At 73.0% G+C, this 112813-nt stretch carries 107 protein-coding genes, 1 tRNA gene and 2 riboswitches (2 of these 110 running past the window's edge); of the genes, 65 read left to right on the forward strand and 43 right to left on the reverse strand.

Features of this window, described 5'->3' with window-relative positions:
* From HS045_RS36085 to HS045_RS09720, 3 genes are all read left to right on the forward strand, one after another.
* Positions 1–405, forward strand: partial view of a permease-like cell division protein FtsX gene (locus HS045_RS36085; protein ID WP_196450743.1) — the 3' portion only. Its footprint begins 261 nt before the window's first position; only the last 405 of its 666 coding nucleotides appear in the window; its start codon lies off the left edge, out of view; its stop codon occupies positions 403–405.
* A gap of 278 nt (positions 406–683) precedes the next feature.
* Positions 684–1535: a regulatory iron-sulfur-containing complex subunit RicT gene (locus tag HS045_RS09715; RefSeq protein ID WP_196451139.1), complete on the forward strand. Its 852-nt coding sequence runs from the start codon at positions 684–686 to the stop codon at positions 1533–1535.
* A 193-nt stretch (positions 1536–1728) separates the two neighbouring features.
* A complete protein-coding gene (locus HS045_RS09720; RefSeq protein WP_196450744.1) occupies positions 1729–2493 on the forward strand; it encodes a metallophosphoesterase in 765 nt (254 codons plus the stop codon).
* 73 nt (positions 2494–2566) lie between these two features.
* On the opposite strand, the gene lepB is transcribed toward HS045_RS09720, so the two are convergent.
* Positions 2567–3025 (reverse strand): signal peptidase I, encoded by a 459-nt coding sequence (gene lepB / locus HS045_RS09725; protein ID WP_196450745.1) that lies wholly within the window; start codon positions 3023–3025, stop codon positions 2567–2569.
* 212 nt (positions 3026–3237) lie between these two features.
* On the opposite strand from lepB, the gene HS045_RS09730 reads away from it, so the two are divergent.
* Positions 3238–3314: transfer RNA gene (locus HS045_RS09730), tRNA-Thr, on the forward strand.
* Positions 3315–3469: 155 nt separating this feature from the next.
* On the opposite strand, the gene HS045_RS09735 is transcribed toward HS045_RS09730, so the two are convergent.
* Both HS045_RS09735 and HS045_RS09740 read right to left on the reverse strand, forming a co-directional pair.
* Positions 3470–4186 (reverse strand): hypothetical protein, encoded by a 717-nt coding sequence (locus tag HS045_RS09735; RefSeq protein ID WP_196450746.1) that lies wholly within the window; start codon positions 4184–4186, stop codon positions 3470–3472.
* A 77-nt stretch (positions 4187–4263) separates the two neighbouring features.
* Positions 4264–4977: a hypothetical protein gene (locus tag HS045_RS09740; protein ID WP_196450747.1), complete on the reverse strand. Its 714-nt coding sequence runs from the start codon at positions 4975–4977 to the stop codon at positions 4264–4266.
* A 320-nt stretch (positions 4978–5297) separates the two neighbouring features.
* Between HS045_RS09740 and HS045_RS09745 the strand changes: the two genes are divergently transcribed.
* The gene (locus tag HS045_RS09745; RefSeq protein ID WP_196450748.1) at positions 5298–5969 is read left to right on the forward strand and encodes a hypothetical protein; all 672 of its coding nucleotides are present in this window, start codon (positions 5298–5300) and stop codon (positions 5967–5969) included.
* Between the two features lie 92 nt (positions 5970–6061).
* Here HS045_RS09745 and HS045_RS09750 read toward each other — a convergent pair whose 3' ends face one another.
* From HS045_RS09750 to HS045_RS09760, 3 genes are all read right to left on the reverse strand, one after another.
* Positions 6062–6460 (reverse strand): hypothetical protein, encoded by a 399-nt coding sequence (locus HS045_RS09750; RefSeq protein ID WP_196450749.1) that lies wholly within the window; start codon positions 6458–6460, stop codon positions 6062–6064.
* Positions 6461–6591: 131 nt separating this feature from the next.
* Entirely contained in the window at positions 6592–7959 is a 1368-nt protein-coding gene (locus tag HS045_RS09755) for a hypothetical protein (RefSeq protein ID WP_196450750.1), read from the reverse strand.
* A gap of 163 nt (positions 7960–8122) precedes the next feature.
* A complete protein-coding gene (locus tag HS045_RS09760; protein ID WP_196450751.1) occupies positions 8123–9178 on the reverse strand; it encodes an SMP-30/gluconolactonase/LRE family protein in 1056 nt (351 codons plus the stop codon).
* Between the two features lie 132 nt (positions 9179–9310).
* Here HS045_RS09760 and HS045_RS09765 point away from each other — a divergent pair, with 132 nt between their 5' ends.
* The 10 genes from HS045_RS09765 (at position 9311) to HS045_RS09810 (ending at position 21514) form a co-directional block, all read left to right on the forward strand.
* Positions 9311–9745 carry a MarR family winged helix-turn-helix transcriptional regulator gene (locus HS045_RS09765; RefSeq protein WP_196451140.1) on the forward strand — a complete coding sequence of 145 codons (435 nt, stop codon included), beginning with the start codon at positions 9311–9313 and terminating at the stop codon, positions 9743–9745.
* Between the two features lie 289 nt (positions 9746–10034).
* The gene (locus HS045_RS09770) at positions 10035–11537 is read left to right on the forward strand and encodes a SulP family inorganic anion transporter (RefSeq protein WP_196450752.1); all 1503 of its coding nucleotides are present in this window, start codon (positions 10035–10037) and stop codon (positions 11535–11537) included.
* 170 nt (positions 11538–11707) lie between these two features.
* On the forward strand, positions 11708–13324 hold the full coding sequence (locus HS045_RS35815; protein WP_196450753.1) for a methyl-accepting chemotaxis protein: 1617 nt from the start codon (positions 11708–11710) through the stop codon (positions 13322–13324).
* A gap of 574 nt (positions 13325–13898) precedes the next feature.
* Positions 13899–14963, forward strand: a complete 1065-nt coding sequence (locus HS045_RS09780; RefSeq protein WP_196450754.1) for a hypothetical protein — start codon at positions 13899–13901, stop codon at positions 14961–14963.
* Between the two features lie 143 nt (positions 14964–15106).
* Positions 15107–15319, forward strand: a complete 213-nt coding sequence (locus HS045_RS09785) for a hypothetical protein (protein ID WP_196450755.1) — start codon at positions 15107–15109, stop codon at positions 15317–15319.
* Positions 15312–15752, forward strand: a complete 441-nt coding sequence (locus tag HS045_RS09790) for a type II toxin-antitoxin system VapC family toxin (protein ID WP_196450756.1) — start codon at positions 15312–15314, stop codon at positions 15750–15752. The genes HS045_RS09785 and HS045_RS09790 overlap by 8 nt, the downstream gene beginning before the upstream one ends.
* Before the next feature lie 101 nt (positions 15753–15853).
* Complete coding sequence (locus HS045_RS09795; protein ID WP_196450757.1) at positions 15854–17464, forward strand: ABC-F family ATP-binding cassette domain-containing protein; 1611 nt, start codon at positions 15854–15856, stop codon at positions 17462–17464.
* 126 nt (positions 17465–17590) lie between these two features.
* Entirely contained in the window at positions 17591–18418 is an 828-nt protein-coding gene (locus tag HS045_RS09800) for a hypothetical protein (protein WP_307827440.1), read from the forward strand.
* Positions 18419–18569: 151 nt separating this feature from the next.
* Positions 18570–20081: an RNA polymerase sigma factor gene (locus HS045_RS09805; RefSeq protein ID WP_196450758.1), complete on the forward strand. Its 1512-nt coding sequence runs from the start codon at positions 18570–18572 to the stop codon at positions 20079–20081.
* Positions 20082–20275: 194 nt separating this feature from the next.
* Positions 20276–21514 carry a C40 family peptidase gene (locus tag HS045_RS09810; protein WP_230883512.1) on the forward strand — a complete coding sequence of 413 codons (1239 nt, stop codon included), beginning with the start codon at positions 20276–20278 and terminating at the stop codon, positions 21512–21514.
* Between the two features lie 18 nt (positions 21515–21532).
* Here the strand turns inward: HS045_RS09810 and HS045_RS09815 are convergent, their stop codons facing one another.
* Complete coding sequence (locus tag HS045_RS09815) at positions 21533–22048, reverse strand: inorganic diphosphatase (protein WP_196450759.1); 516 nt, start codon at positions 22046–22048, stop codon at positions 21533–21535.
* A 107-nt stretch (positions 22049–22155) separates the two neighbouring features.
* Here HS045_RS09815 and dacB point away from each other — a divergent pair, with 107 nt between their 5' ends.
* From dacB to HS045_RS09870, 11 genes are all read left to right on the forward strand, one after another.
* Positions 22156–23547, forward strand: coding sequence for a D-alanyl-D-alanine carboxypeptidase/D-alanyl-D-alanine-endopeptidase (gene dacB / locus HS045_RS09820; protein WP_230883513.1), 1392 nt, complete (start codon positions 22156–22158; stop codon positions 23545–23547).
* 62 nt (positions 23548–23609) lie between these two features.
* Positions 23610–24701, forward strand: a complete 1092-nt coding sequence (locus HS045_RS09825) for a zinc-dependent metalloprotease (protein WP_196450760.1) — start codon at positions 23610–23612, stop codon at positions 24699–24701.
* Positions 24702–24957: 256 nt separating this feature from the next.
* Positions 24958–26100: a tRNA lysidine(34) synthetase TilS gene (gene tilS / locus HS045_RS09830; protein ID WP_196450761.1), complete on the forward strand. Its 1143-nt coding sequence runs from the start codon at positions 24958–24960 to the stop codon at positions 26098–26100.
* 11 nt (positions 26101–26111) lie between these two features.
* On the forward strand, positions 26112–26669 hold the full coding sequence (gene hpt / locus HS045_RS09835) for a hypoxanthine phosphoribosyltransferase (protein ID WP_307827441.1): 558 nt from the start codon (positions 26112–26114) through the stop codon (positions 26667–26669).
* Positions 26670–26959: 290 nt separating this feature from the next.
* Positions 26960–28954: an ATP-dependent zinc metalloprotease FtsH gene (gene ftsH, locus HS045_RS09840; RefSeq protein WP_196450762.1), complete on the forward strand. Its 1995-nt coding sequence runs from the start codon at positions 26960–26962 to the stop codon at positions 28952–28954.
* Positions 28951–29541 carry a GTP cyclohydrolase I FolE gene (gene folE, locus HS045_RS09845; RefSeq protein WP_196451145.1) on the forward strand — a complete coding sequence of 197 codons (591 nt, stop codon included), beginning with the start codon at positions 28951–28953 and terminating at the stop codon, positions 29539–29541. Before ftsH ends, folE begins: the two co-directional genes overlap by 4 nt.
* 204 nt (positions 29542–29745) lie before the next feature.
* Entirely contained in the window at positions 29746–30546 is an 801-nt protein-coding gene (gene folP / locus HS045_RS09850) for a dihydropteroate synthase (RefSeq protein WP_196451146.1), read from the forward strand.
* Positions 30543–30986 carry a nuclear transport factor 2 family protein gene (locus HS045_RS09855; RefSeq protein ID WP_196450763.1) on the forward strand — a complete coding sequence of 148 codons (444 nt, stop codon included), beginning with the start codon at positions 30543–30545 and terminating at the stop codon, positions 30984–30986. Before folP ends, HS045_RS09855 begins: the two co-directional genes overlap by 4 nt.
* Positions 30983–31372, forward strand: a complete 390-nt coding sequence (folB, locus tag HS045_RS09860) for a dihydroneopterin aldolase (RefSeq protein ID WP_196450764.1) — start codon at positions 30983–30985, stop codon at positions 31370–31372. Before HS045_RS09855 ends, folB begins: the two co-directional genes overlap by 4 nt.
* The gene (folK, locus tag HS045_RS09865; protein ID WP_196450765.1) at positions 31369–31866 is read left to right on the forward strand and encodes a 2-amino-4-hydroxy-6-hydroxymethyldihydropteridine diphosphokinase; all 498 of its coding nucleotides are present in this window, start codon (positions 31369–31371) and stop codon (positions 31864–31866) included. Before folB ends, folK begins: the two co-directional genes overlap by 4 nt.
* Positions 31863–32318, forward strand: a complete 456-nt coding sequence (locus tag HS045_RS09870) for a DUF3180 domain-containing protein (RefSeq protein WP_196450766.1) — start codon at positions 31863–31865, stop codon at positions 32316–32318. Before folK ends, HS045_RS09870 begins: the two co-directional genes overlap by 4 nt.
* Positions 32319–32340: 22 nt before the next feature.
* Here HS045_RS09870 and HS045_RS09875 read toward each other — a convergent pair whose 3' ends face one another.
* On the reverse strand, positions 32341–33534 hold the full coding sequence (locus HS045_RS09875) for an NADH-quinone oxidoreductase subunit D (RefSeq protein ID WP_230883514.1): 1194 nt from the start codon (positions 33532–33534) through the stop codon (positions 32341–32343).
* 18 nt (positions 33535–33552) lie between these two features.
* Positions 33553–34896, reverse strand: coding sequence for an aminotransferase class V-fold PLP-dependent enzyme (locus HS045_RS09880; RefSeq protein ID WP_196451148.1), 1344 nt, complete (start codon positions 34894–34896; stop codon positions 33553–33555).
* 197 nt (positions 34897–35093) lie between these two features.
* Positions 35094–35209: riboswitch (SAM riboswitch) on the reverse strand.
* Between the two features lie 186 nt (positions 35210–35395).
* Between HS045_RS09880 and HS045_RS09885 the strand changes: the two genes are divergently transcribed.
* Together HS045_RS09885 and HS045_RS09890 are read left to right on the forward strand one after the other, a co-directional pair.
* On the forward strand, positions 35396–36172 hold the full coding sequence (locus HS045_RS09885) for a TerC family protein (RefSeq protein ID WP_196450767.1): 777 nt from the start codon (positions 35396–35398) through the stop codon (positions 36170–36172).
* Positions 36173–36191: 19 nt separating this feature from the next.
* Positions 36192–37391, forward strand: coding sequence for a cytochrome P450 (locus HS045_RS09890; protein ID WP_196450768.1), 1200 nt, complete (start codon positions 36192–36194; stop codon positions 37389–37391).
* Between the two features lie 89 nt (positions 37392–37480).
* Here HS045_RS09890 and HS045_RS09895 read toward each other — a convergent pair whose 3' ends face one another.
* Positions 37481–38446 (reverse strand): SAM-dependent methyltransferase, encoded by a 966-nt coding sequence (locus HS045_RS09895; protein ID WP_196450769.1) that lies wholly within the window; start codon positions 38444–38446, stop codon positions 37481–37483.
* A gap of 467 nt (positions 38447–38913) precedes the next feature.
* Here HS045_RS09895 and HS045_RS09900 point away from each other — a divergent pair, with 467 nt between their 5' ends.
* The 7 genes from HS045_RS09900 to HS045_RS09930 all read left to right on the forward strand — a co-directional run bounded on the left by HS045_RS09900 (position 38914) and on the right by HS045_RS09930 (position 47057).
* Positions 38914–39807, forward strand: a complete 894-nt coding sequence (locus HS045_RS09900; protein WP_374191375.1) for a Rossmann-like and DUF2520 domain-containing protein — start codon at positions 38914–38916, stop codon at positions 39805–39807.
* Positions 39798–40664 (forward strand): pantoate--beta-alanine ligase, encoded by an 867-nt coding sequence (panC, locus tag HS045_RS09905; RefSeq protein ID WP_196450771.1) that lies wholly within the window; start codon positions 39798–39800, stop codon positions 40662–40664. Before HS045_RS09900 ends, panC begins: the two co-directional genes overlap by 10 nt.
* A 76-nt stretch (positions 40665–40740) precedes the next feature.
* Entirely contained in the window at positions 40741–41157 is a 417-nt protein-coding gene (gene panD / locus HS045_RS09910) for an aspartate 1-decarboxylase (RefSeq protein ID WP_196450772.1), read from the forward strand.
* Between the two features lie 191 nt (positions 41158–41348).
* A complete protein-coding gene (locus HS045_RS09915) occupies positions 41349–43862 on the forward strand; it encodes an L-aspartate oxidase (protein ID WP_196450773.1) in 2514 nt (837 codons plus the stop codon).
* Positions 43862–44644 (forward strand): type III pantothenate kinase, encoded by a 783-nt coding sequence (locus tag HS045_RS09920; RefSeq protein ID WP_196450774.1) that lies wholly within the window; start codon positions 43862–43864, stop codon positions 44642–44644. Before HS045_RS09915 ends, HS045_RS09920 begins: the two co-directional genes overlap by 1 nt.
* A gap of 46 nt (positions 44645–44690) precedes the next feature.
* Positions 44691–46196 (forward strand): bifunctional lysylphosphatidylglycerol synthetase/lysine--tRNA ligase LysX, encoded by a 1506-nt coding sequence (lysX, locus tag HS045_RS09925; RefSeq protein WP_196450775.1) that lies wholly within the window; start codon positions 44691–44693, stop codon positions 46194–46196.
* A gap of 660 nt (positions 46197–46856) precedes the next feature.
* Positions 46857–47057 (forward strand): LuxR C-terminal-related transcriptional regulator, encoded by a 201-nt coding sequence (locus HS045_RS09930; protein ID WP_307729044.1) that lies wholly within the window; start codon positions 46857–46859, stop codon positions 47055–47057.
* A 258-nt stretch (positions 47058–47315) separates the two neighbouring features.
* Here the strand turns inward: HS045_RS09930 and HS045_RS09935 are convergent, their stop codons facing one another.
* Positions 47316–48359, reverse strand: a complete 1044-nt coding sequence (locus HS045_RS09935; protein ID WP_196450777.1) for an NlpC/P60 family protein — start codon at positions 48357–48359, stop codon at positions 47316–47318.
* Positions 48360–48367: 8 nt separating this feature from the next.
* Positions 48368–48520, reverse strand: a riboswitch (cyclic di-AMP (ydaO/yuaA leader).
* Positions 48521–49002: 482 nt separating this feature from the next.
* Between HS045_RS09935 and HS045_RS09940 the strand changes: the two genes are divergently transcribed.
* From HS045_RS09940 to HS045_RS09965, 6 genes are all read left to right on the forward strand, one after another.
* Positions 49003–49587 (forward strand): amino-acid N-acetyltransferase, encoded by a 585-nt coding sequence (locus HS045_RS09940; RefSeq protein ID WP_196450778.1) that lies wholly within the window; start codon positions 49003–49005, stop codon positions 49585–49587.
* A gap of 213 nt (positions 49588–49800) precedes the next feature.
* Positions 49801–50967, forward strand: coding sequence for an RDD family protein (locus HS045_RS36090; protein ID WP_196450779.1), 1167 nt, complete (start codon positions 49801–49803; stop codon positions 50965–50967).
* A gap of 136 nt (positions 50968–51103) precedes the next feature.
* Entirely contained in the window at positions 51104–51835 is a 732-nt protein-coding gene (locus HS045_RS35350) for an RDD family protein (RefSeq protein ID WP_255531701.1), read from the forward strand.
* Positions 51836–52360: 525 nt separating this feature from the next.
* Entirely contained in the window at positions 52361–52693 is a 333-nt protein-coding gene (locus HS045_RS09955) for an Lsr2 family protein (RefSeq protein WP_196450781.1), read from the forward strand.
* Between the two features lie 364 nt (positions 52694–53057).
* Entirely contained in the window at positions 53058–55568 is a 2511-nt protein-coding gene (locus HS045_RS09960) for an ATP-dependent Clp protease ATP-binding subunit (RefSeq protein WP_196450782.1), read from the forward strand.
* A 393-nt stretch (positions 55569–55961) separates the two neighbouring features.
* Positions 55962–56930, forward strand: coding sequence for a TIM barrel protein (locus tag HS045_RS09965; protein ID WP_196450783.1), 969 nt, complete (start codon positions 55962–55964; stop codon positions 56928–56930).
* A gap of 74 nt (positions 56931–57004) precedes the next feature.
* Here the strand turns inward: HS045_RS09965 and HS045_RS09970 are convergent, their stop codons facing one another.
* Positions 57005–57910 carry an A/G-specific adenine glycosylase gene (locus HS045_RS09970; protein ID WP_196450784.1) on the reverse strand — a complete coding sequence of 302 codons (906 nt, stop codon included), beginning with the start codon at positions 57908–57910 and terminating at the stop codon, positions 57005–57007.
* Positions 57911–58011: 101 nt separating this feature from the next.
* On the opposite strand from HS045_RS09970, the gene HS045_RS09975 reads away from it, so the two are divergent.
* Complete coding sequence (locus HS045_RS09975) at positions 58012–58686, forward strand: hypothetical protein (protein WP_196450785.1); 675 nt, start codon at positions 58012–58014, stop codon at positions 58684–58686.
* A 49-nt stretch (positions 58687–58735) separates the two neighbouring features.
* Here the strand turns inward: HS045_RS09975 and HS045_RS09980 are convergent, their stop codons facing one another.
* The 6 genes from HS045_RS09980 to HS045_RS10005 all read right to left on the reverse strand — a co-directional run bounded on the left by HS045_RS09980 (position 58736) and on the right by HS045_RS10005 (position 64085).
* Complete coding sequence (locus HS045_RS09980) at positions 58736–59581, reverse strand: lytic polysaccharide monooxygenase (protein WP_230883515.1); 846 nt, start codon at positions 59579–59581, stop codon at positions 58736–58738.
* 306 nt (positions 59582–59887) lie between these two features.
* Positions 59888–60973, reverse strand: coding sequence for a DNA integrity scanning diadenylate cyclase DisA (gene disA / locus HS045_RS09985; RefSeq protein ID WP_196450786.1), 1086 nt, complete (start codon positions 60971–60973; stop codon positions 59888–59890).
* A gap of 99 nt (positions 60974–61072) precedes the next feature.
* Positions 61073–62473 (reverse strand): DNA repair protein RadA, encoded by a 1401-nt coding sequence (gene radA, locus HS045_RS09990; RefSeq protein WP_196450787.1) that lies wholly within the window; start codon positions 62471–62473, stop codon positions 61073–61075.
* A 112-nt stretch (positions 62474–62585) separates the two neighbouring features.
* Positions 62586–62900, reverse strand: coding sequence for a thioredoxin (gene trxA, locus HS045_RS09995; protein ID WP_196450788.1), 315 nt, complete (start codon positions 62898–62900; stop codon positions 62586–62588).
* Complete coding sequence (locus HS045_RS10000) at positions 62897–63277, reverse strand: MerR family transcriptional regulator (RefSeq protein ID WP_196450789.1); 381 nt, start codon at positions 63275–63277, stop codon at positions 62897–62899. Before HS045_RS10000 ends, trxA begins: the two co-directional genes overlap by 4 nt.
* Before the next feature lie 109 nt (positions 63278–63386).
* Complete coding sequence (locus HS045_RS10005) at positions 63387–64085, reverse strand: class I SAM-dependent methyltransferase (RefSeq protein WP_196450790.1); 699 nt, start codon at positions 64083–64085, stop codon at positions 63387–63389.
* A gap of 199 nt (positions 64086–64284) precedes the next feature.
* Here HS045_RS10005 and HS045_RS10010 point away from each other — a divergent pair, with 199 nt between their 5' ends.
* From HS045_RS10010 to HS045_RS10035, 6 genes are all read left to right on the forward strand, one after another.
* A complete protein-coding gene (locus HS045_RS10010; protein ID WP_196450791.1) occupies positions 64285–65097 on the forward strand; it encodes a sugar phosphate isomerase/epimerase in 813 nt (270 codons plus the stop codon).
* Positions 65094–65699: a TetR family transcriptional regulator gene (locus HS045_RS35820; RefSeq protein ID WP_307827442.1), complete on the forward strand. Its 606-nt coding sequence runs from the start codon at positions 65094–65096 to the stop codon at positions 65697–65699. The genes HS045_RS10010 and HS045_RS35820 overlap by 4 nt, the downstream gene beginning before the upstream one ends.
* 186 nt (positions 65700–65885) lie before the next feature.
* Positions 65886–68003: a (Fe-S)-binding protein gene (locus HS045_RS10020; protein WP_196450792.1), complete on the forward strand. Its 2118-nt coding sequence runs from the start codon at positions 65886–65888 to the stop codon at positions 68001–68003.
* A gap of 180 nt (positions 68004–68183) precedes the next feature.
* Complete coding sequence (locus HS045_RS10025) at positions 68184–68978, forward strand: hypothetical protein (RefSeq protein ID WP_196450793.1); 795 nt, start codon at positions 68184–68186, stop codon at positions 68976–68978.
* Positions 68975–70105 carry a glycosyltransferase gene (locus tag HS045_RS10030; protein ID WP_196450794.1) on the forward strand — a complete coding sequence of 377 codons (1131 nt, stop codon included), beginning with the start codon at positions 68975–68977 and terminating at the stop codon, positions 70103–70105. The genes HS045_RS10025 and HS045_RS10030 overlap by 4 nt, the downstream gene beginning before the upstream one ends.
* A gap of 18 nt (positions 70106–70123) precedes the next feature.
* Positions 70124–70405 (forward strand): metal-sensitive transcriptional regulator, encoded by a 282-nt coding sequence (locus tag HS045_RS10035; protein WP_196450795.1) that lies wholly within the window; start codon positions 70124–70126, stop codon positions 70403–70405.
* Positions 70406–70502: 97 nt separating this feature from the next.
* Here HS045_RS10035 and HS045_RS10040 read toward each other — a convergent pair whose 3' ends face one another.
* The 3 genes from HS045_RS10040 to HS045_RS10050 all read right to left on the reverse strand — a co-directional run bounded on the left by HS045_RS10040 (position 70503) and on the right by HS045_RS10050 (position 72840).
* Complete coding sequence (locus tag HS045_RS10040) at positions 70503–70664, reverse strand: hypothetical protein (RefSeq protein WP_189237508.1); 162 nt, start codon at positions 70662–70664, stop codon at positions 70503–70505.
* Positions 70665–70896: 232 nt separating this feature from the next.
* Complete coding sequence (locus HS045_RS35825; RefSeq protein ID WP_307827443.1) at positions 70897–72264, reverse strand: hypothetical protein; 1368 nt, start codon at positions 72262–72264, stop codon at positions 70897–70899.
* 21 nt (positions 72265–72285) lie between these two features.
* Positions 72286–72840 (reverse strand): gamma carbonic anhydrase family protein, encoded by a 555-nt coding sequence (locus tag HS045_RS10050; protein WP_196450796.1) that lies wholly within the window; start codon positions 72838–72840, stop codon positions 72286–72288.
* Positions 72841–72977: 137 nt separating this feature from the next.
* Here HS045_RS10050 and HS045_RS10055 point away from each other — a divergent pair, with 137 nt between their 5' ends.
* Positions 72978–74180, forward strand: a complete 1203-nt coding sequence (locus tag HS045_RS10055; RefSeq protein WP_196450797.1) for a hypothetical protein — start codon at positions 72978–72980, stop codon at positions 74178–74180.
* Between the two features lie 124 nt (positions 74181–74304).
* On the opposite strand, the gene HS045_RS10060 is transcribed toward HS045_RS10055, so the two are convergent.
* The 4 genes from HS045_RS10060 to HS045_RS10075 form a co-directional block, all read right to left on the reverse strand.
* Positions 74305–74523 (reverse strand): hypothetical protein, encoded by a 219-nt coding sequence (locus HS045_RS10060; protein WP_196450798.1) that lies wholly within the window; start codon positions 74521–74523, stop codon positions 74305–74307.
* A 123-nt stretch (positions 74524–74646) separates the two neighbouring features.
* Positions 74647–75399, reverse strand: coding sequence for a GntR family transcriptional regulator (locus HS045_RS10065; RefSeq protein WP_196450799.1), 753 nt, complete (start codon positions 75397–75399; stop codon positions 74647–74649).
* A 173-nt stretch (positions 75400–75572) separates the two neighbouring features.
* On the reverse strand, positions 75573–76031 hold the full coding sequence (locus HS045_RS10070; protein ID WP_196450800.1) for a VanZ family protein: 459 nt from the start codon (positions 76029–76031) through the stop codon (positions 75573–75575).
* A gap of 152 nt (positions 76032–76183) precedes the next feature.
* Entirely contained in the window at positions 76184–76888 is a 705-nt protein-coding gene (locus HS045_RS10075; protein ID WP_196450801.1) for a dienelactone hydrolase family protein, read from the reverse strand.
* 334 nt (positions 76889–77222) lie between these two features.
* On the opposite strand from HS045_RS10075, the gene kynU reads away from it, so the two are divergent.
* Complete coding sequence (gene kynU, locus HS045_RS10080; RefSeq protein ID WP_196450802.1) at positions 77223–78458, forward strand: kynureninase; 1236 nt, start codon at positions 77223–77225, stop codon at positions 78456–78458.
* 383 nt (positions 78459–78841) lie between these two features.
* The gene (locus HS045_RS10085; protein ID WP_374191370.1) at positions 78842–79786 is read left to right on the forward strand and encodes a HemK family protein methyltransferase; all 945 of its coding nucleotides are present in this window, start codon (positions 78842–78844) and stop codon (positions 79784–79786) included.
* A 40-nt stretch (positions 79787–79826) separates the two neighbouring features.
* On the opposite strand, the gene HS045_RS10090 is transcribed toward HS045_RS10085, so the two are convergent.
* The 4 genes from HS045_RS10090 to HS045_RS10105 form a co-directional block, all read right to left on the reverse strand.
* Positions 79827–80201 (reverse strand): MmcQ/YjbR family DNA-binding protein, encoded by a 375-nt coding sequence (locus HS045_RS10090; RefSeq protein ID WP_196450803.1) that lies wholly within the window; start codon positions 80199–80201, stop codon positions 79827–79829.
* Positions 80202–80424: 223 nt separating this feature from the next.
* Positions 80425–81315, reverse strand: a complete 891-nt coding sequence (locus HS045_RS10095) for a 1,4-dihydroxy-2-naphthoyl-CoA synthase (protein ID WP_196450804.1) — start codon at positions 81313–81315, stop codon at positions 80425–80427.
* 47 nt (positions 81316–81362) lie between these two features.
* Complete coding sequence (locus HS045_RS10100) at positions 81363–82427, reverse strand: polysaccharide deacetylase family protein (protein WP_196450805.1); 1065 nt, start codon at positions 82425–82427, stop codon at positions 81363–81365.
* 77 nt (positions 82428–82504) lie between these two features.
* A complete protein-coding gene (locus HS045_RS10105) occupies positions 82505–82873 on the reverse strand; it encodes an isoamylase early set domain-containing protein (RefSeq protein WP_196450806.1) in 369 nt (122 codons plus the stop codon).
* A 528-nt stretch (positions 82874–83401) separates the two neighbouring features.
* Between HS045_RS10105 and HS045_RS10110 the strand changes: the two genes are divergently transcribed.
* A complete protein-coding gene (locus tag HS045_RS10110; RefSeq protein ID WP_230883516.1) occupies positions 83402–84457 on the forward strand; it encodes a phosphotransferase family protein in 1056 nt (351 codons plus the stop codon).
* 50 nt (positions 84458–84507) lie between these two features.
* Here the strand turns inward: HS045_RS10110 and HS045_RS10115 are convergent, their stop codons facing one another.
* Positions 84508–84924: a cupin domain-containing protein gene (locus tag HS045_RS10115; protein WP_196450808.1), complete on the reverse strand. Its 417-nt coding sequence runs from the start codon at positions 84922–84924 to the stop codon at positions 84508–84510.
* A 60-nt stretch (positions 84925–84984) separates the two neighbouring features.
* Between HS045_RS10115 and HS045_RS10120 the strand changes: the two genes are divergently transcribed.
* Positions 84985–85455 (forward strand): MarR family winged helix-turn-helix transcriptional regulator, encoded by a 471-nt coding sequence (locus tag HS045_RS10120; protein WP_196450809.1) that lies wholly within the window; start codon positions 84985–84987, stop codon positions 85453–85455.
* 199 nt (positions 85456–85654) lie between these two features.
* On the forward strand, positions 85655–85912 hold the full coding sequence (locus HS045_RS10125; RefSeq protein WP_196450810.1) for a hypothetical protein: 258 nt from the start codon (positions 85655–85657) through the stop codon (positions 85910–85912).
* Between the two features lie 54 nt (positions 85913–85966).
* Here HS045_RS10125 and HS045_RS10130 read toward each other — a convergent pair whose 3' ends face one another.
* The 4 genes from HS045_RS10130 to HS045_RS35360 are packed head-to-tail and all read right to left on the reverse strand — an operon-like array spanning position 85967 to position 90104.
* A complete protein-coding gene (locus HS045_RS10130; RefSeq protein ID WP_196450811.1) occupies positions 85967–86965 on the reverse strand; it encodes a LacI family DNA-binding transcriptional regulator in 999 nt (332 codons plus the stop codon).
* A gap of 39 nt (positions 86966–87004) precedes the next feature.
* Complete coding sequence (locus tag HS045_RS10135) at positions 87005–87886, reverse strand: carbohydrate ABC transporter permease (protein WP_196450812.1); 882 nt, start codon at positions 87884–87886, stop codon at positions 87005–87007.
* Positions 87886–88785 (reverse strand): carbohydrate ABC transporter permease, encoded by a 900-nt coding sequence (locus tag HS045_RS10140; RefSeq protein WP_196450813.1) that lies wholly within the window; start codon positions 88783–88785, stop codon positions 87886–87888. Before HS045_RS10140 ends, HS045_RS10135 begins: the two co-directional genes overlap by 1 nt.
* Entirely contained in the window at positions 88782–90104 is a 1323-nt protein-coding gene (locus tag HS045_RS35360) for an ABC transporter substrate-binding protein (protein WP_196450814.1), read from the reverse strand. The genes HS045_RS10140 and HS045_RS35360 overlap by 4 nt, the downstream gene beginning before the upstream one ends.
* Before the next feature lie 215 nt (positions 90105–90319).
* Between HS045_RS35360 and HS045_RS10150 the strand changes: the two genes are divergently transcribed.
* Complete coding sequence (locus HS045_RS10150; protein WP_307827445.1) at positions 90320–92404, forward strand: beta-galactosidase; 2085 nt, start codon at positions 90320–90322, stop codon at positions 92402–92404.
* Between the two features lie 263 nt (positions 92405–92667).
* Positions 92668–93384, forward strand: coding sequence for a carbonic anhydrase (locus tag HS045_RS10155; RefSeq protein ID WP_196450815.1), 717 nt, complete (start codon positions 92668–92670; stop codon positions 93382–93384).
* On the opposite strand, the gene HS045_RS10160 is transcribed toward HS045_RS10155, so the two are convergent.
* The 3 genes from HS045_RS10160 to HS045_RS10170 form a co-directional block, all read right to left on the reverse strand.
* On the reverse strand, positions 93368–93835 hold the full coding sequence (locus HS045_RS10160; RefSeq protein WP_196450816.1) for an STAS domain-containing protein: 468 nt from the start codon (positions 93833–93835) through the stop codon (positions 93368–93370). The two genes, HS045_RS10155 and HS045_RS10160, sit on opposite strands and share 17 nt — an antisense overlap.
* Before the next feature lie 262 nt (positions 93836–94097).
* Positions 94098–94799, reverse strand: a complete 702-nt coding sequence (locus HS045_RS10165; RefSeq protein WP_196450817.1) for a response regulator transcription factor — start codon at positions 94797–94799, stop codon at positions 94098–94100.
* Positions 94796–96070 carry a histidine kinase gene (locus HS045_RS10170; protein ID WP_307827446.1) on the reverse strand — a complete coding sequence of 425 codons (1275 nt, stop codon included), beginning with the start codon at positions 96068–96070 and terminating at the stop codon, positions 94796–94798. Before HS045_RS10170 ends, HS045_RS10165 begins: the two co-directional genes overlap by 4 nt.
* Before the next feature lie 308 nt (positions 96071–96378).
* Between HS045_RS10170 and HS045_RS10175 the strand changes: the two genes are divergently transcribed.
* The 4 genes from HS045_RS10175 to HS045_RS10190 all read left to right on the forward strand — a co-directional run bounded on the left by HS045_RS10175 (position 96379) and on the right by HS045_RS10190 (position 102470).
* Positions 96379–97986 carry an alpha/beta hydrolase gene (locus tag HS045_RS10175; protein ID WP_196450818.1) on the forward strand — a complete coding sequence of 536 codons (1608 nt, stop codon included), beginning with the start codon at positions 96379–96381 and terminating at the stop codon, positions 97984–97986.
* A gap of 243 nt (positions 97987–98229) precedes the next feature.
* The gene (locus tag HS045_RS10180; protein WP_196450819.1) at positions 98230–99060 is read left to right on the forward strand and encodes an SDR family oxidoreductase; all 831 of its coding nucleotides are present in this window, start codon (positions 98230–98232) and stop codon (positions 99058–99060) included.
* 202 nt (positions 99061–99262) lie between these two features.
* Positions 99263–101521 (forward strand): WD40 repeat domain-containing protein, encoded by a 2259-nt coding sequence (locus HS045_RS10185; protein ID WP_196450820.1) that lies wholly within the window; start codon positions 99263–99265, stop codon positions 101519–101521.
* Between the two features lie 187 nt (positions 101522–101708).
* On the forward strand, positions 101709–102470 hold the full coding sequence (locus HS045_RS10190) for an antibiotic biosynthesis monooxygenase (protein ID WP_196450821.1): 762 nt from the start codon (positions 101709–101711) through the stop codon (positions 102468–102470).
* Positions 102471–102546: 76 nt separating this feature from the next.
* Here HS045_RS10190 and HS045_RS10195 read toward each other — a convergent pair whose 3' ends face one another.
* Complete coding sequence (locus tag HS045_RS10195; RefSeq protein ID WP_196450822.1) at positions 102547–103065, reverse strand: hypothetical protein; 519 nt, start codon at positions 103063–103065, stop codon at positions 102547–102549.
* A 141-nt stretch (positions 103066–103206) separates the two neighbouring features.
* Here HS045_RS10195 and HS045_RS10200 point away from each other — a divergent pair, with 141 nt between their 5' ends.
* The 4 genes from HS045_RS10200 (at position 103207) to HS045_RS10215 (ending at position 107731) form a co-directional block, all read left to right on the forward strand.
* Positions 103207–103890 (forward strand): TetR/AcrR family transcriptional regulator C-terminal domain-containing protein, encoded by a 684-nt coding sequence (locus tag HS045_RS10200; RefSeq protein WP_196450823.1) that lies wholly within the window; start codon positions 103207–103209, stop codon positions 103888–103890.
* Between the two features lie 179 nt (positions 103891–104069).
* Positions 104070–104672, forward strand: coding sequence for an RNA polymerase sigma factor (locus HS045_RS10205; RefSeq protein WP_307827447.1), 603 nt, complete (start codon positions 104070–104072; stop codon positions 104670–104672).
* On the forward strand, positions 104665–105834 hold the full coding sequence (locus HS045_RS10210; protein ID WP_196450824.1) for a CU044_5270 family protein: 1170 nt from the start codon (positions 104665–104667) through the stop codon (positions 105832–105834). The genes HS045_RS10205 and HS045_RS10210 overlap by 8 nt, the downstream gene beginning before the upstream one ends.
* Positions 105835–106024: 190 nt before the next feature.
* A complete protein-coding gene (locus tag HS045_RS10215; RefSeq protein ID WP_230883517.1) occupies positions 106025–107731 on the forward strand; it encodes a heparinase II/III family protein in 1707 nt (568 codons plus the stop codon).
* Between the two features lie 180 nt (positions 107732–107911).
* Here HS045_RS10215 and katG read toward each other — a convergent pair whose 3' ends face one another.
* Both katG and HS045_RS10225 read right to left on the reverse strand, forming a co-directional pair.
* Positions 107912–110140 carry a catalase/peroxidase HPI gene (gene katG / locus HS045_RS10220; RefSeq protein WP_196450825.1) on the reverse strand — a complete coding sequence of 743 codons (2229 nt, stop codon included), beginning with the start codon at positions 110138–110140 and terminating at the stop codon, positions 107912–107914.
* 34 nt (positions 110141–110174) lie between these two features.
* Positions 110175–110618 carry a Fur family transcriptional regulator gene (locus tag HS045_RS10225; RefSeq protein ID WP_196450826.1) on the reverse strand — a complete coding sequence of 148 codons (444 nt, stop codon included), beginning with the start codon at positions 110616–110618 and terminating at the stop codon, positions 110175–110177.
* A 242-nt stretch (positions 110619–110860) separates the two neighbouring features.
* Here HS045_RS10225 and HS045_RS10230 point away from each other — a divergent pair, with 242 nt between their 5' ends.
* On the forward strand, positions 110861–112222 hold the full coding sequence (locus tag HS045_RS10230) for a YibE/F family protein (protein ID WP_196450827.1): 1362 nt from the start codon (positions 110861–110863) through the stop codon (positions 112220–112222).
* Here HS045_RS10230 and rpmF read toward each other — a convergent pair.
* The 3 genes in view from rpmF to rpmB are tightly spaced (at most 1 nt apart) and all read right to left on the reverse strand, a layout consistent with a single transcriptional unit that may run on beyond the window.
* Positions 112209–112376, reverse strand: coding sequence for a 50S ribosomal protein L32 (rpmF, locus tag HS045_RS10235; protein ID WP_196450828.1), 168 nt, complete (start codon positions 112374–112376; stop codon positions 112209–112211). The two genes, HS045_RS10230 and rpmF, sit on opposite strands and share 14 nt — an antisense overlap.
* A 1-nt stretch (position 112377) precedes the next feature.
* Positions 112378–112677, reverse strand: a complete 300-nt coding sequence (gene rpsN, locus HS045_RS10240; protein ID WP_196450829.1) for a 30S ribosomal protein S14 — start codon at positions 112675–112677, stop codon at positions 112378–112380.
* A protein-coding gene (gene rpmB / locus HS045_RS10245) for a 50S ribosomal protein L28 (protein ID WP_196450830.1) crosses the window boundary here: on the reverse strand, positions 112677–112813 show its 3' portion. 100 nt of this gene lie beyond the right edge of the window; the window shows 137 of its 237 coding nt (coding positions 101–237); the start codon falls outside the window, past its right edge — the gene reads right to left on this strand; the stop codon is at positions 112677–112679. Before rpmB ends, rpsN begins: the two co-directional genes overlap by 1 nt.

The raw sequence follows: 112813 nt of genomic DNA on the forward strand, positions 1-112813 counted from the left end.
ATCGCCATGTCCATGGTCGGGGCCGCTCCTGAGTCGGCCGACACGGTGCACATCTCGGTCTTCCTCTGCAAGAGACTCGATCCCTTCCCGGAGTGCGCGGGAGAGGAGGCGACGGAGGCGCGCAGGGTGGAGATCCGGCGAACGCTCGACGCGCTCCCAGAGGTGGAGAGCATCGTCTTCGAGGACATGCGCACGGCCTACGCGAACTTCACGGCGCACAACCGGGAGAACACGGTGCTGCTCAGGGCGATCCAGGTCGAGGACATGCCCGAGTCCTTCCGGATACGGGTCGTGGATCCCGCCGACCGCCGGATGCGGGAGAAGGTGAAGGCAGCCGTGCAAGGGCTCCCCGGCGTCTCCAACGTCGTCGATTCGTTCTGCCTGTTCCACAGGGAAGAGTGCTGACCCGGGGTGGTCGTCCACAGGGTGTGGACGACCACCCCGTCAGCGGGTGCCCGCGGAGTGCCGGGCGTCACCGAAGGCGGACGGCGGCTCCCGGCCGGTGCGTGGAGGCCTTCGCGGGCCCGTGCCGCCGGTGATGCCCGGCTGCGGCTCCAGCCCACCGACCGGAAGGCGGTTCGCCGTGGACCGTCCCGGATTGCGTGTTATCCCACCGGGACGGCGGTGGCGCGTAGGGTGGGCGGTAGCCGTACTCCGAGCGTGGATCCGGGAGTCGCATGAGCATGATCATGGCCGTGAGCTTCACCCGTTACGGCCGGCTGTACTATCTCGATCCCGGCGGGCACAGCCCCAAGGTCGGCGACAAGGTGCTCGTGCCCACCGAGGCCGGGCCCGAGGTGGCCGAGTGCGTGTGGGCGCCGCAGTGGACCAGCGAGGAGGTCGGCGGCCTGCCGGTCTGCGAGGGGATCGCGACCGAGGAGCACCTCGCCCGCGACGAGGCCAACAAGCGCCGCCGCGCCGAGGCCCGGAGCGTCTCCAAGCGCCTGATCAGACGGCACGAGCTGCCGATGAAGGTCGTCGGCGTCGACTACCTCGACGCGACCGGCGTCTACACGGTCTACTTCTCCGCCCCGAACCGCGTCGACTTCCGCGCGCTCGTGCGCGACCTGGCCCGTAACCTGCGCGCCCGGGTGGAGCTGCGCCAGATCGGACCCCGTGACGAGGCCCGGCTCCAGGGCGGCATCGGACCCTGCGGCCGCGACCTGTGCTGCGCGACTTTCCTCAAGGACTTCGAGCCGGTATCCGTCCGGATGGCCAAGGACCAGGACCTGCCGGTCAACCCGCTGCGCATCGCGGGGGCCTGCGGGCGGCTGATGTGCTGCCTGAAGTACGAGCACCCGCTCTACGTCGAGGCGCACAAGACGATGCCCCGGCTCGGTCTGAAGGTCGACACGCCGGAGGGCTCGGGGACCGTGGTGGGGCGCAACGTCCCCTCGGACGCGGTCGTGGTCCGCCTGGACGACGGCGGGCGCCGCTGCGCCTGCCCGTCCGCCTCGGTCTGCTCGCCGCGCAAGCAGCACGACGCGACGTACGGCGGAGCGGTCGCGGTCGCGGAGGCCGGTCCGGAGGGCTGACCGGGGCGGCTCGCCGTACGGGTACGAGGGTTGACCTGGGCGGCGACCCGCCACGGGTCCGCGGGGCTGATCGGGGCGGATCGCCGTACGGGTCCGGGGAGCCGACCGGGGTGGTGCGCCGACCGGGGTGGTGCGCCGTACGGGCGGGGAAATCCGGTTGCCCGCGGAAACGGCGGCTCGCCATGCTTCGGTCATGAGATTCGCGGTCATCGGGGACATCCACGCCGACTTCACCCTGGCCGACGCGATGATCCGGCGGCACGCGGGTCCCGTCGATGCGATCTTCAGCGTCGGGGACGCCGAGCCGAACCGCGACGAGGCCGAGAGCCTGGGCGTGGCCGGTCCGGCCAAGTACCGCAAGGTCGGGGACTTCCCGCGGTTCGCCGCGGGCCTGCAGGAGATGAGCGCCCCGGTGTACTTCATCGGCGGCAACCACGAGCCCTGGCCGGCGCTCGACGAGCACGGTCCCGGCGAGTGGGCGCCCGGCTTCCACTTCCTGGGGCGCTCCGGTGTGGCGGAGATCGGCGGGCTCCGGGTCGCGTTCCTGTCCGGGATCTACTCGCGGCACTTCAGCGAGCCGGCGCAGCCGCCCGCGGTCGACCCGGAGCGGCTGAAGGAGTACGGCTACTTCACCCGGCCGCACGTCGACCACCTCCTCCGCCAGGCTCGCGACCGGCGGATCGACCTGCTGATCACCCACGACTGGCCCGCAGGTCTGGCCTACCGCCACCACGGCAAGGCGGCCGTGGGCTGCGACCGCATCCGCGCGCTGACCGACGCCCTCAATCCGCAGGTGCACGTCTGCGGCCACATGCACGTGCCGTACCGGGAGCGGATCGGCGCGACGGACGTGGTCTGCCTGTCCCAGGTGCGGCACGGCACCGCCCCGGCGGACACGGTGGCGGTCCTCGAACTCACGGCGGACGGGGTGCTGCGGGAGGCCGCCCCCGCGGGGTGAGCGGTGCCGGGAAGCGCGCGGTCGGTACGGCGGCGGCTCCGGGCTTCCCGCGACCGGCCGCCCGCCTGCGGCTCTAACCGTCGAGCTCGACGACTCCGATGACGTCGGACACCGCGATGGTGCCGCCTCCGGGAGCGTCGCGGTGCCACCTCGAATCGAGGGAGACCGCGCGGTTGTCGCCCTCGATCCACAACCGTCCGGCGGGGACCGTCACCGGGCCGAAAGGGTTCTGGCGGACATCCGGGGACAGGTAGCGCTCTTCGAGAGGGGTGCCGTTCAGCAGCTGCCGCCCGTCCGCGTCGCAGCACTGGACGAAGCTCCCCGGGACACCGATGACGCGCTGGAGGATCGAGCCGTCGATCCCCCACTGGGCCGCGTTGAAGACGACGATGTCACCGACCTTCGGTGCGTAGCCGCCGCGGACCGTCCTGACGGTCACCAGGCTGTTCTTCTTGATCGTGGGCTCCATCGACTCGCCGACCGCGCGGATGACCTCCTTGCCGGAGGCCTTGGAGATCAGGCGGTCTGCCATGAAGCCGCAACCTGACAGCGCTGTGACCAGGGGAACGACGAGCAGGAGGGGGAGCCGGAGGCGGATCATCGTGACATTATCGGAGCAATCGTTTCCAGGGGACAGGGCGGCCCCCGCCGGGAGCGGTCGTGCCCTGATCGGGTGATCCGGGGGCGCGGGGACCCTCCGGGACCGTGTAGACTTCCGTAAGCCATGCGGCACACGCGTGGCACGCCGCCTTAGCTCAGTCGGCCAGAGCACTTCACTCGTAATGAAGGGGTCTGGGGTTCGATTCCCCAAGGCGGCTCCAGGCCAGAGGCCCCCACCGGTTCCCGGTGGGGGCCTCTCGTCGTTGCCCTGCTGACAGGCGGATCGCGTCGGCTTATCGGCGGTCTGCGCATCGAAGATCTGTGCGCGGCCCCGAACCGATCGCGCGGGACCGCTCCGCGCCGCTCCGGCGGATTTCTAGCGCTCCCTGTCCGGATCGTTGAACGTAGCGATCGGCCGACCGGTTCTGGCATCGAGCATCGTCACGCACTCCGGCCTGACGAACCCCCAACCGTAGTCTCCGTCCAGGACCACGAGTGCTCCGCCGTCGAGTGTCCGGAAGCGGTAGTTGACCTCCCCGGAACGGCGGCCTATCTGCTCATCGGCGTGGGCCGGGTCTCGGAACGCTCCGTGAGTGAACTTCGTCCCCGAGAAGTAGTTGTAGTAGAGCCTGCAGTCCTTCCCCTGCCCGGTCGCCACCCTGGTGGGAACCCCGCTGTGCTTCTTGGTGCCCGCCGGTGCGCTGAACCCGGTGCCGATTCGGGTGCGCTGCCAGATCGCGCGTGCGGTGGCCATCGAGCAACTGTCCGGACGGCTTCCGGTGTGTCCGCCCCGGGCGCTCAGGTGAATCCAACCGCACATGTTGACTCCGGAGCCCCGGAGGCGACCGTAGGCGTGGTTCTTCTGAGCGGTTCCCGACTGGATGAAGTCGGATCCGGACATCACCCGGCCGATGTAGTAGCCGAATGGGCGGTTCGCTATCCGGGCACCGGCTCCCAGCTCGTCCTTACCCTCGTTGGGACTGGGGATGGCGCCGTCCTCGACCGTGTACGCCGTTCCGGCGACGGCCGCGAAGGCCGGGAGGAGGGCCAGAGCGACGCTCGCGACGACTGCGGGCGCCGTACGGCGGAGCATGCGGGAACCGGTTGGTCTCATGTCTCTTTCCGGAGGTTTCTGATGGTCGGTGTTCACGGCAGGCTGCGGCGCGGTGGTCAGAGGCACGCCGGGAGGTGCATCGCCTCGATGTAGCCCCATCGTCCGGTGACGGGCGCGTAACCGAGGACCCACTGCTCGGGGTTGTGGCGGCCGCAGGTCGGCCGGGTGAGGTAGAACGCGTCACCGGCGCGCACGTTTCCGATCACGAAGGACGCGGGGGCGCTGCGGTAGGAGCCGACCGACCCGACCTGGATGGGGGTGCCGTGGTGCGTCGCGGGGTGCGGGGCGCTGATGGGGACGGGTTTCACCTGTCCGTGGCCTCCGATGGCCTGCAGGTCCGGCAGCGGGGTGCCCCGGTCGCCCTGGCTGCGGGCGGACGGGTCGCCCAGGCACGACTTGGCGATGAAGCCCCAGTTCGGGCGGTCTTTCCTGCCGTAGTCGAGGACCAGCGCGTAGTCCTTGTAGGTGTAGCGGACCCCTACGGCCTCGCCGGCCTTCTTGCCCCAGGCGCGCTGCGGCACCTCCGGCTTCGGGTAGTTCTCGTGGATCGGGCAGTCGCGCTGCAGGGTGGTCCGGTGGGTGTAGTGCGTCTCCGCCTCCTTGGCGGCCGAGGTCTCCGCCACCGCTGCACCGGAGGCGAGCAGAGGGGCGACGCACCCGGCCAGGAGGAGGGTCCAGCGGGTGATGCCCCACCGGCCGGCTGCGCCCTTCCCGCTCCACCGGGTCCGGGCTTCTTCCCGTGTTCCTCCGACGGGGAGTTCCTGCTGCAAGGTTCGCTCCTTCGGCATGTCGTCCGCGCCAGGCGGACATGAGTATGTCTCCGAATGGGATTCGAGATCACTTCTTCGATCCCCCAGCATTCTTCGAGGCGCCGGGCCGCGGCGGAAGGACTTTCATTGAGAAAATATAGAAAATCATGAAAACGGATGAAAGCGCTGATAACCTGGGCAAACAGGCTCAATGATCGGTCATTGCGGGTAGTGGTTAAATGGGCGAAATGGACAAAAGAGTGGAAATCCGAGAGGTTTCGCCCTCGACTCGAGCCCTCCCGTCGGGAGAGGAGATCAGAAGGAGTCGAGAGGCTGTCGGCATGACCCTGAAGGACATGGTCCGGGAGCTCGGACGAGCCGGGGTGAAGATGTCCGTGCCGACGCTCTCACGCAGCGAGTCGGGTGCCCGTGCCTTCAAGCGGGCCGAGGCCGAGGCCATCGCGGGCGTGCTCGCGGAGAGGGAGGCGGTCTCCCATCCGCCCGCGTACGGCGAGGACGGCGCCGACGCCGCCGGAGATCCCGGGCCGCCGGCTCCGGAGGGGCGGGCGACCGGGGGCGGCTCCGGCGCATCCGGGCGATGGCGCGAGCGGCTCCCCGCGTCCGTCCGGAAACCCCTCGGCCGCCACGCCCGGGCGCTCCGCCTCGGCGGCTTTCTCGGCGTTCTGGTGGCCGCCGCAATGGCGCTCCTGCAGAGTCCCCTCCTGTCGGGGAGCACCGTCGCCCCGGCGCCTTCCCCGCGGCCCGAGGCCCACCGGCCCGAGGCCCACCGGCCCGAGGCCCACCGGCCCTCGGCGCCCGGCTGTGAGCGCTACCGTGTCGCGGCCCGTGACCTGTGGCTGCGCAACCGGTACGGCAGAGGCCTCGTGGAACTGCCGCAGGACACGGAACTCATCCGTTCGGGCCGACGGAACGCGGCCGGCCACTGGGAGGTGACGACGGCCGACGGCAGGCACGGGTGGGTCGATTCCGCGTACCTGGAACCACGGTGCTGAAGCCCGGCCCCGTCCGCCTGGGGTCGTCACCGAGCGGTGCGGCACGCCCCTCGCCGACGGGGAGGGGCGTGCCGCACCGACGGGCCGGGGCGTCACCGCCGGCGCAGCCCCAGGTGGTGGAGCTCGGCGAAGCCGGCGACCGCGAGGGCCTGGGCCACGATGAGGGCGACGCCGAGCGGGTTGGGCTCGACCCAGCCGGTGAACAGCAGCGCGATGCTGTCGACGGTCCACAGCACGTTGATCGCGATCACCGCCTGGACGCCCCGCACGGGAGGAACCGGACGGGTCGCCAGGTAGGCGAGGAACGCGGTGATCGGCAGCAGGACGATCCCGGCCCAGCGGAGCAGCGGCTCGGGGAGGTCGAGCAGGCCGGCCAGCGGGGTCGCGGCGGCGGCCAGGAGGATCCCGAACCCTCCGGTGAGGAGCGTGTCGGCCTGCAGCGCCCTGGTCAGGAAGGGGGTGCTGCGGGTGGGAGCGGTGGTCGCGGTCATCTGTCTCTCCTTCTGCGGGCATCCGCGGACGCGCCTGTGCGCGTCCGCGGGTGCCTCTGCGAGTGCGTCGGCTTCCGACGCCCTCAGCACACCGCCTCACCCGCTGCCAACTGCAGACACGGCACTGCCATTCACTGCCGGTTTCCCGTGCGGAGGTCGTCGGCGACGAGTTTGGCCGCCGCGTTCTGCCAGTTGTAGAGCGTGCGTTCGGGAACCTCGCGGAGGAACCAGTCGAACGCCTGCCGCTCCTCCGGGCTGAGCCCGTCGCGCCCCGCTCCGCGCCGGTAGGGCCGCAGCCCCCGGACGTACGGGAAGTAGAGCACGTTGTAGAACCGCCACTCCTCGCTGGTGCCGAACTCGCCGTCCCGGGGCTTGAGCCGCCGGATGCTCTCCAGCAGCAGGTGCCGCAGCTCGGCGGCCCGTTCCAGGGGGCTGTCCCCGGTGATCCGCTCGTCGATCACCGGCAGGCCGGCGAGCGGGCTGGCGGCGAGCTTGCCCAGGTCGCCGTAGCCCGCCAGGGCGCGCCGCGTCAGGCGGGTGAACTCGGCCTCGTCCAGCGGCGGCGGGCCCGGCTCGCGGCGGGGCAGCGCCTCTGCGGAGTCCCGCAGCTCGGACCGGTCCCGCCGGATCTCCGGGTCGCCGGGGAAGGCGATCCGGTCCAGAACCCGGTGCACCGGCCCGGCCAGCGTCTGTACGGCGACGGCCACGGCGACCACACCGAACAGCAGGGCCGCCAGAGCGGGCGTGGGCCCGCCGAGCACGACGGCCAGGGCGACCTGCCCGCCCGTCGCGACCATCACGACCGCCGCGCCCAGCAGGGAGCGCAGCATGTCGCGCCAGAGCGCCTCGCCCGCCTGGAACGCGCTGGACATCGCGATGGCCACGCCCAGCAGGCCCATGTCCACGTCGATGGCCAGTACGGCGAGCAGCCCGGCCGGTCCCGGCAGCGGGAACACCAGCAGCCCCGCGCCCAGCCCGAAGAACAGCGTGGCGACCACCATCAGCGAGCCCACCCGGGGCGGCCTGGCCCGCACCAGCAGCACCAGCGCCCCGGCCAGCGGCGCCAGCAGCAGCACACCGGTCACCGTCCGCACCGCGGCGTCCGCCTCCGCACCCCGTCCGGAGGCCACCAGCCAGGCGAGGGCGAGGACCGTGACCGGGACGAGCCCCCGCGACCAGGCCCGGTCCAGCCGCCCGCTCCCGGGGACCAGCGTCAGCACGGCACCGGTCCACAGCAGCACCGGCAGGTGGATCAGCACGCTCTCGGCCCCGGCCAGCACGCCCTCGATCCCGGCGGGCGCCCCGGCCGGGGCTGCACCCGATGCCTCGGCCCCGGCGCCTTCCAGGACGGCGCGCACCTGCCCGACCGCCAGCGCGAGGCCGTAGGCGAGCAGCCCCAGTCCCGCCCGCCGCGGTCCGCGCTCCCGCGGGTCCCGCACGATCACGTAGCACCCGAGCCACCAGGTCAGCCCGGCCGCGGCCGCGACGGCGAGAAGCATGGACGTCCCCTTTCCCCGCCCGTGAGCGTACCGATCACGGACCTGACGCCCCGCGGCGGCCGGGTGAGCCCGTGATCCGGCGGTACGCCGTCCGGCCGGGCCCGAGGACCTCTTCGGACGGGCGCCGTCGAGAGGCGGCAGGGCGTCCCCTGTCCGCCGGATCTCAGAGGCCGCGCACCGAGGCGATGGTGAAGGGCCGCCGCGGGGTGCCCTCGCCCAGCGGGCCGCCCCTGTCGAACTGCGAGCGGACCACGTACAGCGTCCCGCGGACCCGCACCAGCGTGGTCGGGAGCCGCAGGGCCTCGTCGGCGACCCGCCGCTCCATCCGGGCGGCGGAGCCGTCCGCGGCGACCCGCCACCGGCTGATGGCGTGGTCGGTGTTGTGGACGGCCCAGAGCCTGCCGTCCTGCAGCTCCAGCCCGTCGGCGTTCAGCAGGTCGCCGCCGTGCAGGGCGACCCTGGCGACCGCGCCGGAGGCCGGGTCGAGGCGGTAGAGGTCGCCGCCGACCATGTCGGCGGTCAGCAGGTGGCGCCCGGAGGGGTCGGCGACGATCCCGTTGAGGCTGAACGCGCCGGGTTCACGCGGATCGAGGACGCCGGTCAGGTCGAAGCGGGGGGTGAGCGTCGCCGTACCGCCGGCCGCCCGGGAGAGCTGGGCCGGGGTGACGCGGTAGACCACGGCGCGCACGCTGTCGGTCAGGTAGGCGCTCCCGTCCGGGGTGAGGGCGAGGTCGTTGACGAACCTCGGCTCCTCCCCGGGGACCTCGAAGCGGGCCAGCAGGCGGCGGCTGCGGGTGTCGTACACCGACACCCCGGCGGTGGAGTCGGTCACCCAGAGCCGCCCGGCCCGGTCCACCTTCAGCCCGTTGGCGGTGTCGCGCCCGTCGGCGCCCGCGGGCAGGAAGACCCGGGCGGTCCGCCGGCCCGGGGTCATCGTGAAGACCGTGCCGTCGGCGAAGGATCCGGCGTAGAGGTCTCCGGTGCGCGGGTCGACGGCGACGCCCTCGGGGTAGACCCGGTCGCCGGGCAGCTCGTGGGCGGTGGAGATCCGGACGCGCGCCTCGGCGGGCGCCGTCACGGCGGGCGCCGCCTCGGAAGGGGCCGTCACGGAGGGGGCCGCCGCGGCCGGTGCCGCGGCGGCACCGGCGGCGGGGGGCGAGGAGAGCGCCGCGGCGAGGACCGCGGCCGTGATGGCGATGGACTGGCGAACTCGGGACATGCTGCCTCTCCGTCCGACTGTTCCCGGCTTTATGAGAACACTAAGGATGATGTGCATCGATAAGCTAGTTAGAACTCTAATGTTCGTCAACAAGCGAACGTTCCCGGCCGTTAGCATGCACGGGTGACGTCGATGCCGGTTCCCGAGCGCCTGGGCTCCCACCTCAAGCGCGCCGCACAGGCGCTCACCGCGGCCAAGCACGCCGTGCTGAAGCCGGCCGGGCTGACGGTGCCGCAGTACGCGGCCCTGCTGCACCTGGCGCAGAACCCCGGCATCTCGGCCGCCGCGCTGGCCCGGGCGTGCGCGGTCACCCCGCCGACGATGAACACGGTGCTCAAGAACCTCCAGGAGGGCGGCCTCATCGAGCGCACCCCGCACGAGTGGCACCGCAACATCCTGGAGACCCGGCTCACCGCCAAGGGCGAGGAGGTGCTGGCCGACGGCGACGCCCGCGCGGTGCGCGTCGAACGGGGGCTCGCCGCCGAGTTCACCCCACAGGAGCTGGAGACGCTGATCGCCCTCCTGGGCCGCTGTGTCGACGTCCTCCAGCGGGAACGTCCGGTGTAGCCTCCGGCCGGAGGGCCCGCGGAGAAGGACGCGCGCGTGCCCGCACGGCCGGCCGTCCGCCGTCCGCCGTGATCCGCTGAACCGCTGATCCGCTGAACCGATGGCCGGGCTCCGTCCCGCCGCCCCGGTGTTCTCCCCGCCGCCCTTCGCCCGCCCACGCCCGCGGGCGCACCGTCCCCCGCCTGCGGACATCCGCAGACGGCCCCGTACGGCCCGCCGGGCCGCACGGGTGTGCTCTGCCGCGCGTTCCGGTCCGCCGGGAGGCGCCCGGAACCCCTGAGGTCGACTGTTGCAGACTCCATCGACGCCGCCGGTCGCCCGGCCGCGCCTCTCCCGCCCGGCCTGGCTCTCGCCGGGTGTCGCCCGCACCGAGGTCCTGTCCGGCCTGGTGGTCGCGCTCGCGCTGATCCCCGAGGCGATCTCCTTCTCCGTCATCGCCGGGGTCGACCCGAGCGTCGGGCTGTTCGCCTCCTTCACCATGGCCGTGGTGATCGCCGTCGTGGGCGGCAGGCCCGCGATGATCTCGGCGGCGACCGGTGCGATCGCCCTGGTGGTCGCGCCGCTCGCCCGTGAGTACGGCCTCGGCCACCTGATCGCCACCGTCATCCTCGGCGGAGTGATCCAGATCGTGCTCGGCGCGCTCGGCGTGGCGAGGCTGATGCGGTTCGTGCCGCGCAGCGTCATGGTGGGCTTCGTCAACTCCCTGGCCATCCTGATCTTCATGGCGCAGGTGCCCGAGCTGCGCGACGTGCCGTGGGCGGTCTACCCGCTGGTGGGCGGGGCGCTGGCCCTCATGGTGCTCTTCCCGCGCATCACCAGGACGGTCCCGGCGCCGCTGGTCTCCATCGCCGCGCTGACCGCGCTGACCGTCGGCGCCGGGATCGCCGTGCCGACCGTGGGCGACCGGGGCGCCCTGCCCTCCTCGCTGCCGGTCCCCGGCCTGCCGGACGTGCCGTTCACCCTGGACACCCTCACCCTGCTCGCGCCGTACGCGCTGGCGTTCGCGCTGGTCGGCCTGATGGAGTCGCTGATGACGGCCAAGCTCGTCGACGACCTGACCGACACCCGCTCCAGCAAGACGCGCGAGGCCGTCGGCCAGGGGATCGCCAACATCGTCACCGGTCTCTTCGGCGGCATGGGCGGCTGCGCGATGATCGGCCAGACGATGATCAACGTCAAGGCCGGCGGTGCCCGGACCCGCCTCTCGACGTTCACCGCCGGGGTCTTCCTGATGGTCCTGTGCGTGGTGTTCGGCCCCTGGGTCTCGCAGATCCCGATGGCCGCCCTGGTCGCGGTGATGATCATGGTCTCCGTGGGCACCTTCGACTGGCACTCGGTCGCCCCGGCCACGCTCCGGCGCATGCCGTACGGCGAGACCGTCGTGATGGCGACCACGGTCGCGGTCGTGGTGGCCACCCACAACCTGGCCGTCGGCGTGGTCGTCGGCTCCGTCGCCGCCATGGTGATCTTCGCGCGGCGGGTCGCCCGCATGGCCGACGTCACCTCGGTCGCCGACCCCGAGGGCGGCCACGTGATCTACGCCGTCACCGGTGAGCTCTTCTTCGCCTCCAGCAACGACCTGGTCTACCGGTTCGACTACGCCGGCGACCCGGACCACGTGGTCATCGACCTGTCGGGCGCCCACATCTGGGACGCCTCCTCGGTGGCGGCGCTGGACGCGATCGAGACGAAGTACGCCGCCCGCGGCACGACCGTGGAGATCATCGGCCTGAACCGGTCCAGCGCGGAGATCCACGGCACGCTGAGCGGGGAGCTCTCCGGAGGGCACTGACGGGCACTGACGGGCACTGACGGGCACTGCTGGAAGAACGGCGGCCCGGGACACTCGTACGCGCGGGGAGCCCTCCGGAGGGCACTGACGGGTGCCGGGCCCTCAGATCCCGCGTTCCGCGGCCGATCTGACGGATGAGCACCGCCGTCTCCAACGTTAGGAAGAACCGCATGTTTCGCCTCGAGGACCTCGGAGTGGGCAGACGACTGGGCCTCGCCTTCCTGCTGGTGTCCCTGCTGATCGCGGCCGCCGTCGGCGTCGGACAGTGGGGGATGGACCGCCAGTCGGAGATCAACACCCGGATGGAGCAGTTGGAGCGGGTCGAGGACGACATCCAGACCTTCGCCTACCACGTCGCCGACGCCACGAGCTGGCAGGGACTGGTGGTGGCCGACGCCGGGGCCTACGGGGGCGAGCGGGCCACCGCGCCCGACTCCTACAACCGCGCGGGCCTGATGGAGACGGAGAAGGCGCTCTTCGCCACCCTGGACAACGCGCACGTGCAGTACCTGACCCCGGCCGAGCGGGCGCGGTTCGACGAGCTCCGGCCCGCCTGGGAGGCCTTCTTCGCCGAGGACGACAAGATCGTCGAACTGCTCCGGCAGGACACGCGTGAGGGCCGGGCCGCGGCGATGGACAGCATCAACGAGGGCGCGGGCGGAGCGGCCTGGGACGTGGGCGTCGAGATCAGCCAGTCCCTGCAGAAGTCGCTCAGCGACCGCGTCGCCGCGCTGGCGAAGGAGGTCGAGCAGGTGGAGGGCGCCGGGCGCCGGGTGCTGTGGGGCACGATGGCGGCCGCGCTGCTGCTGGCCGCGGTGCTGAGCGTCCGGGTGACCCGGTCGGTGGTGCGCCCGCTGGCCGTGGTGGTCGACGCGCTGGGCCGGGTGGCCCGCGGCGACCTGACCGTCCGCCTGGGCATGACCCGCCGCGACGAGCTCGGCCGCCTCGGCCGCGCCATGGACGACACGGCGCAGGCGCTGCACACCACGGTGACGGCGCTGATGGAGCACAGCGGCTCGCTGGCCGCCTCCTCGGCGAACCTGTCCCACGTCTCCGAACGCATCGCCGCCTCCGCCGAGGAGGCCAGCGCCCAGTCCGGCGTGGTCGCCGCCGCCGCCGTCGACGTCTCCCGCAACGTCCGCGTCGTGGCCGCCGGCGGTGAGGAGATGGGCGAAGCCATCCGCGAGATCTCCGCCAGCACCTCCGAAGCCGCCGGCGTCGCCGCCGAGGCCGTCACCGCCGCCCACGCCACCAACACCCTCATGGCCCGGCTCGGCACCTCCTCCACCGAGATCGGCAACGTCGTCAAGACCATCACCTCGATCGCCGAGCAGACCAACCTGCTCGCCCTCAACGCCACCATCGAGGCCGCCCGCGCCGGCGAGTCCGGCAAGGGCTTCGCCGTCGTCGCCGGAGAGGTCAAGGACCTGGCCCAGGAGACGGCCAAGGCCACCGAGGACATCTCCCGCCGGGTCGAGGCCATCCAGGCCGACGTGGCCGGCGCCGTGCAGGCCATCGACCGCATCAGCGCGATCACCGGCCGCATCGACACCCACCAGGCCGCCATCGCCGCCGCCGTCGAGGAGCAGACCGCCACCACCGGCGAGATGAACCGCAACGTCGCCGACGCCGCCGTCTCCAGCGACGAGATCGCCGCCAACATCGCCGGCGTCGCCCGCTCCACCGCCGTCACCACCGAGGGGGTCGAGCAGTCCCGCCGCGCCGCCGCCGAGCTGGCCGGCATGAGCCGCTCCCTGCGCGATCTCGTCGGCCGCTTCACCGTCTGACGGACGGGACGGAACCGTCCGGCGGACGGGGGCGCCGTGCTCCCGCGTCCGGCGGGACGACCGGTGGGTGCGGGAGCCGGACGCCCGGCTCCCGAACCGGCGGGGACGTCGCACTCCGGGATCGCCGGGCGGTCTCACCCGTCAGGCGCTCCGTGGCCTTGGAGGCCGTGCCCGGGGGCACGGCCGCCTCGGCGTCGACGGGCCGGAAGGTCGGCCCTCGCGCTCCTTCCCCGGCCGGCACCTCGGCAACGGCGCCCGGATCACCTGGCTCACCGGAGTCTGACGCACCCGGGCTCCCGTCCGTCTCGACCGCCTCCGTCGGCCGCGCGGTGGAAAACCGGGATGCCGGACCATGAAACCGGCATGTACCCTGCGCGGGGACTTGAGAGTAGGGGAAACATCGTGGGACACGTCGAGGTCGGGCAGCCTACATACAAGATATGACCCCCATGAACCACGGTTTCAGTGTCTGGGGCTGCTGGGATTCGGAAACGAGCTGAGGAACCGGGGCAACCGATCATCCGTCATGTAGATCATGAGGCGTCTGCGGGTTCTCCGGCTGCTTGTAGCTCTGATGGTCTTCGTAGGCCTGGCCGGCGCGGCCTCCGCCTGCACGGTCACCGTCGCCGGCCGCCGACCGCCGCCGAGGCCTGACACGCTGCCGGAGCCGCCGGAGTTGGAGGCGGCCGGTGAGGTGTGGCCGGAGGCGGTGTTCACACTGCCCACGCGCCTCGGGAAAGGCCCATACGTGCAGCCGGTCGCCATGCTGGGCGGGGACGAGGTGCTCATGGTGACCCCCTTCGAACTCCCCCGGTTCCTGGCGTACGACCGCCGGACGAAGAGGCACCGGGTCCTGGCCACGGCACCGCGGTGGGGCGGGTGCAGCCTGTGCTACGAGATCAGGAGCGTGGCCGTGGGGCGGACGCGGATCGCGTGGACGGTCGGGGTCTACCGCTCAGAGCCCTGGAACGCGGGCAAGCGGCATGTGGAGCTGTGGAGCATGCCCCGCTCGGGCGGGCCGATGAGACTGGTGATGTGGCTGACCGGCCATGACGATGTCCCTCTCCACGACGCGCTGGTGATCGACGGAGGCGACGCCGTCTGGCACGACGGAGACGACGCCTACCGGATCTCCCTCACCGCGGCCCGGCCGCGGAAGACGCCGGAGCGCTCCGGGAGCGGGCCGCTGACCGTACCTCATCCGAATGATCACGTGAGCTGCGGGGCCGAGTGGTGCGTGCGGGCGCTTCCTCCGCGTCCGTATGAGCTGACGACGCTCGCGGTGGAGCGCAGGGACGGCTCGGGCCGTACCACCGTCACCGCGTCGTCGGGAGGAGCACTGATCGGGGACAGGTTCGGCCTGTTCGGCCCGCCGTACGTGTACGACGACGGGCCGGTGCACATCACCGTGGGACGGTCGGAGTCGTCGGCGATCCTGTACGACCGGTGCACCGGCGGATCGGCGTGGGCCGGGGCGCGGAAGCGGCCGGAGACGGAGGACGGCACCGGCCAGGACCATGGGATCACACGGGGGACGTGGGGTCCGGACGACCCGATCCTGTTCTGGCGGGAGCTCGGAGGGAAGCGGCACACGGTGCTGGACCTGGCACGTGTCCCTGACCGGCCGTGCGGAGACTGAGCGGGACGGATCTGACGATTCCCCGCTCGCGGGCCGTGTCCTCCGACCCGTACCGCGTCCGGGCACGGGAGCAGGTCGCCACCCGGCCTCCTTACCCTGAGGACGGCCTGTGTACGGCCGGGGCACGGCCGTACACTGCGGTTATGAGCGCGATGCGTGAAGAACTCCATCTGCTGGTGGACCAGCTCCCTGAGGACCGTGTGCCTCCGGTGCTCGCGCTCGTCCGGGAGAACGTCTCGTCGTCCCGTCGGCGCGAGAAGGCACTGGTCGCCCTGGAGCGCATCCGTGGCCGGATGCAAGGGGTGACGGGTGTGGACGAGGATCTGGACAGGCTCCGAGAAGGGCCCCGTGGCTGACGCCTACGTCGTCGACACCGGTGTCTTCCTGCGGTGGTTCGTCGACCAGCCCGGCTTCGAGCATGCCCGTGAGGTTCAAGGGGCGTTTCTGAACGGCCTCGTCAAGCTGGAGACGGCGGACTTCGCCCGGATCGAGGTGGCCGGTGTCCTGCGCAAGAAAGGGCTGCTGACCGGTCGTCTGACAGCGGAGGAGTTCGCGGCGGCCGTGCGGGTCATCGATGACCTCGGCGTGGCGGTTCACCAGATCGGTGCTGACCATCTGGAGCGGGCCGCAGGGCTGGCGGTACGGCTCACACTGCGCATGTACGACGCGGTCTTCGCCCAGCTGGCATTTGATCGGGGAGTTCCGCTGCTCACGACGGACGCCAAGCTCTGTCACGCGGTCGAGGGCGTAGTGAAGACCGAAATACTCAGAGGCGTGGAACAGACCTGACCCCATCCGGCCCCGCGCATGCCGTACCGGCGGAAATTCGGGTGCCCGCGGGTGAAACCGGCATGTACCCTGCGCGGGGACTTGAGAGTAGGGGAAACATCGTGGGACACGTCGAGGTCGGTCATCTGACGTACGTGCTGCCGGACGGCAGGCCGTTGCTGGACGACGTGTCCTTCCGGGTCGGCGACGGGGTGAAGGCGGCGCTCGTCGGGCCGAACGGCGCGGGGAAGACGACGCTGATGCGGCTCATCGCCGGCGACCTCCAGCCGGTGGAGGGGAGCGTCGCCGGCTCCGGCGGGCTGGGGATCATGCGGCAGTTCATCGGCGGCATCCGCGACGGCCGGAGTGTGCACGACCTGCTGGTCAGCGTCGCCCCCGAGCGCGTACGGCGGGCGGCCGAGGCCCTGGAGGCCGCCGAGCTGGTGATGATGGAGCGCGAGGACGAGAAGGCGCAGATGCGCTACGCGCAGGCCATCACGGACTACACCGACGCGGGCGGCTACGACATCGAGGTGCTCTGGGACGCCTGCGCCATGGCCGCCCTCGGCGTGCCGTACGACCGGTGCAAGTACCGCGAGGTGAACACGCTGTCGGGCGGCGAGCAGAAGCGGCTGGTGCTGGAGGCGCTGCTGCGCGGGCCGGACCAGACGCTTCTGCTGGACGAGCCGGACAACTACCTCGACGTGCCGGGCAAGGTCTGGCTGGAGCAGGCGCTGCGCGAGACACCCAAGACGGTGCTGCTGGTCAGCCACGACCGGGAGCTGCTGGCCAACGCCGCCGACCGGATCATCACCGTCGAGTCCGGCAACGTCTGGGTGCACGGCGGCGGCTTCCGGAGCTACGCGCAGGCCCGCAGGGAGCGCAACGAGCGCCTGGAGGAGCTGAAGAAGCGCTGGGACGAGGAGCACGCCAAGCTCAAGCGGCTGGTGAACATGCTCAAGCAGAAGGCGAAGTACATGGACACCATGGCCGCCGCCTACCACTCGGCCCAGACCCGGCTGCGCAGGTTCGAGGAGGCGGGCCCGCCCGAGGCCGCGCCGAAGGACCAGTTCATCAGCATGCGGCTCAGAGGCGGCCGGACGGCCAAGCGGGCGGTGATCTGCGAGGGGCTGGAGCTCACCGGCCTGATGAAGCCGTTCGACCTGGAGATCTGGTACGGCGAGCGGGTCGCGGTGCTGGGCTCCAACGGCTCCGGAAAGTCGCACTTCCTGCGGCTGCTGGCCGGGGAGGACGTCCGGCACACGGGGACGGCCAGGCTCGGCGCGCGGGTCGTCCCCGGGCACTTCGCGCAGACCCACGCCCGGCCGGAGCTCCTCGGCCGGACCCCGTGCGAGATCGTCATGACCGAGCACGCGCGGCTGAAGAACGAGGCGATGAAGGCGCTGGCCCGCTACGAGCTGGCCGGGGGCATCGCCGAGCAGCGCTTCGAGACCCTGTCGGGCGGGCAGCAGGCGCGGCTGCAGATCCTGCTGCTGGAGCTGTCCGGCACCACGATGCTGCTGCTGGACGAGCCGACCGACAACCTGGACCTGGCCAGCGCCGAGGCGCTGCAGCAGGGGCTGGACGCCTTCGACGGGACCGTGGTCGCGGTCACCCACGACCGGTGGTTCGCCGACGACTTCGACCGCTACCTGGTCTTCGGCTCCGACGGGAGGGTGTACGAGGCGCCGGAGCCGGTCTGGGACGAGAGCCGGGTCGTAAGGAAGCGCTGACCCGCCGCCGCGACCGGGACCCGGGCCGGGCCGATCGGCAAGGTCTGCGGCAGCGCGGCTAAAGAGTTCGCTTGACCCCTGCGTGTCCGGGAAGGGCCGCGCGCGGCCGGGGACTATGACGGCTGGGTGGCCTACATCACCCGCACCGCCGGCGTCCTCGGCGCCCTCACCCTGATCCTCCTCACCGGCTGCGCGAGCGAGCGCAGGCAGGACGACGACGTCCCGGGGCTCCGGGCGCTCACGGTCGAGGAGGAGGTCTCCTCGGTCGTCCGCAGCGAGGACCGCCACGACGGGTACGTGGTGAACTGGGCCGGGGTGCTCGCCAACCCCAACCCCTGGCACTTCGGCGAGCACGTGGTCGTCACGGTGGTGGGGCGGGACGCCCGGGGCAAGGAGGTCGTCCGGATGGACCAACCGCTCGACGCGGTGCCCCCGGCGGGATCGCTCTCCTTCACCGGGCAGGCGCTCGCGGTGAAGAAGCCGGTGAAGGTGACCATCGACTACCGCCCGGCCGAGTGGCGCAGGGCGGGCCGCATCGTCTCGGCCTTCAAGCCGTTCCCCGTCTCCGGGGTGAGGACCGGACGGCCGAAGGACGGCGGGTACCTGGTCACCGGGTACGTCGGCACCCCGTACCGGCTCCCCGCGGGGACCCTGGCGGTGACCGCGCTGCTGCGCGACGCGGCGGGCAGGCTGCTCGGCGGGGGGACGACGTTCGTCGACGACGTCCGGGAGAACCGCAGGCGCCGCTTCCTGCTCGACATCGAGAGCGTCGCCGATCCGGCCAGGGTGGCGCGGGCCGAGGTGGTGGCGCGCACCTGGGGGTCGAGCAGCAGGCCGTACGAGGAACTGGCGCTGGGCGGCGCGGTCCCGGTGCACACCGTCAAGCCGACGACCTCCCCGTTCGCCGAGGACCGGGGGCGGCGGGCCGTGCCGGGCGAGACGGGCACCCCCTGACCGTCAATTCCGGCAAATGGCCATTGACTAAGGTTTACGAATGCGCGGAATGCGGCATTTTTTGCAGGGGTTGTTAACATTCTGAATACGGTTGCCGTGTCTTCCAGGAATCGGTGGAACTTGTAGTTACGGCGCTATTACCGTCTGCTACATGAACGACAGCGTCCTGGTCGAAGCCCTGCGCGCCCGTGATGCGGGCGCCCTCGCCGCGCTCTACGACTCCTACGCCGAGGGCGTCTACGGTTACTGCCGGTCCCTGCTGGATGATCCGGACGGCGCCCAGGTGGCCCTCCGGGACACCCTGATCACCGCCGAGGACCGGGTCCACGTGCTCACCGACGCCGGGCGGCTGAAGGCCTGGCTGTACGCCCTGGCCCGGGAGCAGTGCCTGCGGCTGCGCCTGGCCGCGGAGGGCCAGGAGCGGCAGGCGCCGGCCGAGGAGCCGCCCGTCCCGCGCGGCGGCGACGCCGACCTGCGGGTGGTGGCCTGGAACGCCGTCCGGGGCCTGTCCGAGGAGGACCGCGAGATCCTCGAACTGGTCGCCCGGCACGACCTGGACGTCGCCGACGCCGCCGCGGTGATGCGGATCCCGGACCGGGACGCCGAGCGCATGCTCGAAGCCGCCAAGGACCGGCTGCGCGACGCGGTGACCGCCGAGTTCCTCGCCCGCAAGGGCCCCTACGACTGTGCGGAGCGGGCCGAGATCCTGGGCGGGTTCTCCGGGGAGCTCACCTCCGGGACCCGCGAGCGGATGATCGCCCACGTCAACCGCTGCGACGGCTGCTCGCCGCACCGCTCCCGGCAGATCTCCGCGGTCAAGGTCTTCGACCTGCTCCCCGGGGTGACGCTGCCGGACACCGTGCGCGTGCGGGTGATGAGCTGCTTCACCGACCCCGAGCTCGTCCCCTACCGCCGCTATGCCGCCGGCCGGATCGGCGTCCTCGACGCCGCCGGGTTTCCCGCCGCGCGGGTTCGCCGGGATCCTCGCCGGGCTCGCGCGCTGGCCGGTGCGGCGGCTGCGGTCGCGGTGGCGGCCGCAACCGCCATGATCCTCGTCAACGTCGGCGGGGGGCCGGGCGGGGAGCCGTCCGGCATCGCCTCCGGGGTCCTCCCCGCGGTGGGCGGCCCCCCGGGCGTGCGCCTGCCGTGGCAGGTCGAGACCGGAGAGCGCCCGATGGCCCTGGAGTCCGCTCCTCCGGAGCTGGTCGTCCACGCCCTCGGGCCCACCGGCCCGGGGCGGACGCGGCAGTGGCCCGGCGCCGCCGGGCCGGAGGCGCAGCCGGACCGGCTCCCCCCCGGAGCGGGACCCGACCGGCCCGGTCCCGCCGGTCCCGCGGGTCCGGCGCAGCCGTCGTGGCGGCCCGTCCCTCCCGCGCCGGACGGTCCGCCGGACGGGCGGCCGACCGCCCCCGTGCAGCCGCCCCGCGACCACCAGGGAGGACGGCCGGGTCCCAAGCCGTGCCCGACCCCCAAGCCGGCCCCGTCACCGGCCGCCTCCACCTCCACGCCGAAGCCGCCGCCCCCTCCGCCGGCGCCGTCGACCCCGCCGTCGACCCCGCCGCCCGCCTCCTCGACCCCGCCGCCGACCCCGGACACGTCGAGCACACCGACCGCGTCGGAGCCGCCCGCGCCGTCGGCCGCTCCCTCCGCGGCGGGCCCGTGAGGCCGGTCCGGTGCGGTGACGCCCGTCTTCACGGCTCTTCGCCCCGGACAGGTGAATACAACGTCTTGTCTGTCCTTGCTGATTGCCTGGGTTGATTACAGCGTGCCTGTCGCGCTTGGCCGGAGAGTGACGGAGCGTAATCCTGGCTGGCGCCGTACGCCGCGGAAGCGTACGGCGGTCCAGGAGGGTGATGCATGCAGTCCGTCGGTAAGCGGCGCCGTGGCGCCACCGTGATGGCCGGTCTGGCCTGCGCGCTGGTCGTGGTGGCCGGTCTCCCGGCCGACGCCGCACCGGGCGGTCCCGGCCCGTCGGCGGACGAGGTGGCCCGCGCGAGCGCCGAGGCCCGCGAGCAGAGCAGGCGGCTGGGCACGGCCACGGCCCTGCTCGCCGAGGCCGAGGCCGAGCTCGAAGGGCTGACGGCCAGGGCGGAGAAGCTGATCGAGGCCTACAACGGCGAGCTGGTGCGGCTGGCCCAGGCCGAGGAGCGCCAGCGGCGGGCGGACGAGCAGGTCCGCGCGGCCGGCGCCCAGGTGGAGGACTCCCGCCGGGCGGTGGCCGCGCTCGCCGCCGAGAGCTACGGCGGGATGAACCCGATGATGGGCCTGGTGGCCGACGCGGGGGGCGGCGGCGCGGACCCGGCCTACCTGCAGCGGATGAGCATCATGGTCCACGTGGGCGGCGGCCAGGCCGCCCGGCTCGGGCAGCTGCGCGACGCCCGGGAGGTGCTCGTCGTCTTCCAGGAGCAGGCGGAGGCGGCCTACGCCGAGCGGCGGGCGGCGGCGCAGCGCGCGGACGCGGCGAAGTCGGCGGCGCAGCGCGCGGTGGCCGAGCAGGTCGTGCAGACCCGTCGGCTGGCGGCGGAGCGGGCGGTGCTGGAGAGGCGGGCCGACGCGGCGCGCAGCACCGCCGACCGGCTGGCCAGGGAGCGGGCCGAGGCGCTGGAACGGGCCCGGATCGCCCGCGAGCGCGCGGCCCAGGAGCGGGCGCGGCGCGCGGCGCTCCGGCGGGAGCGGGCCCGCACCGGCGGCGGGGACGACTTCGACCGGCCGCCCGGACCGGACTCCCCGGCCCGGGGGGACATCGCCGCCGACTGGGCGCTCACCCAGCTCGGCAAGCCGTACGTCTGGGCGGCGGACGGTCCGGGCAGCTACGACTGCTCGGGGCTGACCATGCGGGCCTGGGAGCGGGTGGGCGTCCGGCTCGACCACTGGACCGGCACGCAGTGGACCTCGGGCCCGCACGTGCCGCTCGACCGGCTCCGCCGGGGCGACCTGGTGTTCTTCGGCCGCGTCACCCGCGACCCGGGCGACATCCACCACGTGGGCATGTACATCGGCGGCGGCATGATGGTCCACGCTCCGCGCACCGGGGACGTCGTGCGGATCGCGCCGATCCGGCGCAGCGACCTCGTCGGCGCGACCCGTCCCACCTGACCCGTGCGGACGCCGGTCTCAGTGCTCGCCGTGTTCCCCGTGCCCGCTGCCCTCGTCGATGACGGCCCGCTCGATGGAGCGGCGGATCTCCTCCTCGGCCTCCACCCGGCCGACCCAGTTGGCGCCCTCGACGGACTTGCCGGGCTCCAGGTCCTTGTAGACCTCGAAGAAGTGCTGGATCTCCAGGCGGTCGAACTCGGGCACGTGGTGGATGTCGCGGATGTGCTCCATCCGGGGGTCGGTGGCGGGGACGCACAGGACCTTGTCGTCGCCGCCCTTCTCGTCGGTCATCCGGAACATGCCCACGGCGCGGCACTGGATCAGGCAGCCGGGGAAGGTCGGCTCCTGGAGCAGGACCAGGGCGTCGAGGGGGTCGCCGTCCTCGCCGAGCGTGCCCTCGATGAAGCCGTAGTCGGCGGGGTACTGCGTGGAGGTGAAGAGCATCCGGTCCAGCCGCATCCGGCCGGTCTTGTGGTCCACCTCGTACTTGTTCCGTTGTCCCTTGGGAATCTCAACGAGAACGTCGAACTCCACCGCGGTTCCTCCGCTCAAGCCCCCGGGCAGTCCCGGTCGGGCGTTAATGTCTCGTAGGCGTGATTGGTTACAGGATCGGTTACAGGGATCGATGAGAGGCCGGCGACATGATGCGGCGTGATCGGTGGGTGGCGCTGGTCACTCTCGTCATGCTGCAGCTTTTCGTCGTCGGGGCCGGCGCCCACCTGCTCGCCAGCGACGCGCTGGGAGAGAAGGAGACGCGGCCGGCGGCCTCGCCCGAGCCGGTGGCCGTCCCCGTCGTCACCGCGGGTCCGGTCCTGGCCGCGGGCGGGAACGGACCTCTCCCGGCCAAGACTACTTTGACAGAACGGCTCACCAGGGCGCTGGGGGACCCCGCACTGGGCGAGAGCGTGGGGGCCGCGGTGGTCGACGTGGAGAGCGGCGAGAGGCTGTTCGCCGACGACGCGGACCGGGGCATCACCCCCGCCTCCACCACGAAGATCGTCACCTCGGTCGCCGCGCTCGCCTCCCTGGGGCCGGACGCCCGGCTGAGCACCCGGGTGGTCCGCGGCTCCTCGCCGGCCTCGATCATCCTGGTCGGCGGGGGCGACCCGACCCTGGCGGCGGGGAAGACCGACCCCTCGGTCTACCCCCGGCCCGCCTCGCTGGCCTCCCTCGCCTCGCGCACGGCCAAGGCGCTCAAGGCCGAGGGCGTCACCAAGGTGACCGTGGCCTACGACGACGGCCTCTACACCGGCCGCCGCACCGCCGCCAGCTGGAAGCCCGGCTACGTGCCCGAGGGCAGCGTCGCCCCGGTGACGGCGCTCATGGTCGACGAGGGCACGACCGCCCCCGGCAGCCGGCAGCGGGTCTCCGACCCCTCCAGGACCGCGCACGCGGCGTTCGTCTCGCTGCTGGCGAAGTACGGGGTCAAGGCCGGCCGGACGGCCAGGCGGGCCGGGGCCGACCCGGGTGCCGAGGAGATCGCCCGGGTCGACTCCGCACCCGTCCACGCCCTGGTCGAGCGGGCGCTGACGCTCAGCGACAACGACCTGTCGGAGGCGCTGGCCCGGCAGGTGGCGCTCAAGGAGGGCGAGCCCGCCTCGTTCGACGGCGGCGCGGCGGCCGTGCACAAGGTGCTGACCCGGCTGGGCGCGGCCGAGGGGATCCGGGTGCACGACGGCAGCGGCCTGTCGCCGAAGAACCGCATCACGGCGGCGGCGCTGGCCCGCCTGGTCGCGGTGGCGGTCTCCCCGGCCAACCCGCGGCTGCACCCGATCGTCAGCGGCATGCCCGTCGCCGGGTTCACCGGGACGCTGGGCCACCGGTTCGGCCGGAGCGACGCCGCCTACGGCCTCGTCCGCGCGAAGACGGGCACCCTCGACGGGGTCAGCACGCTGGCCGGGCTGACCACCACGAAGGACGGCAGACTGGTGGCGTTCGCCTTCATGGCCGACGAGGTCCCACCCGGCTGGGGCAAGGCGGAGGCGGCCCTCGACCGGCTGGCCGCCACCGTGGCCGCCTCCGTGGCGGGGTGAGCGGGCCGGGCCGTGACGGGTAATCCGCGCGGTACGGCGGAGCAGCACGTACGGTGGACGGTATGCAGGTGATCGACTGGGACTTGGCCGTAGCGACCGGAACGCGCCTGGTGCGCCCCGGGCCGCAGGTGAGCCGGGAGGAGGCGCGGGAGGCGGTCGCCGAGTTGCGGCGGCTGTCCCGGGTGGCCGAGGGCCACGTCCGGGAGTTCACCCGGATCGACACCGAGACCGCTCCACAGCCCGCCACGATCGTCGACCGGCCGGGCTGGATCAAGGCCAACGTCGAGGGCTTCCGGGTGGTGCTGGAGCCGCTGACCGAGCGGATGGCCGCCCGCAAGGGACAGACCCCGGCGGTCGTGACCGCGGTGGGCTCGCGCATCACCGGCGTCGAGGTCGGCGCGGTGCTGGCCTTCCTCGCCTCGCGGGTGCTGGGGCAGTACGAGCTCTTCCTCCCGCCGGACCCCTCCGGTCAGGCGGCGGTCGGCCGCCTCACCCTGGTCGCGCCCAACATCGTGCACGCCGAGCGCGAGCTGGGCGTCGACCCCGGCGACTTCCGCCTCTGGGTCTGCCTGCACGAGGAGACCCACCGGGTCCAGTTCACCGGCGTCCCCTGGCTGCGGGCCTACGTCCGGGACCAGATGACCGAGTTCCTGCTCGCCTCCGACCTGGACCTCCCCACGCTCCTCGACCGGCTCCGCTCGGCCGCGGACGCGGTCGCCGACGCGGTCCGGGGCGGCGAGGGCAACCTCATCGACGCGATCCAGACGCCTGAGCAGAAGGAGATCCTCGACCGCCTCACCGCGGTGATGACCCTGGTCGAGGGGCACGGCGACTACGTGATGGACGCCGTCGGGCCCGGCGTGGTCCCCTCGGTCGCCGACATCCGCGCCAAGTTCCACCACCGCCGCGAGGGCGGCTCCCGCCTCGACCGCACGGTCCGCAAGCTGCTCGGCATCGACCTCAAGATGAAGCAGTACGCCGAGGGCTCCGCCTTCGTCCGCACCGTCGCCGGCCGCGCCGGGATGGACGGCTTCAACAAGGTCTGGACCTCCCCCGAGACCCTTCCGACCCAGGACGAGATCGCCCATCCCGAGCGCTGGATCGCCCGCGTCCTCGACGCTCCCGCCCTGCCCGCCCCCGAGATCACCGACTGACCCGTTGTATCCCGAGGGACAAGCCCGCGAGGGGGCTCCGGCGTCCGGACCGAGGAGCGCGCGCAGCCCGCGAGGTGGCTCCGTCGTCCGGACTGAGGAGCGCGCGCAGCGGAGCGAGCACGTGACGAGGGAAGACGGCGGTCACCGGCCCCCGAGCCGCGACGCGCAGCGTCGCCATGTCACAGCGAGCACGCGACGAGGGAAGACGTCGGTCACCGGCCCCCGAGCCGCGACGCGCAGCGTCGCAATGTGACAGATGGGACCGCATCCCGCCGTCGCGGACGTCCGCCGCGCCGTACGGCTCGCGCTGGCCGACCTGGAGCCCGGCGACCTCGTGCTGGCCGCGTGCAGCGGCGGCGCCGACTCGCTCGCGCTGGCCGCCGGGCTCGCGTTCGCCGCGCCCCGCGCGGGGCTGCGGGCCGGGCTGCTGACGGTCGACCACGGGTTGCAGAGCGGGTCGGCGCGCCAGGCGGCCGAGGTGGCGGGGCTCCCGCTCGGCCTCGATCCGGTCGAGGTCCTGACGGTCACGGTGGGGACGTCCGGCGGGCCGGAGAACGCCGCGCGCGAGGCGCGGTACGCGGCGCTGTCGGAGGCGGCCGGGCGGCTCGGGGCGGCGGCCGTGCTGCTCGGGCACACCCGGGACGACCAGGCCGAGACCGTGCTGCTCCGGCTCGCGCGGGGGAGCGGGACGCGCTCGCTGGCGGGGATGCCCGCGCGGACGGGGGTCTACCGGCGGCCGCTGCTGGAGCTCGGGCGCCGCACGACCGTCGCGGCCTGCGCGGCGCTCGGGCTCGTCCCGTGGGAGGACCCGCACAACCGCGACGGCCGCTACGCCCGGGTCCGGGTCCGGACGCGGCTGCTGCCCGCGCTGGAGGACGAGCTCGGCCCCGGCGTCGCGGAGGCGCTCGCCCGCACCGCGGTCCTGTGCCGGGACGACGCGGACGCCCTGGACGCGTGGGCCGAGGAGGCCTACGGCCGGGCGGTCGCCGGTGGCCACGCGCCGGTCGCCGGAGATCGCGCCCCGGTCGGCGGCGGTCGTGCGCCGGTCGCCGGTGACCACGCGCCGGTCGCCGGTGGCCACGCGCCGGTCGCCGGCGATTGCGCCCTCAGCGATATCCCGAAGGGCGTGGCGCTGGCCGTACCGGTGCTGGAGGGGCTGCCGCCGGCGGTCCGGCGGCGGGTGCTGCGGCGGGCCGCGATCGCCGCGGGGGCCCCGCCCGGCGCGCTCTCGGCCGGGCACATCCTGCAGGTCGAGCGTCTGGTCACGGCCTGGCGGGGGCAGCGGTCGGTGGGGGTACCCGGGGGGATCGGCGCGGTCCGGCGGTGTGGCACCCTGATATTCGCCGCAGATGCCCCACGAGGGGACGACGGCGACCCGGACAGCAGGCCACTCCCGTAAGGAAGACCCAGGTGGACGCAGCCGACATGGGCAAGGACCTCGCGAAGGTCCTCATCCCCGAGGACGAGCTCCAGACGAAGATCAAGGAGCTCGCGGCCCGGATCGACGAGGACTACGAGGGCAGGGAGCTGCTGATCGTGGGCGTGCTCAAGGGCGCGGTCATGGCGATGGCCGACCTGGCCCGGGCGCTGCACGTGCCGGTGCAGATGGACTGGATGGCCGTGTCGTCCTACGGCGCGGGCACCAAGTCCTCGGGCGTGGTCCGCGTCCTGAAGGACCTGGACACCGACATCGCGGGCCGCCACGTGCTGGTCGTCGAGGACATCATCGACTCGGGCCTGACCCTGTCGTGGCTGATGCAGAACCTCAAGTCGCGCAACCCGGCCTCCGTCGAGATCTGCACGGTGCTGCGCAAGCCGGACGCCATCAAGGTGCCGATCGACGTCCGTTATGTCGGTTTCGATATCCCGAACGAGTTCGTGATCGGGTACGGCCTGGACTATGCGGAGAAATACCGCAATCTACCCTTTATTGGAACTCTTGCTCCGCACGTCTACGGCGCGAGCTGAAAATACGCCGTGGGCGAAGCGCGCTAGCACGGAATCGGCCGGAAAGCCACATTGCTCAGAGCTCCGGGGAACACGGACCCGCCTGACGTACGTTGGTAAGGCAGAGCCGGTGTCGTGCGGGCGGTTACCCCGCGCGCCGCGCCGGTGTACCTTCGGACGACCGAGAGGTGGTTTCACGCCGTCTCTGGGTAGTCAGGGGGAGCGGTTAGGGATACCGCGAACCCCGGGCTCCGCCCGGGGTTGCCAGGCCTTGGTCAGGAAGGGACGGGCCCGCCGGGGTTCCGCATCGGATGGATCTCAAGCGATTTACACGTGGGCCACTGCTGTGGATCCTGGGCATCGTCGTGCTCCTCGTGCTGGTCAGCACGCTGTGGAGCGGTGACGGCAACTACACGAAGGCCGACACCTCCCTGCTGATGGAGCAGATCCAGGCGGGGAACGTCAAGAGCGCCAGGGTCGTCGACAAGGAGCAGCGGGCGGAGCTGACGCTCGTCAACCCGGTGAGGGTCGCGGGCAAGGAGACGAACCGCATCCAGTCGCCCTGGGTCGACGGCCAGGGGACTCAGATCATGAACCTCCTGGCGGAGAAGAAGAGGACCGGCAGCGTCAAGGAGGGCTACACCGCCGACGTGCCGCAGGAGAACTTCCTGCTCGGCCTGCTGGTCAGCTTCCTGCCGATCGTCTTCATCGTGCTGCTCTTCCTGTTCATCATGAACCAGATGCAGGGCGGCGGCTCGCGGGTGATGAACTTCGGCAAGTCGAAGGCCAAGCTCATCACCAAGGACACCCCCAAGACCACCTTCGCCGACGTCGCGGGCGCCGACGAGGCCATCGAGGAGCTCCAGGAGATCAAGGAGTTCCTCCAGGCCCCGGCCAAGTTCCAGGCGATCGGCGCGAAGATCCCCAAGGGCGTCCTGCTGTACGGCCCGCCCGGAACCGGCAAGACCCTGCTCGCCAGGGCCGTCGCCGGCGAGGCCGGCGTGCCGTTCTACTCGATCTCCGGCTCGGACTTCGTCGAGATGTTCGTCGGCGTCGGCGCCTCGCGCGTCCGCGACCTGTTCGAGCAGGCCAAGGCGAACGCCCCGGCGATCATCTTCATCGACGAGATCGACGCGGTGGGCCGCCACCGCGGCGCCGGTCTCGGCGGCGGGCACGACGAGCGCGAGCAGACGCTGAACCAGCTCCTCGTCGAGATGGACGGCTTCGACGTCAAGGGCGGCGTGATCCTCATCGCCGCGACGAACCGGCCCGACATCCTCGACCCGGCGCTGCTGCGTCCGGGCCGCTTCGACCGCCAGGTCACCGTGGACCGTCCCGACCTGGAGGGCCGCAAGGGCATCCTCAAGGTCCACGGCCGCGGCAAGCCGTTCGCCGAGGGCGTCGACCTCGACATCATCGCCCGCCGGACGCCCGGGTTCACCGGCGCCGACCTGGCGAACGTGATCAACGAGGCCGCGCTGCTCACCGCGCGCGCCGACCAGAAGCTGATCACGATGGAGCTCCTGGAGGAGTCCATCGACCGCGTGATGGCGGGCCCGGAGCGCAAGACCCGCGTCATGTCGGACCAGGAGAAGAAGATCATCGCGTACCACGAGGGCGGTCACGCCCTGGTCGCGCACGCGCTGCCCAACTCCGACCCGGTCCACAAGATCACGATCCTGTCCCGCGGACGCGCCCTCGGCTACACCATGACGCTGCCGATGGAGGACAAGTTCCTCGCGACCCGCTCGGAGATGATGGACCAGCTCGCGATGCTGCTGGGCGGGCGCACCGCGGAGGAGCTCGTGTTCCACGAGCCCACCACGGGCGCCTCCAACGACATCGAGAAGGCCACCTCCATCGCCCGCCGCATGGTCACCGAGTACGGCATGAGCGAGCAGCTCGGCGCCCGCAAGTTCGGCACCGGCAACGGCGAGGTCTTCCTCGGCCGCGAGATGGGCCACGAGCGCGACTACTCCGAGAAGATCGCCTCCACGATCGACGAGGAGGTGCGCAGGCTCATCGAGTCCGCGCACGACCAGGCCTGGGAGATCCTCGTCGAGTACCGCGACGTGCTCGACAACCTGGTGCTGGAGCTGATGGAGAAGGAGACCCTCTCCCGCGAGCAGGTCCTGCAGATCTTCGCCCCGGTCGTGGTCAAGGAGCACCGCCCGTCCTACTCCGGGTACGGCAAGCGGCTGCCCTCCAACCGCCCGCCGATCCTGACCCCGAAGGAGCAGTCCGGCAACGGGGCGCTCCCCGCGGGCGCCGGTCACCCGGACACCGCGGTCAGGGACGGGAACTGAGCGTGGAACCCCCCCAGCCGCTCCAGGTCGACCACGCCCGGATCGAGAAGGCCGTCCGCGAGATCCTGATCGCGATCGGCGAGGACCCGGACCGCGACGGCCTGCTGGAGACGCCGGGCCGGGTGGCCCGCGCCTACGCGGAGCAGTTCGCCGGGCTGGGGCAGGCCCCGGAGGACGTGCTGACCAAGGTCTTCGACGTCGACCACGACGAGATGATCCTGGTGCGCGACATCGAGGTCTACTCCACCTGCGAGCACCACCTGGTCCCGTTCCACGGCCTGGCCCACGTGGGCTACATCCCGAACGAGAAGGGGCAGGTCACCGGCCTGTCCAAGCTCGCCCGCCTCGTCGACGTCTACGCCCGGCGTCCTCAGGTGCAGGAGCGGATGACCTCGCAGATCGCCGACGCGCTCATGCGCGTGCTGGAGCCCCGCGGGGTCATCGTGGTGATCGAGTGCGAGCACCTGTGCATGACCATGCGGGGTGTGCGCAAGCCCGGCGCCAAGACCACCACCTCGGCGGTCCGGGGGATCTTCCGCGACAGCGAGAAGACCCGGGCCGAGGCGATGGCCCTGATCCTGCGCTGATCGGGTGGGTCTGCTGATTCGTTATCGGAGAGGTGGACCCACGCCCCGGCCGGGCGGGCGCGAGCACCTAGGCTTGGCCGCATGACCACACCGCACGGGACAGCGCCACCGGACCCGCGGGAAGGCGGCGGTCACCGGCCTCCGGGCCGCGACGGGCGGCGTCGCGTCGTCCCGGGCCTGCCCGACGAGGGACGCTGCCTGGTGATGGGCGTGGTCAACGTGACCCCCGACTCCTTCTCCGACGGCGGCCGCTGGTTCGACCGGTCGGCCGCCGTCCGGCACGGCCTGGAGCTCGTCGAGCAGGGCGCCGACATCGTGGACGTGGGCGGCGAGTCCACCCGTCCCGGGGCGGCGCGGGTCTCGCTGGAGGAGGAGCTGGCGCGGGTCGAGCCGGTCATCCGGGAGCTGAGCCGCCGGGGCGTCACGGTCAGCGTCGACACCATGCGGGCGGAGGTCGCCAGGGCGGCGGTGGACGCGGGCGCCAAACTGGTCAACGACGTCAGCGGCGGCCTGGCCGACCCCGCGATGCCGCGGGTCGTGGCGGCCTCCGGCGTGGCCTACGTGGTCATGCACTGGCGGGGCCACAGCCACACGATGCAGAGCCGGGCCGTCTACGGCGACGTCGTGACCGAGGTCTGCGACGAGCTCGCCAAGCGGGTCGCGTCGGTGCGGGCCGAGGGGGTCGCCGAGGAGCAGATCGTCCTGGACCCGGGACTGGGCTTCTCCAAGCACCCGGAGCACAACTGGGCGCTGGTCGCCGCGACGGAGCGGCTCGCCGGCCTGGGCCGTCCGCTGCTGATCGGGGCCTCGCGCAAGCGCTTCCTGGGCCGCCTGCTGGCCGGACCGGACGGCGCCCCGCGGCCCTTCGAGGACAGCGACGCCGCCACGCTCGCCGTCACGGCCCTGGCCGCGCAGGCGGGGGCGTGGTGTGTGCGGGTGCACGACGTACGCCCGAACGCGGACGCCGTCCGCGTGGCCGCAGCAGTCGAGGGAGCGAGAGCATGAGCGTCGACACCGCCGCCATCGAGGCGGTCAACCAGGCGTTCTACACCGCGATCGAGAACGCCGACCTCGACCGGATGACCGAGATCTGGGCCGAGGAGACCGGTGCCGAGCAGGTGGGCTGCGTGCACCCGGGCTGGCCGATCGTCACCGGCCGGGCCGAGGTGCTGCGCTCCTGGGCGCTCATCATGGCCAACACCCCCTACATCCAGTTCGTGCTGACGGACGTGAACGTCATGGTCCACGGCGACGTCGCCGTCCTGACGTGTGAGGAGAACATCCTCACCGCGGGCGACGAAGGTGATTCCAGCTTCGCCGCGGGCAAGGTGGTGGCGAGCAACACCTTCGTCCGGACGCCGGAGGGGTGGCGGCTCTGGCTGCACCACGGTTCACCGGTGCTGCAGACCGAAGACGACGAGGACGGGGAAGAGGGCGTGTCGTGACCGGAGGCGCAGCCGGAGACGGGGCCGGGGACCGGATCAGCGTGCGGGGCCTGCGGGCCCGGGGGCGGCACGGGGTGCTGCCCGCGGAGCGGGAGCTCGGCCAGGAGTTCGTCCTCGACGTCACCCTTTTCCTGGACACCTCGCCCGCCGCGGCGGCGGACGACCTCACCAGGACCGTGCACTACGGCGAGCTCGCCGAGGACCTGGTGAAGGTCGTGGAGGGCGAGCCGGTCGACCTGATCGAGACCCTCGCCCAGCGGCTGGCCGACGTGTGCCTGGCGCGCGAACCGGTCACCGCGGCGGAGGTGAGCGTGCACAAGCCCGCCGCCCCGATCCCGCTCCCGTTCGACGACGTGGTCGTGACGATCACCCGGAGCCGGGCATGAGGGCCGTGCTGGCGCTCGGCGGCAACCTCGGCGACCGGCTCGCCACGCTGCAGGGCGGGCTCGACGCGCTGGCCGCCGTGCCGGGCCTCGACCTCGTCGCCGTCTCGCCGGTCTACGAGACCGACCCGGTCGGCGGCCCCGAGCAGGGCCCCTACCTCAACGCCGTCGCGGTCGCCGAGACCTCGCTCCCGCCCCGCGAGCTCCTCGCCCGCGCGCAGGAGACCGAGAACGCCTTCGGCCGGGTGCGGACCGAGCGCTGGGGGGCGCGCACCCTGGACGTCGACCTGATCAGCGTGGGCGAGGTCGTCTCCGACGACCCGGAGCTCACCCTCCCGCACCCCCGCGCGCACGAGCGCGCGTTCGTGCTGGTCCCCTGGCTCCAGGCCGACCCCGAGGCGACGCTCGGCGGCACGCCGGTCGCCGCGCTGCTGGCCGGGCTCGACAAGACCGGGGTACGGCTCCGCGCCGACCTGGCCCTGCGGGGACCCGCATGACGCCGAGCCGTCCCGGGGTGCTCACCGGGCTCACCGTCGTCTTCGCGATCCTCACCTGGGCGGTGCTCCAGCGGGTCTACCAGTTCATCCCGGCCGTGCCGTGGACGGCGATCCCGACGGTCCTGCTGCTCGCACTCGGCGAGGCCCACACCGGCTGGATGACCAAGGCCAGGATCCGGCGCAAGCCGGACACCACGCCGGTCGAGCCGCTGGCGGTGGCCCGCCTCGTCGCCCTCGCCAAGGCCTCGGCGTACGGCGGGGCCGTCTTCGCGGGCGTCTTCGCCGGGTTCACGTTCTACGCGGCCGGCCTGCTCGACCAGGACACGCCGCGCCGCGACTTCTTCATCGCGGGCGGCTCGTTCCTCGGCTGCGTGGCGCTGGTCGGCGCCGCGCTCTACCTGGAGCACTGCTGCCGGGTGCCGGAGGACCCCGACGCCGCCCCCGACCGCTGAGGGCGGGCCGGGCGCCCGGCGGTCATTTGTCGATGTCCCCGACCACGAAGAACATCGAGCCGAGGATCGCCACCATGTCGGCCACCAGGTGGCCGGGGAGCATCTCGCGCAGCACCTGGACGTTGTTGAAGGAGGCCGAGCGGAGCTTCAGCCGCCACGGCGTCTTCTCGCCGCGGGAGACCAGGTAGTAGCCGTTGATGCCGAGCGGGTTCTCCGTCCAGGCGTAGGTGTGGCCCTCGGGCACCTTGAGGACCTTGGGCAGCCGCTGGTCGACCGGGCCCGGGGGCAGCTCGCGGAGCCGTTCCAGGCAGGCGTCGGCCAGGTCCAGGGAGACCTTCGCCTGCTCCAGCAGCACCTCGAAGCGGGCGTGGCAGTCGCCGGCCGAGCGGGTGACGACCTTCACCGGCAGCTCGCCGTAGGCCAGGTAGGGGTCGTCGCGCCGCAGGTCGACGTCCACCCCGGAGGCGCGGGCGATCGGGCCGCTCACGCCGTACTGCATGATCTGCTCGCGGGAGAGCACGCCGACGCCGCGGGTGCGGGCCGTGAAGATCTCGTTCCCCACGAGCAGGTCCTCGATGTCGGGCAGCCGCCGCCGCACGTCCGCGACCGCCCGGGAGACGCGGTCGGTCCAGCCCTCCGGGATCTCCTCCTTCAGGCCGCCCACCCGGTTGAACATGTAGTGCATGCGCCCGCCGGAGATCTCCTCCATCACGGCCTGGAGCGTCTCGCGCTCGCGGAACGCGTAGAAGACCGGGGTGATCGCGCCGAGCTCCAGCGGGTAGGAGCCGAGGAACATCAGGTGGCTGAGGACCCGGTTGAGCTCGGCCATCAGGGTCCTGGTCCACACGGCCCTGACCGGGACCTCCATGCCCAGCATGCGCTCCACCGCCAGGACCACGCCCAGCTCGTTGGCGAAGGCCGAGAGCCAGTCGTGCCGGTTGGCCAGCATGATGATCTGCCGGTAGTCGCGGACCTCGAACAGCTTCTCCGCGCCCCGGTGCATGTAGCCCACGATCGGCTCGGCCGCGCTGATCCGCTCGCCGTCCAGCGTGAGCCGCAGACGCAGCACCCCGTGCGTGGACGGGTGCTGCGGGCCGATGTTGAGGACCATGTCCTCGGTCGCGAGCTCCTTACCGCCACCGACGCCGCCACCGGTGCCGCCACCGCCGCCGACCGCGGCGGCTCCGGCCCCGATTCCCACGACCCGTTCCGTCATAGGGGCCATGCTGCCACGTCAGCCGCGGGAGACAAGCTCCCGGAGGGCCTCGACGAGGCGGTCGACGTGCTCGGCGGTGGTGCCGATGCCGATCGAGGCGCGCACCGCCGAGGCGGTGCCGTCCTCGCAGCCGCCGTCCCTGACGCCGCCCAGCAGGTGCCGGACGAACGGGTGGGCGCAGAACTTCCCGTCGCGCACGCCGATGCCGTACTCGTCGGAGAGCGCCTCGGCGACCTCGCGGGCGGTGCGGCCGTCCACCACGAAGGAGACGATGCCGACCCGGGGGTGGTCCGGGCCCCACAGGGAGAGCTCGTGCACGCCCTCGATCCCGGCGAGCCCGGCGCGCAGGCGGGTGAGCAGCCGCTCCTCCTCGCGGACCAGCGCGGTCCAGCCGGTCGCGGTGAGGGCGTCGCAGGCGGCGGCCAGGGCGACGGCGCCCAGCACGTTGGGGGTGCCCGCCTCGTGCCGGGCCTCGGGGTCGTCGTGCCACTCGATCTCCGCCGCGCCCGCCGTCTCCGTGCCGGGGGCACCCGCCCCCGTCGCCCCGGCCCCCGTCGCGCCCGTGTCGGCGGCGCCGTGCACGGCCCGCACCGCGCCTCCGCCCCGCAGGTACGGCGGGGCCTCCGCGAGCCAGTCGGGACGGCCGACGAGCACGCCCGTGCCGAAGGGCGCGTAGAGCTTGTGACCGGAGAAGACCACGTAGTCCAGGTCGAGCGCGGTCAGGTTGAGCGGGCGGTGCGGGACGAGCTGGGCGGCGTCGACGAGGATCCGGGCGCCGTGGCGGTGGGCGATGTGCGCCAGGGCGGCGATCGGCCAGAGCTCGCCGGTGACGTTGGAGGCGGCGGTCACCACGAGCAGCTTCGGGCCGTCGATCCCGGCCAGGGCGGCGTCGGCCGCGCGGACGGCCTCGCCGGGGAAGGCGGGGGGCGCGAGCCGTACGGTGTCCGCCCAGGGCAGCAGCGAGGCGTGGTGCTCGGTGTCGAAGACCACGACGGTGGTCCCCTCGGGCAGGGCGCGGGCCAGCAGGTTGGTGGCGTCCGTGGTGTTGCGGGTGAAGACCACCGCGTCCCCGGGGCGGGCGCCGGTGAAGGCGCGGACCGTGTGCCGGGCCTGCTCGTAGCGGGCGGTGGTGAGCTGGGAGGCGTAGCCGGCGCCCCGGTGGACGCTGGAGTAGGCCGGGAGCGCGGCGGCGACCGCGGCGCTCACCGGCTCCAGACACGGCGCGCTGGCGGCGTAGTCGAGGTTGGCGTAGGGGACCAGCCTGCCGCCCCGGACGGGGACCTCCAGGTCGGCGCCGAGCACCGCGGGGATCGGCCGGCCCTCCGGGACCGTACGGACCGCCGGGTCCGCCGGGACCGTCACGGCCGCGGCCGGGGCGCCGGACGTCCGGGCGGCGGGCAGGGAGCGGAGGGCGTCGGCACCCGTGCGGGTCCCGTCGCCGACGAGGGCGCCGATACCGGTGCCGGTGGGGGCGGGGGCGAAGATTCCGAGGACGGACACGCCGGGACTCCTTCGAGGTCATCGGACCCCAAGCCCCTCGTGGCGGCGTTGGTGCGTGGAGCCCGCGCTTGCCCGGCACACCTCGTGCCGGACCAGGTCCTCACCCGGGGCACCCCGCCGCGGACGCGAGGGTTGCCGGCCAGCGAGCCGGGGCTTGTCACTGGCACTCATGACCTACAGGCGAACTATAACCATCACCGGGCCCGGTTCCGCAAGTCGGCGGTTCCCCCGGCCGATCGCCCCGCGACCCGCCCGGGGAGAGGGATCGGCCCGGCGATTCTGGGCAGGAACTTCCGGCGTCCGCCGATCGTCTACGCGGCGTGACTGCATGGAACGGCACGATTCCGCGGAGGAGACGGCGATGGACTGGGTGACCGACCCGCAGATCTGGATAGGGTTCCTCACCCTCGTCGGCCTGGAGATCGTCCTGGGCATCGACAACATCATCTTCATCTCGATCCTGGCGGGCAAGCTCCCGCCCGAGCAGCGCGACCGGGCCCGGAAGCTGGGCCTGCTGGCCGCGCTGGTCAGCCGCCTGGCGCTGCTGCTCGCGCTGTCGTGGGTGATCCGGCTCACCGAGCCGCTCTTCGAGGTGGTCGGGCAGGAGATCTCGGGCCGCGACCTGATCCTGATCCTGGGCGGCCTGTTCCTGATCGGCAAGAGCGTCTTCGAGGTCCACGACAACCTGGAGGGCAAGTCCGGCCACGCCGGGGGCAGGGTGGCGGCCTCCTTCGGCGCGGTGATCTTCCAGATCATGATCCTGGACATCGTCTTCTCGCTCGACTCGGTGATCACCGCGGTCGGCATGGTGGACGAGATCGGGGTGATGGTCGCGGCCGTCGTCGTCTCGGTCCTGGTGATGCTGTTCGCCTCCGGGCCGATCAGCCGCTTCGTGGACAAGCACCCGAGCATCAAGATGCTCGCCCTGTCCTTCCTGATCCTGATCGGCGTCGTGCTCCTGGCCGAGGGCTTCGACCAGCACATCTCCAAGGGCTACGTCTACTTCGCGATGGCCTTCTCGCTGCTGGTGGAACTGCTCAACATCCGCGTGCGGAGCAAGGCGGGCGCCGAGGAGCCGGTCGAGCTGCACCACCGCTACGACGAGGAGGAGGAGACGGATAGGCCCGCCGGGGCCTAGCGGGGATTACGATGCGAATGTGAAGTTCGACCCCTGGGATCCGGAATTCGTCGCCCACCCGTACGACGTCTACGCCGAACTGCGGCGGGAGCGGCCGGTCGGTTTCTTCGAGCCGACCGGCCAGTGGCTGGTCGCCCGGCACGCCGACGTCAACGCGCTGCTGCGCGACCGCAGGCTCGGCAGGTCCTACCTGCACGTGGCCACCCACGCGGAGTTCGGCAGGCCGGACGACCCCGCCTTCCAGGACCCGTTCTGGCGGGTGGTCCGGGCCGGGATGCTCGACGTCGAGCCGCCGGTGCACACGCGGCTGCGCCGGCTGGTGTCCAAGGCGTTCACCCCGCGCATGGTCGAGGCCCTGCGTCCCAAGGTCGCCGAGCTGGCCGCCGGGCTCGTCGACCGGTTCGCCGAGGGCGGCGGGGGAGACCTCATCGCCGAGGTGGCCGAGCCGCTCCCGGTGACCGTGATCGCCGAGATGCTCGGTGTGCCCGAGGCCGACCGGCACCTGCTCCGGCCCTGGTCCGCCGAGATCTGCGGCATGTACGAGCTCAACCCCTCGGTCGAGGCCCAGCACACCGCCGTGCGCGCCGCGGAGGAGTTCTCCGACTACCTCGTCGGACTGGCCCGGCACCGGCGGGCGCACCCCGGCGACGACCTGATCAGCGCGCTGGCGCAGGTCGCCGACGAGGGCGACGCGCTCACCGAGGAGGAGCTGGTCGGCACCTGCGTGCTGCTGCTCAACGCCGGGCACGAGGCGACGGTCAACGTCACGGGCAACGGCTGGTGGTCCCTCTTCCGCAACCCCGCCGAGCTGGAGCGGCTCCGCGCCGACCACGGCCTGCTGCCGACCGCGATCGAGGAGCTGATGCGGTGGGACACCCCGCTGCAGATGTTCGAGCGCTGGGTGCTGGAGGACATCACGGTCGGCGGGGTGGACATCCCGCGCGGCAGCGAGGTGGCCCTGCTCTTCGGCTCGGCCAACCGCGATCCCGAGGTGTTCGACGACCCCGACCGCCTCGACGTGGGCCGGCTGGACAACCCGCACATCTCCTTCGGCGCGGGCATCCACTTCTGCCTGGGCGCGCCGCTGGCCCGGATCGAGCTCGCCGAGTCGTTCGGCGCCCTGCTGCGCAGAGCGCCGGCGATGGAGCTCGCCGCCGAGCCCGTCTGGGGTCCGGGCTACGTCATCCGCGGGCTGGAGTCCCTGCACGTCCGCGTGTGACCGGAACCCGCGTCCGTGCCCGGACGGATCCGCCGCCGGACGGAGGCCCGGCGGGCGGGTGGGCGGGCGGGCGCAGGCTCGGCGCAGGCTCAGAGGCGCTCCTGGACGAGCCAGCCGAAGCCGCCCAGGCCGCCGGGATCGATGAGCTCCGCCTCCTCCGAGGCCGTCACCAGGGCGCGGAGGTAGCCGCGCGGGTCGGCGCGGGCGAGGTCGGCCGGGGGCCGGGTCCCGGTGAGGCCGAGGGCGCGCAGGGCCTCGCGCTGCGTGGTCAGCGCCACGGTGGCGGCCCCGGCGCGCTCCCCGGCGACCGCGCAGGCGTCCAGGGCGACGTGCGCGGTGATGTCGCAGGATCCGTCGGGCACGGGCGGGACGGCCGCCCCGTCGCGGTAGCCGGCCAGCGTGCCGTACGGCGGGCGGCGGCCCGAGGCGTGCGCGTAGTCGACGGCGACGGCGCGTCCGCGTGCCAGCCGTACGACGACCTCCGCCCAGGCGTCGTCGCGGGGCGCGCCGACCTCCGCCCGCTCGCCCGTCGCGCGCATCGGCCACCAGCGGTCCAGCCAGGCCAGGTCGGCCGCCGCCGGCGGGCCGCCGAGCCGCTCCTCGCCGGTCGCGGGATCGACCAGTACCAGCCGGGGCCCGTCCGGGGTCTGCTCGACGACGTCCACGGGCACGTTGTCCAGCCACTCGTTGGCGATCGCCAGTCCGTGGATCCGGTCCGGCGGGACGGCCGACCAGGTGATCCCCTCGGGCAGGCCGGGCGGCCGGGGGGCCAGGTCCACCGCGGTCGGCCGGAGTCTGGCCCGCAGGTCCGCGGGAGCGAGCGCCGCGACCCGCGCGGCGAGGGTGCCGTCCCCGGCGCCGACGTCCACCAGGTCGATCTCCGGCGGCCGTCCGAGCGCGTCGTCCACCGCCAGGAGCGCGCGCAGCACGGCCCCGGCGAACGCGGCGGAGGCGCCGACCGAGGTCCGGAAGTGCCGGGAGGGGCTCTCCCGTAGATAGAAGCCGTTCTCGCCGTAGAGCGCCCGCTCCGTCGCGGCGCGCCAGCTCAGCCACATGAGCGGAGACGTTACCCGGCTCCCCGAGGGGTCCGCATGGGACGGAGATGACACGCCGGGGAAACGGGTTACCGCTCCTTGTCGTCACTTTGCGTTAACGTTGCTCACGCCGGTGGCGATCGGTGCCCGGCCCGCTCCCCCAGCGGGCGCGGTCCCGGTGCCCTCCGGCAGCGCTGATCACTCGTGTCGGCACCATCGGGCGTCGGGCCCTGGGGAACGGCCCGGCGCCCGCCGCCGTCTCCGGGCGACCCCCTGTCCGCCGCCGTCTCCGGGCGGCCCCTCCGCCCGCCGTCTCCGGACGGCCTTCCCGTACGGCGGGCCCCGGTCCGGAGGCCTCCTGACGCTCCGTGCGATCAGGGCCCGCCGACGCCACGCCTCCGGGCGGGTGCCGTGACGCCACCCTCGGCGTTCGGCCCGTTACGCTGGTCGACTTGGGCATGTAGTTCCATGTTGGCGAAGGACGGGACATCGTGGACACAGGACACCGCCCGGCCCGGTTGGCGGTCGGGGTGCTCGGCGCCGGACGGGTGGGCTCCGTGCTCGGCGCCGCCCTGGCGAGGGCGGGTCACCGGCTCGTGGCCGTCAGCGGCGTCTCCGACGCCTCCCGGCGCAGGGCCGCCGACCGGCTGGGCCTGACCCCCAGCGCCCCGGAGGACGTGGTGGCCCGCGCGGACCTCGTCCTGCTCACGGTCCCCGACGACGTGCTGCCCGGCCTGGTCGCCGGCCTGGCCGAGACGGGCGCCGACCTGCGCGGCACGCTGCTGGTCCACACCAGCGGCGCGTACGGCCTGGCGGTGCTGAACCCGGCGGTCGAGCGCGGGGCGCTCCCGCTGGCGCTGCACCCGGTGATGACCTTCACCGGCAGGGACGACGACCTGAGCCGGCTGACCGGCATCACGTTCGGGGTCACCGCGCCCGAACCGCTCCGCCCGGTGGCCGAGGCGCTGGTCATCGAGATGGAGGGCGAGCCGGTCTGGATCGAGGAGCACGACCGGGCGCTCTACCACGCGGCCCTGGCGAACGCGGCCAACCACATGGTCACGCTCATCGCGGAGTCCTCCGAGCTGCTGCGGAAGATCGGGGTGGACGAGCCGGGCCGGATGCTCGGCCCGCTGCTCGGCGCCGCCCTGGACAACGTGCTCCGGCTCGGCCTGGCCGGGCTGACCGGCCCCGTGGTGCGGGGCGACGCGGGCACGGTCCGCAAGCACGTGGACGCGCTCATCCTCGCCGCCCCCGAGGCCGCCGACGCCTACGTGGCCCTCGCTAGGCTCACGGCGGACCGGGCGCTCGCGGCCGGGCTGCTCAAGCCCGAGGCCGCCGAGCGCCTCCTGGACGCCCTGGGAGGCAACATATGGACCTGATCGTGGCGGGCGACCGCGCCGAGCTGGCCGAGGCCCGCCGGACCCTGCGCATCGGACGCGCGGTCCCCGCGGGCACGGCCGGCCTGGCGCTGGTGCCGACCATGGGGGCCCTGCACGAGGGCCACCGCTCGCTGATCCGGCTGGCCCGGGAGCGGGCCGACCGCGTCGCGGTGAGCGTCTTCGTCAACCCGCTGCAGTTCGGCCCGGGAGAGGACTACTCGCGCTATCCCCGGACGTTCGACGCCGACCTGGAGGTGTGCGCGGCCGAGGGCGTGGACGTCGTCTTCGCCCCCGCCGCCGAGGATATGTACCTGCCGGACCGGCAGGTCGGCGTGACGTCGGGCGCGATGGGCGCGATCGTCGAGGGCGCGTCCCGGCCGGGGCACTTCGACGGCATGCTGACCGTGGTGCTCAAGCTGTTCAACCTGGTCCGGCCGGACGTGGCGGTGTTCGGCCGCAAGGACGCCCAGCAGCTCGCGCTGATCCGCCGGATGGTCCTCGACCTCGACCTGCCGATCGAGATCGTGGGAGCCCCCACGGTCCGGGAGGCCGACGGGCTGGCGCTGTCCAGCCGCAACCGCTACCTCCTGCCGGAGCAGCGGGGCGCGGCGCTGGCCCTGTCCCGGGCGCTGTTCGCGGGAGCGGAGCGGCGGACCCCGGCGGAGGTCCGCCGTGCGGCGCGCGCCGTGCTGGACGCCGAGCCGGGGGCGGCCCTCGACTACCTGGTGCTGGTGGACCCGGCGACCTTCACCGAGGTGCCCGACGACCACGCGGGGGAGGCGGTCCTCGCCGTCGCCGCGCGGGTGGGGACTACCCGGCTGATCGACAACGTTGTCCTGACGCTGGGCCGACCGTAGTCTGGAACCGCTCTGCAATCCCCTGTCCGGCGTGCACGCCCGTGCGGCGGCGCGACCTCCGAAAGGTGAACGGCGCATGCTCCGAACCATGCTCACCTCCAAGATCCACCGTGCCACCGTCACCCAGGCCGACCTGCACTACGTGGGATCGGTCACCGTCGATGAGGACCTGCTGGACGCGGCCGGGCTGCTGCCCGGGGAGCAGGTCCACATCGTGGACATCGACAACGGGGCGCGCCTGGTCACCTACACCATCGCCGGTCCCAGGGGCTCGGGCGTGATCGGCGTCAACGGCGCCGCCGCCCGGCTCGTCCACGAGGGCGACCTGGTGATCATCATCGCGTACGGCCAGATGGAGGACGCCGAGGCCAGGACCTTCCGGCCCCGGGTCGTGCACGTCGACCGCGGCAACCGGGTCATCGACCTCGGCGACGACCCGGCCGAGCCCGTCCCGGGCTCGGCCGGCCTGCGCGGGGACCTCGTCTCCGGCTGACCCCTGCTCGGGACCTCTCCCCGGACCTCCCCGGGTCTTCCGCCGACCCGGGGAAGTTCCGGCTCGCGCGGGGCGTTATCGTCATGGTGACGAAATCCGTGGACCCCCAGACCTCCACGGGCCCCGCTCGGGGGCTCCGGCCACGTCCCCCGAGCCGCGACGCGCGACGTCGCAACAGACAGGAGGCGACCATGAGCATCCCGATCCCCAGGAAACTGACCGCACCCGAGCCGGGGTGGACCGTCGAGGCGGACGTGGTCGTGGTCGGCTCCGGGATCGCGGGCCTGACCCTGGCCCTGCGCCTGGCGGCCCTGGACCCCGGGGCGAAGGTCCTGGTCGTCACCAAGGACGTGCTCTCGGCGGGCTCCACCCGCTGGGCGCAGGGCGGCATCGCCGCCGTGCTCGACCCCGCCGACAGCCCCGAGGAGCACCTGTACGACACGCTCGTCGCCGGGGTCGGCCTCTGCGACACCGAGGCGGTCCGGGTCCTGGTGACCGAGGGGCCGGGCGCGCTGCACGGGCTGATCGCCGCGGGTGCCCGCTTCGACACCGACGCCGAGGGCGGGCTCCAGCTCACCCGCGAGGGCGGCCACCGGCGCAACCGCATCGTGCACGCGGGCGGCGACGCCACCGGGGCCGAGGTGCAGCGCGCGCTCGTCGCCGCGGTCCGGGCGTCGGAGATCGAGGTGATCGAGCACGCCCTCGTCCTGGACCTGCTGAAGGACGCGCGCGGCCACGCGGCCGGGGTGACCCTGCACGTGATGGGCGAGGGCTCGCGCGACGGCGTGGGCGCCGTGCGCGCCCGCGCCGTGGTGCTCGCCACCGGAGGGATGGGCCAGGTCTACGCCGCCACGACCAACCCGCCGGTCTCCACCGGCGACGGCGTCGCGCTCGCGCTGCGGGCCGGGGCCGTCGTGCGTGACCTGGAGTTCGTCCAGTTCCACCCGACCGTGCTCTGGCTGGGCGGGGATTCCACCGGCCAGCAGCCGCTGATCTCCGAGGCGGTCCGCGGCGAGGGCGCGGTGCTGATCGACTCAGGCGGCGTGCGGTTCATGAAGGACGTGCACGAGCTCGCCGACCTGGCGCCCCGGGACGTGGTGGCCAAGGCGATCATGCGGCGCATGCGGGAGACCGGCGCCGAGCACGTGTACCTCGACGGGCGCCACTTCGGCGAGGACAAGTGGCGCACCCGCTTCCCGACGATCCACGCGGTCTGCCTGGAGCACGGGATCGACCCGGCCGTCCAGCCGATCCCGGTCGCCCCGGCCGCCCACTACGCCAGCGGCGGCGTCCGCACCGACCTGCACGGCCGTACCAGCGTGCCGGGCCTGTACGCCTGCGGCGAGGTGGCCTGCACCGGCGTGCACGGCGCCAACCGGCTGGCCTCCAACTCCCTGCTGGAGGGCCTGGTCTTCGCCGAGCGGATCGCCGCCGACGTGCACGCCGTACGGCCGGCGCCCGGTGAGCCGGCGGCCGACGACAGGGCGGAAGGGCTGGTCGACCCCCGGGCCCGGCCGCGGATCCAGGCGCACATGAGCCGGGGCGCGAGCGTGCTGCGCAGCGGTGAGAGCCTGGCGGAGGTGAGCCGCGCCCTGGTGAACGCCCGCTGGACGCCGGTGGCGGTCGAGCCGTGCACCGAGTCGTGGGAGGCCGCCAACCTGCTCACCGTCGCCTCCGCGCTGGTGGAGGCCGCCCGCGCCCGCGAGGAGACCCGCGGGTCGCACTGGCGGGAGGACTTCCCCGAGCGCGACGACCACCGGTGGCTCGCCCACCTCGACGTGACCCTGACAGGAGAGGGACTGATCATGAACCACCGTCCGCACGGGGGCGCGGTGCCCGTGCACCTGGCCGAGGAGCTGACCGCGGCGGGGCTGGACCCGGCCGAGGTGGGAGCCCTGATCGAGAACGCGCTCCGGGAGGACCTGCAGGAGGCCGGCGACGTGACGAGCATCGCCACGATTCCCGCCGGGCGGACCGCCACCGCCGACGTGGTGGCCAGGGCCGACGGGGTGGTCGCGGGGCTCGCGGTCGCGGAGGCGGTGTTCGCCCGGTTCGGCGCGGACCGCACCGAGCGGCACGTCAAGGACGGCGAGCGGGTGTCCCGGGGGGACGTGCTGATGACCGTCACCGGGACCACCCGGGACCTGCTGACCGCCGAGCGGACCGCGCTGAACCTGCTCACCCACCTGTCCGGCGTCGCCTCGCTCACCGGCCGGTGGGTCCGGGCGGTCGAGGGGACCGGCGCCCGGATCCGCGACAGCCGCAAGACCCTGCCGGGCCTGCGCGCGCTGGAGAAGTACGCCGTCCGGGCGGGCGGCGGGGTCAACCACCGCATGTCGTTGTCGGACGCGGCACTGATCAAGGACAATCACGTGGTGGCCGCGGGCGGGGTGGCCGAGGCGTTCCGCGCGGTCCGCGACGCCCACCCCGGCCTGCCGATCGAGGTCGAGGTCGACCGGATCGACCAGATCGAGCCGGTGCTGGCGGAGGGGGCGGAGGAGATCCTGCTGGACAACTTCACCGTTCCGCAGCTCCGCGAGGCCGTACGCCTGGTCGGCGGGCGGGCGCGCCTGGAGTCCAGCGGGGGGTTGACCTTGGAATCGGCCCGTGACGTGGCCGAAACCGGTGTTGACTACCTTGCGGTGGGCGCGCTCACGCACTCGGCGCCGGCCCTGGACATCGCCTTGGACCTTCGGGGGAACTGATGCTGCTCGCCATCGACGTAGGCAACACTCACACCGTTCTCGGCCTGTTCGAGGGCGAGGAGGTCATCGAGCACTGGCGGATCGCCACCGACGCCCGGCGCACGGCCGACGAGGTCGCGGTCGTGCTGCAGGGACTGCTGGCGCAGTCGCCGCTGCTCAAGGGGACCGACGTCGACGGCATCGCGCTCTGCTCCACGGTGCCGTCGGTGCTCAACGAGATGCGCGAGATGTGCCGCCGCTACTACGGCGACGTGACCGCGGTGATCGTGGAGCCCGGCGTGCGCACCGGGGTGCCGGTCCGGATGGACAACCCGAAGGAGGTCGGCAGCGACCGCATCGTCAACGCGCTGGCGGCCATCCAGCTGTACGGCGGGCCGTGCATCATCGTCGACTTCGGGACCGCGACCTCCTTCGACGCCGTCTCCGCCAAGGGGGAGTACGTCGGGGCCGTCACCGCGCCCGGCATCGAGATCTCGGTGGACGCGCTGGCCGCGGCCGGGGCGCAGCTGCACAAGGTGGAGCTGATCCGGCCCCGGTCGGTGATCGCCAAGAACACGGTCGAGGCGCTCCAGTCCGGCATCATCTACGGCTTCGCCGGCCAGGTGGACGGGATCGTGGAGCGGATGGCGGCCGAGCTGGCCGAGGATCCGGACGAGGTCACGGTGGTCGCGACCGGCAGCGCGGCACCGCTGGTGGCGGGCGAGTCCGCCTCGATCGACGTGCACGAGCCGTGGCTGACGCTGATCGGACTCCGGCTCATCTACCACCGCAACACCATGTAGCCGGGCACAGTCCGGGAGCGGCCCGGACATCGGTAACCTTGACCGCGTGACCGACCATGTGACTGCAGCCGAGGATCTGCCCGAGCAAATGCGCGTGCGCCGGGAGAAGCTCGACCGCCTCCGTGCCGAGGGCGTCGACCCCTACCCGGTGAACTTTCCGCGCACCGCGACCAACGCCGAGATCCGCGAGAGATACGCCGATCTCGCCGCTGACACCGCGACCGGCGAGAAAGTGGGCGTCACGGGCCGCGTCATGCTCTCGCGGACCGGCGGCAAGCTCTGCTTCGCCACCATCCGGGACGGCTCCGGCGACCTGCAGGTCATGATCTCGCTGGACAAGGTGGGCGAGGAGTCCCTGGCCGCCTGGAAGCGCGACGTCGACCTGGGCGACCACATCGGCATCGAGGGCGAGGTCATCACCTCGCGCCGCGGCGAGCTGTCCATCCTGGCGGACCGGTGGGCGATCACCTCCAAGTGCCTGCGCCCGCTGCCGGAGAAGCACGCCGGCCTCACCGACCCCGAGGCGCGGGTACGGCAGCGCTACGTGGACCTCATCGTCAACGACGAGGCCCGCAGGATGGCCCACACCCGCAGCGCCGTCGTCCGCGCGATCCGCGACTTCTGGCACGGCGAGGGCTACCTCGAGGTCGAGACGCCGATGCTCCAGCCGATCCACGGCGGCGCGGCGGCCCGGCCGTTCAGGACCCACATCAACGCCTACGACATGGAGCTCTACCTCCGCATCGCGATCGAGCTCTACCTCAAGCGGCTCGTGGTCGGCGGCATCGAGAAGGTCTTCGAGATCAACCGCAACTTCCGCAACGAGGGCGCGGACGCCACCCACAACCCCGAGTTCACCATGCTCGAGGCGTACGGGACGTATCTCGACTACCACGACATGGCCGACCTGACCCAGCGGATGATCCAGAGCGCGGTCGTGGCCGCGCTGGGCCGCTCCGTGGTGGACCACGGCGGGGTGGAGGTCGACCTCGGGCTGGCGGAGTGGCCGCGGATCACGCTGTACGGCTCCGTCTCGGAGGCGCTCGGCGAGGAGGTCACGACCGAGACCTCCCTGGAGCAGGTCCGCAAGCTGGCCGACGCGCGGGAGATCCACTGGGATCCCAAGTGGGGCCAGGGCAAGGTCGTCCAGGAGATCTTCGAGGCGCTCGTCGAGCACACGCTGATCCAGCCCACGTTCGTGATGGACTACCCGCTGGAGACCTCCCCGCTGACCCGCCAGCACCGCGACAACCCGCTGCTGACCGAGAAGTGGGACCTGATCGGGTTCGGCACCGAGCTGGGCACCGCCTACTCGGAGTTGGTGGACCCGGTCGAGCAGCGCCGCCGCCTCACCGAGCAGTCCCTGCTGGCCGCGGGCGGCGACCCGGAGGCCATGCAGCTCGACGAGGACTTCCTCGCCGCCCTGGAGTACGCGATGCCGCCCACCGGCGGCATGGGGCTCGGCATCGACCGCCTCATCATGGCCTTCACCGGCAAGAACATCCGCGAGACCATCCTGTTCCCGCTGGTCAAGCCGGCCGGCGGAGCCTGACGGACGTCCGCGGCCGGGGGCGGCGCCCCCGGCCGCGACGGCGTCTCCCGGGGGCCGGCCGCCCGGCCGCGCCCTTCGGCGTGCGGCGCGGAAACTCAATTTCGGCCGTGCCCTATATCGCCGGACGATCAATCATCCCGGCGGGTCATTAACGAATGCAGAGAAAGGACCCGCGTCCGCCACGTCGGACCGAGGTTCCTTCTGTTTCTGTTGCGCCCTTCTGTGGCGGACGTGACAAAAATCTCATACCGCCTGTGGATGCGACGGTGGCCTTCCTGGAGGACGCCGCCGCGGGGCGGGCCGTCACCACGGCGTCCGCGGGCGGTCCGTCATCTGTGAGCGCAGGCGGTCGTCCGTGATCGCACGCGGTTTCCGGACGTCCGCCGGTCCGCCGCCCTTCCCGGCCTCCGGCCGTCGGCCGATCTCAGATATCCGTAAAACCCCGACATATCGTCAGTACTTCACGTAATGACCGTTAAGTCAATGTAGGCCCCCGGATCTATGGAGAGCAGAACTTGACGACCTTTGAAGAAGACGTTTACCGTTCCTGACGGGCGACATTGGTTCCGATCACACTCACGGCTGGATGCCGGTGCGGGGGAGGACCTCTAGATGGCATATCCAGAAGTCGTAGTGAACGCCCGTCGCGGCCTTCTGTCCGTGAGCGAGGTGGATCTGAGCGACGAGGATCTCGTCCTCCTGGCGGAGCTCGCCAAGGGGGTGACGGTGGACCGCGTGGGACGGCGCCTCGACATCAGCGGACGCACCGTCCGGCGGAGACTGCGCGGCATCTGCGACCGCATCGGCGTGGCCACGGCCATCGAGGCCGTGGCATGGGCCGCGCGCCGCCGCCTGATCTGATCCCGCGCCGATCCCGTCCCGCCGACCGTCCCTGCCGGTCCGGCCGTGCACCCGCTCCGATCAGGCCCCGGACCGGCGACGTCGTCCGGCCGTGCACCCGCTCCGGCCGCGCACCCGCTCCGACCAGGCCCCGGACCGTCCCTGCCGGTCCGGCCGCGCACCCGCTCCGACCGCGCACCCGTTTCGGATCCGCGTCCGGCCGGGCTCCGCCTCTCAGCCCGAGCCCCGCCTCGGTCCGCGATCCGTACGGGTTCCGCCTCAGTCCGCGATCCGTACGGCGCCGGCGAACGGACGGCCCGCGATCGGGGCGATGCGGACGACGTCGCCGGTCCGGGGCGCGTGGACCATCAGGCCGCCGCCGATGTAGATCCCGACGTGGTGCAGGTCGCTGTGGAAGAAGACGAGGTCTCCGGGACGCATCTCCCCCTTGGAGATGTGCGTTCCCGCGGTCCACTGGTTGCCGGTGTAGTGCGGGAGGCTGATCCCGACCTTCTGGTAGGCCCACATGACCAGGCCCGAGCAGTCGTAGCCGCCGGGCCCCTCGGCGCCCCACACATAGGGCTTGAGCTGCTGGCTGAGCGCCCACCGGGCGGCTTCGGCGGCCTTCCCGCCGCCCACGATCGGCATGTCGACCTTCATGGCCCGGCCCCCGCCGACGGCGCGCTCGCGCACCTCCCGGAACAGGTCGCTCTCGACCCGGGCGACCAGCCGCTCGATCTTGGTGCGCTTCGTGCCGAGCGTGTCGAGAAGGGCGGTGACCTCGGTGGTCCGGGCCTTCGCGCTGGCCTTGGCCCGCTCCGCGGCCTGGATCGCCCGGCTGACCTGGGCGACCTCCTCGCTCTGGCGCTGCTGGAGGGCGTAGGTGGCGGCGGCCTGGTCGAGGAAGGCGTCGGGGTCGCCGGAGGAGGTGAAGGCGAGACCGCCGCCCAGGCCGCCCGTCATGTAGTTGCTCTGCGCGAGCAGACTGGCCTTGTGGCGCCGCGACTCCAGCTGGGACTCGCTGGTGGCGAGGGTCTTCTTGGCGGCGGCGGCGGCCCGCTCGGCCTGCTTGAGCTTGACCCGCTCGCCGTTGTACTGCTCGGTGAGCCGGGCGATCTCCGTGTGCAGCTTGTCGGCCTGCTTGGCGAGCTGCTGGAGGCTCGGCTGGGGATCGGCGGCGGCGACCAGGGGGGTCCCGAGGGTCAGGGAGGCGAAGACGGCTGCGACGGCGGTGATCCGGAGCGGGAATCCGTACGGGGCGCGTTCTCGGTGGCGGGCGTGCCCGCCCGCGTGCTCTCTCCCGCGTTCGCGCGTGCGCTTCACCAACAGGCTCCTCTTCCTCGCACCGCCTACCGGGTTAGCTGACGGGTTCGGGCCGGAGGCAGCCCTACCGAGAGCGCGGGCGGCGTCTCGGATTCACCCCGGGGGACTTCAGGGAGTGGGTCCCCGGTTCTCCGGGCTCGGAGACTCGGCGGGTCGGCTCTCGGGGTGAGCCGACATCGAGCCTGGACACTAGTGCAAGGGGAGTTCAAGCTCAACCAGAACTCTCAACTTGGTAAGGGTTCTCAAACAAGGAAATCACGGACAGGTCACATGAAATCAAGATCAACTTGACATTGTGCCGTCGCTCGTCGGGGCATCGGCCACGGGTGCGGGGTCTTCGCAGGTCTGCGCCGAGGCGACCGGAACGCCCGGAGCCGGAGGAAGAGCCGACGGGATGTGGTGAAGCTCACGTCCGGTGACGCATGATGCTTTTGTGAGGTGAGTTAAGGACGAGCCGTAACCACAGGAGGCAGAGGACGTACCCTGATCCATTGCGACTCCTCCGCTCCCCCGGGAGCGGCTTCCCGCCTTTCTCGACACGAGGGGGGCGACGGCCAGGCCCTGACCGTTTCGAACACGGGAACCACGACGGAGGATCTCCCCCTCACCGGGTGGATCCGGTGGTTCCCCCGCTAGGAGAATGATGGAGCAGGTTGCGGAGCACCCCCCCTCGCCGGCCGTCCCGGACGCCGGGGCGATCACGGTCCGCCGGGCGCGGACCCCGGACGTGCGGTCCATCGGGAGGCTCGTCGACACCTACGCCGGCACGGGCCCGCGTCTGCTGAAGAAGGCCACCGTCACGCTGTACGAGGACGTCCAGGAATTCTGGGTGGCCGAGCGGGCCGGCCGGATCGTCGGCTGCGGCGCGCTCCACGTGCTCTGGGAGGACCTGGCCGAGATCCGCACGGTCGCCGTCGACCCCTCCTGCCGGAAAGCCGGCATCGGCCACCTGATCGTCTCCCAGCTCATCCGCGCCGCCCGCGAACTGGGCCTGCGCCGGGTCTTCTGCCTGACGTTCGAGGTCCATTTCTTCGCCCGGCACGGATTTCGCGAGATCCAGGGGACGCCCGTCTCCCCGGAGGTCTACGCGGAACTGCTCGCCTCCTACGACGAGGGCGTCGCGGAGTTCCTCGATCTTGAACATGTGAAGCCGAACACCTTGGGAAACACCAGGATGCTGCTGCACCTCGGAGAGAATGACGCGGGCGCTGACTCCCAGGAAAGGTGACTGTTCTTACCTATGTCGATACCTTGTGCAGCAGCAAGCATGCATGTCTGACATAAGACGCATGCCCAGTCGAAGTGAGGTGACGCGGTGAGCACCGGACAGCCGCCGTATCCGCAGGATGATCCCGACCGCGATCGCACACCGTCGGGGCAGCCGGAATACGGACAGCAGAACGCATACGGTCAGCACGCCCAGGGCGGGCACGACCCCGACGTGACGATCGTGGGATACCGGGGCGAGGGCACGGGCCCGCAGACCCCGCCCGCCTACGGTCAGCAGCCCGGCTACGGCCAGGCGGCCTCCCACGAGCAGCCGGGCTACGGCCAGCAGGCCGCCCAGCCCGGCTACGGCCAGCAGGGTTACGGCCAGCAGGCCGCCCAGCCCGGCTACGGCCAGCAGCCGGGGTACGGCCAGGCGGCCTCCCACGAGCAGCCGGGCTACGGCCAGCAGGCCGCCCAGCCCGGTTACGGCCAGCAGGGGACGGGCGCCTACGGTCAGCAGCCGGGGTACGGCCAGGCGGCCTCCCACGAGCAGCCGGGCTACGGCCAGCAGCCGGGGTACGGCCAGCAGGGGTACGGTCAGCAGGCCGCCCAGCCGGGCTACGGCCAGCAGCCGGGGTACGGCCAGGCGGCCTCCCACGAGCAGCAGGGCTACGGCCAGCAGGGGTACGGCCAGCAGGCCGCCCAGCCCGGCTACGGCCAGCAGCAGGGCTACGGCCAGCAGGGGTACGGCCAGCAGGCCGCCCAGCCCGGCTACGGCCAGCAGCAGGGCTACGGCCAGCCGGGCTACGGCCAGCAGGGGTACGGCCAGCAGCCCGGCTACGGGCAGCAGGTGCCCGCCTACGGTCAGGGTTATGGTCCGCAGGGCGTGACGCCTCCCGGCGTCCCCGCCCCGCTCGCGGAGTGGTGGCAGCGTCTGCTGGCCCGCCTGGTCGACGGGATCATCCTGGCGATCCCGACGGTCATCCTCTCCTTCGTGTTCGTCGGGCTGGCCGTACCGGCCACCTTCGACGCCAACGGGCTCAACGAGGGGAGCACCTTCCTCTACACGCTGGTCACCACGCTCATCGCCGGGGTGATCTACCTCGCCTACGAGTTCTTCATGCTGCGGCAGAACGGCCAGACGGTCGGCAAGATGGTCATGGGGATCAAGGTGGTCCCGATCGGGAGCCCCTCCATCGCCGGAGGGCTGCCCGTGGAGGCCGCGGGCAAGCGCGCGGGCGTGCTCTACGGCCCGCAGCTCCTGCGCTGGGTGCCGATCGTCGGATGGTTCGTCGGCATCTTCAGCCTGGTGAACGTGCTCTGGCAGTTCTGGGACAAGCCCTTCCAGCAGTGCCTGCACGACAAGGTCGCCTCGACGGCGGTCGTGAAGATCAAATAGCCCGGTGATCGACGGGGCCGGCGGAGGAACCGCCGGCCCCGCTTTCATGCCCGGACGGGAAAACGGTGTCGGGTGCCCCCTCCGGGGCAGAATGCGATGGAACCGCACGACCATTCGCGCCGGCGAGAGGAACGCCATGGCCGTCTCTCCGCGTCCCGAAGACAATCGCCGGCCGGCTTCTCCTCCGGCGGCGGACTCCTATGCGGTCGCATCGGCTCCGCGGCTCCGCGACGGGACCGGTTCCCCTTTTTCCCGGAGCGGGACGACCGGAGGGACGGACGGAGGCCGGACGAGGACTCCCACCCCCTCGGGAGACGGGGGAACGCCATCCGGTAAGGACGTCTTCCGCAGGGGGGATCCGCCGCTTCCGTCGCCGTATCCGAGGGTCCCCGGCGCCCCGCCGCCCGCCGAATGGTGGGAGCGATTGGCGGCCCGCATCATCGACGCCGTCGGCTTCGTGGCGCTCTACTGGATTCTCTCCCTGTCGTTCTACTCGCTCCTGGCGACGGATGAAGGCCGTGCCTCCGATCCCCGGGCGCTGCCGGGGTTGTTCGCCGGCCTGATCGCCTTTGGCGGTTATACGCTCTACGACTATGTTCTGCACGCCCGGGACGGCCGTACCATCGGCAAGAAACTCATGAGGATCAGGCTGGCCCCGTACGGCGGTGCGGACCCGGGTCGGGCCGGTCTGATGGGACGGGCGGCCCTGTACCCCGGTGTTCTCCTCACCGCGGGCATTCCCGCGGTGAACCTCCTGGCCGCGGTGCTCGGCTTCGCGGGAGCGCTGTTCATCCTCATGGACAAGCCTCTTCAACGGGGGCCGCACGACCGGCTCGCCGGGACCGTGGTGGTCAAGGACCTGCGGTGACGCGACCCGCGGGGGAAATCAGTCACTCTGTGACCACTGTGTCACCCTTTTCGTCGGCGCTTTACGGAGTGCAACCGGTAAGACGCCTGGAGAGAAGCATTAAGGTGGTGGATGAGCGCCATGGGCGTCCTGGGACGCACATCGCTCCTGGAAGCCGCTATGGTCATGTGTGGGTTGATCTGCCCGGCCGGCCGTGCCCCGGCCCGCGATGTCGCCACGGAAAATCCCATGACCCGGAATGCCACCCCGGTGCGGAGTGAGGACCAATGTACGAGATAATGTCCGCGTTGATACCTCCTGCGGTCGTCGGCGGAGTCTTCGTGTATGCAGTTTTCAAGCTCCTGCGCAGCGAGGCGGCCGGTCGCCGTCCCGTGAAACGGACCGATCAGGGCGAGTCGCAGAACGGCTGAGCCCTCCTTCCGGGCTTCCGTGGCAGAATCACCGGGCTTCGGAATTGCTGCGCTCTCATCGTGGGTATATGTTTGGCTAGCGAATGAAACAATACTCCGCGAAAGGATTGCGTAGATGGCCAAGCAGATCCAGGAGATTCTCATCGACGACCTCGATGGGGGCGAGGCCAATGAGACTGTCTCCTTCGCGATTGACGGCACCAGCTATGAGATTGACCTGAGTGACGTAAACGCGAAGAAGCTCCGTGACTCCCTCTCGCCTTTCGTGGCGAGCGCCCGTCGCGCCGGCGCCCTGCCCCTCCGCCGCCGCCGTGCCGGCGGGACGAGGGCGCTGACCCGGGAGAAGAGCGCGGACATCCGGGCGTGGGCCAAGTCCCACGGTCTCAACGTCGGCGAGCGCGGCCGGATCGCCTCCAAGATCGTCGAGCAGTACGAGGCCGCGCACTGACCGGTGGTCGGTGAGCGCGGTTTCGCCGGCCGGTGAATCATGCGGTCATGGCGGTCACGGTGGGGTCCGGTGGCGGCCATGACCGCATGATGTGTTCGGGGCCCGCTCCGGGCTCCGGCGGTTCCCCCGACGGCCTCTCCGGGCGCGCAGGGGCCGCGAATGCGGTCTCAATGGTCGATAAACGTCGTTCGCTTGCGGCGTATCGGGAACATCGCACCCCCGACAGGTAGTTGGATAGAGCGTGAACGCCCTGCTCTCGGGGAACGTCTTCTACGTAGAGCGGTCGCCGGGTCGGGGCTACCATGCGGGAGGACAGGGCCCGGATATCCCGGACCTGCCTGACCGCTCTGTGAGGAGCGACGAGATGTTCGAGAGGTTCACCGACCGCGCACGGCGGGTTGTCGTCCTGGCCCAAGAAGAGGCCCGGATGCTCAACCACAACTACATCGGTACGGAGCACATTCTTCTTGGTCTGATCCATGAAGGTGAAGGCGTTGCCGCCAAGGCTCTGGAGAGCCTCGGCATCAGTCTTGAGGGTGTGCGTCAGCAGGTCGAGGAGATCATCGGCCAGGGACAGTCCGCGCCGTCGGGGCACATTCCGTTCACCCCGCGCGCCAAGAAGGTCCTTGAGCTGTCGCTCCGCGAGGCCCTGCAGCTGGGCCACAACTACATCGGCACCGAGCACATCCTGCTCGGCCTCATCCGTGAGGGCGAGGGCGTCGCCGCCCAGGTGCTGGTGAAGCTGGGCGCCGACCTCAACCGGGTGCGTCAGCAGGTCATCCAGTTGCTCCACGGCTACCAGGGCAAGGAGCCGGCCGCCTCGGGCGGGCCGCAGGAGGCCGCGCCGTCGACCTCCCTCGTGCTCGACCAGTTCGGCCGCAACCTGACCCAGGCCGCCCGCGAGGGCAAGCTCGACCCGGTGATCGGCCGCGACAAGGAGATCGAGCGGGTCATGCAGGTCCTCTCCCGGAGGACCAAGAACAACCCGGTCCTGGTGGGCGAGCCCGGCGTCGGCAAGACCGCCGTGGTCGAGGGCCTGTCCCAGAAGATCGTCAAGGGCGAGGTGCCCGAGACCCTCAAGGACAAGCAGCTCTACACCCTGGACCTGGGCGCGCTGGTGGCCGGTTCGCGCTACCGCGGTGACTTCGAGGAGCGCCTGAAGAAGGTCCTCAAGGAGATCCGCACCCGCGGCGACATCATCCTGTTCATCGACGAGCTGCACACGCTCGTCGGCGCGGGCGCCGCGGAGGGCGCGATCGACGCCGCCAGCATCCTCAAGCCGATGCTGGCCCGCGGCGAGCTGCAGACCATCGGCGCCACCACGCTCGACGAGTACCGCAAGCACCTGGAGAAGGACGCGGCGCTGGAGCGGCGCTTCCAGCCGATCCAGGTGGCCGAGCCCAGCCTCAGCCACACGATCGAGATCCTCAAGGGTCTGCGCGACCGCTACGAGGCGCACCACCGGGTCTCCATCACCGACGGCGCCCTGGTGGCCGCCGCGCAGCTGGCCGACCGCTACATCAGCGACCGGTTCCTGCCGGACAAGGCGATCGACCTCATCGACGAGGCCGGCTCGCGCATGCGCATCCGTCGCATGACCGCGCCGCCGGACCTCCGCGAGTACGACGAGAAGATCGCCAACGTGCGGCGCGAGAAGGAGTCCGCGATCGACGCGCAGGACTTCGAGAAGGCCGCGGCCCTGCGCGACCAGGAGAAGCAGCTCCAGCTCAAGCGCGAGCGCAGGGAGAAGGAGTGGAAGGCCGGCGACATGGACGTCGTGGCCGAGGTCACCGAGGAGCTCATCGCCGAGGTCCTCGCCACCGCCACCGGCATCCCGGTCTTCAAGCTCACCGAGGAGGAGTCCCAGCGGCTGCTCCGCATGGAGGACGAGCTGCACAAGCGGATCATCGGCCAGGAGGACGCTGTCAAGGGCCTGTCCCGGTCGATCCGCCGTACCCGCGCCGGTCTGAAGGACCCGCGCCGCCCGGGTGGCTCGTTCATCTTCGCCGGCCCGTCCGGTGTCGGTAAGACCGAGCTGTCCAAGACGCTCGCCGAGTTCCTGTTCGGGGACGAGGAAGCGCTGATCATGCTCGACATGTCCGAGTTCATGGAGAAGCACACCGTCTCCCGGCTGTTCGGCTCCCCGCCCGGCTACGTCGGATACGAGGAGGGCGGCCAGCTCACCGAGAAGGTGCGGCGCAAGCCGTTCTCCGTGGTCCTCTTCGACGAGATCGAGAAGGCCCACCCGGACATCTTCAACTCGCTGCTGCAGATCCTGGAGGACGGTCGCCTGACCGACGCCCAGGGCCGCGTGGTGGACTTCAAGAACACCGTCATCATCATGACGACCAACCTCGGCACCAAGGACATCTCCAAGGGCATCGGGGTGGGCTTCGCGAAGTCCAACGACACCGAGTCGAACTACGACCGGATGAAGGCGAAGGTCCAGGAGGAGCTCAAGCAGCACTTCCGGCCCGAGTTCCTCAACCGCGTCGACGACATCGTGGTCTTCCACCAGCTGACGCCGAAGGAGATCATCAAGATCGTGGACCTGATGCTCGCGCAGGTCGCCGAGCGTCTGAAGGACCGCGACATGGGCCTGGAGGTCTCCCCGGAGGCCAAGCAGCTGCTGGCCGACCGCGGGTACGACCCGGTGATGGGCGCCCGGCCGCTCCGCCGGACGATCCAGCGCGAGCTGGAGGACACGCTCTCGGAGAAGATCCTCTACGGCGAGCTCCGTCCCGGCCAGATCGTCAAGATCGGGATCGAGGGCGAGGGCGAGGAGGCCAAGTTCACCTTCGCCGGTGAGAACGCGCCGGGAGGCAACCGGGTCCCCGACTCGGCCGCCTCCATCGTGGAGCCGATCCAGCACTGACGCGGCGCAGACGGACCCCGGCCGGAGGCCGGACAGGCAGAGGCGGACCCCGCCGTGAGCACCTCACGGCGGGGTCCGCCTATTCGTTACCCGCGGGTGCTTCCCACCACCGAAGGTAGTACTACACTCTGTAGAGCGAACTGGACCACGTCCCGTCGGCGGCCCGGACACCGTTCCGTCCCGGCGGGGACCGGCCCCAGAGATCAGCCCAGCGATGTACGGGCGTGTCAGCTCCGGGAGTGACGCGCGGATCGGCGCCGGTGGGAGATGCTCGACGGACCGGGTCGAGTTCCCGGCAGGGAAGAGACGCGACGGCCCGCGAGGCCGGGCCGCGGGCGCGGCGCGACCGCGGACGACCGGAGTCTCACACGGAACACGCCTGGGAGGCACCCGATGCGCTTGCGGCACGAGGACGGGACGCTCGTTCACCTGGCCTACAACGCGGGCGTGCACCCCGCCGAGGACCTGGAGAACCTGATCGCGCACCTGACCCGCTACGCGGTCCCGGTGCGCAGGCGCCTCGGCGTGGAGCGGATGGGCGTGGGCCTCTGGCTCTCGCCGGCCGTCGCCGACCACCTCATCGCCGACCGGATCGAACTGGTACGGCTCCGCCGTTCCCTGGAGGAGCGCGGCCTGGAGGTGGTGAGCCTCAACGGCACCGGCGGACGCAACCAGGAGGCCCCCGGGCCGGACTGGGCCAAGCCCGAGCGCTACCGCTACACGATGGCGCTGGCCAAGATCCTCGCCTTCCTGCTCCCGGAGGACGTGCGCTTCGGCAGCATCTCCACCATCCCCATCGGCTGGCGCCGCGACTGGCCGGCCGACCTGCACGCGATCGCCGCCCGCCGCCTCGAACGCCTCTCCCGTGAGCTGAGGGGCCTGTACGGCGTGACCGGCAAGACCATCAGGGTCGGCTTCGAGCCCTGGCCCGGCTGCGTGCTGGAGACCACCGAGCAGGCCCTCGAACGGGTCTGCGGCATCGACTCCGAGCACCTCGGGGTCTGCCTGGACGCCTGCCACCTGGCCGGTGGGACGGCGGGCGGCGGGGTCACGGAGGAGGCCGGAACGGCCCTGCGCGGCCTGGCCGCGGCGGGCACCCCCGTGGTGAAACTCGGGCACGTCCACAACCACGCGGGCGACTCCTGCCGGGAGCTGCCGAGCACCCGCCCCGTCCTGGAGGACACGCTCACCGCCATGCTCTCCGGTGCGGTGAACGGCACGGCCCACATCGAGGTCGAGATCCACGACCTGGCCGTGCCGCTGCGGACCAGGGGACCCGGCGCGCTGGTCACCATGCTGGCCGAGGAGCTCGACTGGGCCCGCAGCAACCTCACCGCGCTGGGCCTGCGGCTCGCCGCCTGAGCGGCCGTCACCCGTTCACCGCCGGGCGGCCCCGTGACCCGATCCTGCGCCACCCCGCCGCGCCGCCCGGGGGCTCACCCCGCGCCGGGGGGAGGCGCGGGCGGACCGCCGGGCAGACGGTAGGTGTCGTCGTCGAGCACCTCCGCCAGGCCGTCGGCGACGAGGCCGTCGAGGGCGCGCTCCCGCTGGACGGGCTCGTCCCAGACCGCGTCGAGGGCCGCCTTGGGGACGGGGCCGCGGGCCTCGCGCAGGACGGCCAGGAGACGGCCCCGGCACTGGCGGTCGGTGCCCGCGTAGGTCTGCCCCCGGCGGGCGGGGCCCTCGTAGGCGGGTTTGCCGGCCAGGCGCCAGGCGCACCGGTCACCGATGGGGCAGTCGGCACAGCGGGGGGCGCGGGCCGTACAGACCAGGGCGCCCAGCTCCATCACGGCGACGGCCCAGACGGGGGCGTCCTGCGGGCCGGGGAGCAGCGACTCGGCGAGCGCGCGCTCGGCGGCGGTGGTGGCCTTGGGAGGGTACTGCTCGCCCCGTACGGCACGCGCCAGCACCCGGCGGACGTTGGTGTCGAGCACGGCGTGGCGTCCGCCGAAGGCGAAGCTGGCGACCGCGGCCGCGGTGTACTCGCCGACGCCCGGGAGGGTCAGCAGCGTGGCGTGGTCGGCGGGGACCCGCCCGCCGTGCAGGTCGGTGACCGTGCGGGCGCAGGCGTGCAGGTTGAGGGCGCGGCGCGGGTAGCCGAGCCGGCCCCAGTGGCGCACGGCCTCACCGGGCGGCTCGGCGGCCAGGGCGGCGGGGGTCGGCCAGCGCTCCATCCACTCGGTCCAGACGGGGAGCACCCGGACCACCGGCGTCTGCTGGAGCATGATCTCGCTGACCAGGATCGACCACGGGGTGGCGCCGGGCGCGCGCCACGGCAGCTCGCGGGCGCATCTGGCATACCACTCGAGAACGGGAGTCAGCAGGAGATTGCGCTTGGCCACGCCTCGACGATAGTGCCGTCCGTCGACATGTTCGCCCAAGGAACGGTAGGGGGACGGCGGGTCGCCGCAGGGCTTTTCCAAGGGCTCCCCATACTGTGCGCATGGATCCGGACACGTTCCGCAGTGACATGGGGGTCGACGTCTACTGGAGGCGCCGGCTGATCGCGCTCGTCGCGGTCCTCGTGGTGGTCGCGATCGTGGCGTGGGCCTGTTCGGCGGCGGGCGGGCCGGAGAGCGCCTCGAAGGCGCAGACGGCTCCCACGAGCGGGTCTCCCGTCCCGGACCCGCTCCTGGCCACCCTCCCGGTGGCCGCCATCACCCCCACCCCGACGGCGCCGACGCCCTCTCCGCGACCCGCCAAGCCGGTCCCCCGGCCCAAACGGCCGGGAGACGCCTGCGACCCCGCCGACCTGGTGCTGAGCCTGATGGGGGAGGCGGAGGTCTACCGCGCGGGCGAGCGTCCGCGGTTCATCCTCACGCTGGTCAACACCGGCAAGGTGATGTGCACGGCCGACGTGGGACCGCGGATGACGGAGGTCCGCGTCACCTCCGGCGACGACCGCGTCTGGTCGTCGGCCGACTGCCTCAGCGGTGAGACCGACGACATCCGCAAGCTGGAGCGCGGCATCCCCTACGTCCGGCAGATCCAGTGGGACCGCCGCAGGTCGGGCTCCGACTGCCGGGCGGAGCGGTCCGCGGCCCGTCCGGGGACCTACGTGGCGGTGGTCCGGGCCCCCCGGCTGAAGAGCGACAAAGTGGTCTTCCACCTGCGTTAGGACGGCCGGCCGCCCGCCCGGGGGCCCGTCCTGCGGCGGGGCCGCGGAGTCAGGAGGCCGGCCGGGTGAGCAGCCGCTTCCAGAGCGCGGGGACGAGCGTCGGCTTCCAGTCACCGTAGGCGGTGTGCGACTGAAGGCACCGGTAGCGCACGCCGCGATAGGTGACGACGGCGCCCATCACGTACGTGCGGCCCTGCTTCCACTCCGTCACGGGAGTCGTGCCGGTCGGAGGAGCGGTCGGCGCCGTCGGGGTCGGAGTCGGGGTCGGAGTCGGGGCCGGGGCGGGGGTCCGGGTGGGAGCGGCGGTCGGGGGAGTGGTCGGCGCCGTCGGGGTCGGAGTCGGGGCCGGGGTCCGGGTCGGGGCGGGGGCGGGGGCGGTGCCGCCCGCGCCCACCTGCAGGTCGATGCAGGAGTAGAAGGCGGCGGCGGTGTCGGCGATGTTCCAGACGGCCAGCACCCGCTGCCGGCCGCTGTAGCCGGACAGGTTCACGTTGTGCGTCACCGTCGCACCGGGCTGCCGGCCTCCGTCGTTGAAGGTCGCGATCAGCTTGTCACCGATGTAGTACTCCCAGGTGCTGGTGGCGTGCCGGGCGGTGAGCGCCCAGGTGAAGCCGACGCTGCCGCCGACGGGCGTGGCCGGCCAGGCCTTGCTCTCATCGCTGAGCCGGGCGAACCGGGCGACCCCGCCGTGGCAGTTGCGCTGGCCCTTGGCGCCTTCCACGCTCTGCGGCTCGTAGACGATGTCGCCGCAGCCGCTGACCTTTCCCTGGGCGCACATGGCCTGGCGGCTCGGCGGTGACGACACGTACCCGTGGGCGGAGGCCGGCGTGGCGGTGAGCACCGTGGCGCCCAAGGCGATCGCCGCGGTCGTGGTGAGCGTGGCTGTTCTTCTCAATGTGCTTCCTCGGGTGGGACGGTGAGAACAGGGGACTCTCACGGGTTCACGGGAAGACCGCGGTGCGTGGGAGGTCGTTTTTTTATAGCAACACGGGGGGAGAAAGATCCTTATTTGGACCTTAAATACGTTTTAGGGGATTCCTAATCGGGCGGACGTCCGGCGTGTCAGGAGTTCCGGGGACCGCCGCCCCGTCATGTCACCCCGGGTCGCGGCGGTGCGGGGGCCGGTTGAGGGATCGGCGGAGGCGGGGCGCCGGGCGGACGGCCGTGATCAGCCGCGGGCCAGCCGCAGACCGGACGGGGGTCAGACGTAGCGCTCCAGGATGGACGACTCGGCCAGGCGGGACAGGCCCTCGCGGATGTGGCGGGCGCGGGTCTCGCTGACGCCGCCCGCCTCCTGCAGGTCCTCGGTGCTGGCGGCCAGGAGCTTCTGCAGGCTGCCGAACTGGTCGGCCAGGCGGTCGACGATCGCGGCGGGGAGCCGCGGGACCTTGGCCAGCAGGCGGTGACCGCGCGGGCTCACCGGGGTGTCCAGGGCGTCGGCGCCCGCGTGACCGAGGATGCCGGCGACCGCTGCCAGGTCGAGCAGAGCGGTGGAGGAGAGCCGGTCCAGGTCGTGCAGGGCCCCGGTGACCGTACGGGTCCGGCGGCCCGTCACGGGCAGGTAGTCGCGCACGATGAGCTCGCGGTCGCTCTCCGTCCCGGCGACCAGCTCGTCCAGCTGCAGGGAGAGCAGACGGCCGTCCGTGCCGAGCTCGACGACGTAGTCGGCGATCTCATCGGAGATCCGCCGGACCATCTCCAGCCGCTGCAGGACCACCGCGATGTCGCGGACCGTCACCAGGTCCTCGATCTCCAGCGCCGACAGGGCGCCGGAGACCTCGTTCAGCCGGAATCTGTACCGTTCGAGGGTGGCGAGGGCCTGGTTGGCCCGGGACAGGATCGCCGCCGACTCCTCCAGCACGTAGCGGACGCCGTCCAGGTAGAGGGCGATGATCCGCATGGACTTGCTGAGGGAGACGACGGGGAAGGACGTCTGCACCGAGACGCGCTGGGCGGTCCGGTGCCGGGTGCCGGACTCGTCCGTGGGGATGGAGGGATCGGGCATCAGGTGCACGGCCGCGCGCACGATCCGGTGGTCGCCGCAGTTCAGCACGATGGCGCCGTCCATCTTGGCCAGCTCGCGCAGCCGCGTCGCGGAGAACTCGACGTCCAGCTCGAAGCCGCCGCTGCAGATCTCCTCGACCACCCGGTCGTATCCCAGCACGATCAGGCCGCCGGTGTGCCCGCGCAGGATGCGCTCCAGGCCGTCGCGCAACGCGGTGCCCGGCGCGACCGAGGCCAGGACGGCTCTGCGGCGCTCGTCGAGGCCCTTGTCGGTTGCTGCCACCTGACCCCCGTGGTCCGTGTCGAGAGCCCGGCGGGTCCGGAAAACCGCCGCCGGGGTCCGGCGCCCAGCTTACCGAAGGCCCGCCGACGGCCCCGGTCGTCAGGACGTGACGTGGTTGAGGGCGTCCCAGACGTTCTCCGCCTCGACGACGTCGAAGCCCGGCGCGAAGCTGGACCGGCCGTCGACCCGGACCAGGGAGCTCTCGCCGCGCCTGCCCCTGCCGGCGTCGAGGGAGCCCGCCGGGACCAGCGCGCGGGTGAACCCGAGCCGCGCCGCCTCCGACAGGCGGCGCCGTACGTCGCGGACCTGGCGGAGCTCGCCGGCCAGGCCCACCTCGCCCAGCACCACCAGCCCGGACGGGAGCGCCCGGTCGCCGGCCGCGCTGGCCACCGCGAGCATCACCGACAGGTCGATCGCCGGGTCGCCGAGCTTGATCCCGCCCACGGTCGCGGTGAACACGTCGCAGCCGCCGAGCTTGGCGTTGAGCCGCCGCTCCAGCACGGCCAGCACCATGGTCACCCGGTAGGGGTCGAGGCCGGAGGAGGAGCGGCGCGGCTGCTGGGCCTCGGTCCGCGCGACCAGCGCCTGGACCTCGGCGGGCAGTGGCCGGGTGCCCTCCATGGTGACGGTGACGCACGTGCCAGGGACGGGTTCGGCGCGGTGGGAGACGAACAGCCCGCTGGCGTCGGTGATGCCCTCGATGCCGCCCTCGTGCAGGTCGAAGCAGCCGACCTCGTCGACGGGGCCGTAGCGGTTCTTGATCGCGCGGACCATGCGGAGCCGGGAGTGGCGGTCGCCCTCGAAGTGGAGCACGACGTCGACGAGGTGCTCCAGGGTCCGGGGGCCGGCGATCGAGCCCTCCTTGGTGACGTGGCCGACCAGGACCGTGGACATGCCGCGCTCCTTGGCGAGCCGGACGAGGTTGCCGGCCACCTCCCTGACCTGGGTCACCCCGCCGGGCACGCCGGTCGCCTGCGCCGAGCCGATCGTCTGCACGGAGTCGACCACGAGCAGGCCCGGCTGGACCTTCTCGACGTGGGCGACGAGCGCGCTCAGGTCGGTCTCGGCCGCGAGGTAGAGGTCGTCGTGGATCGCGCCGATCCGGTCGGCCCTGACCCGGACCTGGGCCGCGGACTCCTCACCCGTGACGTAGAGCACGGTCTGCCCACGGGCGATCTTGGAGGCCGCCTCCAGCAGGAGGGTGGACTTGCCGATGCCGGGCTCGCCGGCCAGCAGCACGACCGCACCGGGCACCAGGCCGCCGCCGAGCACCCGGTCGAGCTCGGGCACGCCCGTGCTGCGCGCGTGCGCGACCTCGGCCTTGACCTGGCCGATCGGGACGGCCGGGGCCGACACCGCGCCGGCGGAGGCCACGTGCACGCCGCCGCGGGCGGTCTCCTCCTCGACCGTGCCCCATGCCTGGCACTCGCCGCAGCGCCCCACCCACTTGGCGGTCTGCCAACCGCACTCACCACAGCGATAGCCGACCTTCTTTGCCATGGCCGCACGCTACCGGCCCGGGCCGACAACTTCCGCCCGGAGGCCCGCCCGGAGGCCCGCCCGGAGGCCCGCCCGGAGGCCCGGCCGGGGCGCGGCCGGGTCTCCGGACGGGTCAGATGCAGCCTTCGAGGTCGGCCAGGAGAAGGCGCTTGGGCTTGGCGCCCCTGATCTGCCGGACCACCTCGCCGCCGGAGTAGAGGTTGAGCGTCGGCAGCCCGAGCACGCCGTACCGGGTGGCGATCTGGGGGTGGTCGTCGGCGTTGATCTTGGCGATGGTGAGGCGGTCGCCGTACTCGGCCTCGATCTCCTCCAGCACCGGCGCGATCATCTTGCACGGCCCGCACCACTCGGCCCAGAAGTCCACCAGGACCGGCTTGTCGCTGCGCAGCACCTGCTCGTCGAAGTTCTCCGCGGTCAGAACGATCATTTCTCTCCCTGCCTCCCTGTCGGACATCCCGTGCAGGAGCCGGCCAGCTGCGCGGCCATCTCGGTCCGCCGGGCCAGCAGCGTGCGGATCTCCTCGTCGATCTCGGCCAGCTTCCGCCGGTAGACGGCCGCAGACTCGGCGCACGCGCCGCCCGTGGCGTTCCCGGCCCGCAGGCACGCCACGAACGGCTCGGCGTCCGCGAGCGTGAACCCCACGGTGAGCAGCGCGCGGATCTCGGCGACGAGCCGGAGGTCGCCCTCGTCGTACTCCCGGTACCCGTTGGCCGACCGCCGCGCGGTGATCAGTCCCTGCTGCTCGTAGTAGCGCAGCGACCTGGTGCTGACCCCCGCCCGGCGGGCGAACTCTCCGATCCGCATCCGGACCTCCTCACCCGCGACCGTAATCCCTGACGCCGGTGTCAAGGTCAAGCGGCGGTGTTCTGTTCCGCCGGCGGACCGGCCCGCGGCCCCGCCGGTCCGGGCCGGGTCAGAAGTGCTTCCAGCGCAGCACGTTGGGGTAGGCGAGCTCCAGGCCGGGGGTTTCCCCGGCGGCCTGCGCGGCGACCTCGGGGGTGAACTCGATGCGCAGGACGGCTTCGAGGTCGGCCCGGCGCTCGAAGGCCATGCGCAGGTCCAGGGGCTGGGCCCGCCAGCCGCGGCGGGCCCAGAAGTCCGCCACGGCCTGCGGCGAGTAGGACGGGACGGACCGGCGGAACCAGCGGCCGAAGTCGCCGCGGGAGGCGTCGACGTCGATCACGAAGGCGGTGCCGCCGCGCCGCAGGACCCGGGCGAGCTCGGTCAGGCCGGGTTCGCAGCCGGGGCCGAAGAAGTAGGCCCAGCGGGCGACGGCGACGTCCACCGAGGCGTCCGGGAGGGGCAGGGCCTGCGCGGTCCCGGCGCGGACCTCCACACCGGGCAGGGCCCGGCAGCGCCGCCGGGCGAGCTCGACGAGGTCGGCGTGCGGCTCGACGCCGATGACGCGCGCGGCCTCGGCGGACAGCGCCGGGAGGTGGTAGCCGGTGCCGCAGCCGACGTCGAGGACGGTCGCCCCGGCGATCGGGCGCACGGCGGCCATCGCGGCCCCGGCCCGGCCCTCGGGGTCGACCGCGCGGTTCTCCAGCTCGTAGACGTGCGGGGTGTTCCAGATGTTGGGGCTGGGGATGGCCCCCTTGACGAACCGCGGCATCCCTCCACCGTATCGGGGTGATCGGTCGGTGTGATCCGGGCCGCCCGGGGGTGATCGGTCGGTGTGATCCGGGCCGCACAGGGGTGGCTGGACGCCATTCGGCCCCGGACGCGCTTAGTCTGGCATTGTGGACGAGCGGGGCGCGGGCGCCGCGGCGTCCGCGGCATGGACTCCGACCCCGAAGGCGAGAAGGGCTCCGATGAGCGTCATCCGAGTGCCCAGTGCGAAGATCGCGCTGTCCACGGCGTCGGTGTATCCGGAGCGCACACCGGACGCCTTCGAGCTGGCCGCGCGCCTGGGATACGACGGCGTGGAGATCATGGTGGGCGCCGATCCGGTGAGCCAGGACATCGACGTCCTGGAGCGGCTGTCGGACCACTACCAGCTGCCCATCCTCGCCATCCACGCGCCCTGCCTGCTGGTCACCCAGCGGGTGTGGGGCAAGGACCCGTGGGCCAAGCTCAAGCGCGCCCAGCGGGCCGCGGAGCGGGTGGGGGCGCAGACGGTCGTGGTGCACCCGCCGTTCCGCTGGCAGCGCGACTACGCGCGCGACTTCGAGATCGGCCTGGCCCGGATGCGCGAGGAGACCGACGTGGTCTTCGCGGTGGAGAACATGTTCCCGCTGAAGGCGCGCGGCAACAAGGTCGTGCCCTACTCCCCCGACTGGAACCCCGTCGACCACGACTTCCCGCAGGTCACCCTGGACCTGTCGCACACGGCGGTGTCGGGCTCCGACGCCTGGGAGATGTTCACCAAGCTCGGCGACCGGCTGGCCCACCTGCACCTGGCCGACGGGGTCGGCATCCCCAACCGGGACGAGCACCTGGTCCCGGGGCGGGGCAACCAGCCGTGCGCGCCCATCCTGGAGCGGCTGGCGGCGGGCGGCTTCGGCGGCCTGGTGGTGCTGGAGGTCAACACGCGCAAGGCGGCCAGCCGTACCGAGCGCGTCGACGACCTCGCCGAGGCGCTCGCCTTCGCGCGGCTGCACCTCGCGGCCTCGGCCAACGCGTGACGGTGGCGGACGGGCCGCGTCCGGGACGCCGTCCGGGACGCCGTCCGGGGTCGGCGGACACGCGGGGGGAGATCCTCGCGGCGGCGCGCAGGACGTTCGCCGAGAAGGGGTTCGACAAGGCCACGGTCCGGGGCATCGCCCGGGAGGCGGGCGTGGACCCGGCGCTGGTCCACCACTACTTCGCCGGCAAGGAGGGCGTGTTCGTCGCGGCCATGGAGCTGCCCATCGTCCCGGACGAGGTGGTCCCGCAGATCCTCACCGGGCCGCGCGGGGAGATGGGCGAGCGGCTGGTCCGCTTCATCCTCACGGTGACCTCGGACGCGGAGGCGCGCCAGCCGCTGCTGGCGTTGGTGCGCACGGCGATGACCAACGACAGGGCCGCCGGGATGATCCGGGAGTTCATGACGCACGCCCTGCTGCTGCGGGTCGCCGAGGCGCTGGACATCCCGCCGATCCGGATGGAGGCCGCGTTCGCCCAGCTGTTCGGCGTGGTCCTGGCCCGGTACGTGCTCCGGCTGGAGCCGCTGGCCTCGGCCGGCACCGAGGAACTGGTGGCGCTGCTGGCGCCCGCGATCCAGCGCTATCTGGACGGGTCCCGCTGACCGGGGGGCGCCCGCAGGTGTATAGAGCATTGTTCTAGAATGCGAATTGACCATATGGTGACCACGTTCACCGCGTTTCCCATTCCGGGTGGAAGTTACCCATGGGTAGGATTCGGGGCGACCTGTGGTCGCCGGGGATGACCGGCGGTCATTCGCTGGCAGCCAACGCCGTCTGTGGGAGGACCCGTGCTCTGGGTGGCCATCATCGGGCTCGTCATGACAGTCGTCGCGCTCGCGCTCGCCGCGCGCCGCGTCCTGTTCCTGTACAAGCTCGCCGTCGTCGGGCCGCCCGCGCCCGAGCGGATCGAATACGCCAGGAACAACGTCGGCGCGGAGGTCAAGGCCCAACTGGTCGAGGTCTTCGGGCAGAAGAAGCTGCTGAAGTGGACGCCGTCGGGCGTCGCGCACTTCTTCGTCATGTGGGCGTTCTTCATCCTGGCCACGGTCTACGTCGAGGCGTACGGCGCGATCATCCAGGGGGCGGTCACCGGGACGCCGGACTTCCACATCCCGATCATCGGCACCTGGCCGGTCCTCGGCTTCCTGCAGGACTTCATCGCGGTCGCCTGCCTCCTCGGCCTGGCGGCCTTCACGGCCATCCGGATCAAGAACTCCCCGAAGCGGCTCGGCCGCGGCTCCCGCTTCTCCGGCTCCCACCTGGGCGGCGCCTGGCTCGTCCTGTTCATGATCTTCAACGTGATCTGGACGCTCTTCCTGGCCCGCGGCGCCGCGGTCAACACCGGCAACTTCCCCTACGCCTCGGGCGCGTTCGCCTCCGAGGCGGTCGCCGCGGTCCTGCCCGCCAGCACCCTGCTGGAGGAGATCGGCCTGCTGCTGCACATCGGCGTCATGCTGGTGTTCCTGGTCATCGTGGTGAACTCCAAGCACCTGCACATCTTCACCGCGCCGCTGAACGTGATGTTCTCCCGCCGGCCCGACGCCCTGGGCGCGGCCCCGGAGATGCGCATCGACGGCAAGGTCGTCGACTTCGAGGACGAGGACCTCGACGGCGACCGGCTCGGCCGCGGCAGGATCGCCGACACCACCTGGAAGGGCTTCCTCGACTTCTACACCTGCACCGAGTGCGGCCGCTGCCAGTCGCAGTGCCCGGCGTGGAACACCGACAAGCCGCTCTCCCCGAAGATGCTCATCCTGGACCAGCGCGACCACGCCTTCGCGGTCGCGCCGTACCTGATGATGAGCGAGGAGCAGCGGGCGCACGCGGGCCAGGACGTGCTGGCGCTGCTGGACAAGCCGCTGGTCGGCGAGGACGGCGTCATCCACCCGGACGTGCTGTGGTCCTGCACCAACTGCGGTGCCTGCGTGGAGCAGTGCCCGGTGGACATCGAGCACATCGACCACATCCTCGACATGCGCCGCTACCAGGTGATGGTGGAGTCGAACTTCCCGTCCGAGGCCGGCGTCATGGTCAAGAACCTGGAGAACAAGGGCAACCCGTGGGGCATGTCCGAGATGAAGCGGGCGGACTGGATCGAGGAGCTGGACTTCGAGGTCCAGCTCGTGGACGACAAGATGCCCGAGGACACCGAGTACCTGTTCTGGGTGGGGTGCGCCGGAGCGCTGGAGGACCGGGCCAAGAAGACCACCAAGGCGGTCGCCGAGCTGCTGCACATCGCGGGCGTGAAGTTCGCGGTGCTCGGCCCGATGGAGGCCTGCACCGGTGACCCGGCCCGCCGCCTGGGCATGGAGTTCCTGTTCAACATGCTGGCCCAGCAGAACATCGAGACGCTGAACGAGGCGGGCGTCAAGAAGATCGTGGCCACCTGCCCGCACTGCTTCAACACCCTGGCCAACGAGTATCCCCAGCTGGGCGGGACCTACGAGGTCGTGCACCACACCCAGCTGCTGGCCAGGCTGGTCGACGAGGGAAAGCTGGTCCCGGTCACCCCGATCGAGGAGAAGATCACCTACCACGACCCGTGCTTCCTCGGCCGCCACAACAAGGTCTACTCCCAGCCCCGCGACATCATGGCGAAGGTGCCCGGGGTCACGACGCAGGAGATGCACCGCCACAAGGACCGCGGCTTCTGCTGCGGCGCCGGCGGCGCGCGGATGTGGATGGAGGAGCGGCTCGGCAAGCGCATCAACACCGAGCGCGTGGACGAGGCGCTGACCACCGACCCGGACACCATCTCCACCGCCTGCCCCTTCTGCCTCGTCATGCTGGGCGACTCGATCAACGAGAAGAAGAACTCCGGCGAGGCCAAGCAGACGCTGGAGGTCGTGGACGTCTCGCAGTTGCTGATCAAGTCCGTCAAGGGTGAACCGGTCGAGGCGTCCTGATCGACTTCCGGCCGGAAACCGGGCGCGGTCCGCTTTCTGCGGACCGCGCCTGACTCGTTGTAAAGTCTTTTTGAAAAGGACAGTCGGCCCGAAACTTCTCCGTCGAGGGCAGTCCACATAACGGGAAAATCACGGTAACCTCAACGTCGCGTAGCTCATTCGACGGGGAGGGGGCCGGCGGTGCGTGCCGTCGTCACGGATGCCGAGGTCACCTTGGCCGACGTGCTCTCCCTCCGCCTGGCGATCGACGAGCCCCTGTCCGAGGGCGCCGAGCTGGTCCTGCGCCACCGCACCGCCGCCACCGAGCGCCGGGTCCCGCTGGGCGCCTCGGCCACGAAGGCGCGGGACGCGACGCTCGCCGTCTCCCTCGCCCCGCTGACGCTCACCCCCGGCCGCTGGGACGCCTACCTCGCCCAGGACGGCCCCCGGGCGCGGCTGCGGAGCGTCGACCCCGGTTTCTCCCTCGACCGCCTGGACGCCTACGCGCTGAGCCGCCGCTCGCTGGCCTACCGGGCCTACCGGACCCGGGGCGGCTTCCTCGCCCTGAAGATCGACGAGGTGGAGCCGGTCGCCGAGGTCCGCGCGGTCTGGTTCCGGGAGGGCCGCTTCGAGGTCACCGGCCTGCTGGCCTTCACCGGGCTCGACGACGACGAGTCCCGGCACGAGGCGCGGCTGGCGCTGCGCCGCGGCGAGCCCGAGGCCGAGCTCTCCGTCGCCGCCACGGTCCAGGGCGTGCGCTTCCACGCCGCGCTCTCCCTGTGCGACGTGGTCGGCGCCGCACCCGAGCGGCCGGGCGTCTGGGAGCCCGCGTTGGAGGTCGACGGCCTGCCCGGCCCGCTCCGCCTGGGCGCGCGCCTCGACGACGTGGACGGCAAGCGCCGCCGCCTGCACTACCCGGCCGCCCGGATCGACGGGGTGCCGATCCGGCCCTGCTACACCGCCGACGACGAGCTCAGGATCGAGGTGGGCGGGTGAGGATCTGCCTGCTCGTCCCCTCGGTGTACGGCATGCGCGGCGACGTCCGCTCCGTCGTCAACCTCGCGGGCGAGCTGGCCGAACGCCACGACGTGGAGATCGTCAGCGTCCGCCGCCACAAGGAGCGGCCGTTCTTCCCGGTCGGGTCCAAGGTGCGGCTCTCCTGGGTGGTCGACGCCAGGCCCGGGGCGCGCCACCTGCTCCCGCCCGGCCAGATGCGCACCGAGGTGGCCCTGTGGCGGCGGCTGCGCGGGCTCCGGGCGGACGTGCTGATCACCACCCGGCCGGGGCTGAGCGTGCAGGCGGCCCGGCACGCCCCGCGCGAGACCGTGCGGATCGCCCGCGAGTGGGGCCGTCCACCGGTGCCGGGACCGATCAGGAGGTTCTACCCGCGCCTGGACGCGGTCGTCGCGGCCACCGAGACCGGCCGCGAGGAGTGGGACCGCCTGCTGGGCGGAGGCGGCGGAGGCGGCGGAGGCGCGGGGGAGCCCGGGGGCCCCGGGGGCCCCGGGGGCACGGTCGTCCGGATGATCCCGGACGCGCTGCCCGCAGGGCCCTGGCCGCGTTCCCGGATGGACAACCGCATCGTCGCCGCCGGCGGGCGCTGGGTGCCGGTGAAGGCCTACGACCGCCTGATCCGCGCCTTCGCCCTCATCGCGGGCCGGCGCCCCGACTGGCGGCTGCGGCTGTACGGCGGGGGCCCCGAGGAGCGGCGGCTGCGGGCCCTGGTCACCGAGCTCGACCTGCACAACCACGTCTACTTCATGGGCACCACTCCCGACCTGGGGGGCGAGTTCGCCAAGGCGTCGATCGTGGCGGTGACGTCGCGGGCCGAGGTGCTCGGGATGACCGTGATCGAGGCGATGGCCAGCGGCGTTCCGGTGATCGGCTTCGACAGCGCGCGGGGCCCGGGGGAGTTCGTGGCCGACGGGCGGAGCGGGATCCTGGTCCGCGAGGGGGAGGGCGAGATCGAGGCGTACGCCGCGGCGCTGCTCGGGCTCATCGACGACGAGCGCAGGCGCCGGGAGCTCGCGGCGGGCGCGCTCGACGCCGCGGCCGTCCACGGGGCGCCCGTCGTGGCCGAGCGCTGGGAGAAACTGATCGCCGAGACCTCCGGCCGCTCCTGACCCGGGTACCGTTGGGTCATGCATGGGTACAGCGGAGACAAGCAGGCCTATCTCACCCGGTTGCGGCGGATCGAGGGGCAGATCAGGGGCCTGCAGCGGATGGTCGAGGAGGACTCCTACTGCATCGACGTGCTGACGCAGGTCTCGGCCGCGACCCGGGCGCTGCAGGCCGTGGCGCTGGGTCTGCTGGAGGACCACCTCGGCCACTGCGTCGCGGAGGCCATCGGCACCGGGGGCCCGGAGGCGGAGGAGAAGGTCAAGGAGGCCTCCGCGGCGATCGCCCGGCTGGTGCGCTCCTGACTAGTCATCGGACCGTCCTTTCGGACCACGTCCCGGGCTCCCTGCGGAGGGAGTCCGGGACGTGGGCCGGACGGGTCCACCGTGCCTTGCCGTGGCTTCAGCAGATCGCCGAAGCGCTCAATCCGAGCGCGTTGTCGAGCTCGGCCAAGGTGAGCGGCCGTTCGCTGTCGGCGACGGCGGTAAGCACCTCGGCATAGAGCGCGATCTCGTCCAACGCGACACGGTCGTGGACCCTGAGGTCCAGGTCGTCGTGCCCCACCGCGTCGTCCTTCCTTCCGCAGCCCACACCCACTTCGAGAGTACGGCGGGCGGTCTTTCGTGCCCATGGCCCATCGGGGCCATTCCCTCCGGTACCGGTCGGTACCCGAAGGATCATTTCCCGATTACGGGATCACGATTCAGCCAATTGTGCGGCATGGAGGGAGCGATAAGGGTATAGGGGGAGTAACGGTGAAATAACCGGATTGGTAGTTTAAATCCACCAAGATCCGTCAAAAGTGGCGCGGGTATGGGTACGGCCCCGAGGCATCGGGGAGGGGATCGTCCCGTTCGTGCGTCAGCCGGTGCACCACGGCCGAGGCCGTCGCGAACCCCCGTTCCGGCGCCTCGGTCTCCGACAGCCGGCACCAGGCGAGCCCGGTGGCGTAGGCCGAGCCCAGCAGCGCCGCGGCCGAGGCGCGGTCCGGCGGATGCAGCGCCGAGGGCAGCGCGAAGGCCGACGGGACGTCCGGGACGCCGCCCCGGCGCGGCCAGCAGCCCCGCAGCGGGTGCGCGGGATCGGTGAGCACGACGTGCAGGATGTGCCGGAACTCGGGGTCCAGCCACGGGTAGAGCCGGTCGGCGGCCCGGGGCGCGTGGGCCGACAGGTCGGCGGCGAGCAGCGAGGCGGCCACCGCCCGCGGGTCGGCCCCCTTGCGGGCGATGAAGCCCAGGGCACGCACCAGGTCGTAGAGGGTGTGCTGGAAGTGGTCGCCGGGGGAGGCCTCGGCCAGCGTCACGTGCGACGGGCAGCGCGACAGCCACGCGTGCCGCACCGCGTCGTCGCCGTGGTGGGCCGCGGCGGCGTCCTGTCCGGTCCGGTGCAGGACCGGGGCGACCATCGTCAGCAGCGCCGAGGCCCGGGGCCGGAAGCGGGGGTCGGTCCGGACGGCCTCGGCGGTGGCGGCCATCAGCGCCACCAGCCGGCGGCCCGCCTCGGGGTGACCCGCCCGGACGCGCTCGCCGTACAGGGCGACCAGGTCGCCGAGTGAGGCGGACGGCAGCCAGCGGACCCACTCGTCGCCGGGGAGCGGGCGGGCCAGGAACTCCCCGAACATCGACAGCAGCACCTCGTTGCCGTCGAAGGCCGGGGCGTAGGCGCACCACATGAGCGTGCCCCAGACCGCGGCCACCGGGCTGGCGACCTCGGCCGCGAACAGCCCGGCGAACGGGCCGTGCAGCGGGAAGTCCTCCGGACGCCTGCCCCGCTGGGCGGCGAGCAGGTCGCGGACCCGCTCGGTGATCGCGAACGGCACGTCCGGGCCGACGAAGGCCTGCACCGACCCCCGGTCGGCGGCGAAGTCCGGACCGGCCGGGACGAGCTGGGGCGGGACCGCCGAGGCGATCTGGACGACCCGGGCCTCGGCCCGCAGCAGCGGGTCGGCGGGCGGGTGCGACAGGTGCCAGCGGCCGTCCACCGGATCCTGCCGGTACCACCGCGCGTGGGCGGCGAACCGCCACAGACCGCCGTCGGGCGTGGCCAGCGTGCGCAGCGCGACCGCCTGGGCGCGCGCGGGGAACGGGAGCGCCGGCCACCGGGGGTCGGCGACCATGGTGCGCACGTCGCCCTCGATCGCGTCGAAACCGTCCCACTGCCGCACGGCGTCATGCTACCGAGGCCGTCACCCGCCGCCCGGGTGCACCGGCAGGACGACGGCGGCGCGGTGGCGCGCGGCCTTGGCCGTGTAGTTGTCGGGGGTGCGGGCGAAGGAGGCGCGGTCGTCGTCGGTCAGCTCCCGGACGATCCTGCCCGGGACGCCCGCCACCAGGACGCCGGCCGGGATCTTCCTGCCGGGGCCGACCAGGGCGCCCGCCGCCACCAGGGAGCCCGCGCCGATCCGCGCCCCGCCCAGCACGATCGCGCCGATCCCGACGAGCGCCCCGGTCTCGACGTGCGCGCCGTGGACCACGGCCCTGTGCCCGAGGCTCACCCGCGGCTCCAGGACGGCGGGCTCGCCCGGGTCGGCGTGCAGGCAGCACAGGTCCTGGACGTTGCACTCCTCGCCGACCTCGACGGCCTCGTCGTCGCCGCGCAGGACCGCGCCGTACCAGACGCTGGCCGCGCGGCCGAGCCTCACCCGGCCGACGACCACCGCGCCGGGGGCGACGTAGGCGTCCGGATGGACCTGGGGGGTGGCGTTCCCGTCGAGGGCCGCGAGGTGAGGGACGAGGTTCATACCGTCGATGGTACGAGGGGCACGCTGTCCGATATTTCCGCAAGCATGTCCCCGTTCCGGTTGCGATTGCGGGTGGTTGGCAGCAGAGTCGTCTCTGACTTCTCCTTTTCCGCCCCACGACCTCCACGGGTAGCGCCATGACGAACCAGCACGAGAGCTTTCCCGACCTGATGCATGAGGACTCGTTCGAGGTCGTCATGCGTGGCTACAGCCGTCGCCAGGTGCACGACTACATGATCCGGACGCGCAACCAGATCCGTGATCTGGAGGAGCGGGTCGCGCGGGCGATCGACCAGGCGGAGCAGAGCAGGCTGGAGCTGGCCGAGGCACGGCGCAGGCTCTCGGACGCGCCTCAGGACTACGACGAGCTCGGGCAGCGGCTCAGCCAGATCCTGAAGCTGGGCGAGGAGGAGGCGGCGGCCAAGCGCGAGGTCGCCGACGCCGAGGCGAACCGGCTCCGTGAGGAGGCCGCGGCCGAGGCCGAGCGACTGGTCGGCTCCGCCCGCGAGCGCGCCGAGGGCATCCTGACCGCCGCGCAGCAGGAGGCCGAGCGCCGGGTGACCGAGGCCACCGCCACCGCCGAGCAGCTGCTCTCCCAGGCGGGCGGCGACGCCGAGGAGACTCTGGGCGCGGCGCGGGCGGAGGCCGAGGAGACGCTGGCCCGGGCCAGGAACGAGGCGGAGCGCACGATCGGCTCCGCCCGCCACGAGGCCGAGCGCACGCTGGAGAGCGCCCGCGCGGAGGCCGAGGAGACCCTGACCCGGGCCAGGAACGAGGCGGAGTCGACGGTGTCCTCGGCCAACGCCGAGGCGCACGCCACGCTGAGCTCCGCCCAGCAGCGCGCCGCGGTCCTGGACGAGAGCACGGGCCGCCGGGTCGCCTACCTCACCGACACGCACCGCGAGGTCATGCGTCGCCTCAACGAGATGGGCACGGTCCTCGGCGACCTGCTCCACCGGGAGAGCAGCGCCGGTCCGCTCATCGACGAGGCGGCGGTCCTGCCTCCGGCGGCCGTCGCGCAGCCGTCGCCCGCTCCCGCCGTCCCCGCCGCTCTCGCCGCTCTCGCCGCGCCGTCGCGGCACGCGCGCGGAGACGAGGCGCCCGGCGTGGAGGCCGGACCGGAGAGCGGTCCCGAGGCGGAGGCCGAGATCGACGTCGAGTCCGTCCGCGTGATCGTCGAGGACGAGGACGAGGGCGAGGACGGGCGCCGCCCTGCCGAGGAGCGCCACGTCGTGGTCTCCGGCGACACCGTCTTCGGTGCGGGTCCTGCGCGCGGCGACGGGGAGCCCGGTGCGGGTCGGGCGCGCGGCGGCGACGGGGAGCTCGCCGCCCGCACGTGACGGCGGAGTCCGAGCGGAAGCCCCCGCCCCCGATAGGGTCGGGGGCTTCCGCGATCGTGGGGCCCGGCGCCGGGGCCGCGGGCGCACCGCCGACCACGGCACCGGGCGGCTCTTCGGCGACACCTCACGGGATCGTCCCGCCGGAACGTTCCTCCTGGTCCCGCAGTCGTCGGCGCAGGCCTTCCGCGTCGTCCGCGTCGACGGTCATCGCGCAGCCCGCCTCGCGCTGGATGGAGCTCAGCGGGCGGTGGCGGGTGGCCCACCACCGGCCCGCGTCGCTCCGCCAGATCGTCCAGTCGGGAAACTCCCGGGCCAGCTCCGCCAGATGCCGGTCGAAAGACATCCACGCACCTTCCCCGCGCCCAGGACCGCTGTGACGTTCCACCTCCGACGGTGCGGCACCTCTCTAGAGAAATCAATGATCGTAGGGGTCAGGTCAACCTACCGGTTGACGGATGGCCTTGATCTATGCGTCGAAGTCGTACTGAAGTACATATGAGGCGGCGTCCAGGACCATCTCGTTGACCTCGACGGGAACGCCGTCCGAGGTGTAGGCGGTCCGCATGATCACGATGACCGGGGTGCCCGCCGGGAGGTCGAGCTGGACGGTCTCGTGCGGGTGCGGCATCCGGGCCCGCACCTCCTCGGTGAAGTGGGCCGGGCCGTGGCCGAGGTCGCCCAGGCGCGCGTAGGCGCCGCCGGGGCCGGTGTCCTCGGCGACGATCGCGGTGCCCTCCACCAGGCCGGCGGGGAAATAGGAGACCGAGAGCTGGACCGGCCGCCCGTCCACCGAGTAGCGCCGCCGCCGCACCCAGACCTCGGGCCCGCCCAGCACGCGGGCGACGTCCTCCTCGGCGGTCTCCCGGTCGAGCCGCACCTCGTCCACGGTGTACGGCCGGCCCCGGGTGTCGGAGTCCCAGATGGCCCGCCCCTGCCCCCAGTGCTCGCGGGAGAGCCGCCGGGACCCGTGCCGCCTGATGGGCCGGAACTGCCGGACGTAGACCCCCGAGCCGCGCCTGGGCACGGCCAGTCCTTCGTTGATGAGCACCGACAGCGCCTGCCTGGCGGTCGCACGGGCGATGCCGTACTGCGCCATGAGGGCGTTCTCGCCCGGAAGCCGGTCCCCGTCACGGAGTTCACCGGACAGGATCGCTTCGCGGAGCCCGTCGGCGATGCGCCGATAGATCGGGGTCTCGGGAGGTACCGGGGATTGCTGCACGTTTGATCACCCTCTGTCACCAACCGGGTTTGGCGTCTCCAGAGAACTTGCCCCGCCTTGTCCACGATCGCACAGATACAGAGGTTGGTACCGGGATTCTTTTGAGTGAATCGTGCCCATGTGGTGATTCCCGGGGGTTTTCCTTGTCCGTTTCCCTGGAACGGTCCTGACCGCTATCGGCGGGCCCACCACCGGCGGGTGGCGAGTGCGGCGAGCACGGCTCCCGCGGTGTTGAGGATCACGTCGTCCACGGAGCTCACCCGGCCGAGGCGCAGGCCGTACTGGAGGATCTCCACGGTGGCCGAGGCGGCGGCGGCCACGCCCGCGACCGCGGAGAGCGACGCCAGCCGCGCGGAGCGGACCGGGAGCAGCGCGCCGAGTGCGGCGAAGACCAGAAGATTCCCCCCGACCTGCACGAACGCCGCTCCCGGTGGCAGATGTGCGAGCTGTCGGGCCAGGTCGGCCAGCGGGACGAGGGTCACCCCCCGCGCGGTCCCGGGGGTCAGGATCATCCAGACCCACGGAGCGGTCCCGGCCAGGGCTCCCACGTCGGCGGCGGCGGTGCGCCAGGGGTCGGGGTGCCCGGCGCGTCCGCGGCGGCGGGCCAGCAGGAACACGGCGAGGACGGCCACAGGAACGGCCGAAAGCGCAGTGATGACGACATTTCCCCAAATGTCCCATGCCTGCTTCATGGGGAGATGATGGCAGGACGGCCCCTTCGCCGTTCGGCCCGGCGGGTCGGGTCCGGCGGGTCGGGCTCGTCGGGTCGGGGCCCCGCGGCCCGTCAGGTCGGGGGGAGGTGGCTCCGGAGGAAGGCCGCGGCGTGCGCCCAGGCGGCCCGGGCGGCCTCCGGGTGGTGGAACTGCGGCGCCTCGTGGTTGTGGAAGGCGTGACCGGCCTCCTCCGCGACGTACACCTCGACGTTCGGGCGGACGGCGGCGGCCTTCTCCACCTTGGCGACCTGGTCGCGGGGAATGTAGGGGTCGGCGCCGCCGAAGACGAGCAGCGCCGGGCAGGAGATCTTCTCCATCAGGCCGATCCCGTCCGGCACGCCGGAGCCGTAGAACGAGAGCAGCGCGTCCGTCTCCACCGAGGCGGCCAGGACGTAGGCGATCGAGCCGCCCAGGCAGAACCCGAGGGCCCCGCTGCGGCCCGTGGTCTCCGGCAGCGACCGCAGACGCGCCAGGGCCATGGCCGCGTCGGAGACCGCGTGCGTGAAGTCGAGGCGGGAGGCCACCTCCATGGAGGCCAGCGTCCCGGCCTCGGTGTGATCGGCCTCCCAGTGCGGCTCGATCCGCCAGAAGAGGTCGGGCGCCCCGACGACGTACCCGAGCGCGGCCAGGTCCTCGGCCACCCTGCGGATGTACGGCCCGACCCCGAAGATCTCCTGGACCAGCAGGACGGCCGGGCCGCTACCGCCCGCCGGGAGCCACAGGTGCAGGTCGAACGAGCCGTCGGCGACGGTGACCGTCTCGGTCCGAGCTTCCACGGAGCCCTCCTGGATCTTCGTTCTCCTGACGACCAGCCTAGGACAGCGGAACGGCCGTCCCCGGCATCCGTTCCCCCTCACCGGGTGATACGCGTGGGACCCGGGTAAATGTGAGGATTCGTCTCGCGCGAGCCGCGTCCCGCCGACGATCTCGCGGCCTACCGGATGATCTTTCGGCGTACCGGGCGAGCCCGCGACGCGCCCCGACGATCTCCCGGAGCACCCCGGGAGCCGAGCTCACCCACCGGTGCCGCCCAGTGGCCGCCCAGTGGCCGTACGGGCGCCCGTACGGGATGATGGGAGGACTGGTAAGGGTCGAAACCGGAGATGATTCATGACCATCAGCCGCGCGGACTGCGCCGCCCTCGACGCCGCCGATCCCCTCCGGCACCTCAGGGACGAGTTCGTCCTGCCCGAGGGGACGGTGTACCTGGTCGGCAACTCGCTCGGCGCCCCGCCGAAGGGCGCCGCGGCGGCGGTCACCCGGGTCGTGGCGGAGGAGTGGGGCGGCCGCCTGGTCGGCGCCTGGAACGCCGACGGCTGGTTCGACCTGCCGGTCTCCACCGGCGACCGGCTGGCCCCCCTGATCGGGGCGGGCCCCGGGCAGGTCGTGGTGGGCGACACCACCTCGATCGCGATCGTCAAGGCCGTCTCGGCCGCGCTGCGCCTGCGCCCCGGACGCCGGGTGATCGTCTCGGACCTGGACAACTTCCCGACCGACCGCTACATGGTCCAGGGACTCGCCGGAGCGCTGGGCGGCCACGAGATCCGCGACGTGCGCGGCACCGAGGGCCTCGACGCGGCGCTCGCCGGCGGGGACGTGGCGTGCGTGCTGCTGTCGGAGGTCGACTACCGGACCGGGAACCGGCACGACACCGCCGAGGTGACGGCGCGGGTCCAGGCGGCCGGCGCGCTGATGGTCTGGGACCTGTGCCACAGCGCAGGCGCCTACCGGGTGGACGTGTCCCCGGCCGACTTCGCGGTCGGCTGCACCTACAAGTACCTCAACGGCGGCCCCGGCTCCCCGGCGTTCGTCTACGTGCACCCGCGCCACCACGCCGACGCCGAGCACATCCTGACCGGCTGGCACGGCCACGCCGCGCCGTTCGCGTTCGAGCCCGGCTACCGCCCGGCCGAGGGGGTGCGGCGCTTCGCGGTGAGCACCCCGCACGTGCTCTCCTTCGCCGCGCTCAACGCCTCGCTGGACGTCTGGGAGCGGGCGGACCTGGCCGAGGTGCGGGCCAAGAGCGTGGCGCTCACCTCCCTCTTCATCGACCTGGTCGAGGAGCTGTGCGCGCCGTACGGGCTCGGGCTGGTCACCTCGCGCGACCCGGAGCGCCGGGGCAGCCAGGTGAGCTTCACCCATCCGGAGGGCTACCCGGTCATGCGGGCGCTGATCGACCGGGGCGTGCAGGGGGACTTCCGCGCCCCGGACATCCTGCGGTTCGGGTTCGCCCCGCTGTACATCCGCCACGTGGACGTCCACGACGCCGCGGTCACGCTGGCGGAGGTGCTGGAGAAGGAGCACTGGCGCGACGAGCGGTACATGCGGCGGCTCGCCGTCACCTGACACCCGGCCGGGCGCCCCGGTGGGGCCCGGGAACGGCCGGCGGTCGGCTTCCGCGCTCCTACGCCTGACGGCGGCCGATCGGTCGGCCCGGCCCGGCCCGGTCGGAGGGGCGCCGTGTGCGGGACGCGCGTACGGCCCCCACCGGGGTGTTTGCGCGCCGGGGCGCGGCTGGGTAGCGTTGCCGTCCCCAGCAGTGGACGTACCGGAGGAGGTGAGACCCATCAACGCCAGATCAGGCCGGGTGCTCTCCTCTCACGGCCGTGCGGTCCACCCGGCGTAGGTGACCGAGAGGGCACCCATCGGAATTCCGAAGGGTTCTCATGCCGGCTCAGCCGTCACCGCACGTCCGATCCGCCTCCCCGTCACCCGCCGTGTCACCCGTCGTGCCATCTGCCGTGTCACCTGTCGTGCCACCCGCCGTCCTGTCCGCCGTCGTCGCCAGGCTCCGGGCCGCCGGCTGCGTCTTCGCCGAGGACGAGGCCGACCTGCTCGCCGACGCGGCGCGGACGCCCGCCGACCTCACCGCCATGGTGGAGCGGCGGGTCGCCGGACTCCCCCTTGAGCACGTCCTGGGCTGGGCGGAGTTCTGCGGCCTGAGGACGGCCGTGGATCCCGGGGTCTTCGTGCCCCGGCGCCGCACCGAGTTCCTCGTCCACCGGGCCGCCGCCCTCACCTGCCCGGGAGCCGTCGTCGTCGACCTGTGCTGCGGCTCGGGCGCACTGGGCGCCGCTCTGGCGTCCCTGACCGCGGCCGCGGAGGGGGCGGCCGGCAGGACTCCCGGTGACTCGCAGAGGGCCGGCAGGACTCCCGGTGACTCCCCGAGGGGGCCTGTGGAGGGCGTCCCGGACGGAGCTCCCGCCGGGGTGGAGCTGCACGCCGCCGACATCGACCCCGCCGCGGTGGCCTGCGCCCGCCGCAACCTCGCCGCCCTCGGCGGCCGGGTGTACCGGGGCGACCTCTACGAGCCGCTGCCCGCCGCGCTGCGGGGGCGCGTCGACGTCCTGCTCGCCAACGTGCCCTACGTGCCCACCGGGGAGATCACGCTCCTGCCCCCGGAGGCCCGGCTGTACGAGGCGCGGGTGGCGCTGGACGGCGGCGCGGACGGGCTCGCCGTCCTGCGGCGGGTGGCCGCCGGGGCGCCGCGGTGGCTGGCGCCGGGCGGCCGCCTGCTGTTCGAGACGAGTGAGCGGCAGGTGGCGTCGGCCGTCGGGATCGTCACCGGGGAGGGGCTGGTGCCGGAGGTGGCCGTCTGCGAGGAACTGGACGCCACCGTGGTCGTCGCGACCCGGCCGCCCGGCCCGGCCACCGGGCCGGGCCGGGCGCCCTGAAGGGCCTTCCGCCCGCCGGAGGCGGTCCCGGCCCGCGCTCCTACCCGTCCCGGGCGTCGAGGGCGGCGACGAGTCTCTTGGGGGCCACGGCCCGGTAGCTCTCCTCGACCCAGTCGAGCAGCACCTCGGTCTCCGGGAGCGTCCCCGTCAGCGGGATGGTCACCCACCCGGACCTGCCGAGCCCGTAACCCGAGGGCCGGACGCCGTCGAGGGCCAGGGCGTGGCCGTGCGACCCGGGCAGCTTCACCCCGGCGCTCGGGCTCCACTTGTCGGTCGGCTCCTCGACGCCGAGGAAGAGGAAGATCTTCTTGTTGACCTTGACGACGGTCTCGCCCCAGGGGTGGTCTTCATGGGCCTCCGGGAACCGGAGGGCGAACTCGCGCAGCGTCTCGCGGATCTCGCGCCATTTCTCCATGGCCGCCATTGTGAACGCCGGGTCCGACGTTTTCCCGCCGCCCGGTGGGCGCCGTACGGACTCCCGCCATCCACCGGGCGTCACCCGTCCCTTCCGTCGCCCGGTGCGCGCCAAGAGGTGAGCACCCGGTCTCAGATCCGGCGAGATCCAGTGGACCCGGATTCGTACGTCGCCACGCCCCCAGCCTGCCGTACGGCACGGCCCTGCCGGGGCCGAGGGCGGGTCAGAAGTACCAGGGGAAGGGGCTCCAGTCGGGGTCGCGCTTCTCCAGGAAGGAGTCGCGGCCCTCGACCGCCTCCTCGGTCATGTAGGCCAGCCGGGTGGCCTCGCCCGCGAAGAGCTGCTGGCCGACGAGCCCGTCGTCGGCCGCGTTGAAGGCGTACTTCAGCATGCGCTGGGCCATCGGGCTCTTGCCGTTGACCTTCCGGGCCCACTCCAGGGCGGTCCGCTCCAGCTCCGCGTGGGGCACGACGGCGTTGACCATGCCCATCCGGTGGGCGTCCTCGGCGCTGTAGGCGTCGCCGAGGAAGAAGATCTCGCGGGCGAACTTCTGGCCGACCTGGCGGGCCAGGTAGGCGGAGCCGTACCCGCCGTCGAAGCTGGCCACGTCGGCGTCGGTCTGCTTGAACCGGGCGTGCTCCCGGCTGGCGAGGGTGAGGTCGGCCACCACGTGCAGGCTGTGCCCGCCGCCCGCGGCCCAGCCCGGCACCACGCAGATGACGACCTTCGGCATGAAGCGGATCAGCCGCTGGACCTCCAGGATGTGCAGGCGCCCGGCCCGCGCGGGGTCGATCCGGCCGTCCTCGGCGTACTTGTAGCCGTCGCGGCCCCGGATGCGCTGGTCGCCGCCCGAGCAGAACGCCCACCCGCCGTCCTTCGGCGAGGGCCCGTTCCCGGTGAGCAGCACGCAGCCGACGTCGCTGCTCGTCCGGGCGTGTTCGAGGGCGCGGTAGAGCTCGTCCACCGTCTGCGGGCGGAACGCGTTGCGCACCTCGGGCCGGTCGAAGGCGATGCGCACCGTCCCCTGATCCACGGCCCGGTGGTAGGTGATGTCGGTGAAGTCGAAGCCCTCGACCTCCCGCCACGCCTGCGGGTCGAACAACTCGGAGACCATGCTCGTCACCTCTCCCGGCCCGGTGCGCCGGCGGTTGGGGGAACCGTTCAGTAGGGAAGAGCGTAGGGCGTGAAGCGCGAGGCCATGAAAGGCGCCTTGAACTTCGCGTAGGCGACCGTCGCGACGTCGCCGTCGGAGGTGTAGCGCTCGCCGGGGTTGGCCTTCAGCCAGTCCAGCCAGGCGGTGGAGCAGAAGCGGGCGCAGTCGTCCTTCTTGACCTTGTCCATGGAGCGGATGCGCGGCAGGTTCACCGGGTCGAAGTCCTTGCTGAAGGGCGAGGGCCCGGGGGTGTACCCGGCGCGGAAGACGCCGCCGTAGGCGTAGGAGACGTCCCCCATGCCGCCCTTGAGGGCCCAGGTCGTGGTGCTCGGCTGGTTGCCGTACGGCAGCGCCAGCGTCACCGGGTCGGTGCCGGTCAGCTCGGCGATCAGCTCGTGCCCCTTGGCGATCTCGGTCATCGCCTCCTTCTTCGACAGGCCGAGGAGGTTGCGGTGGCCGTAGGTGTGGTTGCCGACGTCGAAGCCGTTCTCCCGCAGCCAGGTGAGCATCTGCGTCTGCTCCTCCGGCGTGGTCTTGCCGAACAGGTCGCGCGTCACGTAGAAGGTGGCCGTCGGCCGGAACCCCGGGTGCTTCCTGGCGACCTCCTGCAGGATGGCGACGGCGGTGTTCGGCACGGGCGTGCCCGTCCCGTCCAGGGTGAGCTGCGCCGGGGAGGCGTCGTCGAAGGTGAGGACGACCGGGTGCCTGCCGGCGGGGACGCCGATGCGCCCGCGGACGTACTCGGCGGCGGTGATCGGGACGTAGCCCTCGACGGCCATCCGCTCCAGTTCCTTGCGGAACTGCCCGGGGGTGCGGTCGTCGGGGGCCGTGGGCTTGTCCACCACCCGGTGGTACATCATGACGGGGATCTGGCCCAGTTCGTTGGCCTTGACCTTGGCGGCCCTGGCCGCCTTCTCCCTGCGGACGGCGGCCTGGTCGGTCGTGCCGCCCTGGCCCTTCGCGGCGGCGCCGATCTTCTTCTCCGGCTCGTCCTCCCACGGCATGCACCCGGTCAGCGCGGCACACGCCAGCGCGGCGGCCAGGCCGGCCGCGCCTACCTTACGACAGCTCATCAGATCTCCCCGGAACGGTGGAACGGATGCGATGGGGGGTGGCCGCCCTTGCCCCGCAAGGGCGGCGGCGCCCGGCGCTACCGCGCGCCGGCGGTGAGCGGCTGCCCGCCCCGGTCCTTCAGGACGGGCGCGTCGGCGGTCTCGATCCGGCGGGCGCCCGGGTCGATCGGGTCGAGGTGGCCGCCGTGCTGGTCGTGGCGGTCGGCGTCCGGGTCGTCGAACCAGACGCCCCCCTCGGCCAGGTAGCGGAAGCAGATGCCCCGGTGCGCGGGGACGGTGACGGTCACCTGGTAGGTCCCGTCGTCGCCGCGGCGCATCGGGTGGGCGTACGGGTTCCAGTCGTTGAAGTCCCCGACGAGGGAGACCTCGCCGCGGACCTGGTCGACCGGCAGACTGAACGTGAGCTTGACCTGCCCGTTCTTGGCGGGCTTAGCGCGCTTGATCACTGGTGTCCTCCTGAACTCGTTGCCTCATGGCCGCTGCCGCCGTGGCGGTGACGGGGCGCACGGGGCGCCCGGCCCGCACGTACGCCCCGTCCGGCGGACCACGTGCGATCCGCGTGCGGGCCGCACGCGGATCGCACCGTCCACGCGGGTCGCGGTGGACGCGTCGCGGCGGAAGCGGAGGTCCGTCCGGCTGATTGGTACAGACCATGAGAATCTCTACTTCTGGTCCCCATGGGGCGATACGGACACACTGCGTGTTGTGCAGGATTTACGCCTACATGCCGCTATCCCGACGGTGAGCCCGGGAATCCGGCCGGAAGACGGGGCGATCCCGCCGGGGTGATTCCATCGGCTCGGTCACGCTCCGTCAGCGATCCCATCGGTGATCTCGTCAGCGATCTCGTCGGGGGTCCCCTCGGAGGCTCTGTCGGCGGCTCCGCCTGGCTCCGTTACATACCGACCGTTTAGTATGTTGACTCCCGCTCGACGGAGCGGGGGAGGGTCGGAGTGTCGGCGAAGGAGTTCACGTTGGATGCCGGAGAGGTCCGCGAGGAGGACGCGTTCGACGTCGCCGCCCTGCACGCCTGGCTGGCCGGGCGGGTGGAGGGCCTGGGCGGGCCTCCGCGGGTGCGGCAGTTCGGCGGCGGCGTGTCGAACCTGACGTACCTGCTCCGCTACGACGGCCGGGACCTGGTCATGCGCCGCCCGCCGCACGGGCGCAAGGCCGCCTCCGCGCACGACATGCGGCGCGAGTTCACGGTGCAGCGGCGGCTCAAGCCCCACTTCGGCGCCGTCCCGGAGATGCTGGCCTTCTGCGAGGACCCGGCGGTGCTGGGCGGCGAGTTCTACGTGATGGAGCACCTGCAGGGGACGGTGCTGCGCCGCGAGCTCCCGGCGGGGATGGCGCTCGGCGAGGACGAGGCCAGGGCGCTCGGCCACACCGTGGTGGACACCCTGGCTGACCTGCACGCGGTCGACCCGGAGGCGGCCGGCCTGGGCGAACTGGGTCGGGGTCCGGGCTACGTGCGGCGGCAGGTCGAGGGCTGGTCGCGGCGCTACCGCGGCGCGCTGACCGACGACGTGCCCGACGGCGAGGCCGTGATGGCCTGGCTGGCCGGGCACCAGCCGTCCGACACCGCCCTGCGGCTGATCCACAACGACTGGAAGCTCGACAACCTGGTCCTGGACGTGGACGGGCCGCTGCGGGTCGCGGGCGTCCTGGACTGGGAGATGGCGACGGTCGGCGACCCGCTGATGGAGCTGGGCTCGGCCATGGCCTACTGGATCACCGCGGACGACGACGGGCTCTTCGCCCTCCTGCGCCGCCAGCCCACGCACCTGCCCGGCATGCCCACCCGCGAGCAGGTCGTCGAGCGCTACCTGTCGCGGACGGGCCTGCCGATGGGGCGCTGGGACTTCTACGAGGTCTTCGGCCTGTTCCGGCTGGCGGTGATCACCCAGCAGATCTGGTTCCGCTACCGCGCGGGGCAGACCACCAACCCGGCGTTCGCGCCGTTCGGCGACGCGGTGCGGATCCTCATCGACCGCGCCTCGGCCCTGGCCGGAGTGCGGCCGCCCCGCTGAACCCGCCGGGGCGGCCCGCGAGGGCCTCCGCGGGCCCGGCGGAGAGGAGGTCAGGCGGTCCAGGGCGGGGTGATCCGCTCGGCGTCCTTCGGGGCCTGCTCGCACGCGTCCTCGGGCGAGACGCCGCCGGGGTTGTAGGCCCGGCCTCCCGGGAGTGCGGCGACGATCGCGGTGAAGCCGTCCCGGGCGTCGGCGAACACCTGGCGGGGCAGGTCGGCGGGCACGACGACGGTGTCGCCGGCGGCCAGGACGGTCTTCTCGCCGGCCAGGTCGACGGTGGCCCCGCCCTCCAGCAGGGTCCAGATCTGCTCGGTCTCGAAGGCGTGGAGCGGCCCCTCCCTGCCGGGCTCCATGTCCACCCGCCACAGGACCTGCCCGGCGCCGCCCAGGGTGGGCGAGGCGAAGGTGGTCATGACGGCGTTGGGCGTGGTGCTGCGGCGGGCTTGGGCGGCATGGATGACAGGCATCGCTGCGGTCTCCTAAGATGGTCAACGTTGTTGTCCATATAGTCAATCAGGTTGTCTATCATGTCAAGCGACCCGCCCGGCTTCGAGCTCCCGCTCCGGCTGTTCCTCGGCTTCCGCGTCCTCATCGACGAGCTCCACGCCGAACTCGCGCGGCAGGGCCATCCCGACATGCGCCCCATGCACGGGTTCGTGCTCCAGGCGATCCTGCGCGGGGGCGACACCGCCGTGGAGCTCGGCCGTACGCTCGGGGTCTCCAAGCAGGCGGCGGGCAAGACGATCGAGACGCTGGAACGCCTCGGCTACGTCGAGCGCGCCACCGACCCCCGCGACACGCGGCGCAAGATCGTACGGCTCACCGGGCGCGGCGCCGATTCGCTGGCCCTGTCGGCCCGGATCTTCGACGACCTGCGCCGCCGGTGGGCCGACGAGATCGGCGAGGAGCGGCTGCGCGCCCTGGAGGCCGACCTGCGCAGGGTGACGCCGCCGGACGTCCTCCGCCTCGACGTGCCGGGGTGGTTCGGCGGGCAGTGAGATCCCGGCGGGCGGCGGGCTCTCGGTGGGGCGGAGCGGCTCCGGTGGGCGGCGGGTCCCGGCGAGTGCCTCGCGGGAACGGCGGATGCCTCGCGGGAACGGCGGACGGGGGGCGGAACCCCCGCGGCCCCGTGATCGTATACAGGATCGTATACAGGGGAGCGGGCGCCGCTCTCGCGTGCCGGACGGAGCGGAGCCCATGAAGATCGTCAATGTTCCCGTGCAGGTGTGGGGCGCACTCTGCCTGGTGCTGGCCGTGGTGTGGTTCTTCGTGTGGCCCCAGCGCGACGTCGAGGGGCTGCACTACCTGGTCCTGCGGTGGGGGCACGCCCTGGTGTGGCTCCTGCTGGCCCTGGCCGCGTTCCTGGCCCCCGCGACGCCGTCGGCGAGGTTCCCGGCCGTGGCCGCGGGACTGGTGTACGCCGCCTTCCTGGTCGCACTGGTCACCGCGCCCTGACGTCCGGCCGCGGGCCCGGAGAGCCGGGGTGCGGAGAGCCGGGGCCCGCGCGGGTCAGGCCGAGTCGCGGACCACGAGCATGGTGGGCAGGACGACCGGGTTCTCCGGTCGCTCGCCGTCGATGAGGGCGAGCAGGAGCCGTACGGTCTCCTCCGCCACCCGGGCCAGCGGCTGCCGGATCGTGGTGAGCGGCGGGTGGGTGGTGGCGGCCACCGAGGAGTCGTCGAAGCCGCCCACCGCCACGTCCTCGGGGACCCGCCGCCCGGCCGCCCGGAGCGTGGACAGGGCTCCGGCGGCCATCAGGTCGGAGGCGACGAAGACGGCGTCGAGGTCCGGCACGCGCTCCAGGAGCCGGGCCATGGCGCTCTCCCCGCTCAGCTGGGTCCAGTCGCCGTGCTCGATCAGCCTCTTGGCGGCCTTGCGGCCCAGGACGTCGGCGAAGCCCTCCAGCCGCTGGATGCCGCCGGGCGTGTCCATCGGCCCGGTGATGGCGGCGATCCTCCGGCGGCCCTGTCCGACCAGGTGGCGGGTCATCTGCCGGGCCCCCTCGCGGTCGTCGGCCGCCGCGTAGGGGATGACGTTCTCCCGGCCGATGACCGCGCCCTGCGCCACGGCCGGGATCCCGGTGTCCACCAGCGCGTCCACCATCCGGTCGCCCGCGTGGGTGGAGAGCAGGAGGACGCCGTCGGCGTGCCCGCCCCGCACGTAGCGGATCACCCGGTCGCGGTCGCCGTCGTCGCCCGCGACCATCATGACCAGCGACATGTCCCGCTCCGCGAGCATGCGCACGGCGGTGCGGATCATCACGCTGTAGTTGGGGTCCTCGAACAGCTTCTCGTGCGGCTCGGAGAGCACCATCACGACCGAGCCGGTGCGCTGGGTGACCAGGCTGCGGGCGTTGCGGTTGACGACGTAGCCGGTCTCGGCGATGGCCCGCTCGATCGCCACCCGGGCGGTGGTGCTGACGTACCGGTCGCCGTTGAGCAACCGGGACACCGTCCCCCGGGACACGCCCGCCGCCGCCGCGACGTCGTGGATGGTCGGGCGCTTCATGCCCCCATTGTTCCGCCCCGCGGGCCGTTCCCGTCCCATCTATTTCACGGCCCCGTCGGACAGGTCCGTCCGCCAGTAGCGCTGCATGGTCAGGAACAGCGCGATCAGCGGGATGAGGGAGACCAGCGTCCCGGTGAGGATCAGGTTGAACAGCGAGGGCTGGTTGGCCCCGGCCGCGAGCATCGTGTAGAGCCCGACGGTCAGCGGGAACTTCTGGTCGTCGCCGAGCATGATGAAGGGCAGCAGGAAGTTGTTCCAGATCGCGACGAACTGGAACAGGAAGATGGTCACCATGCCGGGCAGCATGAGCGGCAGGGCCACCTTGCGCAGCAGCAGGAAGTGGCCCGCCCCGTCGATGCGCCCGGCCTCCAGCAGCGCGTCGGGGACGGCGGCGGTGGCGTAGACGCGCGCCAGGTAGATGCCGTAGGGGTGCAGGATCTGCGGGAGCAGGACCGACCAGTAGGTGTCCGCCAGGCCGATCTGCGAGAAGAGCAGGTACTGCGGCATGGCCAGCACCACGGAGGGCACCAGGATGCCGCCGATCAGCACGTTGAAGATCAGGTTCCGGCCGGCGAAGCGGTACTTCGCCAGCGCGTAGCCGGACACCGCCGAGACCGCGGTCGACAGCAGCGCGCCGCCGCCCGCGTACAGCAGCGTGTTCAGCCCCCACAGCCAGAAGACGCCGTCCCGGTAGGTGGACAGGTCCGCCAGGTTGGACAGCAGCCCGGTCCCGGGCGCGAAGGCCGCGGTGGAGAAGAGCTCCGCCTTGGACTTGGTGGCGGCCACCGCCACCCAGCTCACCGGGAGCAGGCAGTAGAGCGCGCCGAGCACCAGGATCGCGGTCGGGGCGACGCCGTACGGCCCGCGCCGGCGTGCCCGGCGGCGGCCCGCAGGCGTGATCGGCAGGGTCGCGGTGGACATCAGCCCTCCCCGAAGGCGCGGTCGCGGACGACGCGCAGGAAGCCGAACGACAGCACGAGGGAGATCGCGGCGATGACGATCGAGGTGGCGGCGGCCGAGTAGACGTCGCCGGTGACGAACGCGTCGCGGTAGACCTTCATCAGCGGACTCCAGGTCGAACTGATCGTGTTGGTGAGCGGCCGGAGCGTGGTGGGCTCGGTGAAGACCTGGACGGTGGCGATGACGGAGAACACCGTGGTCAGGATGATCGCGGGCAGCAGGATCGGGATCTTGACGCGGAGCGCGATCTGCAGCTCGCTCGCCCCGTCGAGGCGCGCGGCCTCGTAGTAGGTGCGCGGGACGGCCCGCAGGGTGGTGTAGAGCACCAGCATGTTGAAGCCGGTGCCGCCCCAGACGGCCACGTTGGCCATGGAGAAGGTGACGGTGCCCGCGCCGAGCAGGTCGACGTCGAGGACCTGGCGGATCGGGCTGAGGCTGGGCAGGTAGAGGAAGCCCCACAGCAGGGTGGCGGCCACCCCCGGCACCGCGAACGGCAGGAAGATCGAGATCCGGGAGAACCGGGCGAGCCGCACGTGGGCCGAGTCCAGCAGCAGCGCGAAGAGCAGGGCGAGCCCGAGCATGACGACCAGCACCATCAGGCCGTAGCCGAGGACCCGCAGCCAGCCGGCCCACAGCTCCCCGTCGCCGATCGCGGCGGTGTAGTTGTCCAGGCCGGCGAAGACCTCGGTGCGCGATCCCTTGCCCAGGCCCAGGCCGGAGACCTTCGTCCGGCGCAGGCTGAGGTGGACCGTGTAGCAGATGGGGACGGCCATGAAGACGGCGAACAGCACCAGGGCCGGCAGGAGGAAGAGGTAGGGGGCGGCGCCCGAGGGGGCGCCGCCGCTGCGGCGGGTTCTCATTGCGCGAGCTGGAAGCCGGACTTCTGCATGTCGGCCACCGTGGCGTCCTGCATCTGCCGCACGGCGCCGGAGAAGGCCGACTTCTCCTGGACCGCCTTGTCGAAGGCGTTCTTGAAGGCGTCGTAGGTCACGTTGACGTTGGGGCCGAAGGTGAAGCCCCGCGCGGTGGCGGAGATCGCCGCGGCCTGCTGCCAGAAGTCGGCCTGGCCGGCGAAGTACTCGGGGGCCTCGGTGAGCAGCTCGCCGCCCTTGGTGGCGGCGGGGTAGACCGCGGCCTCCTTGATCAGCAGGTCGAGCGCCTGCGGGTCGGTGTTCAGCCAGGTCGCGAACCGCACGGCGGCGGCCTTGTGCGGGGTCGTGGCGGAGACCGCGGTGGAGGAGCCGCCCCAGAAGCCGCTGACGTTCTCCCCGGCGCTCCACTGCGGCAGCGGGGCGATCGCCCACTTCCCCTTGCCCTTGGGCGCGTTGCTGGCCAGCACGCCCGGCCCCCAGACGGCCGAGGGCCAGGTCAGCAGGGTGCCGTCGTTGAGGGCCTTGTTCCACTCGGGGGTGAAGTACGGCTGGTCGTCGATGACGCCCTCCTTGACCAGGCCGCCCCAGTAGTCGGCGACCTTGACGGTCGCGGCGTCGTCGACGGCGACCTTCCAGGCGTCGCCGCTGATCGACCACCACTGGGCGCCGGCCTGCTGGGCGAGGCCGGCGAAGGAGCCGGGATCCTTGCTGGAGAACGTGCCGAGGAAGACCTTCGGGTCCTTCTTGCGCACGGCGCGGGCGGCCTCGGCGTACTCGTCCCAGGTCTTGGGCACCTCGATGCCGTACTTCTCGAACAGGTCCTGGCGGTAGTAGAGCATCATCGGCCCGCTGTCCTGCGGGATCGCGTAGACGCCGTCGGTGCCCAGGGTGACCTGCCCCCAGGTGCCCTCGCTGAAGGCGGCCTTGGCCTGGGCCGCCTCGGCGGCCAGGTCGGCCACCGCGTCGGCGGCGACGAAGGACGGGAGCATCTGGTACTCGGCCTGGACCAGGTCCGGCGGGTTGCCCGCCTTGGCCGCGGTGAGGTACTTGGCGGCGGCGTCGTCCCCGCCGGCCTGCTTGCTCACCGTGACCTGGACGTCGGGGTGCGCCTCGTTCCAGACCTCGACGACCTTGTCCATGTTGGGGGCCCAGGTCCAGTAGGTGAGCGTGACCGGTCCCGCGGGGGCCGAACTCTGCGCGGCGGCGGCGTCCGGTTCCGGTGCGGCGCCGGTGCTCGTGGAGCATCCGGCGGCCAGGACGGTGGCCAGGGCCGCGGCGGCCGCCGCGGCCAGGCGGGGTGTGCGCATGTGTTCCTCCGGGGGCGGGGGGTGGGGAGACCGGTGGGTGGGGTGTGTGTGTCTCTGTGAACGTTCACAGAGTCTGAGGCGGGGATCGTCGGTGTCAATGCCTGTTACGTTCTTGTTAACTGCAGCGTTGGCCTGGGGTCATCTGAAGGACGCTTCCGGGCATCTCGGAGGATGGACTACTGTGCACGTTCACAGAGTCGATCCGAGGGGGAAACGTGCCCGGATATCCCGCCCTGCCCGAGGGCATCGCCTACGGCGGGGACTACAACCCCGAGCAGTGGCCGGAGGAGGTCTGGCACGAGGACGTCCGCCTGATGCGCGAGGCCGGGGTGAACCTGGTCAGCCTCGGCATCTTCAACTGGGCGCTGATCGAACCCGCCGAGGGCGTCTACGACTTCGGCCGCCTGGACCGGATCGTCGAGCTGCTGCACGCGGCCGGGATCATGATCGGCATGGCGACGCCCACCTCCTCGCCCCCGGCCTGGTTCCGCCGCCGCCACCCCGGCAGCCGCCTGGTCGACTCCGGCGGGCGCGTCGTCGCCGGCGGCTCCCGGCACGGCTTCTGCCCCAGCTCCCCGGAGTACGCCGCCGCCTCGACGCGGATCGCCGGGCGGCTGGCCGCGCGGTACGGCGACCACCCGGCGGTGGCGATGTGGCATGTGCACAACGAGTACGGCTGGGCCAACGCCGAGTGCCACTGCGCCGTCTCCGCCGAGGCGTTCCGCGGCTGGCTGCGGGAGCGGTACGGCGACGTGGACGCGCTGAACGCCGCCTGGGGGACCGTCTTCTGGGGGCTGACCTACGGCTCCTTCGAGGAGGTGGAGGCACCCGGTGTCGCCCCGCCCGGCCAGCTCACCGCCCTGCGGCTGGACTACGCGCGCTTCTCCGTCGACGCGCACATCGCGTGCTTCCGCCGCGAGCGCGAGGCGATCCGCCGGCACAGCGACCGGCCGGTCACCACCAACTTCATGATCCCCAACTGCAAGCCCATGGACTACTGGCGCTGGGCCGGGGAGGTGGACGTGGTCTCCAACGACCACTACCTCGACGCGGCCCGGCCGGACAACCACATCGAGCTGGCGATGGCGGCCGACCTCACCCGCTCGGTGGCGGGCGGCCGGCCGTGGATGCTGATGGAGCACTCCACCGGCGCGGTCAACTGGCAACCGCGCAACCTGGCCAAACGTCCGGGGGAGATGCGGCGCAACAGCCTCGCGCACGTCGCCCGGGGCTCGGACTCGGTGCTGTTCTTCCAGTGGCGCGCCTCCCGGTACGGGGCCGAGAAGTTCCACTCGGCGATGGTCCCGCACGCCGGGACCGGCTCCGGCCTCTGGCGCGAGGTGGCGGACCTGGGCGGCGAGCTCGCCGGGCTGGCGGGCGTCCGCGGCTCCCGGGTCGAGGCCGAGGTGGCGCTGGTGTGGGACTGGGAGTCCTACTGGGCGCTGGAGCTGGAATGGCGGCCCTCGGTGGACCTGCGGTTCCGGGAACGGGTGGAGGCGTTCTACGAGGCGCTCTGGCGCGACCACGTCACGGTCGACTTCGTCCACCCCGCGGCCGACCTGTCCCGCTACCGGCTGGTCGTCGCGCCCAGCGCGTACCTCCTGTCGGCGGAGGCGGGCAAGAACCTGCACCGCTACGTGGAGGCGGGCGGCCACCTGGTCGTCTCCTACTTCTCCGGCATCGTCGACGCCTGCGACGCCGTCCATCCGGGCCCGTACCCGGGGGCGCTGCGGGACGTGCTCGGGCTCTGGGTCGAGGAGTTCCACCCGCTGCCCGAGCACGGGACCGTCACCCTCGGCGGTCCGGTTCCCGGCGGTGAGGCGCCGGGCGGCCCGGCGACCGGACGCGTCTGGTCGGAGCGGGTCCGCCTCGCCGGGGCGCGGGCCGTACGGACCTTCGCGGACGGCCCCGACGCCGGGCATCCCGCGGTGACCTGCCACGAGCTGGGCGCGGGCACGGCCTGGTACGTCGCGACGGCCCTCGACCCGGCACCGGACGGCGCCGGGCGGGACGGCGGCGACCTGCGGGCGCTCCTGGGGCCGGTGCTCGACCGCGCGGGGGTCTCCCGGCCCGCCGGCGTGCCCGACGCCCTCGAACTCGTCCGGCGGGGGGACCACCTCTTCCTGCTCAACCACGGCGACGCGCCGGTCACGGTGGACGGGGTCGAGGGCGTCGAACTGCTCGGCGGGACCGCCTGCGCCGGGACGGTGACCGTGCCTGCGGGCGGGGCGGCGGTCGTCGAGACCGCCCGCCGCCCCGAGGAGCTCGCCGTGCGGGGCGTGACCCTGCGCGGCGTGTGATCCTGCGCGGGGCGTGATCCTGCGCGGGGCGTGACCCTGCGCGGGGCGTGATCCTGCGCGGGGCGTGATCCTGCGCGGGGTGTGACCCTGCGCGGGGCGTGGAACGGGTACGTACGGCCTGCGGGCGGGAACAGGCCGGGAACGCCCCGGCCGCCGGCTCCCCTCGGCCGGGCCCGCAGGCCGGGTCAGGTCTGCGGAGGGAGGAGGATGGGACCTGTGTGAGGTGAACACCGACGACCGATGGTTGGACGATACTGACGATCATGAAAATTGACGCACAGACCAGGCGCAGGATTCTCGGCGGCGCCGTATTCGTGACAGGGGCGCTGCTGGCCGGAGCCGGCCTCGGCGGGACCGCCCTGGCCGAGAGCGCGTTCCGCGCGAGACCGCGGCGCGACGAGCACCCGGAGACCCCTGAGGAGGCGTGGGCGGAGCTGCGCGCGGGCAACCGCCGCTGGGAGTCCGGCATCGCGAACCATCCCCACCAGGGCATGGACAGGCGTTCGGCGGTCGCGCGGAAGCAGGAACCGTACGCGGTGGTGGTGTCGTGCATCGACTCCCGGGTGCCCCCGGAGGTCGTCTTCGACACCGGACTGGGCGACCTGCTGGTGGTGCGGACCGCCGCGCAGACGATCGACCCGCTGGTGACCGGGGCCGTGGAGTACGGCCCGGCGGAGCTGGACGTCCCGCTCATCGTGGTGCTCGGCCACCAGCGCTGCGGCGCGGTCACCGCGACGGCGGAGGCGCTGCGGGAAGGGAGGGAGCTGCCGGGCAGGCTGCGGGACATCGCCTCCGCGCTCCGCCCCGCCTACGAGCGCTCGGGAGGGAACGTCGACGAGATGATCCGGATCAACACCGTCGACGTGGCGGCCCGGCTGAAGGCCGACCGGCTGCTCGCCCCGCGGATCGCGAAGCAGCGGCTCAAGGTGGTGGGCGCCCACTACTCCCTGGACACGGGAAAGGTCACCAGGGTCGTCTGACGCCCCGGCGCCGCCTGCCGGGAGCGGCGTCTGCGCTCCTGTCGGGGGTGCCGTCGGGGTTGCGACCGGCGCTCCGGTCGGACCCGCGGGAGACGAGCGCGCTGGAGAGCGTGGGGTGGACCGGGAAGGCGCGGTCCAGGCCGGTGACGTGCAGCAGCCTGGCCACGGGCGGGCGGGGGGCGGCGATGCGGACCGTGATGCCGGAGGCCATGGCGCGCCGCCGGACGTCGACCAGCACGCTCAGCCCGGAGGCGTCGCAGAACGACACCGCGGACAGATCGAGCACGAGCAGGTCCGTGCTGTGCTGCAGGGTGTTGAGCAGGCGCCGGCGCAGCGCCGGAGCGGTGGCGACGTCGATCTCGCCGTGCAGGGCGACGACGGTGTGCGGGGGGCGGCAGGCGGCCAGCAGGCGCGCGCGGGTACAGGCGTCGACCTGGGTCGTGGTGATCATGCAATCTCCGATCGAGAGGGTGGCGTACGGATTCCGCGCGGGCGGCGGAACACCGTCCGCGCACGGGGTCGCCCGCCGGGAGGCGGGCGGGAACGCCGGGTCCGGCGTGCTGGGGGAAGTGGGCCGGCCGTCGTGATCGGCCAGGTCCGCATCGGTTTCGGAAAGGGTCGCGGCGAATCGCCGCGGGTGCCGCCGGCCGTGTCGTCGGCGCGGGGAAAGCCCTTTGGTGATCACAGTGTACCTCCCGGACGCGGACCGGTGCTCAATCTGCCCGGTCCCGGGCCGGCCGGGGAGCCGGTTCCGCCGCCGGGTGCACGAGCCGGTTCTCGTAGGCGAAGACCACGGCCTGCACCCGGTCGCGCAGTTCCAGCTTCGTCAGGATCCGGCCCAGGTGCGTCTTGACGGTGGCCTCGGCCAGGTGCAGTTCGGCGGCGATCTCGGTGTTGGACAGGCCGCGGGCCACTTCGGTGAGCACCTCCCGCTCGCGGGGGGTGAGCAGCTCCAGCCGCTCGTCGCGCGGCGGGGCGCCCCCGGTGGGGAGCCCGTGGGCGAAGTTCTCCAGCAGGCGCCGGGTGATCCGCGGGGAGACCACCGCGTCGCCCGCGGCGATGCTCCGGATCGCGGCCAGCAGCTCCTCGGGCAGGGCGTTCTTGAGCAGGAAGCCGGACGCCCCGGCCTTCAGCCCGGCGAAGGCGTACTCGTCGAGGTCGAAGGTGGTGAGGATGAGGACCCGGGTCTGCCGGCGGTGCCGGATGATCCGGTCGGTCGCCTCGATCCCGTCGGTGCCCGGCATGCGCACGTCCATCAGGACGACGTCGGGGCGGAGCCGCCGGGCGAGGCGTACGGCCTCGGCGCCGTCCCCCGCCTCGCCCACCACCTCCATGTCCGGCTGGGAGTCCAGGACCATGGTGAACGCCATGCGGAGCAGCGGCTCGTCATCGGCGAGCAGGACGCGGATCGTCACGCGGCACCGCCTCCGGCGGGGACGGGGGCGGGGGCGGGGCGGAGGGCGAGGGTGGCGGAGATCCGCCATCCGCCGCCCGGGAGGGGACCGGCGTCGAGGCTCCCGCCGTACGCGGCGACGCGCTCGCGCATGCCGGAGACGCCGTGCCCGCGGGGCGGCCCGGAGGACGGCGGGTCGGAGGACGGCGGGCCGGAGGACGGCGGGTCGGAGGCGTGCGCGGTGCGGCCGTCGTCGGTGACGTCGAGGGCGACGGCCGTCGGCGAGCAGCGCACCCGGACCTCGGCGCGGGTGCCGGCCGGGGCGTGCTTGAGCGTGTTGGTCAGGGCCTCCTGGACCAGCCGGTAGACGGTGAGCTGCGCGGCGGCGGGAACGGGGGCCGGGTCGCCCGCCACCCGGAGGCGGGTCGGCAGCCCGGCCGCGCGCATCCGGCCGATGAGGGAGTCCAGCTGGGCGATGCCGGGCATCGGGTGGCGTCGCGCGTCCGGTTCGTCGGCCCGCAGGACGCCCAGGAAGCGCCGCATGTCGGTGAGGGCCTGCCGCCCGGTGCCGGAGATCTGCCGCATGGCGGCGGTCGCGCGGTCGGGTGAGCGCTCCTGCGCGAAGACCGCGCCGTCGGCGAGCGCGACCATGACGGACAGGTTGTGGGTGACGATGTCGTGCATCTCGCGGGCGATCCGGGCGCGCTCGTCCGCCGCCGCGAGCCGGGCCCGCTGGTCGCGTTCGCGTTCCAGGCGGACCGCGCGGTCCTCCAGGGAGGCGAGGTAGGCGCGCCGGGTCCGCGCGTTCGTCCCGGTGGCGGCGACGGCGGCGGCCACCGCGCTCAGGAAGACGACCGAGCGGAGGAACCCGCCGTCGGGCGTCGCCCAGCGGGCCGAGGCCAGCACGACGCCGAGCTCCAGCACGGCCCAGGCCGCGAGTGCGCGGCGCGGGGAGGAGCGCGCGGCCACCGTGTACAGGGCGACCAGCAGCGCCACGTCGGTCAGCAGCTGGACGTCGGCGAGCCACTGCGCGAAGGCGGCGGCGGCCACCGCGCAGAACACCGTCAGGGGCGCGCGCCGCCGCCAGACCAGAGGCAGCGCCAGGGCCGCGTGGAGGACCAGGGGGCCGGGCGGCCCCTGGTAGACCTCGCTGGTGAGACCGGCGCTGCCGAGGAGGACCGCGGCGGCCAGCAGCGCGTCGAACGCGATCGGCGGGAACCGGGCGCCTGCCCGGAACAGGGCCCGTACCGGCCGCGCCGCGTACGGGCGGAGAACGGTGAGCCCCCACTGCACGGCCCCAACATAGCCCTTCCCGCCCGGCGGACCGGGGTCGACCGGCCCTCCCCCGGACCGCTCCGGAGGCTCCCGGGTCAGCCCGGAGTCGTACGCGGACCCCCGGGGGCGAGTCCCCCGGCGCGGCCGGGACCGCGGAGAGCCGCAGGTCGGACGCGGCGGCGCCCGGAGGCGCGGCGGCGCGGCCCACGGCACCGGGCGGGACCGGGCGGGGCCGGGAAGCCCGACCGGAGGCGGACGCGCCGGGGCGGCCGTCCGGCCTAGCGTCGTACCCCGTGACGGTGACGGTGCAGAAGGAGAAGAGCGCGATGCGTGGACGAAGGACGGCGGCGGCCGGGGTCGCGACGGCGGCGCTGCTGGCGGGCGCCGCCGTGGCCGCTGCGCCGCCGGCCGCCGGGGCGGCCCCGGAGGAGGCCGGCGGCGGGGTCGGGGTGGTCGCGCAGGGCGCCGGCGGCCGTGCCGGGGCGGACGGTCCGGGGCGGTTCCACGGGCAGGCGATCGACTGGCACCGCTGCCGGACCGGTCCGGACGACGCGGAGGGCGGCCTGCTGGACGAGGCGAAGGCCCAGTGCGCCGAGGTCACCGTACCGCTGGACCACCGCCGCCCCGAGGGACGGACGATCAAGGTCGCGATGTCCCGGCTGAAGGCGGCCGACCCCGCCCGCCGGCGGGGTGTCCTGCTGTACAACCCCGGCGGGCCGGGCGTTCCCGCGATGTCCCTCGTGCTGCAGGTCAAGCGGGCCGCTCCCGAGGTCGCGGCGCACTACGACCTGATCGGGATGGACCCCCGGTTCGTCGGGCGCAGCACCCCCTTCGACTGCGGCTGGCCCGTCCCCGCCGTCGGCTCGGCCGGACCGGACCGGCGCGGCTTCGATCGGACCGCGGCCCTGGCGAAGGACCTGGCCGCCCGGTGCGCGGTGCACCGGGACGTGCTGCCGCACGCCTCCACCCGCGACACCGCCCGGGACATGGACGTGATCCGGGCCGCCCTCGGCGAGCCGAGGCTGTCCTACCTCGGCTCGTCGTACGGCACCCAGCTCGGCATGGTCTACCTGCAGCTGTTCCCCGGCCGCGCCGACCGGGTCGTCCTCGACAGCGCGATGAACCCCGACCTGTTCGGCCCCGACCTGACCCGCACCCAGGGGCCGGCCGTGGCCGCGATGATGGAGGACTGGGCGGCCTGGGCGGCCCGCCGCCACGACCGCTACCGGCTGGGCTCCACCGCGGCCGGGGTCATGGCCACCGTGCGCCGGATCGACCGAGCCGCCGCCCGCGCCCCGCTGAGGGTCGGCCGCCACCGGGTCGACGCCCGCGTGCTGCCCATGATCCTGTTCAACGTGACCGCCGGGGACGGCCCGGAGGCGTACGGTTCCTTCGCCGCCGACGTCCGGGTCCTCAGCGAGGCCGCCCGCGGGGCCGAGGTGACCCCGACCCCCGTCCTGGAGCAGGTCCTGACCGGGCTGGCGGCCCCGGACGCGGGCGGCGCCGCGAGCGTGCAGACCGCGATCCTCTGCGCGGACCGGGCCGCGTCCCGCGACCCCGAGGCCTACTACCGCGACATCCGCGCGCACCGCGCCGCCGAACCGCTGTTCGGCGCGCTGACCCGCAACCTCACCCCCTGCTCGTTCTGGCCGACGGCCCCCGCCGAGCCCCCCGTCCGGGTCCGCAACGACGTCCCGGTCCTGATGGTGGGCGCCACCGGCGACCCGGGCGCCCCCTACGCGGGCCAGCGGGCCGCGCACCGGGCCCTGACCGGCTCCCGCCTGGTGACCCTGCGCGGCGCCTTCCGCCACACCGTGTACGGAGGACTCTTCGCCCCCCGGAACGCCTGCGTCGACGCCGCCGTCGACCGCTACCTGATCCAGGGCGTCATGCCGGCCCGGGACGCCGTCTGCTCCGACGCTCCGGCGGGCTGACCGTCCGGCGGGCCGGCCGTCCGGCGGGCCGGCCGTCCGGCGGGCCGGCCGTCCGGCGGGCCGGCCGTCCGGCGGATTCATCCCTGGTGGGGCGGCCTCCCGGTGGCCGCCCGCACGGTGCGGGTGACCGCATCGTGCGGCCGGCCGCACCGTGCGGCCGGCCGGGGCGTTACGACCGGTTCCGCGGGGGCACGGTCCCTCGTGCGACACCGGTGAAGGCATCCCGTGAGGACAGGAAACGTCATGGACACTCCGACCCGGCCGCTGGCCGTCGTGACCGGCGCCTCCAGCGGCATCGGCTACGAGCTCGCCCGGCAGTTCGCCCAGCACGGCTTCGACCTCGTCGTGGCCGCCGAGGACGAGGGGCTCGTCCCGGCGGCCCGAACCCTGGAGGAGCTGGGCGCGGCGGTCTCCAGCGTGCGCGTCGACCTCGCGCACCACGACGGCGTCGAGGAGCTGCACACCCGCATCACCGCGCCCGGCCGCCCGGTGGACGCGGTCGCGATCAACGCCGGTGTCGGGGTGGGCGGCGACTTCGCCCGCGAGACCGACCTGGACGCGGAGCTGAAGCTGATCAAGCTGAACGTCATCTCCTCGGTGCACCTGGCCAAGCGGGTGCTGCCGGACATGGTCCGGCGCGGCCGGGGCCGGGTGCTGTTCACCTCCTCCATCGCCGGCACGATGCCGGGGCCGTTCCACGCGGTGTACGCCGCCTCCAAGGCCTTCCTGTACTCCTTCTCCGAGGCGATCCGGGAGGAGCTCAAGGACACCGGCGTCACCGTCACCGCCCTGCTGCCCGGTCCCACCGACACCGACTTCTTCCGCCGCGCCGGCATGGAGGACACCAAGGTGGCCACCGGCAGGAAGGACGACCCGGCCGAGGTGGCGCGCCAGGGCTTCGAGGCGTTGATGGCCGGCGACGACCACGTCGTGGCCGGGTCGAAGAAGAACGTGCTGCAGAGCGTCGCCGGCAGGCTCGCACCCGAGACCGCCCAGGCGAAGATGGCCCGCCCGATGGCCGAGCCCGGCGGCGGGCGGGACGACGCGTCCGAGGAGGACCGGCGCCGCCCGTAGGGATACGGCGGGGCCGGACCGGCGGGGCCGGGCGGGGGGAGTACGGCGCGCAGCGGCCACCGACGGCCCCGCCTACCAGCTGATGCCCGCGGTGCGGGGCCCGATCCTCAACCTGGCGGTCCTGTTCGCCTTCGCGGTCACGGCGGTCAGCGCGCTCGCCGTGCGCGGAGGACCGTCAGAGGAGGTGGCTACCCTTCCGAACATGTCGGATATCTCCACGGAACAGCCCCGAGAAGCGGACGCGTCGCCGCCCGATCTGACGTTCGTGGTGTCCGCGGAGCCGGAACGGGTCCTGGCCGCGCTGGACGGCATGCCGGGCCCGCGGGCGCGGTTCGTGGCGGCGGTGTACCGGGCCTCGGCGGAGACGCACCGTGACATGAGCGCCGACCTGCGCCGGCAGGTGCTGGCGATGGACGCGGCCCGGTCGGGGGACCGGGACCTGGCCGCCGGGTTCGCGGCCGTGGACCTGCCCGGCCGGCCCTCCCCGGAGTGGACGGTCGCCTGGGCGAGCGGCTCGCTGCTGGACCACCGGCTGCTGCACGTGCTTACCGGCCACACCGGCCGGGTCCTCACGGTGGCCACCGCGGTGGTGGACGGCCGGCCCGTCGCCGTCACCGGCGGTTCGGACACGACGGTCCGGGTCTGGGACCTGGCCACCGCCGACCAGATCCACGCCCCCCTGTACGGCGAGACCGATCCGGTGTCGTCGGTGACGGCCGAAGCGTTCGCCCTCTCCACCGCGGTGGTGGCGGGGCGGCCCGTCGCCGTCGCCGCCGACAGCGACGGGCGCGTGCCGGTCGTGGACCTGACCACGGGGACGTACCTGCGCGAGCGTCTCCCCGGACACGGGGACGGGGTGGTCGCGGTGGCCACGGCCGTACTGGAGGGACGACCGGTCGCCGTGACCGCCGGCCGGGACGGCATCCTGCGCGTCTGGGACCTGCGCACCGGCCGGAGGGCCGGCGCGTCCGGCGCGGAGGACCCCGTCCGGATCGGCTCCCCGCAGGCGATGGCCGCCGCGACGGTGGACGGCGTTCCGGTCGTCCTCGTCGCGGGCAGGGACGGGACGCTCCTGATCTGGTCGCTGGAACCCGTCGGCCCGCCCGCTCCCGGAGCGGTCAGGACCTCGTTCGCGAAGGTCGGGCTGCGGTTGCGCGACCGGCTCGCCGGGCACGAGGGACAGGTGCCGGCGGTGGCCGCGACGGCGGTGGACGGGCGGCCGGTCGCGGTCACCGGAGGCGCGGATCACACGGTGCGGGTGTGGGATCTGGCCACCGGCCGTCCGGTGGGCGGGCCGCTGACCGGTCACACCGGCCGGGTGCAGGCGGTGGCCGCGACGGCGGTGGACGGGCGGCCGGTCGCGGTCACCGCGGGCGCGGATCACACGGTGCGGGTGTGGGATCTGGAGGCGGGCCGTCCGGTGGGCGGGCCGCTGACCGGTCACACCGGCCGGGTGTGGGCGGTGGCGACCGCGACCGTGGACCGCAGGCCGGTGGCGGTGACCGCGGGCGCGGATCACACGGTGCGGGTGTGGGACCTGTCGGGGGAGGACGGCGCGGGCCGCGCCGGTCACACCGGTCAGGTCCTGGCGGTGGCCACCGCGGTCGCGGGCGGGCGGCCGGTGGCCGTGACCGGCGGGGCGGACCGCACGGTGCGGGTCTGGGACCTCGCCACCGGACACCGGAGCGGCCCGCCCGTCACCGGCTTCCCGGAGGGGGTGTCGATACTGGCCACGGCCGTGCTGGACGGGCGGACCGCCGTCGTCACCGTCGACGCGGACTCGGCCGTGGGCACGTGGGACCTCGCCACCGGTCGTCGGACGGGACGGTCCCCGGCGGGACACGCGGGGCGGGTCCTGGCGATGGCCACCGCGGTCGTGGGCGGGCGGCCGGTGGCCGTGACCGGCGGGGCGGACCGCACGGTGCGGGTGTGGGATCTGGAGGCGGGCCGTCCGGTGGGCGGGCCGCTGACCGGTCACGGCGGCCGGGTGACGGCGGTGGCCGCGGCCGTGCTGGACGGGCGGCCCGTCGCCGTCACCGGGAGCTGGGACGCGACGGTGCGGGTGTGGGATCTGGAGGCGGGCCGTCCGGTGGGCGGGCCGCTGACCGGTCACGGCGACTGGGTGACGGCGGTGGCCGCGGCCGTGCTGGACGGGCGGCCCGTCGCCGTCACCGGGAGCCGCGACGGGACGGTGCGGGTGTGGGACCTGGCCACCGGCCGTCCGGTGGGCGGGCCGCTGACCGGTGATCCGGTGCGGACCATGGCCGTCACGGCCGCGGGCGGGCGACCCGCCGTCGCGATCGGCGGGAACGGGCCGGTGCGGGTCCGGGATCTGCGGACCGGCCGCCGGATCGGGCCGGAACTCGTCTTCCCGCTGCCGGTGGGACCGCTCGCCTCGGCCCCGGACGGCGCGCTGCTCGCCGGATTCGGCGCGGAGGTCGCGCTGCTCGCCCCGCGCTGACGGCCCGGCGCGACCGTGTCCGGCGTCGCGGAGGATCCCGGCGCGACCGTGTCCGGCGTCGCGGAGGATCCCGGCGCGGCCGTGTCCGGGGCGGATCACCGCGCAACAATCCTGATCAAGTATTGATTACATGATTACAAACGATGCATAGTTGGCCGGAGCCCGCTCCCGCCTCCGGAGGACGACCATGATCGTTGAGTACATCCGCTACCGCGTTCCCGACGACCGGTCGGCCGCGTTCGAGGAGGCCTACGCCAGGGCGGCGCTCCTCCTCGCGAAGGCGCCGCAGTGCGTGGACCACGAGCTCGGCCGCTGCACGGACGAGCCCGCCTCCTACATCCTGCGGATCACCTGGACCTCGGCCGAGGACCACCTGGAGGGCTTCAGGAAGGGCGAGCTGTTCCCCGGCTTCCTCGCGGAGGTCCGCCCCTACGTCGGCATGATCGAGGAGATGCGCCACTACGCGCCGACGGCGGTGCGCGGCGCCGGCGGCGCCGTCCCCAGCCTGTACGACTGGGCGGGCGGGGCCGAGGCCTTCGAGCGGCTCACCGAGCGGTTCTACGAGGCGGTCAGGGCCGACGACGTGGTCGGGCCGCTCTTCGCCCACATGGACCCCGGCCACCCCCGGTACGTCGCCATGTGGCTGGCGGAGGTCTTCGGCGGCCCGGCGCGCTACACCGGCGAGCGGGGCGGCTACGCGCACATGCTGGGCATGCACCTGAACCGGGCGATCACCGAGGCCCAGCGCCGCCGCTGGGTGAACCTGCTGGCCGACGCCGCCGACGAGGTCGGCCTGCCGGACGACCCGGAGTTCCGCGCCGCGTTCATGGGATACATCGAGTGGGGCACCCGCCTGGCCTTCGCCAACTCCCAGCCCGGCGCCGCGCCCGTGCGGCAGGCGCCGGTGCCGCGGTGGGGCTGGGGTGTCGCGCCCCCCTACCGGGGCTGATCCGCGAAGGCGCGGGCCCCGACCCCGGCCGGGGGCCGGGTGCGGGGCCGGGCGCGGGCGGAGAGGGCCCGGCGCCTCAGGCGAGGGCGGTGGCCGCCAGGGCGAGGACCGAGGCGCCGAACACCACGGTGTGCCGGACGGTCTGCAGGGTCCAGGTCCAGGCGGGGAAGCCGTCTTCGGCGGCCTTGAGCAGGGCGGGCACGTCGATGCGGGCGAGCATCGGGTCGCCCTTGCGGGCGAAGGCGGCCTGGACGGAGGCGGTGGCGGTCAGCTGGCTGTAGAGGATGAGGCAGTTGGCGGCCAGGACGAGGGACTGGAGGATCAGGGTCAGGGGGCCGGCCCAGTCGCCGCCGGTCAGGTTGAGTGCGGCCAGTGCGGTCATGACGGCGGCGACGGCGGCCGGGGCGGCGGTCTCGTGGCCGCCGGCGTCGAAGCGCATGCCGTTCTCGGTCAGGACGGTGGTGCGGACGCCCTGGCGGGCCAGTTCGGCCTGGGCGCCGGCCATGGCGGTGGCGCCGTAGCGGTGGCGGACCAGGGGGATGCTGACGAAGGCGCCGGCGACGAGCAGCTGCATGGTGGCGGTGAGGGCGTTCACGGGGGTCTCCTCGATGAAGGCGGCGAGGGCGCCGTCCTGTCTTGCACTAAGTTCAAGTGAACCGTACCCCGTCTGTTGAACTAAGTGCAAGAGAGTTCTTGAACTTTGTGCAAGAACGGTCGGATGCCCTATCGTGTGCGCATGCCGCGCGACACGCTGACCAAGGAGCAGATCGTCCGGACCGCGATCGAGCTGCTCGACGACGAGGGGCTGGACGGCCTCAACATGCGCAGCCTGGGCAAGCGGCTGGGTGCCGCCGCCACCGCGGTCTACTGGCACGTCAAGAACAAGGACGACCTCATCCTGCTGGCCGGCGACCGGGTCTGGGAGGAGATCGACCTGCCCGACCCCGAGGCGGCCGGCTGGCGCACCGCGGCCACCGCGCTGGCCACCGGCCTGCACGCGATGTTCAGCCGGCACCCCTGGCTGGTGCAGGCCCTCGGCTCCCACCTCTTCCACGGCCCCGGCAAGGCGCGCCACGACGACCGCAGCCTCGCCGTCTACGAGGCGGCCGGTTTCACCGCGGCGCAGGCCGACCGGGCCGCCGCCGCCGTCTTCACCTTCGTCCTGGGCAACGTCCTGGGCGCCTCGGCCATGGTCTCCCTCACCCGGCGGCTGAGCCGGGAGGGCGCGGACGCCGAGGCGCTCATCGAGGACACGATGATCAGGGCGCGCGAGGTCGCGATGGACTTCCCCCGGCTGCGCGCCCGCCTGGAGACCCCGATGGCCGCCGACTACGCCGCCGCCCCCGAGCAGACCTTCATGTACGGCCTGCAGGCCCTCCTCGACGGACTGGAGGCCCGGCTCGCCGCGGGATCCGCGTGAGCGGCCCCGCGGCCGCACCGTCACACGGCGACGGACCGGCGGACACCGGTGACGTCCGAGGGGAACCGGTGGAAGTGACACAAGTCACATCCGGAAACCGTGAAAGCGGATCGGCGGATCGGGCGATAAGAGACGACCGTTGATCTCGTCGAGAGGGTGTCCATGCCGGGGAGACCATCGTGACCGCGCCGCCCCGGGCCGTGCTGCCGGCGGAGGACGCCGGGACCGGTCCGCTCCCCTTGGACGCCCCGGAGGCGTTCGGCGCGGTCTTCGACGCCTGCTTCGCAGAGATCCACCGCTACGTCGCCCAGCGGCTCGGCCCCGACCACGCCGAGGACGTCGTCGCCGAGACGTTCCTCACCGCGTTCCGCAAGCGGGACTCCTACGACCCCTCCCGGGCGAGCGTGCGGGCGTGGCTGTACGGGATCGCCACCAACCTCATCGGCAGGCACCGCCGCCTGGAGGTGCGCACGCTGCGCGCGCTCGGGCGCTACGGCCCGGACCCCGACGCCCCCGGCCACGACGAGCGCGTCGCCGCGCGGGTCAGCGCGCAGAGCCTGCGGCCGGAGCTCGCGGCGGCCGTGGCCGGGCTCGACCGGCGCGACCGCGACGTCCTGCTGCTGGTCGCCCTGGCCGGGCTGAGCCACGAGGAGATCGCCGCCGTGCTGGGCATCCCGTACGGGACCGTCGGGTCCCGGCTCAGCCGGGCCAGGAGGAAGCTGCGCGCCGCGCTGGGCGGCGGCAACCCGATGCTCGACCCCGAGGAGGCCGGCCGTGGATGAGCTGACGTCGCTCCGCGAGCTGTACGGCGAGCCGGAAGCCGACCCGCTGCTCGAGGCCAGGGTGCGCAGCCGGGTGCAGGCGGGGGTGCGCGGCCGGGCGCCGGCCGGGGCCCGCGGGCGTCCGGCGGCCTGGTTCCGCCGGGACCCGGGCTCCGGACTCCGCGGGCGTCCGCGGGCGGGACTCCTCCGGCGGACGGAACCGGACCTGCGCCGCCTGCGGTGGCCGTGGGCGCCGATCGTGGCCGGGCTCGCCGCGGCGGCGGCGGTGGCGGCGGCGGTCGTGGTCCCGGGGACGACGGCCGGCGAGCCGGGCGGCTCGGGCCGGATCGCGGCGCTCTCCGGGCGGTCGATCCTGCTGGCGGCGGCGAGCACGGCCGCCTCCGAGCCCGCGCCGACCGGCGCGTACTGGAGGGTCAGGAAGCTGCACCGCCAGACGCATCCGGAGCCGCTCGGCCGGGGCGGGAACCGCTACCGGCTGGTGGAGTCGCGGGTCACCGAGCAGTGGGCGGCCAGGGACGGCCGGGTCTGGTCCGGCTCCCGGGCGCTGGGGGCGCGCCCGGCGAGCAAGGCCGACGAGGACGCCTGGCGGCGGGACGGCTCGCCCGCCGAGTGGTCGAGCGGGGGGCGCACGCTGTCCACCGCGGCGGAGGAGGGGCGGCTCACGGCGACCGCGGGCGGGACGGCGTTCAGCATGGCCGGCCGCGCGATGACCTTCGAGCAGGTCCAGGGGCTGCCGACCGAGACCGCCGCGCTGAAGGAGTGGGTGAGCCGGACGGTGCGGGAGGAGCAGGCGGCCGGCACCCCCGCGGCCGGTCCGCCCGGCTCGTTCGACGGTGTCGTCGCCGACGCGCTGAGCGGCCTGCTGTGGAGCAAGCCGTCGCCGCCCGCCGTGCGGGCGGCCGCCTACCGGGCGCTGGCGGAGCTGCCGGACGTCCGCTACCTGGGCGAGGCCACGGACGAGCGGGGGCGCAGGGGCGCCGCGTTCTCCTTCGCCCTGCGGACCGCTCCCGTCGTCCGGCGGACGCTGGTCATCGACCCCGCTGACTCGCAGGTGCTCTCCTCCACGGTCACCGGCCCGCCGGGGTCCGGAGGCGACCGGGTGGAACTGGTGCTGGAGGCGGGCTGGACCGACGACGAACCGGTCGCGCCCGAACTGCCGTAACCCGCCGCGCCGGGACGGTCCCGGGATCGCTTCCGGTCCGTCCCCCTCTGGGCCCTTCCCGCCCGACCCTTCCGCTCTGATCCCTCCCTCCCGTCCCGGCCCGCCCGCGCGGTCCCGGCGGCCCGCGGGCACGCGGGGCGCCGTCCGCGAGCGCACCGGGGCCGCTCGCGTCATCTATTGGAGCAAGCACTTGTTCAATTACATCGCCACGGTGCCCGGTCCCGTCACGTACCGGCCCGCCGTACCGGCCCGGCTGCGCCGTGCGGGTGCGGCCCTGCTGCGCCGGGTCGCCGCGTGGACCCCGGGGGAGCGGTCCGCCGTACCGGACCCGTCGGCCGGCGGGGGCCCGGCGGTCTGCGTGCCCGGCGGCTTCCCCAGGGTCGAGGCCGCCGAGGTCCTGCGGGGCCGGGTCGCGTTCGCCGGCCTCCCGCCCGTCGACCTCGGCACGGGGAGGATCGACTGGCGCCTCGACCCGCACGGGAGCCGTTCCTGGGCGCTCAACCTGCACGCGCTGCGCTGGATGGGCAGCCTGGTCCTGGAGTACGAGCGCTCCGGGAACCGGGAGTTCCTCGACCGCGCCGCCGCGATCGCCGAGGACTGGGTGCGGAGCAACCCCGAGGGCGGAGCGGGGGTCAGCCCGTGGGCCTGGGCCGAGCACCCGGTCGCGCTGCGCGGCCCGGCCCTGGTCTGCCTCAGCGCGCACGTGCGCGCCGACTGGCTGCACCGGAGCCTGGCCGAGCACGGCCGGGTCCTGGCCGATCCGGCGCTCTACCGCCGGGGCCACAACCACGGATTGGACCAGGACATCGCGCTGCTGGTGATCGGCTCCCGCCTCGGCCGCCGGCCGTGGCGGGAACTGGCCGTCCGGCGGATGACCGACTCGGCGCTGCTGGCGATCGACGAGCAGGGGGCGCTGCACGAGCAGGCGCCGCGGTACGGCCTGTACGTCCACCGGCGGCTGGGGGCCGCGCTGGAGACGATCGCCGGGTGCGGGATGGAGGTCCCGCCCGCCCTGGCCGCGCGGCGCGCGTCGCTGGAGTCCTACGTCGCCCACGCCACCCAGCCCGACGGCCGCCTGGTGCCGATCGGCGACGGTCCGGCCGGAGTGCGCCCGGTGGGGTTCCCCGCCCCGCGGGAGACGGTGAAGGTGTTCGACGCCGGCTACGTCTTCGCCCGGACCGCCTGGGACGACCCGGCCTCGGCGTACTACTCGATCAGGTTCGGTCCCGGGCGCAGGCTGCACGGCCACGAGGACCACCTGGGCGTCACCTACCACGCCCGGGGTCGCGCCGTCCTCGTCGAGGCGGGCTTCCACTCCTACGAGCGCACGCCGTACCAGCGGTGGACGGCCTCGCCCGAGGCGCACAACGTCCCGGTCGTGCCGGGCGCGGCGTTCCGGGAGGGTACGGCGACGCGGCTGGTGAGCGCGTCCACCGGCCCGGAGCGGCAGTGCTTCCGGCTCACCGACGACGCCTACGGCGTCCGCCGCACCCGCTCGGTCCTGGTCACCCACGGCGCCGACCTGATGGCCGTGCTGGACGAGGTCCCGGCCGGATCGGAGCTGCGCAGCCTGTGGCACTTCGACCCGTCGCTCACCGCGGTCTCCGTCCGCGACGGCCGGGTGGTGCTGGCGGACGGGGATCGGCGGGTGACGCTGGTCCAGCTCTCCCCGGACTCGGGCCTGCCGCTCGGCGGGCAGGAGGTGGAGTCCCAGGAGATCGCGACCGGCCACCTGCGGACGGCGCGGTCGGCGACGGTCCTGTCGCCCGCGGCGCGCTCCGTGCTGACCCTGGTCGTCCCCGGCACCGGTGATCCCGAGGTGACCTGCTCCGGCGGCCGGGTGACCGTCCGCACCCCCGGCGGTCCTGTCTCCTTCCCGCTCGCGCTCGGCCGGTGACGGCGCCGATCTCCTCCCGGCCGACGGCTCTTCCCGACTGACGGCTGAGCCGCCCCCAGCCGGCCGGTGGAGCAGTCCTCCCCGGCCGGTGGCGGCGACCGGACCCCTCGGAGACGAGGACGTCCGGGCCGGCCCGTGCGGGCCGGCCCGGACGCCGGGACCGTCAGGAGAGCGCGATCGTCAGGAGAGGTCGAACCGGTCGAGGTTCATGACCTTGTCCCACGCCGCGACGAAGTCCTTCACGAACTTCTCCTTCGCGTCGTCGCTCGCGTAGACCTCCGCGAGCGCGCGCAGCTCGGAGTTCGCCCCGAAGACGAGGTCGGCGCGGGTGCCGGTCCACTCGATCGAGCCGGCGGCGTCGCGGCCCTCGAACGTGCTCGCGTCCTCCGACGTCGCCGTCCACTCCGTGCCCAGGTCGAGCAGGTTGACGAAGAAGTCGTTGGTCAGGACGCCGGGCGTCTTGGTGAAGACGCCGTGCGGCGACCGCCCGTGGTTGGCGCCCAGCACGCGCAGACCGCCGACGAGCACCGTCATCTCGGGGGCGCTCAGGGTCAGCAGGTTCGCCCGGTCGATGAGCAGGTACTCGGCCGGCAGCCGGTCGCCCTTGCCGAGGTGGTTGCGGAACCCGTCGGCGACCGGCTCCAGCGCGGCGAACGACTCCACGTCGGTCTGCTCCTGCGAGGCGTCCACGCGACCCGGGGTGAAGGGGACCTCGACGTCGAAACCGGCGTCCTTGGCGGCCTTCTCGACGGCCGCGCAGCCGCCGAGCACGATCAGGTCGGCGAGCGAGACCCGCTTGCCGCCGGTCTGGGCGGCGTTGAAGGCCTCCTGGATCCCCTCCAGGGTGCGCAGCACCGGGGCGAGCCGGTCGGGGTCGTTGACCTCCCAGCCGTTCTGCGGCTCCAGGCGGATGCGCGCGCCGTTGGCGCCGCCGCGCTTGTCGCTGCCGCGGAAGGACGAGGCGGACGCCCACGCGGTGAACACCAGGTCGGCCACCGTCAGGCCCGAGGCGAGGACGGTGCCCTTGAGGGAGGCGACGTCGGCCGCGTCGACGAGCTCGTGGGTCCGCTCCGGGAGCGGGTCCTGCCAGATCAGCACCTCGCTCGGCACCTCAGGACCGAGGTAGCGCGCGACCGGGCCCATGTCGCGGTGGGTCAGCTTGAACCACGCGCGGGCGAAGGCGTCGGCGAACGCGTCGGGGTTCTCCAGGAAGCGCCGCGAGATCTGCTCGTAGACCGGGTCGAGCCGGAGCGCCATGTCGGCCGTCGTCATCATCGGGGCGTGGCGCTTGGCCGGGTCGTGCGCGTCGGGGACGGTGCCGTCGCCGGTGCCGGCCTTCGGCCGCCACTGGTGCGCGCCGGCGGGGCTCTTCGTGAGCTCCCACTCGTAGCCGAAGAGGATCTCGAAGAAGCTGTTGTCCCACTGGGTCGGGGTGTTCGTCCACGCACCCTCGATGCCGCTGGTGATCGTGTCGCCGCCCCGGCCCGCGCCGAAGGTGTTCTTCCAGCCCAGACCCTGCTGCTCGATCGGGGCGGCCTCGGGGTCGGGGCCGACGTTCTCGGCCGGGCCCGCGCCGTGGGCCTTGCCGAAGGTGTGGCCGCCCGCGACCAGGGCGACCGTCTCCTCGTCGTTCATCGCCATCCGGCGGAACGTCTCACGGATGTCGCGGGCCGAGGCGAGCGGGTCCGGGTTGCCGTTCGGGCCCTCGGGGTTGACGTAGATGAGGCCCATCTGGACCGCGGCGAGGGGGTTCTCCAGCTCCCGGTCGCCGCTGTAGCGCTCGTCGCCGAGCCAGGTGGTCTCGGGGCCCCAGTAGACGTCCTCGTCGGGCTCCCAGACGTCCGCGCGGCCGCCGGCGAAGCCGAAGGTCGTGAAGCCCATCGTCTCCAGGGCGACGTTGCCGGTGAGGATCATGAGGTCGGCCCAGGAGATCTTCTGGCCGTACTTCTTCTTGACCGGCCAGAGCAGGCGGCGGGCCTTGTCGAGGTTGGCGTTGTCCGGCCAGCTGTTGAGCGGGGCGAAGCGCTGCTGGCCGGCCCCGGCGCCGCCGCGGCCGTCGCTGATCCGGTAGGTGCCGGCGCTGTGCCAGGCCATCCGGATCATGAGCGGGCCGTAGTTGCCGTAGTCGGCCGGCCACCAGTCCTGGGAGGTCGTCAGGACCTCCGCGATGTCCCGCTTCACGGCCGCGAGGTCGAGGCTGTTGAACGCCTCGGCGTAGTCGAAGTCCTCGCCGAGGGGGTTGGCCACGGCGGGGTTCTTCGCGAGGATCTTCAGGTTGAGCCGCTCAGGCCACCACCGGTGGTTCCCGCCGCCCTGGGCGGGGTGCGAGGCGCGCCCGTGCGCGACGGGGCAGCCGCCGCCCTCCTCGGGCTTCGGGTCGGTGACGATCGCATCGTGGTTCTCGGACATGGAAATCCTTCCGGACTGAGGGGAGGAGGGTGTCTCAGGAGTCGTCGGTGGATCCGGTGGAGCAGGCGGGGCACAGGCCCCAGTAGATGACCTCGGCCTCGTCGATCGAGAAGCCGTGGGCATCGGACGCGGTCAGGCAGGGCGCCTCGCCGACCGCGCAGTCGACGTCGGCGACGACGCCGCACGACCGGCACATGACGTGGTGGTGGTTGTCCCCGACGCGGCCCTCGAACCGGGCGGGGCTGCCGGCCGGTTCGATGCGGCGCAGGAGCCCCGCCGCGGTGAGCGCGTGGAGGGCCTCGTAGACGGCCTGCAGGGAGATGTGGCCCACGCGATCGCGCACCCCGGAGGCGATCGCCTCGACGTCGAGGTGGTCGCCCGCCCGGACGGTCTCGAGCAGTGCGACGCGGGCGGCCGTCACCCGCAGGCCCACCCCGCGCAACTCCTCGGCGGTGGTCGGGGTCTTGGGTGCGGTCATGGCGCCCAACCTACCTCCGTAAACACGAATGGTTCAAGACAGCGAATGATTTAAGTCTAATGTCACACCAGGTGGGGTTCGCACCATTGCGGGGCGCCACGCGGCGGCCGTCCGGGGGCCCGTCCGATGTGCCGGTATGTACTAGATTGGGGCGGCACGGTGGTGACCGGCCACGACGCGCGTCCCGGCGCGTCCGGGGCCGCCGTCCCCCGCTCCGCACGTGCCTTAGGAGAGCCTCGCCCATGGGCGCCGACCATTCCCACGGTTCACACGGCCGCGTCCCGGCGGGCTCGCGGGCGGCGGTGCGGGCGATCCTGGCCGTGATCGTCCCGCTGGCGGTCGTCACCGTGGCGGCGCTGGCCTGGCTGTGGCCGACCGGACCGGTCTCCACCGCCGAGCAGCCGACGCTGCAGCGGGTGAACGGGACCGTCACCGCGGTCACCCTCACGCCCTGCCCGCAGGAGCCGCCCCTCGAAGGGGAACCGCAGGCGGCGCCGCCGACGCCGGACCCGGCCACCTGCGGTGACGCCCGCGTCCGGCTGACCACCGGCCCGCAGGCCGGTCAGAGCGTCACCTCCCCGCTGCCCAGCGGGCCGGGTGCGCAGCGCTTCGCCGCCGGTGACGACGTGGTGCTCATCCACACCCCCGACAGCGAGCTGGAGGTGCCGCCGTACCAGATCTCCGACCACGACCGGTCCTCCCCGCTGCTGCTGACCGGCGCCGCCTTCGCGCTGGCGGTGATCGCGTTCGGCCGCTGGCGGGGGGTGATGGCCCTGATCGGGCTGGGCATCACCTTCGTGCTCCTGCTGGCCTTCGTCATCCCGGCGATCCTGGCCGGTGAGCCGCCGCTGCTGGTGGCCGTCGTCGGCGCCGCGGCGATCATGCTGGCCGTGCTCTACCTCACCCACGGCTTCACCGTCACCACCTCGGTGGCGATCGTGGGCACCGTGACCAGCCTGGCCCTGACCGGCGTGCTGGCCTATGCGGCCATCGGCCTCGTCCAGCTCAACGGCATCACCGACGAGAGCTCCTTCTACCTCGACACCAGCCACCGCATCAACACCCAGGGGCTGCTGCTGGCCAGCATCATCATCGGCTCCCTGGGCGTGCTGGACGACGTCACCGTCACCCAGGCCGCCACCGTCGCCGAGCTGGCCCACGCCAATCCCGGGTACGGGTTCGCCCGGCTGTACCGGGCCGCGGCCCGGGTCGGCCGCTCCCACATCGCCTCGGTGATCAACACGATCGTGCTCGCCTACGCCGGCGCGTCACTGCCGCTGCTGCTGCTGATCAGCGTCGGTGAGCAGCCCCTGGGCGACGTGCTGACCAATCCGGTGCTCGCCCAGGAGATCGTCCGCAGCGTGGTGGGCACCCTCGGGCTGATCGCGGCCGTGCCGATCACGACCGCGCTGGCCGCGCTGACCGGTGCCCGGCACGCCGGCCCCGACCGCGACGACCCCCCGCGTCGGGCCCGGCACGCCGGACCCGGATCCGGACCCGGGTCCGACGATCCGCCGCGCAGTGCTCCGCACGCCGGTCCCGGCTCCGACCGCGACGACCCGCCGCGCCGGGCCCGTCACCGGGCGGGCCTCAGCCGGGAGTGATCAGGCCGCGCCGGTAGGCGCGGACCAGGCGGCGGGGCACCAGCAGTCCCCGCCCGTCCACGGTGATCGGCACCAGATCGGGAGTCGCGGCCTTCCACCGGGAGCGGCGGTGGCGGGTGTTGCTGCGCGAGGTCCTGCGCTTGGGGACGGCCACCTCACCAGCTCGCCTTCGTCACGCCGGGCAGCTCGCCGCGGTGGGCCATCTCGCGGAAGCGGATGCGCGACAGGCCGAACTTCGTCAGGTGGCCGCGGGGGCGGCCGTCGACGGAGTCGCGGTTGCGCACCCGGGTGGCGGAGGCGTCGCGCGGCTGCCGGGCCAGCGCCCGTACGGCCTGCTCGCGTTCCTCGGCGCTCCCGGTACGGACGACCCGCTTCAGCTTGGCGCGGCGCGCGGCGTGGCGGGCCACGACGGCCTTGCGGCGCTCGTTGGCGGCGATCTTGCTCTTCTTGGCCATCAGACCTTTCCTCCCCGGGCGCGGATGCGGGCCACGGCGGCCTCGATGCCGATCTTGTCGACGGTCTTGACCGCCCTGGCGCTGAGCGTGAGCCGGACGAACCGGCCCTCGCTCGGCAGCCGGTAGCGGCGGTGCT

It is taken from the genome of Planomonospora sp. ID82291, assembly GCF_015711645.1.
In the GTDB taxonomy this organism is placed as follows: domain Bacteria; phylum Actinomycetota; class Actinomycetes; order Streptosporangiales; family Streptosporangiaceae; genus Planomonospora.

Coding starts and splice junctions, on each gene's coding strand:
- HS045_RS09715 (WP_196451139.1), top strand. CDS start 684: ATGATCATGGCCGTGAGCTTCACCCGTTACGGCCGGCTGTACTATCTC.
- HS045_RS09720 (WP_196450744.1), top strand. CDS start 1,729: ATGAGATTCGCGGTCATCGGGGACATCCACGCCGACTTCACCCTGGCC.
- lepB (WP_196450745.1), bottom strand. CDS start 3,025: ATGGCAGACCGCCTGATCTCCAAGGCCTCCGGCAAGGAGGTCATCCGC.
- HS045_RS09735 (WP_196450746.1), bottom strand. CDS start 4,186: ATGCTCCGCCGTACGGCGCCCGCAGTCGTCGCGAGCGTCGCTCTGGCC.
- HS045_RS09745 (WP_196450748.1), top strand. CDS start 5,298: ATGACCCTGAAGGACATGGTCCGGGAGCTCGGACGAGCCGGGGTGAAG.
- HS045_RS09750 (WP_196450749.1), bottom strand. CDS start 6,460: ATGACCGCGACCACCGCTCCCACCCGCAGCACCCCCTTCCTGACCAGG.
- HS045_RS09755 (WP_196450750.1), bottom strand. CDS start 7,959: ATGCTTCTCGCCGTCGCGGCCGCGGCCGGGCTGACCTGGTGGCTCGGG.
- HS045_RS09760 (WP_196450751.1), bottom strand. CDS start 9,178: ATGTCCCGAGTTCGCCAGTCCATCGCCATCACGGCCGCGGTCCTCGCC.
- HS045_RS09765 (WP_196451140.1), top strand. CDS start 9,311: ATGCCGGTTCCCGAGCGCCTGGGCTCCCACCTCAAGCGCGCCGCACAG.
- HS045_RS35815 (WP_196450753.1), top strand. CDS start 11,708: ATGTTTCGCCTCGAGGACCTCGGAGTGGGCAGACGACTGGGCCTCGCC.
- HS045_RS09780 (WP_196450754.1), top strand. CDS start 13,899: ATGGTCTTCGTAGGCCTGGCCGGCGCGGCCTCCGCCTGCACGGTCACC.
- HS045_RS09785 (WP_196450755.1), top strand. CDS start 15,107: ATGAGCGCGATGCGTGAAGAACTCCATCTGCTGGTGGACCAGCTCCCT.
- HS045_RS09805 (WP_196450758.1), top strand. CDS start 18,570: ATGAACGACAGCGTCCTGGTCGAAGCCCTGCGCGCCCGTGATGCGGGC.
- HS045_RS09810 (WP_230883512.1), top strand. CDS start 20,276: ATGCAGTCCGTCGGTAAGCGGCGCCGTGGCGCCACCGTGATGGCCGGT.
- dacB (WP_230883513.1), top strand. CDS start 22,156: ATGATGCGGCGTGATCGGTGGGTGGCGCTGGTCACTCTCGTCATGCTG.
- HS045_RS09825 (WP_196450760.1), top strand. CDS start 23,610: ATGCAGGTGATCGACTGGGACTTGGCCGTAGCGACCGGAACGCGCCTG.
- tilS (WP_196450761.1), top strand. CDS start 24,958: ATGGGACCGCATCCCGCCGTCGCGGACGTCCGCCGCGCCGTACGGCTC.
- ftsH (WP_196450762.1), top strand. CDS start 26,960: ATGGATCTCAAGCGATTTACACGTGGGCCACTGCTGTGGATCCTGGGC.
- folP (WP_196451146.1), top strand. CDS start 29,746: ATGGGCGTGGTCAACGTGACCCCCGACTCCTTCTCCGACGGCGGCCGC.
- HS045_RS09855 (WP_196450763.1), top strand. CDS start 30,543: ATGAGCGTCGACACCGCCGCCATCGAGGCGGTCAACCAGGCGTTCTAC.
- folK (WP_196450765.1), top strand. CDS start 31,369: ATGAGGGCCGTGCTGGCGCTCGGCGGCAACCTCGGCGACCGGCTCGCC.
- HS045_RS09870 (WP_196450766.1), top strand. CDS start 31,863: ATGACGCCGAGCCGTCCCGGGGTGCTCACCGGGCTCACCGTCGTCTTC.
- HS045_RS09875 (WP_230883514.1), bottom strand. CDS start 33,534: ATGACGGAACGGGTCGTGGGAATCGGGGCCGGAGCCGCCGCGGTCGGC.
- HS045_RS09885 (WP_196450767.1), top strand. CDS start 35,396: ATGGACTGGGTGACCGACCCGCAGATCTGGATAGGGTTCCTCACCCTC.
- HS045_RS09895 (WP_196450769.1), bottom strand. CDS start 38,446: ATGTGGCTGAGCTGGCGCGCCGCGACGGAGCGGGCGCTCTACGGCGAG.
- panC (WP_196450771.1), top strand. CDS start 39,798: ATGGACCTGATCGTGGCGGGCGACCGCGCCGAGCTGGCCGAGGCCCGC.
- panD (WP_196450772.1), top strand. CDS start 40,741: ATGCTCCGAACCATGCTCACCTCCAAGATCCACCGTGCCACCGTCACC.
- HS045_RS09915 (WP_196450773.1), top strand. CDS start 41,349: ATGAGCATCCCGATCCCCAGGAAACTGACCGCACCCGAGCCGGGGTGG.
- HS045_RS09920 (WP_196450774.1), top strand. CDS start 43,862: ATGCTGCTCGCCATCGACGTAGGCAACACTCACACCGTTCTCGGCCTG.
- HS045_RS09940 (WP_196450778.1), top strand. CDS start 49,003: ATGGAGCAGGTTGCGGAGCACCCCCCCTCGCCGGCCGTCCCGGACGCC.
- HS045_RS35350 (WP_255531701.1), top strand. CDS start 51,104: ATGGCCGTCTCTCCGCGTCCCGAAGACAATCGCCGGCCGGCTTCTCCT.
- HS045_RS09955 (WP_196450781.1), top strand. CDS start 52,361: ATGGCCAAGCAGATCCAGGAGATTCTCATCGACGACCTCGATGGGGGC.
- HS045_RS09960 (WP_196450782.1), top strand. CDS start 53,058: ATGTTCGAGAGGTTCACCGACCGCGCACGGCGGGTTGTCGTCCTGGCC.
- HS045_RS09965 (WP_196450783.1), top strand. CDS start 55,962: ATGCGCTTGCGGCACGAGGACGGGACGCTCGTTCACCTGGCCTACAAC.
- HS045_RS09975 (WP_196450785.1), top strand. CDS start 58,012: ATGGATCCGGACACGTTCCGCAGTGACATGGGGGTCGACGTCTACTGG.
- radA (WP_196450787.1), bottom strand. CDS start 62,473: ATGGCAAAGAAGGTCGGCTATCGCTGTGGTGAGTGCGGTTGGCAGACC.
- trxA (WP_196450788.1), bottom strand. CDS start 62,900: ATGATCGTTCTGACCGCGGAGAACTTCGACGAGCAGGTGCTGCGCAGC.
- HS045_RS10000 (WP_196450789.1), bottom strand. CDS start 63,277: ATGCGGATCGGAGAGTTCGCCCGCCGGGCGGGGGTCAGCACCAGGTCG.
- HS045_RS10005 (WP_196450790.1), bottom strand. CDS start 64,085: ATGCCGCGGTTCGTCAAGGGGGCCATCCCCAGCCCCAACATCTGGAAC.
- HS045_RS10010 (WP_196450791.1), top strand. CDS start 64,285: ATGAGCGTCATCCGAGTGCCCAGTGCGAAGATCGCGCTGTCCACGGCG.
- HS045_RS10035 (WP_196450795.1), top strand. CDS start 70,124: ATGCATGGGTACAGCGGAGACAAGCAGGCCTATCTCACCCGGTTGCGG.
- HS045_RS10050 (WP_196450796.1), bottom strand. CDS start 72,840: ATGAACCTCGTCCCTCACCTCGCGGCCCTCGACGGGAACGCCACCCCC.
- HS045_RS10055 (WP_196450797.1), top strand. CDS start 72,978: ATGACGAACCAGCACGAGAGCTTTCCCGACCTGATGCATGAGGACTCG.
- HS045_RS10060 (WP_196450798.1), bottom strand. CDS start 74,523: ATGTCTTTCGACCGGCATCTGGCGGAGCTGGCCCGGGAGTTTCCCGAC.
- kynU (WP_196450802.1), top strand. CDS start 77,223: ATGACCATCAGCCGCGCGGACTGCGCCGCCCTCGACGCCGCCGATCCC.
- HS045_RS10090 (WP_196450803.1), bottom strand. CDS start 80,201: ATGGAGAAATGGCGCGAGATCCGCGAGACGCTGCGCGAGTTCGCCCTC.
- HS045_RS10095 (WP_196450804.1), bottom strand. CDS start 81,315: ATGGTCTCCGAGTTGTTCGACCCGCAGGCGTGGCGGGAGGTCGAGGGC.
- HS045_RS10100 (WP_196450805.1), bottom strand. CDS start 82,427: ATGAGCTGTCGTAAGGTAGGCGCGGCCGGCCTGGCCGCCGCGCTGGCG.
- HS045_RS10115 (WP_196450808.1), bottom strand. CDS start 84,924: ATGCCTGTCATCCATGCCGCCCAAGCCCGCCGCAGCACCACGCCCAAC.
- HS045_RS10120 (WP_196450809.1), top strand. CDS start 84,985: ATGTCAAGCGACCCGCCCGGCTTCGAGCTCCCGCTCCGGCTGTTCCTC.
- HS045_RS10125 (WP_196450810.1), top strand. CDS start 85,655: ATGAAGATCGTCAATGTTCCCGTGCAGGTGTGGGGCGCACTCTGCCTG.
- HS045_RS10130 (WP_196450811.1), bottom strand. CDS start 86,965: ATGAAGCGCCCGACCATCCACGACGTCGCGGCGGCGGCGGGCGTGTCC.
- HS045_RS10135 (WP_196450812.1), bottom strand. CDS start 87,886: ATGTCCACCGCGACCCTGCCGATCACGCCTGCGGGCCGCCGCCGGGCA.
- HS045_RS10140 (WP_196450813.1), bottom strand. CDS start 88,785: ATGAGAACCCGCCGCAGCGGCGGCGCCCCCTCGGGCGCCGCCCCCTAC.
- HS045_RS35360 (WP_196450814.1), bottom strand. CDS start 90,104: ATGCGCACACCCCGCCTGGCCGCGGCGGCCGCCGCGGCCCTGGCCACC.
- HS045_RS10155 (WP_196450815.1), top strand. CDS start 92,668: ATGAAAATTGACGCACAGACCAGGCGCAGGATTCTCGGCGGCGCCGTA.
- HS045_RS10160 (WP_196450816.1), bottom strand. CDS start 93,835: ATGATCACCACGACCCAGGTCGACGCCTGTACCCGCGCGCGCCTGCTG.
- HS045_RS10175 (WP_196450818.1), top strand. CDS start 96,379: ATGCGTGGACGAAGGACGGCGGCGGCCGGGGTCGCGACGGCGGCGCTG.
- HS045_RS10180 (WP_196450819.1), top strand. CDS start 98,230: ATGGACACTCCGACCCGGCCGCTGGCCGTCGTGACCGGCGCCTCCAGC.
- HS045_RS10185 (WP_196450820.1), top strand. CDS start 99,263: ATGTCGGATATCTCCACGGAACAGCCCCGAGAAGCGGACGCGTCGCCG.
- HS045_RS10190 (WP_196450821.1), top strand. CDS start 101,709: ATGATCGTTGAGTACATCCGCTACCGCGTTCCCGACGACCGGTCGGCC.
- HS045_RS10200 (WP_196450823.1), top strand. CDS start 103,207: ATGCCGCGCGACACGCTGACCAAGGAGCAGATCGTCCGGACCGCGATC.
- katG (WP_196450825.1), bottom strand. CDS start 110,140: ATGTCCGAGAACCACGATGCGATCGTCACCGACCCGAAGCCCGAGGAG.
- HS045_RS10225 (WP_196450826.1), bottom strand. CDS start 110,618: ATGACCGCACCCAAGACCCCGACCACCGCCGAGGAGTTGCGCGGGGTG.
- HS045_RS10230 (WP_196450827.1), top strand. CDS start 110,861: ATGGGCGCCGACCATTCCCACGGTTCACACGGCCGCGTCCCGGCGGGC.
- rpsN (WP_196450829.1), bottom strand. CDS start 112,677: ATGGCCAAGAAGAGCAAGATCGCCGCCAACGAGCGCCGCAAGGCCGTC.